The sequence below is a fragment of the Vitiosangium sp. GDMCC 1.1324 genome (assembly GCF_003044305.1).
GTDB lineage: Bacteria > Myxococcota > Myxococcia > Myxococcales > Myxococcaceae > Archangium.
Genome location: NZ_PZOX01000006.1, coordinates 228,705 through 344,047 on the forward strand (window position 1 = coordinate 228,705; position 115,343 = coordinate 344,047).

General features: G+C 68.4%; 90 protein-coding genes (2 of these 90 cut by a window edge). 55 read left to right on the plus strand and 35 right to left on the minus strand.

Annotation, left to right across the window (positions count from 1 at the left end):
* The 4 genes in view from DAT35_RS19850 to DAT35_RS19865 are tightly spaced (at most 4 nt apart) and all read left to right on the plus strand, a layout consistent with a single transcriptional unit that may run on beyond the window.
* A protein-coding gene (locus tag DAT35_RS19850) for a type I polyketide synthase (RefSeq protein WP_108068630.1) crosses the window boundary here: on the plus strand, positions 1-156 show its final stretch. Its footprint begins 5,157 nt before the window's first position; 156 of the gene's 5,313 nt are visible here — the last part of the coding sequence; its start codon lies off the left edge, out of view; the stop codon is at positions 154-156.
* 4 nt (positions 157-160) lie between these two features.
* Complete coding sequence (locus DAT35_RS19855) at positions 161-1,114, plus strand: hypothetical protein (protein ID WP_108068631.1); 954 nt, start codon at positions 161-163, stop codon at positions 1,112-1,114.
* Positions 1,111-6,492, plus strand: coding sequence for an SDR family NAD(P)-dependent oxidoreductase (locus DAT35_RS19860; protein WP_108068632.1), 5,382 nt, complete (start codon positions 1,111-1,113; stop codon positions 6,490-6,492). Before DAT35_RS19855 ends, DAT35_RS19860 begins: the two co-directional genes overlap by 4 nt.
* A gap of 4 nt (positions 6,493-6,496) precedes the next feature.
* Entirely contained in the window at positions 6,497-7,168 is a 672-nt protein-coding gene (locus tag DAT35_RS19865; RefSeq protein ID WP_108068633.1) for a 4'-phosphopantetheinyl transferase superfamily protein, read from the plus strand.
* 12 nt (positions 7,169-7,180) lie between these two features.
* Here the strand turns inward: DAT35_RS19865 and DAT35_RS19870 are convergent, their stop codons facing one another.
* Both DAT35_RS19870 and DAT35_RS19875 read right to left on the minus strand, forming a co-directional pair.
* The gene (locus DAT35_RS19870; RefSeq protein WP_108068634.1) at positions 7,181-8,986 is read right to left on the minus strand and encodes a methyl-accepting chemotaxis protein; all 1,806 of its coding nucleotides are present in this window, start codon (positions 8,984-8,986) and stop codon (positions 7,181-7,183) included.
* 198 nt (positions 8,987-9,184) lie between these two features.
* Entirely contained in the window at positions 9,185-9,928 is a 744-nt protein-coding gene (locus DAT35_RS19875) for an SDR family NAD(P)-dependent oxidoreductase (protein WP_108068635.1), read from the minus strand.
* Positions 9,929-10,137: 209 nt separating this feature from the next.
* Between DAT35_RS19875 and DAT35_RS19880 the strand changes: the two genes are divergently transcribed.
* The 8 genes from DAT35_RS19880 to DAT35_RS19915 all read left to right on the plus strand — a co-directional run bounded on the left by DAT35_RS19880 (position 10,138) and on the right by DAT35_RS19915 (position 21,348).
* Positions 10,138-11,586, plus strand: a complete 1,449-nt coding sequence (locus DAT35_RS19880) for an NAD(P)/FAD-dependent oxidoreductase (protein WP_233261583.1) — start codon at positions 10,138-10,140, stop codon at positions 11,584-11,586.
* A 114-nt stretch (positions 11,587-11,700) separates the two neighbouring features.
* Positions 11,701-13,815, plus strand: coding sequence for an OPT family oligopeptide transporter (locus DAT35_RS19885; RefSeq protein ID WP_108068636.1), 2,115 nt, complete (start codon positions 11,701-11,703; stop codon positions 13,813-13,815).
* A 136-nt stretch (positions 13,816-13,951) separates the two neighbouring features.
* Positions 13,952-15,313, plus strand: a complete 1,362-nt coding sequence (locus DAT35_RS60785) for a hypothetical protein (RefSeq protein ID WP_233261584.1) — start codon at positions 13,952-13,954, stop codon at positions 15,311-15,313.
* Positions 15,300-16,646 (plus strand): hypothetical protein, encoded by a 1,347-nt coding sequence (locus DAT35_RS19895; RefSeq protein ID WP_108068637.1) that lies wholly within the window; start codon positions 15,300-15,302, stop codon positions 16,644-16,646. The genes DAT35_RS60785 and DAT35_RS19895 overlap by 14 nt, the downstream gene beginning before the upstream one ends.
* 373 nt (positions 16,647-17,019) lie before the next feature.
* The gene (locus DAT35_RS19900) at positions 17,020-18,630 is read left to right on the plus strand and encodes a PAS domain S-box protein (RefSeq protein WP_108068638.1); all 1,611 of its coding nucleotides are present in this window, start codon (positions 17,020-17,022) and stop codon (positions 18,628-18,630) included.
* Between the two features lie 12 nt (positions 18,631-18,642).
* A complete protein-coding gene (locus tag DAT35_RS19905) occupies positions 18,643-19,104 on the plus strand; it encodes a response regulator (protein WP_108068639.1) in 462 nt (153 codons plus the stop codon).
* The gene (locus DAT35_RS19910) at positions 19,101-20,660 is read left to right on the plus strand and encodes an ATP-binding protein (RefSeq protein ID WP_108068640.1); all 1,560 of its coding nucleotides are present in this window, start codon (positions 19,101-19,103) and stop codon (positions 20,658-20,660) included. Before DAT35_RS19905 ends, DAT35_RS19910 begins: the two co-directional genes overlap by 4 nt.
* Before the next feature lie 250 nt (positions 20,661-20,910).
* Positions 20,911-21,348, plus strand: coding sequence for a citrate lyase holo-[acyl-carrier protein] synthase (locus DAT35_RS19915; protein WP_108068641.1), 438 nt, complete (start codon positions 20,911-20,913; stop codon positions 21,346-21,348).
* 15 nt (positions 21,349-21,363) lie between these two features.
* Here the strand turns inward: DAT35_RS19915 and DAT35_RS19920 are convergent, their stop codons facing one another.
* The 6 genes from DAT35_RS19920 to DAT35_RS19945 all read right to left on the minus strand — a co-directional run bounded on the left by DAT35_RS19920 (position 21,364) and on the right by DAT35_RS19945 (position 26,314).
* Positions 21,364-22,536, minus strand: coding sequence for a pyridoxal phosphate-dependent aminotransferase (locus tag DAT35_RS19920; RefSeq protein ID WP_108068642.1), 1,173 nt, complete (start codon positions 22,534-22,536; stop codon positions 21,364-21,366).
* Positions 22,533-22,850 (minus strand): hypothetical protein, encoded by a 318-nt coding sequence (locus tag DAT35_RS19925; RefSeq protein ID WP_233261585.1) that lies wholly within the window; start codon positions 22,848-22,850, stop codon positions 22,533-22,535. Before DAT35_RS19925 ends, DAT35_RS19920 begins: the two co-directional genes overlap by 4 nt.
* 65 nt (positions 22,851-22,915) lie before the next feature.
* The gene (gene bioD, locus DAT35_RS19930; RefSeq protein ID WP_108068643.1) at positions 22,916-23,644 is read right to left on the minus strand and encodes a dethiobiotin synthase; all 729 of its coding nucleotides are present in this window, start codon (positions 23,642-23,644) and stop codon (positions 22,916-22,918) included.
* 27 nt (positions 23,645-23,671) lie between these two features.
* Positions 23,672-24,832, minus strand: coding sequence for an 8-amino-7-oxononanoate synthase (gene bioF, locus DAT35_RS19935; RefSeq protein WP_108068906.1), 1,161 nt, complete (start codon positions 24,830-24,832; stop codon positions 23,672-23,674).
* Between the two features lie 20 nt (positions 24,833-24,852).
* Positions 24,853-25,884 (minus strand): biotin synthase BioB, encoded by a 1,032-nt coding sequence (gene bioB, locus DAT35_RS19940; protein WP_108068644.1) that lies wholly within the window; start codon positions 25,882-25,884, stop codon positions 24,853-24,855.
* 160 nt (positions 25,885-26,044) lie between these two features.
* The gene (locus DAT35_RS19945; protein ID WP_108068645.1) at positions 26,045-26,314 is read right to left on the minus strand and encodes a GlsB/YeaQ/YmgE family stress response membrane protein; all 270 of its coding nucleotides are present in this window, start codon (positions 26,312-26,314) and stop codon (positions 26,045-26,047) included.
* 206 nt (positions 26,315-26,520) lie between these two features.
* On the opposite strand from DAT35_RS19945, the gene radA reads away from it, so the two are divergent.
* The gene (gene radA / locus DAT35_RS19950) at positions 26,521-27,882 is read left to right on the plus strand and encodes a DNA repair protein RadA (protein ID WP_108068646.1); all 1,362 of its coding nucleotides are present in this window, start codon (positions 26,521-26,523) and stop codon (positions 27,880-27,882) included.
* A gap of 11 nt (positions 27,883-27,893) precedes the next feature.
* Here the strand turns inward: radA and DAT35_RS19955 are convergent, their stop codons facing one another.
* Together DAT35_RS19955 and DAT35_RS19960 are read right to left on the minus strand one after the other, a co-directional pair.
* Positions 27,894-28,688, minus strand: a complete 795-nt coding sequence (locus DAT35_RS19955; protein WP_108068647.1) for a hypothetical protein — start codon at positions 28,686-28,688, stop codon at positions 27,894-27,896.
* A gap of 26 nt (positions 28,689-28,714) precedes the next feature.
* The gene (locus DAT35_RS19960; protein ID WP_146209792.1) at positions 28,715-29,776 is read right to left on the minus strand and encodes a hypothetical protein; all 1,062 of its coding nucleotides are present in this window, start codon (positions 29,774-29,776) and stop codon (positions 28,715-28,717) included.
* A 157-nt stretch (positions 29,777-29,933) separates the two neighbouring features.
* On the opposite strand from DAT35_RS19960, the gene DAT35_RS19965 reads away from it, so the two are divergent.
* The 4 genes from DAT35_RS19965 to DAT35_RS19980 all read left to right on the plus strand — a co-directional run bounded on the left by DAT35_RS19965 (position 29,934) and on the right by DAT35_RS19980 (position 36,556).
* On the plus strand, positions 29,934-31,406 hold the full coding sequence (locus DAT35_RS19965) for a HAMP domain-containing sensor histidine kinase (protein WP_108068907.1): 1,473 nt from the start codon (positions 29,934-29,936) through the stop codon (positions 31,404-31,406).
* Between the two features lie 214 nt (positions 31,407-31,620).
* Positions 31,621-33,744 (plus strand): PAS domain-containing protein, encoded by a 2,124-nt coding sequence (locus tag DAT35_RS19970; RefSeq protein ID WP_108068649.1) that lies wholly within the window; start codon positions 31,621-31,623, stop codon positions 33,742-33,744.
* A gap of 14 nt (positions 33,745-33,758) precedes the next feature.
* Complete coding sequence (locus DAT35_RS19975; protein WP_199242955.1) at positions 33,759-34,163, plus strand: response regulator; 405 nt, start codon at positions 33,759-33,761, stop codon at positions 34,161-34,163.
* A 14-nt stretch (positions 34,164-34,177) separates the two neighbouring features.
* On the plus strand, positions 34,178-36,556 hold the full coding sequence (locus DAT35_RS19980) for a PAS domain-containing protein (RefSeq protein ID WP_158501795.1): 2,379 nt from the start codon (positions 34,178-34,180) through the stop codon (positions 36,554-36,556).
* A gap of 24 nt (positions 36,557-36,580) precedes the next feature.
* Here DAT35_RS19980 and DAT35_RS19985 read toward each other — a convergent pair whose 3' ends face one another.
* A complete protein-coding gene (locus DAT35_RS19985; RefSeq protein WP_108068652.1) occupies positions 36,581-37,567 on the minus strand; it encodes an aldo/keto reductase in 987 nt (328 codons plus the stop codon).
* 198 nt (positions 37,568-37,765) lie between these two features.
* Between DAT35_RS19985 and DAT35_RS19990 the strand changes: the two genes are divergently transcribed.
* Positions 37,766-39,646 carry a serine hydrolase gene (locus DAT35_RS19990; RefSeq protein WP_108068653.1) on the plus strand — a complete coding sequence of 627 codons (1,881 nt, stop codon included), beginning with the start codon at positions 37,766-37,768 and terminating at the stop codon, positions 39,644-39,646.
* 28 nt (positions 39,647-39,674) lie between these two features.
* On the opposite strand, the gene DAT35_RS19995 is transcribed toward DAT35_RS19990, so the two are convergent.
* A complete protein-coding gene (locus DAT35_RS19995; protein ID WP_108068654.1) occupies positions 39,675-40,244 on the minus strand; it encodes an NUDIX hydrolase in 570 nt (189 codons plus the stop codon).
* Positions 40,245-40,279: 35 nt separating this feature from the next.
* On the opposite strand from DAT35_RS19995, the gene DAT35_RS20000 reads away from it, so the two are divergent.
* Genes DAT35_RS20000 through DAT35_RS62405 form a run of 3 tightly spaced genes read left to right on the plus strand, consistent with a single transcriptional unit; the run spans position 40,280 to position 44,012 of the window.
* Complete coding sequence (locus DAT35_RS20000; RefSeq protein ID WP_108068655.1) at positions 40,280-41,689, plus strand: sigma-54 dependent transcriptional regulator; 1,410 nt, start codon at positions 40,280-40,282, stop codon at positions 41,687-41,689.
* 7 nt (positions 41,690-41,696) lie between these two features.
* Positions 41,697-43,259, plus strand: coding sequence for a Tox-REase-5 domain-containing protein (locus DAT35_RS20005; protein WP_233261586.1), 1,563 nt, complete (start codon positions 41,697-41,699; stop codon positions 43,257-43,259).
* Between the two features lie 9 nt (positions 43,260-43,268).
* Positions 43,269-44,012: an Imm52 family immunity protein gene (locus DAT35_RS62405; protein ID WP_108068656.1), complete on the plus strand. Its 744-nt coding sequence runs from the start codon at positions 43,269-43,271 to the stop codon at positions 44,010-44,012.
* Between the two features lie 32 nt (positions 44,013-44,044).
* Here DAT35_RS62405 and DAT35_RS20015 read toward each other — a convergent pair whose 3' ends face one another.
* Positions 44,045-44,281, minus strand: a complete 237-nt coding sequence (locus tag DAT35_RS20015) for a hypothetical protein (protein WP_108068657.1) — start codon at positions 44,279-44,281, stop codon at positions 44,045-44,047.
* 156 nt (positions 44,282-44,437) lie between these two features.
* Between DAT35_RS20015 and DAT35_RS20020 the strand changes: the two genes are divergently transcribed.
* A complete protein-coding gene (locus DAT35_RS20020; protein WP_108068658.1) occupies positions 44,438-45,517 on the plus strand; it encodes a TetR family transcriptional regulator in 1,080 nt (359 codons plus the stop codon).
* On the opposite strand, the gene DAT35_RS20025 is transcribed toward DAT35_RS20020, so the two are convergent.
* Positions 45,514-46,056 (minus strand): hypothetical protein, encoded by a 543-nt coding sequence (locus DAT35_RS20025; protein WP_108068659.1) that lies wholly within the window; start codon positions 46,054-46,056, stop codon positions 45,514-45,516. The genes DAT35_RS20020 and DAT35_RS20025 overlap by 4 nt on opposite strands.
* Before the next feature lie 96 nt (positions 46,057-46,152).
* Here DAT35_RS20025 and DAT35_RS20030 point away from each other — a divergent pair, with 96 nt between their 5' ends.
* Complete coding sequence (locus DAT35_RS20030) at positions 46,153-47,211, plus strand: hypothetical protein (RefSeq protein WP_369945938.1); 1,059 nt, start codon at positions 46,153-46,155, stop codon at positions 47,209-47,211.
* Positions 47,212-47,217: 6 nt separating this feature from the next.
* Here DAT35_RS20030 and DAT35_RS20035 read toward each other — a convergent pair whose 3' ends face one another.
* Positions 47,218-47,556 (minus strand): tetratricopeptide repeat protein, encoded by a 339-nt coding sequence (locus tag DAT35_RS20035; protein ID WP_108068661.1) that lies wholly within the window; start codon positions 47,554-47,556, stop codon positions 47,218-47,220.
* Here DAT35_RS20035 and DAT35_RS20040 point away from each other — a divergent pair.
* From DAT35_RS20040 to DAT35_RS20100, 13 genes are all read left to right on the plus strand, one after another.
* Entirely contained in the window at positions 47,555-48,823 is a 1,269-nt protein-coding gene (locus DAT35_RS20040) for a glutamate-5-semialdehyde dehydrogenase (protein WP_108068662.1), read from the plus strand. The two genes, DAT35_RS20035 and DAT35_RS20040, sit on opposite strands and share 2 nt — an antisense overlap.
* Positions 48,824-48,842: 19 nt before the next feature.
* Positions 48,843-49,379, plus strand: coding sequence for a ribosome silencing factor (rsfS, locus tag DAT35_RS20045; RefSeq protein ID WP_108068663.1), 537 nt, complete (start codon positions 48,843-48,845; stop codon positions 49,377-49,379).
* Complete coding sequence (locus DAT35_RS20050) at positions 49,376-49,840, plus strand: 23S rRNA (pseudouridine(1915)-N(3))-methyltransferase RlmH (protein ID WP_108068664.1); 465 nt, start codon at positions 49,376-49,378, stop codon at positions 49,838-49,840. The genes rsfS and DAT35_RS20050 overlap by 4 nt, the downstream gene beginning before the upstream one ends.
* Positions 49,841-49,891: 51 nt before the next feature.
* Positions 49,892-51,016 carry an RNA ligase RtcB family protein gene (locus DAT35_RS20055; RefSeq protein WP_108068665.1) on the plus strand — a complete coding sequence of 375 codons (1,125 nt, stop codon included), beginning with the start codon at positions 49,892-49,894 and terminating at the stop codon, positions 51,014-51,016.
* Positions 51,017-51,095: 79 nt separating this feature from the next.
* Positions 51,096-52,151: an MXAN_6577-like cysteine-rich protein gene (locus tag DAT35_RS20060; RefSeq protein WP_158501796.1), complete on the plus strand. Its 1,056-nt coding sequence runs from the start codon at positions 51,096-51,098 to the stop codon at positions 52,149-52,151.
* 220 nt (positions 52,152-52,371) lie between these two features.
* Positions 52,372-52,926 carry an MAPEG family protein gene (locus DAT35_RS59030; protein WP_255415189.1) on the plus strand — a complete coding sequence of 185 codons (555 nt, stop codon included), beginning with the start codon at positions 52,372-52,374 and terminating at the stop codon, positions 52,924-52,926.
* Between the two features lie 86 nt (positions 52,927-53,012).
* The gene (locus DAT35_RS20070; protein WP_108068668.1) at positions 53,013-55,382 is read left to right on the plus strand and encodes an aminotransferase class I/II-fold pyridoxal phosphate-dependent enzyme; all 2,370 of its coding nucleotides are present in this window, start codon (positions 53,013-53,015) and stop codon (positions 55,380-55,382) included.
* A gap of 39 nt (positions 55,383-55,421) precedes the next feature.
* On the plus strand, positions 55,422-55,667 hold the full coding sequence (locus DAT35_RS20075; RefSeq protein ID WP_108068669.1) for an acyl carrier protein: 246 nt from the start codon (positions 55,422-55,424) through the stop codon (positions 55,665-55,667).
* 40 nt (positions 55,668-55,707) lie between these two features.
* Complete coding sequence (locus DAT35_RS20080; RefSeq protein ID WP_158501798.1) at positions 55,708-57,411, plus strand: AMP-binding protein; 1,704 nt, start codon at positions 55,708-55,710, stop codon at positions 57,409-57,411.
* 13 nt (positions 57,412-57,424) lie between these two features.
* On the plus strand, positions 57,425-57,829 hold the full coding sequence (locus tag DAT35_RS20085; RefSeq protein WP_108068671.1) for a gluconate 2-dehydrogenase subunit 3 family protein: 405 nt from the start codon (positions 57,425-57,427) through the stop codon (positions 57,827-57,829).
* 80 nt (positions 57,830-57,909) lie between these two features.
* Positions 57,910-59,505, plus strand: a complete 1,596-nt coding sequence (locus tag DAT35_RS20090; RefSeq protein WP_108068672.1) for a GMC oxidoreductase — start codon at positions 57,910-57,912, stop codon at positions 59,503-59,505.
* Positions 59,506-59,533: 28 nt separating this feature from the next.
* Positions 59,534-60,838, plus strand: coding sequence for an NAD(P)/FAD-dependent oxidoreductase (locus DAT35_RS20095; RefSeq protein WP_158501799.1), 1,305 nt, complete (start codon positions 59,534-59,536; stop codon positions 60,836-60,838).
* Positions 60,839-60,854: 16 nt separating this feature from the next.
* Complete coding sequence (locus DAT35_RS20100; RefSeq protein WP_108068674.1) at positions 60,855-61,589, plus strand: SDR family oxidoreductase; 735 nt, start codon at positions 60,855-60,857, stop codon at positions 61,587-61,589.
* Positions 61,590-61,733: 144 nt separating this feature from the next.
* On the opposite strand, the gene pfp is transcribed toward DAT35_RS20100, so the two are convergent.
* Positions 61,734-63,050, minus strand: a complete 1,317-nt coding sequence (gene pfp / locus DAT35_RS20105) for a diphosphate--fructose-6-phosphate 1-phosphotransferase (protein WP_108068675.1) — start codon at positions 63,048-63,050, stop codon at positions 61,734-61,736.
* Positions 63,051-63,170: 120 nt separating this feature from the next.
* Between pfp and DAT35_RS59945 the strand changes: the two genes are divergently transcribed.
* The gene (locus tag DAT35_RS59945; RefSeq protein ID WP_199242946.1) at positions 63,171-63,866 is read left to right on the plus strand and encodes a ComF family protein; all 696 of its coding nucleotides are present in this window, start codon (positions 63,171-63,173) and stop codon (positions 63,864-63,866) included.
* Between the two features lie 89 nt (positions 63,867-63,955).
* Here DAT35_RS59945 and DAT35_RS20115 read toward each other — a convergent pair whose 3' ends face one another.
* Positions 63,956-64,417: an immunity 26/phosphotriesterase HocA family protein gene (locus DAT35_RS20115; protein WP_108068676.1), complete on the minus strand. Its 462-nt coding sequence runs from the start codon at positions 64,415-64,417 to the stop codon at positions 63,956-63,958.
* 3 nt (positions 64,418-64,420) lie between these two features.
* Entirely contained in the window at positions 64,421-64,792 is a 372-nt protein-coding gene (locus DAT35_RS58230; protein WP_146209793.1) for a hypothetical protein, read from the minus strand.
* Between the two features lie 1,162 nt (positions 64,793-65,954).
* Between DAT35_RS58230 and DAT35_RS20120 the strand changes: the two genes are divergently transcribed.
* Both DAT35_RS20120 and DAT35_RS20125 read left to right on the plus strand, forming a co-directional pair.
* Positions 65,955-69,641 (plus strand): DUF3857 domain-containing protein, encoded by a 3,687-nt coding sequence (locus DAT35_RS20120; RefSeq protein ID WP_108068677.1) that lies wholly within the window; start codon positions 65,955-65,957, stop codon positions 69,639-69,641.
* Between the two features lie 166 nt (positions 69,642-69,807).
* A complete protein-coding gene (locus DAT35_RS20125; protein ID WP_108068678.1) occupies positions 69,808-71,466 on the plus strand; it encodes a sensor histidine kinase in 1,659 nt (552 codons plus the stop codon).
* Between the two features lie 51 nt (positions 71,467-71,517).
* Here the strand turns inward: DAT35_RS20125 and DAT35_RS20130 are convergent, their stop codons facing one another.
* From DAT35_RS20130 to DAT35_RS59040, 5 genes are all read right to left on the minus strand, one after another.
* Positions 71,518-77,205 (minus strand): AAA family ATPase, encoded by a 5,688-nt coding sequence (locus DAT35_RS20130; RefSeq protein ID WP_108068679.1) that lies wholly within the window; start codon positions 77,203-77,205, stop codon positions 71,518-71,520.
* Between the two features lie 303 nt (positions 77,206-77,508).
* Positions 77,509-78,525, minus strand: a complete 1,017-nt coding sequence (locus DAT35_RS20135) for a hypothetical protein (RefSeq protein WP_108068680.1) — start codon at positions 78,523-78,525, stop codon at positions 77,509-77,511.
* A gap of 214 nt (positions 78,526-78,739) precedes the next feature.
* Positions 78,740-79,135 (minus strand): type II toxin-antitoxin system PemK/MazF family toxin, encoded by a 396-nt coding sequence (locus DAT35_RS20140; protein ID WP_108068681.1) that lies wholly within the window; start codon positions 79,133-79,135, stop codon positions 78,740-78,742.
* 78 nt (positions 79,136-79,213) lie between these two features.
* The gene (locus tag DAT35_RS59035) at positions 79,214-79,381 is read right to left on the minus strand and encodes a hypothetical protein (RefSeq protein ID WP_158501800.1); all 168 of its coding nucleotides are present in this window, start codon (positions 79,379-79,381) and stop codon (positions 79,214-79,216) included.
* Positions 79,382-79,403: 22 nt separating this feature from the next.
* Entirely contained in the window at positions 79,404-79,571 is a 168-nt protein-coding gene (locus tag DAT35_RS59040) for a hypothetical protein (RefSeq protein WP_158501801.1), read from the minus strand.
* A 508-nt stretch (positions 79,572-80,079) separates the two neighbouring features.
* Between DAT35_RS59040 and DAT35_RS20150 the strand changes: the two genes are divergently transcribed.
* Positions 80,080-82,026, plus strand: a complete 1,947-nt coding sequence (locus DAT35_RS20150; protein WP_108068683.1) for a D-arabinono-1,4-lactone oxidase — start codon at positions 80,080-80,082, stop codon at positions 82,024-82,026.
* An 11-nt stretch (positions 82,027-82,037) separates the two neighbouring features.
* Here the strand turns inward: DAT35_RS20150 and DAT35_RS20155 are convergent, their stop codons facing one another.
* A complete protein-coding gene (locus tag DAT35_RS20155) occupies positions 82,038-82,613 on the minus strand; it encodes a GNAT family N-acetyltransferase (RefSeq protein ID WP_146209795.1) in 576 nt (191 codons plus the stop codon).
* A 77-nt stretch (positions 82,614-82,690) separates the two neighbouring features.
* On the opposite strand from DAT35_RS20155, the gene DAT35_RS20160 reads away from it, so the two are divergent.
* Together DAT35_RS20160 and DAT35_RS20165 are read left to right on the plus strand one after the other, a co-directional pair.
* Positions 82,691-83,668: an AraC family transcriptional regulator gene (locus DAT35_RS20160; protein ID WP_108068685.1), complete on the plus strand. Its 978-nt coding sequence runs from the start codon at positions 82,691-82,693 to the stop codon at positions 83,666-83,668.
* A 259-nt stretch (positions 83,669-83,927) separates the two neighbouring features.
* Positions 83,928-84,671 (plus strand): hypothetical protein, encoded by a 744-nt coding sequence (locus DAT35_RS20165; RefSeq protein WP_108068686.1) that lies wholly within the window; start codon positions 83,928-83,930, stop codon positions 84,669-84,671.
* 56 nt (positions 84,672-84,727) lie between these two features.
* On the opposite strand, the gene DAT35_RS20170 is transcribed toward DAT35_RS20165, so the two are convergent.
* The 5 genes from DAT35_RS20170 to DAT35_RS20190 all read right to left on the minus strand — a co-directional run bounded on the left by DAT35_RS20170 (position 84,728) and on the right by DAT35_RS20190 (position 90,602).
* Positions 84,728-85,519, minus strand: a complete 792-nt coding sequence (locus DAT35_RS20170) for a helix-turn-helix domain-containing protein (protein WP_108068687.1) — start codon at positions 85,517-85,519, stop codon at positions 84,728-84,730.
* 178 nt (positions 85,520-85,697) lie between these two features.
* Positions 85,698-86,165: a MarR family winged helix-turn-helix transcriptional regulator gene (locus DAT35_RS20175; RefSeq protein WP_108068688.1), complete on the minus strand. Its 468-nt coding sequence runs from the start codon at positions 86,163-86,165 to the stop codon at positions 85,698-85,700.
* A 77-nt stretch (positions 86,166-86,242) separates the two neighbouring features.
* On the minus strand, positions 86,243-87,109 hold the full coding sequence (locus DAT35_RS20180; RefSeq protein WP_108068689.1) for an SDR family NAD(P)-dependent oxidoreductase: 867 nt from the start codon (positions 87,107-87,109) through the stop codon (positions 86,243-86,245).
* A 162-nt stretch (positions 87,110-87,271) separates the two neighbouring features.
* A complete protein-coding gene (locus DAT35_RS20185; protein WP_108068690.1) occupies positions 87,272-89,443 on the minus strand; it encodes a bifunctional alpha,alpha-trehalose-phosphate synthase (UDP-forming)/trehalose-phosphatase in 2,172 nt (723 codons plus the stop codon).
* 13 nt (positions 89,444-89,456) lie between these two features.
* Positions 89,457-90,602, minus strand: coding sequence for a hypothetical protein (locus tag DAT35_RS20190; protein ID WP_108068691.1), 1,146 nt, complete (start codon positions 90,600-90,602; stop codon positions 89,457-89,459).
* A gap of 191 nt (positions 90,603-90,793) precedes the next feature.
* Here DAT35_RS20190 and DAT35_RS20195 point away from each other — a divergent pair, with 191 nt between their 5' ends.
* The 4 genes from DAT35_RS20195 to DAT35_RS61825 all read left to right on the plus strand — a co-directional run bounded on the left by DAT35_RS20195 (position 90,794) and on the right by DAT35_RS61825 (position 93,754).
* The gene (locus DAT35_RS20195) at positions 90,794-91,273 is read left to right on the plus strand and encodes a hypothetical protein (protein WP_108068692.1); all 480 of its coding nucleotides are present in this window, start codon (positions 90,794-90,796) and stop codon (positions 91,271-91,273) included.
* A gap of 46 nt (positions 91,274-91,319) precedes the next feature.
* The gene (locus DAT35_RS20200) at positions 91,320-92,513 is read left to right on the plus strand and encodes an ATP-binding protein (protein ID WP_108068693.1); all 1,194 of its coding nucleotides are present in this window, start codon (positions 91,320-91,322) and stop codon (positions 92,511-92,513) included.
* Between the two features lie 150 nt (positions 92,514-92,663).
* A complete protein-coding gene (locus DAT35_RS20205) occupies positions 92,664-93,251 on the plus strand; it encodes a hypothetical protein (RefSeq protein WP_108068694.1) in 588 nt (195 codons plus the stop codon).
* A 374-nt stretch (positions 93,252-93,625) separates the two neighbouring features.
* Positions 93,626-93,754: a hypothetical protein gene (locus DAT35_RS61825; RefSeq protein ID WP_255415190.1), complete on the plus strand. Its 129-nt coding sequence runs from the start codon at positions 93,626-93,628 to the stop codon at positions 93,752-93,754.
* Between the two features lie 43 nt (positions 93,755-93,797).
* Here DAT35_RS61825 and DAT35_RS62105 read toward each other — a convergent pair whose 3' ends face one another.
* Together DAT35_RS62105 and DAT35_RS20215 are read right to left on the minus strand one after the other, a co-directional pair.
* Positions 93,798-96,509 (minus strand): ATP-binding protein, encoded by a 2,712-nt coding sequence (locus DAT35_RS62105; protein ID WP_158501802.1) that lies wholly within the window; start codon positions 96,507-96,509, stop codon positions 93,798-93,800.
* 200 nt (positions 96,510-96,709) lie between these two features.
* Positions 96,710-98,161, minus strand: coding sequence for a Gfo/Idh/MocA family oxidoreductase (locus DAT35_RS20215; RefSeq protein WP_108068696.1), 1,452 nt, complete (start codon positions 98,159-98,161; stop codon positions 96,710-96,712).
* A gap of 78 nt (positions 98,162-98,239) precedes the next feature.
* Between DAT35_RS20215 and DAT35_RS20220 the strand changes: the two genes are divergently transcribed.
* Positions 98,240-99,628 carry a sigma-54 dependent transcriptional regulator gene (locus DAT35_RS20220; protein WP_233261590.1) on the plus strand — a complete coding sequence of 463 codons (1,389 nt, stop codon included), beginning with the start codon at positions 98,240-98,242 and terminating at the stop codon, positions 99,626-99,628.
* A 69-nt stretch (positions 99,629-99,697) separates the two neighbouring features.
* The gene (locus tag DAT35_RS20225; protein WP_108068697.1) at positions 99,698-100,129 is read left to right on the plus strand and encodes an ester cyclase; all 432 of its coding nucleotides are present in this window, start codon (positions 99,698-99,700) and stop codon (positions 100,127-100,129) included.
* Between the two features lie 42 nt (positions 100,130-100,171).
* On the opposite strand, the gene DAT35_RS20230 is transcribed toward DAT35_RS20225, so the two are convergent.
* Positions 100,172-101,788 carry an LVIVD repeat-containing protein gene (locus tag DAT35_RS20230; RefSeq protein WP_146209796.1) on the minus strand — a complete coding sequence of 539 codons (1,617 nt, stop codon included), beginning with the start codon at positions 101,786-101,788 and terminating at the stop codon, positions 100,172-100,174.
* A 229-nt stretch (positions 101,789-102,017) separates the two neighbouring features.
* Between DAT35_RS20230 and DAT35_RS20235 the strand changes: the two genes are divergently transcribed.
* The 3 genes from DAT35_RS20235 to DAT35_RS20245 all read left to right on the plus strand — a co-directional run bounded on the left by DAT35_RS20235 (position 102,018) and on the right by DAT35_RS20245 (position 106,332).
* Positions 102,018-104,483 carry a hypothetical protein gene (locus tag DAT35_RS20235; protein ID WP_233261591.1) on the plus strand — a complete coding sequence of 822 codons (2,466 nt, stop codon included), beginning with the start codon at positions 102,018-102,020 and terminating at the stop codon, positions 104,481-104,483.
* 6 nt (positions 104,484-104,489) lie between these two features.
* Positions 104,490-105,104, plus strand: coding sequence for a hypothetical protein (locus tag DAT35_RS20240; RefSeq protein WP_108068700.1), 615 nt, complete (start codon positions 104,490-104,492; stop codon positions 105,102-105,104).
* Positions 105,105-105,201: 97 nt separating this feature from the next.
* Positions 105,202-106,332 (plus strand): hypothetical protein, encoded by a 1,131-nt coding sequence (locus tag DAT35_RS20245; RefSeq protein ID WP_233261592.1) that lies wholly within the window; start codon positions 105,202-105,204, stop codon positions 106,330-106,332.
* Positions 106,333-106,469: 137 nt separating this feature from the next.
* On the opposite strand, the gene DAT35_RS20250 is transcribed toward DAT35_RS20245, so the two are convergent.
* The 3 genes from DAT35_RS20250 to DAT35_RS20260 form a co-directional block, all read right to left on the minus strand.
* On the minus strand, positions 106,470-106,937 hold the full coding sequence (locus DAT35_RS20250) for a GNAT family N-acetyltransferase (RefSeq protein ID WP_108068702.1): 468 nt from the start codon (positions 106,935-106,937) through the stop codon (positions 106,470-106,472).
* Between the two features lie 208 nt (positions 106,938-107,145).
* Positions 107,146-107,391, minus strand: coding sequence for a hypothetical protein (locus DAT35_RS20255; protein ID WP_108068703.1), 246 nt, complete (start codon positions 107,389-107,391; stop codon positions 107,146-107,148).
* A gap of 90 nt (positions 107,392-107,481) precedes the next feature.
* Complete coding sequence (locus DAT35_RS20260) at positions 107,482-108,495, minus strand: pyridoxamine 5'-phosphate oxidase family protein (protein ID WP_108068704.1); 1,014 nt, start codon at positions 108,493-108,495, stop codon at positions 107,482-107,484.
* 108 nt (positions 108,496-108,603) lie between these two features.
* Between DAT35_RS20260 and DAT35_RS20265 the strand changes: the two genes are divergently transcribed.
* From DAT35_RS20265 to DAT35_RS20280, 4 genes are all read left to right on the plus strand, one after another.
* On the plus strand, positions 108,604-109,425 hold the full coding sequence (locus tag DAT35_RS20265; protein ID WP_108068705.1) for a helix-turn-helix domain-containing protein: 822 nt from the start codon (positions 108,604-108,606) through the stop codon (positions 109,423-109,425).
* Positions 109,426-109,626: 201 nt separating this feature from the next.
* Positions 109,627-113,313 (plus strand): hypothetical protein, encoded by a 3,687-nt coding sequence (locus tag DAT35_RS20270; protein WP_108068911.1) that lies wholly within the window; start codon positions 109,627-109,629, stop codon positions 113,311-113,313.
* Positions 113,310-113,849 (plus strand): DUF1318 domain-containing protein, encoded by a 540-nt coding sequence (locus DAT35_RS20275; protein WP_108068706.1) that lies wholly within the window; start codon positions 113,310-113,312, stop codon positions 113,847-113,849. The genes DAT35_RS20270 and DAT35_RS20275 overlap by 4 nt, the downstream gene beginning before the upstream one ends.
* Positions 113,849-115,343, plus strand: the 5' end (the start) of a protein-coding gene (locus DAT35_RS20280) for a PD40 domain-containing protein (RefSeq protein ID WP_108068707.1). Its footprint extends 1,967 nt past the window's final position; the window shows 1,495 of its 3,462 coding nt (coding positions 1-1,495); the start codon lies at positions 113,849-113,851; the stop codon falls past the right edge of the window. Before DAT35_RS20275 ends, DAT35_RS20280 begins: the two co-directional genes overlap by 1 nt.

Consider the following 115,343-nt stretch of genomic DNA (forward strand, 5'->3'; position numbering starts at 1 on the left):
CTGCTGGCGATGGACCTCCGCCAGGTGGGCGCCAAGGACGGAGAGCTGCGCAAGCTGGGTGAGGCGATGTCCACTCGCCTGGGAGTCTCCGCGCCTGATACGGGGAAGGTCCGCACACTGGGCGAGCTCGTCCAGCAACTGATCAAGGATCGCTAAGTCCGTGCAGCCCGATACCTCGCAATACCCACTGCTGGAGGATGTCTCCGAGGTCTTCCGCGGCGAGAGCGCGGTCGCCAAGCGCGACGTGCACCTGCCCACGGAGCTCGATCAGGAGACGCGGCTGTTGTCCGCGTCCCTGGAGCTGGAGTTCCTCGCCGAGGTCGGCGCGCTGGTGTACCCGGACCGCGTGCTGGTGGGGATGCGAGACGTGCGCTGGTTCCTGCGCGCTTCCGAGCCCTCGTCCGCCGCGCGGCTGGTGGGGCGTGCCCGCCGCGAGGTGGATGGCGAGGTGTCCGTCTTCCTGTCGGTGGAGCCGGTGGTGACGGGCGCCAACGCGGGACACGAGGAAGGGACAGAGGAGCCCATCCCCGTCTGCCGTGCCATCCTCCAGTTCGGCCAGACGTACGGGCCCGCGCCGTGGCCGCAGCAGCAGCAGATGCTGGCCCCCAAGTCGGAGAACCTCCAGAACGGCCGGCAGCTCTACGCCTCCGTGGGCGGACAGGGAGACCGCGTCCCCGAGTCGCTCCAGGTCGTCTCCTGGGCCCGGCTGTGCGAGCTGGGCCGGATTCAGGGCGGGCTCGTCCACACCCGCGCGCTCTCGAAGGTGCTGCCCGCCAGCCGCATCCAGGTGGCCCCCGCCGCGCTGGAAGGCGCGCTGCACCTGGTGAAGTGGCTCTGGTACTCCTTCTCGGGCGAGGGCTCGCGTGAGATGGCCATCTCCGAGGCCACGTGGTTCCGCATGCCCCGGCGCGACGAGCGGCTCATGTGTGACGCCCGCCTGAGTGGTGCCAGCAGCGGGCTGGCCTCCTTCGACGCCCACCTCCTCGGCCAGGACGGCATCCCCGTCCTCGAGCTGCGCGGTATCGCCATGGCCTCCCTGCCCACCGAGGACCTGGCCCCCACCCTGCCCCGTCTTGCCTGGCAGTCGTTCGTCAAGAGCCTCACCCCGCGATGACCACGCCCACGCACATTCCCCTCGCCATCGTCGGGCTCGGGTGCCGCCTGCCCGGAGCCGACACGCCGTCGCGCTTCATGAACCAGTCCCTGGAGGGGATGCGCGCCCTGACGCGAGCCCCGGAGGACTGGAGCGCCGGGCTGAATCTGAACCATCCGCTGATGGGCGGCTTCGTCCCCGAGGAGGGCAAGGACTGGAAGCAGTTCCGCCTGCCGCCGGCCCACGTGGAGAAGATGCACCGCATGGAGCGGCTGCTCCACCTGACGCTGCTCCAGGCGACGCAGGACGCGGGCTACAGCCCCGAGAAGAGCCCCGGCGGCCGGTGCGCCATCTACCTGGGCTCCACCGGCCTGGGCGTGGACCTGAAGACGGACCAGGCCCTGCGCCTGCGCACGCCGGAGCTCCGCGAGCACCTGGCGGCCCTTCTCCAGGGACGGGCCGACGGCGCCCGGCTGCTCGAGGCCGTGGACCAGCGCGTGGACGCGGTGGCCCCGCCCATCATCACCGAGTCGGTGCCCATGACGGCCACCATGGTGGCCAACCGCCTCTCCAGCCTGCTGGACACGCGCGGCGGGCACCTGGCGGTGGACGCGGGCACGGCCTCCTCGCTCGCGGCGCTGAGGCTGGCCTCGCTCTCGCTGCAACTGGGGCACTGTGACGTGGCGGTGGTGGGCGCGGTGTCGCCGCTGGTGAGCCCCTCCTCGTTCGGCCTGTTGTCGGCGCGCGGCTGGCTGGCGCAGCAGGAACTGCTCGCGCTCGATGAGCGCTCCTCGGGCACGATGCCCGGTGAGGGCGCCGTGGCGCTCGTGCTGTGCCGGCTGGACGACGCGCTGGCGGACAAGCAACGCATCTACGCCGTCCTCCACGGCGTCACCGAGGAAGTGAACCTCAAGCAGGGCATCTCGCGGCTGTCGCGCATGGTGGACCGGGCCGCTCGGGCCTGCCTGGACCTGACCGGGGTGGAGGCCGAGCAGGTGCGGCACGTGGAGCTGCAGGCGTGCGGCGTGCCGGGCCTGGAGGACCAGGAGATCATCGGCCTCAAGGCCGCGCTCTCCGCGACGCGCACCGAGCCCCTGACGTTCTCCTCCGCCACTCCCCAGGTGGGCTTCCAGCAGGCGGCGAGCGGGCTGGTGTCGGTGATGCGCGCGGCGCTGTCGCTGCATGGAGGCGTGCGCGCGCCCGTGGCCGGCCTCACCTCGCCGCGGCATGGGGCGGAGGGAGCGCTGCAGTGCCTCACCCGTCCGGAGAAGCTGCCTCCGCGCAGCTACGTGGGCGTCAGCTCGCTGGGCTGGAACAACATCGCCTATCACGCGCTGCTCGGCCCCGCGCCGGCCCGCGAGGCCTGGGCGGACATCCGGCCCGTGCGCCCGCCCACCCAGAAGTTCGCCATCGTCGGCCTGGGCGCCATCGCACCGGGGGCGCCGGATGCCCAGGCGCTCTGGACGAACATCGTCTCCAAGGCGGACGCCATCGGCGACCTGCCGCCCTCGCGCTTCGACGTCAACCGCACCCTCGGCGCGCTCATGAGCAAGCAGGAGGTGGTGCCCCGCCTGGCCGGTACGGTGGATCTCCCCCCGGCCGATGCGCGCTGGCTCAAGCTGCCTCCCTCCCAGGCCGCGGCGCTCGACCCGGCTGTCATCCTCTTCGTCAAGGCGGCGGAGGAGGCACTTGGACACGCGGGCTACGAGCCCGGCGTGTGGAACGGGCGGCGCGTGAAGGTGGTGGTGGGCCAGCTGCCCGTGCGCGCCAAGGAGTTCGAGACCGAGCTGCGCTTCGTCTGTGAGCGCTACCTGAAGGTGGCCGCGGAGGCGCTCCACACCCAGGGGCTGACCGCCGGACAGGTGGCGCCCCTGCTCGATGCGGTCCGCCAGCGCGTACTGGGCACGGTGCCCCCGCTGGATGAGAACACCGCGCAGTACTACTCCGGGCTGGCGACCGCGTCGCGGCTGGCGGCCCTGCACGACTTCACCGGCGGGGTGATGACGGTGGACGCGGCCTGTGCCAGCTCCCTGGCGGCGCTGCACACCGGCATGCTGGCGCTGGCCAACCGCGACGCCGACGTAGTGGTGGCCGGTGGCGTGGCCTTCAACCTGGTGCCCGAGTACGCCGCCGCGCTGGCAGTGCTCGGCATCCTCTCCCCGCGAGGCACGTTCCCCTTCGACGATCGCGCGGATGGCTTCGTGCCCGCCGAGGGCGCGGGTGCCATCATCGTCAAGCGGCTGGAGGACGCGGAGGCGCAGAAGGACCGCATCATCGCCGTCATCTCCGGCATCGGCTTCTCCAGCGACGGACGAGGCACCAGCCTGTTCGCGCCCAACCCCAAGGGCCAGGCCCGGGCGGTGGAGCGCGCGCTGGAGGACGCCAAAATCCATCCGGACCAGATGGGCCTGCTCGAGGCGCACGGCACGGGCACGCGGCTGGGCGACAAGGTGGAGGCGGACGCGTACGGCGAGGCCTTCCACACCCGCGGCCGCGACAACCCGGTGCCCATGGGCACGCTCAAGTCGCAGATCGGCCACACCTCGTCGGCCTCCGGAGCGCTGGGCATCATCAAGACGGCCTTCGCGGTGAGCGAGGCCTTCCTGCCGCCCATGAACGGCGGCGAGTTCCCCAAGGCGGAAATCCCCTTCGACAAGCTGCCCATCGCCCTGTCGCTGGAGGGCCGCCCGTGGCCGGCGCCCCGCGAAGGACGGCGGCGCGCCGGGGTGAGCTCGTTCGGCATTGGCGGCACGAACTACCACGTCATCCTGGAGGAGCACGACAACGCGCACCGGAAGCCCCAGACGGGGGATCCGCTGAGTGCCACCGCCAGCTACCCCATCCCCAGCCGCGGACTGTCCGCGCAGCGCTGGCGCGTGGACCTGGTGCCGCTGTCGCTCTCCTCGGAGAAGCGCTACCCGCTGCCGGGCAGGAAGCTGCTGCTCGTCGGTGACGAGCCGGGCCTGATCGCCGCCTTCAGCCGCCTGCTGGTGGGCAAGGGCGTGCGCATCGCCACGGTGTCGGTGGCGGGCCTCACGGACGCCATGGAGGTGGAGAAACGGGTGCGCCGTGCCAGCGAGGAGCTGGGAGGCGCGGACGGCGTCATCGACCTGGGAGCCTTCGGACCGGTCGAGTACTTCCTCACCCTGGGCAGTGCCCGCTTCGCGCGCCGGATGGCGGAGACCACCGCGCGCTGGCACGGCACCGGGCGCGCCATGTACGAGCGCCTGCGGGACGCGAAGGGCCGCAGCGCCTGCTACGTGGCCGTCACCTCCATGGGCGGTGACTTCGGCTTCGTGGGCGACGGCGGCAACGTCATGGGCGGCTCGCTCGCGGGCTTCCTCAAGGGGCTGAAGCAGGAACTCCCCAGCGCGGTCATCAAGACGATCGACTTCGAGCCCCGTGCCTCGCACTGGGTGGTGGCGGAGACGGTCGCGCGGGAGATTGAAGAAGGCAGCGACCGGACGGAGATCGGCTACATGGCCAGCCGGCGCTTCGTGGTGGGCCTGCGCCGGGCGGACTTCCCCAAGGAGGGCAGCCAGGTGCTGCGCCGGGTGGACCCGAGCTGGGTGCTGCTCTTCTCCGGCGGTGGGCGTGGCGCCGTCTTCGAGGTGGCCAAGGCGGTAGCACGGCTGGGGCCGAAGGTGATCGTCACCGGGCGTACCCCGGCCCCCACGGGCGACGAGCCCTACCTGGCGCTGGACGACAACGACTTCAGGACCTTCGAGAAGGAAGAGATGGTCCGCCGCAAGAAGGCGGATCCAACCCTCACGCCGGTGAAGTTCCGGGAGGCCTTCGAGCCCTACGAGCGGGCGCGCGAGCTGTGGCGCAACCTCCAGGAGGTCTACGCCCAGGGCCTGTCCATCGAGTACGAGACGTGCGACTTCCGCAACAGCGCGGATGTGCGGGCCATGGTGGACCGGGTGCGCGAGTACCACGGCCACATCGACGGCATCGTCCACGGGGCCATGGTCGAGGCCTCCAAGAGCCTGCCGGACAAGACGCCGGGCATCGTGGCCGCCACGATGGAAGTGAAGGTGCTCGGGCTCATGAACCTGCTGGAGGCCACGCGGCGTGACGACCTGAAGCTGATGATGTGCTTCGGCTCGGGCGCGGGCCGCTTCGGCAACAAGGGCCAGACGGACTACAGCGCCGCCAACGATTTGATGAGCAAGTGCGCCATGGCGTACGCGCACCGGGCCCGGCCCCACATGCGCTGCGTCACCATCGACTGGACGGCGTGGGAGAGCGTGGGGGCCGCGGCGCGCAACAAGGACGTGGTGCAGAACACCGGCGTCTCCTACATCACCCCGGCCGAGGGCGCGTACTGGTTCATCAACGAGCTGCTGCTCGGCCGCACCGAGCGCGAGGTGGCCATCTTCGAGGAGCGGCTCTTCCGCGAGTGGCCCTTCCTCGGGGCTTCCGCCGATGGTCCGGGCGCCCGCACCGTCTATGACGATCGGGGCTTCCTGCTCGTCCCCTCCGACTATCCGATGCTCGACTGCGTGGAGCGGCACGACGAGGAGGGCCTGGTCGCCACGAGGACGTTCGACCTGACCACGGATCCCTTCGTGCTCCAGCACCAGCTCGACTCGGTGCCCATCATGCCGGGCACCTTCGGCTTCGAGATGCTGGGCGAGGCCGCGGCCCTCTTCCGCCCGGACCTGGCCGTGCTGCGCGCGGAGAACCTGCGCATCGAAACCCCGCTCAAGTTCTTCAAGGCCTCGGAGCGGACCAAGAGCAAGCCCGTCCACGTCACCCTCACGGCCAAGGTCATCAAGCAGCAGGGCGACGAGGTGACGCTCTACGTCGAGTCCAGCAGCGACCTGGCGCTGGGAGGCCGCTCCGACCAGACGCAGCGCCGAATCCACCAGCAGGGCATCTACACGCTCGGACCGCAGCCGAACTGGGAGCCGGGCAATGGCCAGCTACCGGAGGCCCTGCCGGGCTCGCGCGCGCGCTCCATCTTCCACCTGGCCAAGGAGCCGCTGTACCTCGGTCCGCTCTTCTGCCGCGCCGAGTGGGTCTACGTGGGCGAGACCGAGGTGGAGGGCATCATCCGCGCCCCGCGCCAGCGGGAGATCTTCACCCACGTGGCGCGGCCGCGCTTCCAGTTGGATCCGCTCCTGCTCGACGCCTCGTTCCAGGTGGCGGCCAACTGGGACGGCCACCACAACAACCTGGTCTCCGTGCCCATGGGAGTGGATCACCTCATCCGCGGGCGGCAGCGGCGCCTCGGGGAGTCGGGGCACGTGAAGGCGCGGATGGTGAAGGTGGAGGGCGAGGACGTCATCTACGACTTCGAGGTCCGCGGCGAGGACGGTGCCCTGCTGCTGGGAGGCACCGGGCTGTGGTTCCGGAGGTTGCGCCGGGGTGAGCGCCGGAGTGCGGAGACCTGAGCGAATGCACCTGCCCGACGGGCGGGAGGTGGTGCTCGGCTGGGGAGAGGTGGGGCGCGAGGAGGACTCCGCCCTCTCCCCCCGGGAGCGCGAGGGCCTCGCCCGGTGCAGGACGGACAAGCGGCGCCAGGAGTTCGTGGCGGGCCGGCTCGCCGCGCATCGCGCCCTGACGCTGCTCGAGCCGGGGCTGCGCGCGGAGGTGACGGCGCGCGAGGACGGGCCGGACTCGGGACGTCCCTGCTTTACTCCCGAGCGGGGGCTCGCGCTCTCCATCTCCCATTGCGAGGGGCTGGCGGTGGCGGGAGTCGCTCGTGGGAGAGCACTGGGCGTGGACCTGGAGCAGCGGGTGGAGGCCAGCGGGGCCTTCCTGGAGGAGGCCTTCGCACCAGGCGAATGGGAGGGCTACCTGGCGGTCCGCGAGGGGCGGATGGACCCGGCCACCGCGGCCTGGGCCATGAAGGAAGCGGTGCTCAAGGTGTGGGGCGTGGGGCTGCGCGCTCCCCTGCAGAAGGTGGCGGTACGGCCGGTGCTGCTCCACGCGGACGAGGGCCGGGTGTCCCTGCGATTGACCCTCGAGACGGAGGGGCTCCCTCCTGGATTGGGAGAGCCCCCCTCGACGCTGACCGCGCTCCTGATGGCGTGGCCAGCCGGGCGGGTGCTGGCGATCGCCGGATAGGCGACCGCGCCGCTACCGCTGCTGCTTCTGCTGCTCGCGGATCTGCCAGTCGTACTCACCCACGAAGACGCTCACGCGCTCTGCCACCATGCGCATCTGGTCGGCGGCCTCGTCGCTGGTGCGCAGGCTGGACATCGTCTGGTCCATGATCTTCGTCAGGTCATTCACCGCCTGGAAGATCTGGCTGATGCCCTGGTTCTGCTGGGTGACGGCGGCGGAGATCTGCCGCACGGAGCTCACGTTGTCGCGCACGATGCCGGAGAGCTGCCGGATGTGGTCTCCGAAGGACTGCAGCTGCTGCACGCTGCCCTGCACCTTCTCGGAGCCGCTCTCGGACATCTCGGCGGTGGTGCGGATCGCCTCGCTCAGGTCCTGCAGGATGTTCTGCACGCTGTAGGTGGCCTTGATGGACTGATCCGCCAGGCTGCGGATCTCCCGCGCCACCACCGCGAAGCCCTTGCCGTGCTCTCCGGAGCGCACCGCCTCGATGGCGGCGTTGAGCGCTAGCATGGTGGAGCGGTCCGCCAGGCTCTTCACCGTGGTGGTGATGTTGGCGATCTGCCGGGCGCGCTCATCCAGGGAGCGGATGCTCTGCGCCATCTGCACCACCTGCTTCTGGATGTCGTGCATGCCCGTGACGCTCTGCTCGAGCGCGGACTCACCGGAGCGGCCGATCTGATCGGCGCGCTCGGCCTGCTGCAGCACGTCCTCCGCCTTCTGGGCGGCCACCATCGACGTCTGCTTGATTTCCTGGGCGGTGACCTGCGTCTCCTGGAGCGCCGCGGCCTGGACGGAGAGCGCCTCCGTCTGTTCCTTGTGGGAGCTGCCGAGCCGCTCGGCGGACTGGCCCAGCATCTGCGCCGAGTCCGTCAGCGAGGAGGAGAACGTGCGCAACCGCTCGAAGGCCGCCGCGGTGGAGATGGACAGGTCACCCACCTCGTCCGTGGCCACCCAGGCCGGCAGGGCGGGCTTGCCCGAGGCGATCGACTCGATGGACTTCTGCACGGCGCTCGTACCCTGGCTCTGGTGACGGGCGATCTCCCAGGCGCACCACGCCGCCGCGAGGATCATGAAGCCACCGACCGACACCACCGGGAGGACGATGGAATTCAGGATGCCTCCCACCCGCTCGCGCAGCAGCGCCACCAGCGCCGGGGCCACCTTCTGCACCTCCACGAAGAGCTCGGCGAAGCCGACGCCCGTCTTCTTGGCGACGATGATGCTCGTCACCGTCAGCGTGGCGAACACGAACAGGGCGAAGCAGTAGGGCAGGTACCAGCGCTGCTTGGGCCACAGGAAGCCCGTCTCCTCCAGCCGCAGCTCCGGGTACTTGTGGAACTCCTCCAGCGCGTAGGGGCGCAGCAGACGCTCCAGCCGGATGGCCAGGCGGATGCCGACGACCATCGCCAGCAGCACGAAGGAGGCCACCGCCTGCGGGATGATGATGGGGTCCAGCCCGTAGAGCACCGTGGGCCATCCCGCCCAGATGGTGCAGGAGACGCCGTAGCTCACCAGCAGCCCGTACTCGATCTTCCGCGGCGCCTTGAGGATGCGCTTGAGGCGATCTCCCGGAAGATCCTGCGGGTTCTCCGCGAGGGCATTCTTGATGACCACGTAGATCATCACCACCGGGGCGATGATCCCGAAGATCGGGCTGTTGCACGTGGCATTGATGATCGACACACGCAGCGCCTGCTCCGGGGGCAACCCCATGACCAGCGAGAGCATGTAGGCCACGGGAGCCAGCGCCGTCAGCATCGACAGCTGCTGCTCCAGGAAGCTCTTCAGGACAAGACCCTTCAACTCACCCTTGTTCATCGAGCGCCCATCCTATCACCGTTCGCCCACAATGCCGTTTTCCAGCCGGTGCGTCCGGCCGCACTCCAAGCGAACCCGCTCCCTCGGCAGCACACCGTGCGTCATACCCCGTGGAGTCCACTCCGGGCACCCGACGTACCAGGGTGTATGACATCGCCCACCCGAGGAGTTGGACCCTCTGGGAAGGAGCCGGAGCGCTCACCGCATCAGGTAGCCACCATTGACGCCGAGCGTCTGGCCCGTCACCCAGCGGGCATCCTCCGACGCGAGGAACGCGACGACGCCACTGACGTCCTCGGGGCGGCCCATCTTGCCGATCAGCGTCTGGGCGGCGATCTGCTGCCGCATCTTCATGGGCACCTCGGAGGCCATGTCCGTGGCCACCTGGCCGATGATGAGCGCGTTGACCGTGATGTCCCGGGGCGCCAGTTCGGTGGCCGCGGTGCGGGTGAGCGACTCGACGGCGGCCTTGGTGGCCGCGTACAGCCCCCCGCCCGCGAAGCCCTTGTGCGCGCCAATGGAGGAGAAGTTGATGATGCGCCCTCCATTGATCATGTGGCGCCCCGCCAGGCGGCTGCCCACGATGAGCCCCCAGATGTTGACGTCCACGAGTTGCTGGAACTGCGCCCGGGTGATGCCCTCCAGGGGGCCGGAGCCGAAGGCGGCCGCGTTGTTGACCAGGATGTCCAGCCGGCCATACTGCTGGATCGTCGCCGCGAAGAGCGCCTCCAGTTGCGGCTCGTCGCCCACGTTGGCGCGCACGGTGAGGACCTCGCCCCCGGCGGCCCGGATGGAGGAGGCCACCTCCGCCGCGGCCTGCTCGTTCTGCACGTAGTTCAACACGACCTTCGCGCCCTCGGAGGCCAGCCTCCGCGCGACGGCGGCGCCGATTCCGCGAGAGCCTCCCGTGACGATGGCCACCTTCTGCTCGAGCCTGCGCATGTGCGTTGAATCCTCTCGCGACGACTGACGAGGGAAAATTCCAGGCCAGTCAACCGCGCGAGGCAAGAGGCTACCACCGCCAGCGAACACACCTTCACTGGGATAGGATCGCTCCCACTTCGACCCAGAGTGGTTGGCCCCCCCAACTCCAGCTCACGTATTCTCAAAACCCGGAAGCTTCACGAGCCTGCTCAACTTGGAGGAACCTGGTGCATTCCAACTCGCGTGGATTCGGACAGGCTGTGGTCATCGGAGGAAGCATCGCCGGGCTCTTGAGCGCCCGGGTGCTGTCGGATCACTTCGAGAAGGTGATCATCCTCGAGAGGGAGCCACTGCCTGAGGGTCCAGAGGCGCGCAAGAGTACTCCGCAGGGGCGTCACATCCACGCGCTGCTGGAGGCCGGGCTGAAGACGCTGGACGCCCTGTTCCCCGGGATGGTGCAGGAGATGGTGCGCGAGGGGGTCGACCTGGTCGACATGGCGCGGGACGCCGTCTGGCTCCAGTCCGGAAGCTGGAAGGTGCGCTACGAGAGCGGCATCCAGTCGATCCTCGCCTCCCGCCCCTTCCTGGAGTGGAAGGTGCGCGGCCGGGTCACCGCGCTGCCCAACGTGGAGGTGCGGCAGGGGTACGGCGTCGAGGAGCTCGTGGCGGACGCCTCGCGCCAGCGCGTCACCGGAGTGAAGGTGAAGGGGCCGCAGGGCGAGCAGTTCCTGGAGGCGGAGCTGGTGGTAGACACCAGTGGACGGGGCTCGCGGGCACAGCATTGGCTGGAGACGCTGGGCTACAGCCGTCCGGAAGAGGAGCAGGTAGGCATCGACCTGGGGTACACGAGCCGGTTCTACGAGCGCCCCGCGGGTTTCGATGACTGGAAGATCATGGTCGTCAATGGGCGCGCGCCCGAGGCGAAGCACTCCGGCTTCATCGCGAACGTGGAGGGCGGACGGTGGATCGTCAGCCTCAACGGGTACTTCGGCGACCACGCGCCCACCGACGAGGCGGGCTTCCTGGAGTTCGCGCGCAAGCTGCCCACGCCCTATCTCTATGAGTACATCCGAAACGCGAAGCCGCTGACCGCGCCCGTCACGCACAAGATTCCCTCGAGCCGCTGGCTGCACTACGAGCGGATGGAGCGCTTCCCGGAGGGCTTCGTGCTCCTGGGTGACGCGGTCTGCGCCCTCAATCCCGTGTTCGGCCAGGGCATGACGGTCATCAGCCTGGGGGCGAAGATTCTCGGGGAGGCCGTGGCCCGGGCGCGCACCTCGCCGGGCGGGCTGCACCAGGGGATGTCGCACGGCTTCCAGAAGGAGCTCGGCAAGCTCGTGGGGACGTGCTGGTCCCTGACCACCACCCTGGACCTGGCCCACCCGGAGACCCGGGGCAAGCGGCCCCCCGGGCTGAAGGCCGCCCTATGGACCATCCAGAACATGGTCGACCTGACCTCGGTGGACGCGAAGTCCTGCCATGCGTTCTACGAGGTGCTGCACATGCGCAAGGGGATGGAGGGGCTGCTCCAGCCGGGGTTCGCGGCGACGCTGCTGGGCTACAGCCTCAAGAGCCTATTCGTCCCGAGGGAGAAACGGGCGAACCTGACCACCCTGCCTCCCCCGCCGGGCAAACGGACCCCGGCGGACGCCGAGCCGGTGGACGCTGCCGCATAGCGTCACGCCCGCCTGCTGGGCTGCGGCTCCCGGACACCGCATTTGGAGGACGGGGGAGGGAGTTGTAGAACTCCCCCCGACACGGCCGTCCCCCAGACCGGGAGCCCCCACACAATGCCCGAAGCAGCCAAGACCGAGGCAGCGCGGAACGACGTCGTTCCGACTGGCGCCGCCCCGAGCGACCTCAGCAAGACAGCAGCCGACTTCCAGCCGTACATCCCCGCCGAGCGCACGGACGTGGCCGAGTTCACGCCGAAGGCCATCGGTATCGGAGTGCTCTTCGGCATCATCTTCGGTGCCGCGACGGTGTACCTGGCCCTGAAGGCGGGCCTGACCGTCTCGGCGTCCATCCCCATCGCGGTGCTCGCCATCTCGCTGCTCAAGAAGCTGGGTGGCTCGACGATCCTCGAGAACAACGTGGTGCAGACCATCGGCTCGGCGGGCGAGTCCATCGCCGCGGGCGTGGTCTTCACCCTGCCGGGCTTCCTGTTCCTGAGCACCGACAGCAAGGGCTCGAGCTTCTTCGAGTACTGGACCATCTTCACGCTGGCGCTGCTGGGCGGCGTGCTGGGCACGCTGATGATGGTGCCGCTGCGGCGCTCGCTCATCGTGAAGGAGCACGGCAACCTGCCCTACCCCGAGGGCACGGCGTGCGCCTCGGTGCTCATCGCTGGTGAGAAGGGTGGAGACCTGGCGAAGATCGCCTTCCAGGGCGTGGGCTTCGCGTTCGTGTACGCGCTGCTGCAGAAGATCGTGAAGCTCATCGCCGAGACGCCGGCGCTGGTGACGAAGCAGGCGAACAAGTACTTCCCGTCCGCCACGCTCAACGGCGACATCACCCCCGAGTACCTGGGCGTGGGCTACATCATCGGCCCGAAGATTGCCGGCGTGCTGGTGGCCGGTGGCGTGCTGGCGTGGCTGGGCATCATCCCGCTGCTGGCCTCGGTGGTGCCTGCGGACACCATCGCGGCACAGCTGGTGAAGCTGGGCTACCTGGAGAGCCTGACGAAGGCGGGCGGTCCCGGCGGGTGGGATCCGGTGGCGCACACCTTCGCCAACACGGCCACGGCCATCTACCGCGCGTACGTGCGGCAGGTGGGCGCGGGCGCGGTGGCGGCGGGCGGCTTCATCACGCTCATCAAGACGCTGCCCACCATCGTGTCGGCCTTCAAGGAGAGCCTGGCGTCGTTCAAGCAGGGCGGCGGGGCCGCGGCACAGAAGCGCACCGAGCGCGACCTGCCCATCACCTTCGTGCTCTTCGGCTGCGTGGGCCTCATCCTGGTGATGGCCGTGCTGCCCTTCCTGCCGGGCAGCGTGTTCGGCCGGCTGCTGCTGGGCGTGCTCATCGTGGTGTTCGGGTTCTTCTTCGTGACGGTGGCCTCGCGCATCGTGGGCATCATCGGCTCGTCGTCCAACCCCATCTCCGGCATGACGATCGCCACGCTGATGGCCACCTGCCTCATCTTCATCGGCATCGGCTGGACGGGTGACATCTACCAGCCCATGGCGCTGTGCGTGGGCGGCATGGTGTGCATCGCCGCGGCGAACGCGGGCGCGACGTCGCAGGACCTGAAGACGGGCTACCTGGTGGGCGCCACCCCGCGCGCGCAGCAGATTGGTCTGATGATTGGCGCGGTAGCGGCGGCGATCGTCATCGGCCTCACCATGAAGGTGCTGGACACGCCGACCTCGGAGCTGCAGGCGCAAGGCGTGCAGCACATGATTGGCTCGGACAAGTTCCCCGCGCCGCAGGGCACGCTGATGGCCACGCTCATCAAGGGCCTGCTGTCGGGCAACCTGGACTGGCAGTTCGTGCTGGTGGGCGTCTTCCTGTCGGTGACGATGGAGCTGTGCGGCGTCAAGTCGCTGTCCTTCGCGGTGGGCGCGTACCTGCCGCTGTCCACCACCGCGCCCATCTTCGTGGGCGGCGCCATCAAGGGCCTGTCGGACTACATGGCGCAGCGCAAGGGCGAGCACGTGGAGGAGTCCGAGCTCGGTCCCGGCAACCTCTTCTCCACGGGCCTGGTGGCCGGCGGCGCGCTGGCCGGCGTCGTGGTCGCCATCCTGTCGGTGAACGAGGGCGTCAACGCGGCCATCGGCAAGCTGTCGGTGGAGCATGCGCTGACCCAGGCGGTGGGTGACGGCGGCTACCAGCTCATCGGCGTCATCGCCTTCGCCATCATGTGCTTCGTGCTGTACCGCATCTCGCGCAAGCCTTCGCAGGCCTAGCGGCTCGCGAGCAGGAGCAACCGGAGCGCTCGGCGTGGGTTCCCCCGCCGGGCGCTTCTTTTTTGTCCCGGAAGGTCTCGAGGCGCGAGCCGGAAGCGATTGCCCGGCACGCCCGTGGCGGAGAGACTGACCGGCCATGCGCCGCTGGTTCCGAGTGGCCGCGCTGGTGGCCCTGAGCCTCGTGCTGGGTGGCAGCCGGTGTGGTGAAGACGAGGGAGTGCCGCTCGAGGAACTGCGCCGGGACGTGGCGCCGCCCTTCGACTACGCCCTGTACAGCGACGCCCGGGGGAGGCTGACGGGCAGGAACTCCGACGTGCTGCTGGTGCACCGCTCCGAGCACCTGGAGCGGGTGTACGCGGACGCACAGCGCGGAAACGCACGGGCCCGAGCCCTCTTCGGCCAATTGGAGGCACAGGTTGCGGCCAGCGGAGAGCCGCTGGCGGACCGGGCTCTGGGGCTGGTGTGTACGGCCCTGCCCACGTGCACGGTGCGCTGGCAGTTCCTCGACGAGCTGATTCCCTCGCGAGGCGCGGGGGGTATGCGGCTGCGGCACGTGCTCGCGACGAGCTTCGAACAGGCGGCCCGGCTCAAAGGCGTGGAGAACGCCGTCATCACCGCCGTGCTGAGCGTGCTGATGGTGGGCATCACGGTGGAGGCGGCAGAGGCCAAGGCAATGGCGACAGAGGCTCGCACCTTGGCCACGGGGGCGAGCCTCACCGAGGGGCTGTCGCTGGAAGAGGCAGCGGCGCTGGAGGCCCGCCTCGCGGAAGCCGAAGCGCTCGAGTCGGGTGCGCGTCACCCAGCACAACTGGAGGCACTTGCCCGTTACCGGCCCTCGGTGAACCAGCCTCCATCCGGGGTGGCCGCCAACAGCGGCAGGTGGGTGGACTACGTGGCGTACTGGGAACGGCGCTACGAGGAGCTCGCAGGCACCCGGCAGCGGCCCGCTGGCGGGCCCGCCGTGAAGCCCCCGCTCGAGTGGAACAGTTACAAGACCTTCCTCGGCCGCTTCCAGCGAGCAATGGAGTTCCAACGGGATGTCGCGCAGATGCTCCGGCAGCAGGCAAAATTGGCGGAGACCCAAAGACATTGGCTGCGCGGCCTGGAGCACCCCATTGTGACGGAGAACGTGGGGCTGGTGCACGAGGGCCGGACCTCGCTCACCTACGTGGACCAGTTCGTCGTGGACGAGTCCTCCCTGCGTCCAGGCCGCACGCCCACCGTCCACTGCTTCAGCAACAAACAGCGCAGCTTCAAATCCATGGACAAGCGCGAAATTGAAAGCCAGCTCAAGGCCGACGCGCTGGAAGCGTTGACGAAGTATGGAGGTACAGTGGAGGTACGCAGACCCGGCCACCCCCTCTTCGGCCGCAGGGTCGAAGTCTCCCGCGTCCATCTCGTCTACGACGAGCAGGGCTTGACTCCGTCGGACAAGAGAATGCTCATGAATAGGGCGCAAACCCTGGACATAGAACTGCACTTCCATGCACAGCAATGATTGGAACAAAGAGGACACTTTCACTTTGTGCCTCTTCTCTCCCCGCAACCCGCTGCTGGACCGGGGTCTCGAGGGATTGGATGAGGTGCTGGACTTCGTCGAGTCCCTGGATGCGCAGCTGCGCCCCAACCTCGTGTATCTCTCGCGCGACCGGAAGTATTCGCGCAAACTGGTGCACGAGCGGCTTCACGAATTCAGGTTCGGCACCAGCACGAGCATCTATTTTGCTCGCACCCGGCCGATCAATGAGGAACTGGGGTTCAAATTCTACGACCAGAGCGTCGAAGATACCTTTTTCACCATCGATTTGACGCTCAGGCCTTTCGCCGTCGTCCGAGAGGAGGGCCGAGCCGAGGAGCGCACCTACCAGCTCCTCTCCCTGGTGCGCTCCTTCGCCCAGCGCTTTCCCCTATCCTACGGGCTGGCCCACAGCTCCCTCGACTTCCACCTGGGCAGCGACCCGCACTCGAGCAACTCCCGCGCGCCCAAGGGCGTCTACGAAGCGTACTGGCTCAACGTGTACGGCCCTCGCCTGGTGGAGCAGCTCGGCCGCCAACGCGTGCTGTCCACTCCCTCCGCTCACCTGGAGGAGCTCCCCGGCGGTGCCATCTTGTGGCTCACCCGCCCCACCCCCGCCGATTTCGACTCCGAGGAGGCCCGCCTCGCCCAGGCTCGCGCCCTCGTGCACCTGCGCCCCGAGCTGAAGCTGGAGGACACCCTCGCCACCCTCCGCCAGCGCTCGCTCATCTTCACTCCCCTTCCCTTCCAGTTCGATGAGGACGTGGCCGACATCCTCCAGTGGGAGGTGGAGGCCCGGGGATTGGAGGACAAGCGCAAACTGGTGGAGCGCTTCAACGCCTACCACCCTCCTCCCGTCTCCGAGTGGCTCCCCGCCTCTCAGGCCCCGACCCCCGATGTCGGCGACGTACAGCGCGTCATCGACAACTACGAAGGCCTTCATGCCGAGCAGCTCGTCGCCCTGCTGCACAAGGAGATCCCCGCCCTCATGAGCGGCTCCGTGGAGGCGATCCCCCGGGTGGACTTCCACCTGTGGCACTCCGGCTGGGGAAAGCGACTGCCGGATGAAGAGAAGGAGCTGCTCATCCCCGCCCTCGGCGCCTGGCTGGGCATGCACCTGGTGCACTCGCTGGGCGGCCGTTGGGTGCCTCGCCGCACGCTGGAGGAGTCCGCCGTGGTGCTCGGCGACAGGGCCTGGCTTCCCTTCCTCCGCGCCCGCCATGCCATCCAGGGCCGTGACGCGCCCCTCGACTCCTCCTGCACCCAGCTCTTCCGTCTCGCCCAACGGCTCTCCGCCCGCCTTCGTTCTCACTGAGCCCGTTACATCGCGGCCGGCGAAGTCAATCCCAGGCGCGTCGAGCCCGCTCCGGGCCTCGGGCCCAAATCATGCATCCTGGACGCAATTAATCGCTTGGGAAACACCGGGAGGGTGTGGTGTTTCAGGCGCCAATCACTCTCTCCCGGCATGGCTGTCATCATGCTGACGCGTGAGCCGATTCCAGGGGGGCTGATCTCGTGCAAGAGGCCAGACATCACGGCGGAGGAGCCCCATCCACCGGGCCACTCCGTTCCAGCCCGCCCCCTCCGGACACGGTTCCGCTGCTCCGGCTCCCCCTCCCGCAGCTCCCATCCCCCCTCCTACTGGCCCTGCCCGTGCCCCGCTCGGCGGCGGCCCGCGTCCTGCCCTCATGACCGCCCAGTCCCCATCCCCCTCCCCCCCCGACGAGCTGGCCGAAGGTCTCTTCCAGGTCCAGCACCACGCCCTGCTGCGCGCCATCCTCGACAACCTCTCCGAGGGAGTGATTGTCGCCGACGCCAGGGGCCACCTGCTCTACTTCAGCCCCAAGGCCCAGACACTCAGCGGCCTCGGACTCACCGACGCTTCTCCTGAGGCCTGGAGTGAAAAGTACGGCGTGTTCCATCCGGACATGCGGACGCGGTGCCCCACCGAGAAGCTCCCGCTGTACCGCGCCCTCCGTGGAGAGCAGGAGCCCGAGGAGGAGCTCTTCATCCGCAATCCCCAGGCTCCAGAGGGCCGGCACATCCATTCGAGCGCCCGGCCCGTGCGCGACATCCAGGGGACCCTCCTGGGGGCCATCGTCAGCATGCGGGACATCCACCGCCAGCGCCAGGCTGAAGCCGAGCGTCACCTCACCGAGCAGCGCTTCCGCCTCATCGTCGAGGCCGCGCAGGAGGGCATCTGGACGCTCGACACCGACAACCGCACCACCTACGTCAACCACTACCTGGCCGAGATGCTCGGCTACACGGTCGACGAGATGATGGGCCGGCACGTCCACGAGTTCATGGACGAGGAGCGCCGCCAGCGCGTCACCCAGAACCTCGAGAAGCGGCGCCAGGGCCAGGGCGGCGTCGTCGACTTCCAGTTGCTGCGCAAGGACGGACAGCCCGTCTGGACGATGTTGTCGTCCAACCCCATGTACGACGAGGAGGGCCGCTACGTCGGAGCGCTGGCCATGGTCACCGACATCACCCAGCGCCGCGCCGCCGAGGAGCAGGTGCGCCAGCTCAACGCCCAGCTGGAGCAGCGCATCGCCGAGCGCACCGCCCAGCTCGAGTTCTCCAACCGGGAGCTGGAGGCCTTCGCCTACTCCGTGGCCCACGACCTGCGCGCCCCCCTGCGCTCCATCTCCAACTTCACCCTCGCCCTCACCGAGGACTGCTCGGCCCAGCTCGACGACACCGGCCAGGACTACCTCAAGCGCATCCGCGCCTCCGCCCAGCGCATGTCCGAGCTCATCGACGGCATCCTCGCGCTCTCGCGTGTCAACCGCACCGAGTTCGTGCAGGCGGAGGTCAACCTCTCCGCCCTGGCGCGCTCCATCGCCGAGCAGCTTCAGCGCTGGCAGCCCCAGCGCACCGTGCGCTTCCGCATCCAGGACGGCCTGGTGGACCGTGGAGATTCCCAACTGCTGCGCTCGGTGCTGGAGAACCTGTTGGGCAACGCCTGGAAGTTCACCCGCGAGCGGGCCATCGCCGAGATCGAGTTCGGGACCACCCTGCTCGAGGATGGCAAGCAGCGCGTCTACTTCGTCCGGGACAACGGGGCCGGCTTCGACATGGCCTTCCGCGAAAAACTCTTCGGCGTCTTCCAGCGCCTGCACACCCAGCAGGAGTTCGAGGGCAATGGCGTGGGACTTGCCACCGTGCAGCGCATCCTCCGGCGCCACGGAGGCCGCATCTGGGGCGAGGGCCTCGTCGGCCATGGCGCCTCCTTCTCCTTCACCCTCCACGAAACCACCACCCCGCCGGCCGTCGAGCCGGGCCCGAACACCTGAGGAGAGACTTGAATGTATGAGCTGAGCCAGCGTGTCGTCCTGCTCGTCGAGGACAACGCCGATGACGAGCTGATGACCCTCCGGGCCTTCCGCAAGAGCAACATGCACAACCCCGTGGTCGTCGTCCGTGACGGGGCCGAGGCCCTCGACTACCTCTTCGTGCAGGGCCGACACGCGGACCGGGATCCTTCCATCCGGCCCCAGGTGGTTCTCCTGGATCTGCACCTGCCCCGCCTGGATGGACTGGAGGTGCTGCGGCGCATCCGCGCCCACGAACAGACCCGCACCCTGCCGGTGGTCGTCCTCACCTCCTCCAAGGAGGAGCGCGACCTCGTGGAAAGCTACCAGCTCGGGGTCAACAGCTTCGTGCACAAGCCCGTGGACGTCACCGCCTTCTTCGAGGCGGTGCGGCAACTGGGCATGTACTGGCTCGTGCTCAACGAGCTTCCCTCCGCCAGAAGGAGCGCCCCATGAGCACCCCGCTGCGCCTGCTGCTCATCGAGGACTTCGAGGACGATGCCCTGGTCGTCCTCCGTGAACTGAAGCGCAGCGGCTATGACGTCACGCACACCCGGGTCGAGACGGCCGACGCCATGACGCGCGCGCTCGAGACCGCCACCTGGGACGCCATCATCGCCGACTACTCACTGCCCCGCTTCGACGCGCTGGCGGCCTTCGCCCTGGTGCAGAAGCGGGGGCTGGACGTCCCCTTCCTCATCGTCTCCGGCCAGATTGGCGAGGACACCGCGGTGGCGGCGATGAGGGCCGGCGTTCACGACTTCCTCCTCAAGGACCGGTTGAGCCGGCTGGGGCCCGCCGTGGCCCGCGAGCTGCGTGAAGCGGCACACCGGGCCGAGCGCCGGAAGATGCAGGAGCATCTCCTGCTGTCGGATCGGCTCGCCTCGTTGGGGCTGCTGGCCGCCAGCGTGGCCCATGAGATCAACAACCCGCTCGCCTCGCTCATGGCCAACCTGGACTTCATCCTGCAACCCCATGAGGCGCAGGGGCCCGTGCGCGCGGCGGCGCCCCCTCCCCTGCATGAGCAGGCGCTGCGCGACTGCGTCCTGTGCGCCGAGCGCATCCGCGACATCATCCGCGACATCAAGATCTTCTCCCGGCCGGATGAGAAACAGCGCGGCCCGCTGGATGTGCACCGGGTGCTCGACTCGTCGCTGCGGATGGCGTGGAACCACATCTTCCACCGCGCCCGCCTCGTCAAAGACTATGCGGCGATCTCCCCGGTGCTCGGCAGCGAGGCTCCGCTCGGACAGGTCTTCCTCAACCTGCTCGTCAACGCGGCCGATGCCATTCCCGAGGGCAACAGCAGTGCGCAGGAGATCCGCGTGGTGACGCGCCAGGAGGGGACCCGCCATGTGCGGGTGGAGATCCACGACACCGGCCGCGGCATCCCCCCGGAGTTGCGCGAGCGCATCTTCGAGCCCTTCTTCACCACCAAGCCAGTGGGAGTGGGCACGGGCCTGGGGCTGACCATCTGCCGCCGGCTCATCACCGAGATGGGCGGAGAGCTCAGCGTGGAGAGCGAGCCGGGACGGGGGACTGTGTTCCATCTCCGCCTGCCAACGGCCTATGAGGTGACCGACCTGCTTCCGCTCGGCACCAGTCAGCCGGCCCCCAAACCGTGTGTGCTGGTGCTGGATGACGAGGCGGTCGTCGGCCGGGCCATCCAACGCGTGCTCGGCCAGCGGTACGAGGTGGTCATGTTGGTCCAGGGTCCGGAGGCACTCGCGCAGGTGGCCTCGGGCCGACGCTTCGACGCCATCCTCTGCGACCTGATGATGCCGGAGATGAGCGGGTCCCGGTTCCATGAGGAGCTGCTCCGGCTGGCACCGGAGCAGGCCCAGCGGGTCATCTTCATGACGGGAGGCGCCTTCACGGAGCAGTCACGCGCCTTCCTGGCCAGCACGGGCCTGCCCTGCATCGACAAGCCCATCGACGTCCAGCGGCTGCGCACCTTGATGGAGGCGATGCCGCCCGCCACCTGGAAGTCCTCCCGGGCCCGAATCGCGTGAGGAGGTGTGTGGCCACCAGCCCCCACCGCCCCACGGACGCGTCTCTTGACTCCAGGTGAAGCGTACGCTTCCCGCCAGTCTCAGGCCCGCCCCGCCAATCCTGTGCAACCTGGAAAACGATCGGCGCCTCGCCCGCATGAAGATGGAGCGGGCGTGCACCATGTTTCGTCAGGCGCATCACGAACCGGCGTCAGGCATCTCTTCATAATTATGGAGAACGGCCCACTTCCGGGCCCCTGGGGAGGAGCTGATGAGCACAGCCCTGGCGAAACGAACGTCGGTGCGCGCCGACGAGTCGCGAGCTCTCGAAGCACGGGAGCATCGCCACAAGGTGCGACAGGGGCTCGCCCGGAGCACATCGGGCCGCTCGCTCGTCGAGCTCTCCCTGGACGTCCTCCGGATTTCCGCGTCGAACGAGGACGCCGAACGCCTCTTCCTCGCCGGGCTGCAACAGCTGGAAGCGGAGCTCGGGGTGGCGCCTGCCGAGATGTTCGAGGACGCAGCCGGGTTCTACGGCCTCTTCGTCACGGAGCTGCCCGCGCTATTGGCGCGGCGGAGGGCCAGCCGCATCGAGGGCCACACCACGTGGGACCCCCACCTGGGCATCGAGTGCTACGGCCTCGCCGGGAACCTCGGCACCACCGGCAGCGTGCCCCGCGAGGTGGTGGGTGCCGCGGCCTCACGGTAGGCCGGGCCCGCGCCCCTACCCGCTCGTGGCCAGCACGCGGACGAGGGGCTCCATCGCCCGGGCGAAGACGTCCGGCGGGGGCAGCAGCGACAGCACCAGGAAGGCGCCTCCACTGAAGTCGTAGAAGTAGCCCGGCTGCACCCCCACGCCCTCGTCCAGCAGGGCCAGGCACATGGCCTCCTCGCCAGGCTCCAGGGGGATGCGCAGCACGGCGCTCCACCCACCGTGCGCGGGCACCACGTCCCAGCGTGCGTCTCGCGGACGGGCCTGGAGCAGCAACCGCCGGTTCTCCTTCACCCGCTCGAGCAGCGCCACCTGGAAGCGGGGCGCATGGGCCAGGAGCCCGGGTAGGGCCAGCTGCACGGGCGTGTTCACCGACAGGTACGTGTCCGCCACCAGCTCCAGCCGGGCCAGGGCCTCGTCACGCAGTGCGTCCGGCCCGCCCACATGCATCCACCCCAGCTTGAGGCCGGGCAGTCCCGCCACCTTCGACAGGCCCGACAAGGAGAAGGTGAGCATGGGCAGCTCGCGCCCGGCCACCGTGGGCACCCGGCCCGGATCCTCGTCCCAGGCGAAGTCGGAGAACACCTCGTCCGAGACGAGCGCCAGCCCGGCCTCCGCGCACAGCCTTCCCAGGGCCTCCAGCTCCCCCTCGCGCAGGAAGTGGCCGGTGGGGTTGCCAGGGTTCACCACGAGTACGGCACGGGTGCGCGCGTCCCTCGCGGCGGCCACCTCCTCCACGTCCAGGCCGAATCCGTGCGCGCGAGGCAGACGGTAGGTGCGCGTCTCCACGCCCTCCAGCCGCGTGAGGTACTCGAAGAGCGGGTAGCTGGGCGCGGGGATGAGGACGTTGTCCCCCGGCTCGCACAACAGCTTGAAGAGCCAGCCGTAGGACTCGCTGGTGCTCGCCGAGAGGAGAAGGTGCGCGGGTGAGACGTGGGCGCCCCGGGTGGCCAGGTGCGCGGCCACTGCCTCCCGGGCCGATAGCAGCCCCTGGGGCTCGGGCGCGTACCCGAGGGCCCCCGGGTGCGCCAGCGAGGCCAGCTCGGGCGCGGGCAGACCCACTCGGGTGGGGTTCGTCTCGGTGAGGTCCAGCAGGGGAAGCCCGCGGGCCCGGCGCTCGGCGAGGGCCCGGGCCAGGGCGTTCCAGGTGCGAGGGAAGTCGGTGCGCGCGGAGAAGGCGCTCACAGTCCCGTCTGCAGCATGGCCGAGGCGACGAGGCGGATCAGCTCGCGGCGGATCTCCTGGCGGCAGTGATCCACGGCCTTGGGGTGGGGCTTGGGCTGCTCGTCGGTCCGCATGCGGATGGCGGTACGGACCACGAGATCGACCTTGGACGGCTCGATGTGGAAGAGCCGGTGGCCATCCTTCTGGAGGAAGTAGGAGAGACCGCGCGCATCGAGGAGCTTCGTGAAGTAGCGCCTTGCATCGGCGAGGAGCGAGAGGTCGATGATGTCCGCCATTCGCTCGGCGTTCTCGCGCAGATCGAAACATGCGTCCATTTCACGGCCGTGCAACACGAAAACTTGCACTCACGCGCGTGTACGGGATCGCGCCGGAGGCCGATTTATCGGCCTCGCACGCGACGAGAGCCCCCTAGAGCGAGCCCGTTCTCCACCAGCGGAGCGAGCGCCTTTCGGAACGCCGCGTGGCGTCGGCGAGGATCCACCAGGTAGGGCACGGGACCGAGGACGTTGACGCGGTGGCGCTCGGCGATGAGGGTGGCGTTGTCGCGCTCGGAGGGGTCGCGCGAGGGGCTGCTCCGCGAGAGGACCACGGCCGCGACAGGGATGTTGCGCGCGGCGAGCGCCTCGAGCGACAGGGCGGTGTGGTTGAGCGTGCCCAGGCCCGAGCGAGCGACGAGCAGGACGGGGAGGCCGAGGGTGGAGATGAGGTCGATGACGTCGTGGGAGGAGTCGAGCGGGACGAACAGACCGCCCGCGCCCTCGACGACGACGGGCCCGTGCCGCACCCGCTCCCAGGCGGCGAGAGTGACGCGCCAGTCCGGCTCGCGGCCGAGGCGGCGCGCGGCGATGCCCGGCGCGAGGGGAGCGCGGAAGCGGTGCGGGCAGACGACGTCGAGGGGCAGCTCGCTCCGGGCGGCCTCGCGAAGGGAGAGCGCATCCGAGGGCGCGGAGAGGGACGGGCACCCGCTCTCGTAGGGCTTGAAGCCCTGCGGAGAGAGCCCGGCATCGGCGAGCAGGGACAACAGGGCGCACGAGGCCTGGGTCTTCCCCACGCCGGTATCCGTGCCCGTGACGAAGAACCGCGGGTATCGAGGACCTCGGGTTGCCACTCTACCTCCCAGTCAGGAACCTGCCAGTCAGAGACCCAGCGAACGCAGTCCCTGGAGGGCCATGTCCACATGGCCCTCGGTATGCGCGGCGGAGAGACAGAAGCGGAGCCGGCTGGTGCCCTCGGGAACGGTCGGGGGCCGGATGGCCTTCACGAGCAGCCCCCGGGCGCGCAGCGCGTGAGACGCCGCCACCGCACGCTCGGGCTCCCCCACGATGACGGGGAAGATGGCACTGCGAGGCTCCGCGATGAACCCGAGCGAGCGCAGCCCCTCGGAGAACCGCCGGATGTTGCGCCACAAGCGGGCGCGCAGGGCCTCGTCGTGTTCGACGATGTCCACGGCGGCCTCGGCGGCGGCGCACAGGGCGGCGGGGAGCGCCGTCGAGAACACGAGGGGCCGAGCACGGTTGAGCACGAGCTCCACCACGGGACGGGAGGCACAGATGTACGCGCCCAGCCCGCCGAGGGCCTTGCTCAAGGTGCCCATGCGCACGTCGACGGCATCACAGAGCCCCAGCTCCTCGCACAGCCCCGAACCCCGAGCCCCCAGGACACCCGTGGCGTGGGCCTCATCGACGAGGAGCGCGGCACCGTGGGCCCGGCAAACCTCCACCAGCTCCCGCAGGGGCGCGTGGTCCCCATCCATGGAGAACACGGTGTCGGTGACGACGAGACGGCGCCGGGCGGGAGTGGACGCGAGCGCCCGCTCCAGCGCCTCGACATCCGCGTGCGGATAGACGACCACGCGGGCGCGCGAGAGACGGCAGCCGTCGATGAGGGAGGCGTGGTTGAGGGCGTCGGAGAAGACGGCGTCCTCCGCGCCCACGAGGGACTGGATGGTGCCGACGTTGGCGGCGTAGCCCGAGTTGAAGAGCAGCGCGGCCTCGGAGCGCTCGAAGGCGGCGAGCCGGGCCTCCAGCCGCTGGTGGAAGGAGGTGTCACCCACCACGAGCCGGCTGGCCCCAGAGCCCACGCCCTGGCCCTCGATGGCGGCCACGGCGGCGGCGCGCACGCTGGGCGAGGCGGCGAGGCCCAGGTAGTCGTTGGAGGCGAAGTTGATGAGCGTCTCGCCCCCCACGCGCACCAGGGGGCCCTGGGGAGAATCGAGCGGCTCGAGGAACCGCTTCAGCCCCCGGGCGGCCAGTGACTCCAGCTCCGCCCGGGCCCACTCCGTGGCCACCATGGACATCCCCTCCGCCCGCGTTCCCATCACCGCGACGTATCCGGCTCCAGCGGGCGAATCCCCGCCTTCTCCAGGAGCGCCATGTCCTGGGTGTACTCGGGGTTGCCGGTGGTGAGCAGCTTCTCACCGAAGAAGAGCGAGTTGGCGCCCGCCATCATGCACAGGAGCTGCGCCTCCTCGTTCATCTGCATGCGCCCGGCGGACAGGCGGACCATGGCCAGGGGCATGAGGATGCGCGCCGTGGCGATGGTGCGCACCATCTCGATGCTCTGCACGGGCTTCTGGTCCTGCAGCGGAGTGCCCTTCACCGGCACGAGCGCGTTGATGGGCACGGACTCGGGGTGGACCTCCTGGTTGGCGAGCGTGAGCAGCAGCTTGCACCGGTCGTCCACGGACTCACCCATGCCGATGATGCCGCCGGAGCACACGGAGATGCCGGCCTTGCGCACGCGCTCGAGGGTGTCGAGCCGGTCCTGGTACGTCCGGGTGGAGATGATGTCCCCGTACTTGTCCTCGGAGGTGTCGAGGTTGTGGTTGTAGGCGGAGAGGCCGGCCTCGCGCAGGCGCTTCGCCTGGCTCTCGGTGAGCATGCCGAGCGTGGCGCAAGCCTCCATGCCGAGCGACTTCACCCCACGGACCATCTCCAGCACGCTGTCGAACTGGGGCCCGTCCTTCACCTCGCGCCAGGCGGCGCCCATGCAGAAGCGGGTGGCGCCGGCGGAGCGCGCCTTGGAGGCGGCATCCAGCACGGACGACACGGACATGAGCTTCTCGGCCTGCAGGCCGGTGTCCTTGTGGTAGCGCGCCGCCTGGGGGCAGTAGCCACAGTCCTCGGGGCAGCCGCCCGTCTTGATGGACAGCAGCGAGCACAGCTGCACCTTGTTGTCCTGGAAGACGGCCCGGTGGACGGTCTGCGCCTTGTGGATGAGCTCCAGCAGGGGCATCTCGTAGAGGGCACGCACCTCGGCGAGCGTCCAGTCGTGACGGACGACGACACCCGGAGGCGGCGCGGCGAAGTGGGCGTGACCGTGGAAGTCGTGGGCGGCGGAGTCGGACATGGGCTCCTCGTGGGAGTTGGAGCGCGCAAGGTGCGTGGATGGCCCGCCCTTGTCAACCACGCAGCGCGCCCGGGTTGACGACTCCGTCCCTCCCCCGAGCAGAGGGGACCCGGGGGCCAGAGCGCGCGTCAAACGCCCCTGCCCTCCCGGGCCCCGGACCTCAGGCGTGGATGCGGCGGCCTCTACCCGCCCATCCCACCAGGAGGAGGACGACGATGGCTCCGACCACGGACATGATGAGACCCGAGGGCTGCAGGTCCAGAATGCGCCGGCTCGGCGAGAAGAGCGCGCCGATGAAACCACCCACGAACGAGCCCACGATGCCCAGCAGCATGGTCGCCACCAGACCCATGGACTGACGGCCTGGGAGAAGCGCCCGCGCGATCAGACCCGCTAGCAGACCCACCACGATGAACCAGATGATGCTCATCTCCGTCTCCCTTCATGGGCACCGCGACGTGCGGACCCGGTTGGGAGCAACGTGGGGAGCCCTCCCCCCGGGCACAACTTGACGAAGGGGGACGGGATGTGCGCCCCCGCCCGGCCGCTCGCTTCCCGGACGGGCCCCGCGCGAGCGTCTTCATGCCTACGGGAAAGCGGGGAAACGGACCCGGCCTGGGCTAGACAAGGGGCTCCATGGCGAAGGCGAAGACGCATTACACGTGTCAGGCGTGCGGGTACCAGTCAGCGAAGTGGTTGGGGAAGTGCCCCGACTGCGGCGCGTGGAGCTCGCTGGTGGAGGAGACCGAGGCGAAGGTGGACGAGAAGCGCCCGGCATGGGGGGCCTCGGGTGGAGCCTCCAAGCCAGTGCGGCTGCGCGAGGTGAGCGGCGAGCAGGAGGAGCGCAGGCGCACGGGCATCGCCGAGTTCGATCGGGTGCTGGGCGGCGGAGTGGTCGATGGCTCGCTGGTGTTGCTGGGAGGAGACCCGGGCATCGGCAAGTCCACGCTGCTGCTGGCGGCGCTGGACAGGCTGGGGCGCTGGGGCCCGGTGCTGTACGTGTCGGGCGAGGAGTCGCTGCGGCAGACGAAGATGCGGGCCGAGCGGCTACGGGTGGAGGGCGAGGCCATCCACCTCTTCGCGGAGACGGACGCGGACCGGGTGCTGGCGGTGGCCGAGGGCCTCAAGCCACGAGCGCTGGTGGTGGACTCCATCCAGACCATGTACCTGCCGGAGCTGGGCAGCGCGCCGGGGAGCATCTCGCAGGTGCGCGAGGTGGCGGGGCGCTTCATGGCCTTCGCCAAGCGCAGCGGGGTGCCCACGTTCCTCGTGGGGCACGTGACGAAGGAGGGCTCCATCGCGGGCCCGCGCGTGCTGGAGCACATGGTGGACACGGTCCTCTACTTCGAGGGCGAGCGCGGCCACCCCTTCCGGATTCTACGGGCGCACAAGAACCGCTTCGGCTCGACGAACGAGATTGGCGTCTTCGAGATGAAGGGGGCGGGACTGATGGAGGTGCCGGACCCCTCGGCGCTCTTCCTGGCGGAGCGGCCCGCGGGCAAGGCGGGCAGCGTGGTGACGTGCACGTTGAACGGAACGCGGCCGCTGCTGGTGGAGGTGCAGGCGCTGGTGGCGCCCACGGGCTACGGCACGGCGAGGCGCACGGCGATCGGCGTGGACGGCAACCGCGTGGCGCTGCTGGCGGCGGTGCTGGAGAAGAAGGAGGACATCCCGCTGGTGGGGTGCGACCTCTTCGTGAACGTGGCGGGAGGCATGCAGCTGTCCGAGCCGGCGTGCGACCTGGCGGTGTGCGCGGCGCTGGTGAGCAGCCTGCAGAACCGACCGCTGGAGGCGCACACGCTGGTGCTGGGAGAGGTGGGCCTCGCGGGAGAGGTGCGAGCGGTGGGCCAGGTGGAGCCGAGGCTGGCCGAGGCGGCGAAGATGGGCTTCCAGCGGGCCATCATCCCCAAGGGGAGCGCGAGGCGGCTGGAGGACACGAAGCTGGAGGTGGTGGGCGTCGAGACGCTCTCCGAGGCCCTGGGTGCGATGTTCGACTGAGGGAGGGCTGCCTATTGCAGCCCGAGCTCATGGTCCCAGTCATGTAACAGCCCGATAAGCTCCCCCGTGAGTGCGCCGGACACCCGCTCGAAAGAGCGCGAATCGAGTGTGGCGAGACGCTCGCGCTGGAAGGCTGGGTCGGCCACCACGCTCCGGTGATTCAACTTGCCCGCGTGCGCGAGGGCTCGCGGCATCTCCTGGAGAATGGCCTCGATGCAGTCTTCCCGCGTCGCCCGCGCCATACGCTCCGCCGCTATCTCCAGGCGAGCCCGCACTGAGGCCTCTCCCATCGGGCACCACGCATCCATGGCCCAGTCGCAGGAGGCCACCATCACTTCCTCCAGCGTCTGCGCTGCAAGTTTCTTGAAGAGATAGCGAGTGGACTGGAGCGGCTCCCAGAAGCGCAGCACCGCCCGCAGGCGCTTCGCCGTGCGCTCCGCACTCACTGCCCCCATGTGTGTCGTTGCGAAGAACAGCGCGCCCCAAGCCGTCTCTCGGAAGAACGCCTCATAGTCATGCCTCACGGGGAACGGTTTCTGCCCTTCCGGGGCCAAGGCCCCCATGACATGCGACACCATGTACAGCCGCCAGGCCGGGCGCTCGCGCTGGAAGTCCACCACCTCGTGCGCCACCACCACTTCGCCCAGGGGCACCTCCAACATCTGATGGGGGACGGGGAAGGTACCATCCACGCGGTACTGCTCTCCGCACCGTAAGCCTTCCCTCTTCGTCTTCTGCTGCACCGAGCGGAAGGTGCCATGCAGGAAGGACGGCAATTGCAACGAAGAAGGCTGTCCAGGCGCCATGGCGCGCGTCCTAGCAAAGTAGCCCCTCAGGGGGGAAGGGACATGCCCGCGGCGGCCGGCACCTGCGCCGGGGGCGCGGTGGGTGGGGGCCGCGCCGGGAAGGGAATGACCTGTCCACCGCCCTGCGCTGGCGTCTGCTGGCTCCCCGGACCCGCCCCCATCTGACCCAGAATCGATCCCCACAAAACCGTCGTCGCGACCCCTCCGACGACGTCGATGACCATTCCCACGGCGCCGCTGATGGTGACCAGTTTCTCACGCCAGCTCACCATTCCTTCCACGGCCTGACTCACCCAACCACCATACTGCCGCAACTCTTCTACGGTGAGGTCTACCCACTGCCCGGCCTCATACGCGTCCACTTCAGACTCGAAGCGTTGCTGGCTGCGCGTCCACTTGTACTGGACTACTCCGGGCTCTGGTGTCTTCCACTCCAGGCGCCAGATGTATTGCCCTCCCGCGAAGCGGACGAGGATTTCGCCCTGGAAATCCGTGCCACCCGTGAAGCGCTTGCCAACCAGGATGGTCCGGTTCAATGCGGCCAGGTATTTGCGAGCTTCCTCCCGACCTTCCCGGAGGGCCTGCCCATTCCAGGGTTTGATTTCGAAGAGCCTCCAGAGAGTGACATCAGTGATGTCCGGGCGTATATCGCGCTCGTCCGAACACAGGAGGGACGAGTCTCCGACTTCTGTTTCATCAAGGATGAGCTTGATCGACTTGCTGTTGTAATAGGCTCTGCTGACCGGGTGATTGACGCCGTACATGAAAGCAATGAGCCGGTGCGAGGCATTGCCCAGGAAGAACTCCCAGGGCATCTGCGAATCCGGCTTTCGGCCAGGAACGTTGTAGCCCTGCACTGCCGGGCCCTTGAGTTCTCCACCCGACGCCGGGCCGTCGCTCATGGCCAACTGGAATTGCGGCGGATGGGTGGAACCCAGCGCTCCCCCGGACCGCGGCGCCTCCTGGTTCCAGGCAGAGGCAGTCTGCCCACCAGAAGCCGTCGCGCACGCAGCGAGCACCGGCACGAGGAACAGGGCCACACACCGCGCGACCCGGGACAAGGATGGACGGCGGACGGCGACACTCACGTGTACCTCCCGCTCCGCTCACGCGAACAGGCGCGGAGTCAGGGAGCAGTAGAGACCGGGAGCTACGGGAAGACGAGGCCTCTCGGGGTATGGTAGCCCGAAACATCCCGCTCCCGCGCATCCCTATACAAAGAGGGTTAGGGTGCGGACCTCCACCATGCGCAACCGGGCTTCCCTCACCTCCCGCCTGAAGGACGCGCTGGGCTCGCTGTCAGCGCGCCTGCTCGTGGCCTTCCTGCTGCCCACCCTACTTTTCCTCGCGCTCACGGGCACCACGGTCTACGCCCTCGCGCGCTCCATTCTCGAGGACGAGCTGGGCAACAGCCTCTCGGCCATCGCCGCGGCCACCGCGAGCCAGGTGAACGGCGAGCGGATGCTCACCCTCGAGCCAGGGGACGACACCACGGGGACTCGCACGTGGCGCAACCTGGTGCGCCTGCTCACCGAGGTGCGCGACGCGAGCGGGGTGCGGCGCGTGTACGTGGTGGACACGCAGGGCCGGGTGCGCGTGGACGTGGGTGGCGGTCTCCCAGTGGGCACCGAGGTGCCAGAGCTGGCACGCGACAGGCTGGAGCTCTCCCGCGTCTTCTCCGGGCAGCGCGCGGCCAGCCAGGTGCTCTTCACCGGCACGGACGGGCTCCTCTACAAGACGGGCTACGCGCCGGTGCGCCGGGACAACGAGGTGGTGGGCGCCGTGGCCGTCGAAGGCAGCGCCGCCTTCTTCGGTCCCCTCGCCCGCCTGTCCCGGAGCTTCACGGCGGCGAGCTCCGTGGCACTCGGCGTCCTTGGGCTGGTGGCCATCCTCACCGCCCGAGGGCTCGCCCGGCCGCTGAGCCGGCTGATGGACTCGGCGCTGCGCATCGGCCGGGGCGACCTGACGACGCCCGTCCCCCCGGAGCCCACGCGGGAGATCGGCGTGCTGGCGCGCGAGCTCGAGGTGATGCGCGGCGCCCTGGAGAGCCGGGACCGGCAGCTCAAGCTGATGCTGGCAGGCGTGGCCCATGAGGTGCGCAATCCCATCGGCGGCATCTCCCTCTTCTCGGGCCTCCTCGCGGAGGACCTGAAGGCGGGAGCCCACGAGGAAGCCGCCGGGCACGTGGCGCGCATCCAACACGAAGTGGAGTACCTGCAGCGCATCGTCGAGGACTTCCTGGCCTTCGCCCGGGAGCAGCCGCTCTCGCGCGAGCCCGTAGCGGCGCCGGACCTCCTGCGGGAGGCGAGCGGGCTGCTCGCGGCCGACGCGGCGGCCCGGGAGGTGACGGTGCAGGTGGAGGCCGAGCCAGCGATGCTGGAAGCGGACGGCAGCCTGCTCACGGCCGCGCTGGTGAACCTGGTGAAGAACGCGGTGCAGGCCTCGCCCCGGGGCGGCCGGGTGCGGGTGACGGGCCAGGGAGCGGGCCAGGGCTACTCCATCCGCGTCCAGGACAACGGGCCCGGCGTGCCCGAGACCGAGCGTGAGCACATCTTCGAGCCCTTCTTCACCACTCGTGAAAAAGGCACGGGCCTGGGGCTGCCGCTGTCTCGCAAGATTGCCCGGGCCCACGGAGGGGACCTACGGCTTGTCCCTACTCCGGGCGACACCACCTTCGAGCTCACCCTGCCCCTGGGTACAATACCCGCTCCCCACTGAGCCGGCCCGCCAAGCATGCCCCGGCATGGCTTGCGGCGACCCCAGGAAATGCACACCCTGAGATGACCTGTTGCGCGGACGACAGCCCGTCTGCCGTCCCGGACCTGAAGGTTGTGGAAGGCTGTAGTAGAGAGATGTGGGGGTGCCGGACAGGCGGCAGGTAGATGGTTGCTCGGCAGGTTTCACCTCCTTTCCTCGCGGAGGGTCACTCGACGTGTCCCGCCAGTCCGACGGCGATCTCACTGCGTACGACCCCCTGCACTCCCTCTTCGGGGGCTCGGGGTCCGAGCAGCGCCTTGATACCGAGCGTGAGCAGTTCCGCATGCTCGCCGAGGCCCTGCCGCAGATCGTCTGGACCACGCGGACGGACGGCATCCAGGACTACCTCAACCGGCGCTGGTACGAGTACACCGGCATGTCCTTCGAGGACTCGCGGGGCGAGGGCTGGAAGCAGGCCTTCCACCCGGAGGATCTCCCCGAGGCCGATCAGCGCTGGCGCCACAGCCTCTCCACGGGCGAGCCCTACGAGGCGGAGTACCGCTGCCGCCGCCTCGATGGCGTGTGGCGCTGGTTCCTCGGCCGCGCCATCCCGGTGCACGATGCCCAGGGCCGCATTGTCCGCTGGTTCGGCACCTGCACGGACATCGACGACCAGAAGCGCACCTCGGACGTGCACGGCTTCCTCGCCGAGGCCAGCTCCCTGCTCGCCCTCACGCTGGATCCCGAGGAGACCGTCCGCAACCTCACCCGCCTGGTCGTGCCGCGGCTGGCGGACTGGTGCGCGGTGGACCTGGTCCGGCCGGAAGAGGCCGTCGAGCGCGTCTCGGTCAGCCACTGCGACCCCGCCCGGGAGTCACTCGCCTGGGAGCTGGCGCGGCACGAGCCCGTGGACCTCCAGAAGGACACGGCGGGGGCCGGCTACGTCATCCGCACCGGGGAGTCGGAGCTGCTGGAAGTCATCTCGGATGCGACGCTCGCCGAGCTCGCCCGGAACGCGGAGAGCCTGCGGATGATGAAGGAGCTGGGCCTGCGCTCCTCCATCATCGTCCCCATGGTGGTGCACGGGCGGACGCTGGGCGCCATCACCCTGGCTCAGGCCGGGAGCGCCCGGAGCTTCTCCGCCGCGGACCTGCCTCTGGCCGAGGAGCTCGCACGCCGCGCCGCGCTCGCGCTGGACAACGCGCGCATGTACCGCGAGAGCCAGGACGCCGTCCGCCGGGCCCAGCACGAGCGCTACCTGGCCGAACAGGCGCGCGCCATGCTGGACACGCTGCTGGACGCGGCGCCCGCCGGCATCGCCCTCTTCGATCGGACGCTGTGCTTCGTGCGCGTCAACCGCACCCTGGAGGCCATCAACCGCCGGCCCGCCGAGGACCACCTGGGCCACACCATGCCCGAGGTGCTCGCCACGCAGACCCCCGGGGTGGACATCGTGGTGAAGTCCCTGCGCCGGGCGCTGGAGACAGGGGAGACGCAGACGGTGGAGTCCAGCACCAAGCTGCCCAACGGCGAGGAGCGGGCCTGGCTGGCGCGCTATGCGCCCGTGCGCTCCGCCGAGGGCGCCACCCTGGGCGTGGCCACGGTGGTGCTGGACATCACCGAGCGCAAGCGCGCCGAGGCCGAGCGCGAGCGCCTCATCGCCGCGCTGGAGCGCAGCAACCAGGAGTTGGATCAATTCGCCTACGTGGCCAGCCATGACCTGAAGGCCCCGCTGCGAGGCATCGCCAACCTGTCGCAGTGGATTGAAGACGACCTGAAGGACGTGATGACCGACGAGACGCGCGAGCAGATGAAGCTGCTGCGTGGGCGGGTGCAGCGCATGGAGGCGCTCATCAACGGCATCCTCGCCTACAGCCGCGCGGGCCGGATGCGCAGCCGGCCGGAGCGGGTGGACGTGGGCCGGCTGCTCACCGAGTGCGTGGAGCTGCTCGCCCCGCCCTCGGAGGCCGTCGTGGAGGTGGAGCCGGGCATGCCCACCCTGCGCACCGAGCGGGTGCCCCTGCAGCAGGTGTTCCTCAACCTGCTGGGCAATGCCTTCAAGCATGCCCGGAGCGACGAGATGCGGGTGAAGGTGGGCGTGCACCAGGAGGACGCCTTCTGGGAGTTCTCCGTGGCCGACAACGGCCCGGGCATCGCCCCCGAGTACCACGAGCGCATCTGGGGCATCTTCCAGACGCTCCGGGCGCGTGATGAGCTGGAGAGCACCGGCATCGGCCTGTCGGTGGTGAAGAAGAGCGTGGAGGCACGCGGGGGGCGTGCCTGGCTGGAGTCCGCGCCTGGCCAGGGCGCCACCTTCCGTTTCACCTGGCCGAAGCACACCCCGGATGAGGGGCGTTGAGTGTGTCCGTGAAGATGCTGAACATCCTCCTGGTGGATGACGACTCCGTGGACGTGATGAACGTCCAACGTGCCTTCAAGAAGAGCAACGTGAACAACGCGCTCTACATCGCGAGCGACGGGCAGCGGGCGCTGGAGATGCTGCGCGACGGCACGGTGCCCGCGAGCAACCGGCTCATCCTGCTGGACCTCAACATGCCGAGGATGAATGGCCTCGAGTTCCTGGGAGCCCTGCGCTCCGACCCCGAGCTGAGCACCACCCCGGTGGTGGTGCTCACCACCTCCAATGATGACCGCGACCGGGTGCGCAGCTACGCCCACCACGTGGCCGGCTACCTCGTCAAGCCCGTCACCTCCCCCGACTTCGTGGAGTTGATGGCCGCACTCAACGCATACTGGACGCGGGTGGAGATGCCGTGAGGGCCGAGGACCACATGGAGGACCAACCGCTGCGCCTGTTGGTAGCGGACGACGACGAGGTGGATCGACTAGCCGTGCGACGCGCCCTGCTCAAGGCGGGGGTGGATGCCCAGCTCGTCGAGGTGACGGATGGTGCGTCCGCGCTCGCCGCCCTGCTGGAGCAGCCCTTCGACTGCGCCCTGCTCGACTTCCAGATGCCAGGCCAGGACGGACTGCAGGTGCTGCGCGCCGCCCGCGCCGCCCTGGTGGAGACGCCCATCATCATGCTCACCGGCCAGGGTGACGAACACATCGCCGTGGAGTTGATGAAGGCCGGCGCCACCGATTACCTCGGCAAGGCGGCGCTCACCCCGGAGCGGCTGGCACACCTGCTCCGCCAGACCCTGCGCCTGCACGAGGTGGAGCAGCAGTACCGTACCCTCGCCGAGGTGCTGCCGCACACCATCTGGACGAGCCGTCCGGACGGGGTGCTGGACTACATCAGCCGCCGCGGCTTCGAGGACTCCGGCATTCCCCCGGGAGATACCTCGTATTGGCCCAAGACCGTGCACCCGGAAGACCTGCCCCGGTTGATGGAGCGCTGGCAGCACTGTCTGCGCACCGGGGAGCCGTACGAGGTGGAGGTCCGCATCTGGCGCGTCGGAGGCACCTGGCGCTGGCACCTCATCCGGGCCCTGCCCATGCGCGACAGGCGCAGCCGCGTCATCCGTTGGTTCGGCACCAACGCCGACATCGATGATCAGCGGCGCGCGCAGGAGCGCATCTCCCGCCTGCAGGCCGTCACCGCCGCGCTCTCCGAGGCCCCCACGCCCCGGCAGGTGATGGATGTCGTCGTCACCCAGGGGGTGACCGCGCTGGACGCACAGGCGGGCGCGCTGTGGCTGGTCTCCGAGGATGGCCAATCCCTCGAGCTGGCGGCCTCCACCCTCCAGGCGCGGGAGCTGACGCGGGGCTTCGAGAACATCCCGCTCGACGCGTCCCTGGAGGTGGTGGAGGCGGCCCGCCACGACCGGCTCGTCACCTACGCCGCGGCGAGCGCTTCCTTCGAAGCCTCGGTGGCGATGCCCCTGCGCGGCAGCCGGGGCGTGATGGGCGTCCTCGTGGTGAGCTTCACGCAGCCGCGCGTCCTGTTTCCCGACGAGCAGGAGTTCTTCCTCGCCCTGGCCCGGCAGGGGGCACAGGCACTGGAGCGAGCCCGCCTTTACGAGACCGCGCAGCAGGCCCGCGCCGCCGCCGAGGAGAGCGAGACCCAGCTGCGCGACCTGCTGGCCGACCGCGAGCGGATGGAGGCCACGCTGCAGGAGCGCGACGAGCGGCTGCGCGCGGCCCTGTGGGCGAGCGGCACCGGCACCTTCCGCTGGGACATCCGCGCCGGCGCGCTGGAGTGGGACGAGAACCTGGATCAGCTCTACGGGCTGCCTCCCGGGCGGACGGTGCAGACGATGGAGGACGTACTCCCCCTGGTGCACCCGGAGGACCGGGCCGAGGTGGAGCGCCGCAACGAGGCCTGTGCTCGCGAGGGCGCGGACTTCGAGATGGACTTCCGGGTGATATGGCCGGACGGGCGGGTGCACTGGCTCAGCAGCAAGGGCAAGACGTTCGTGGACGCCAGCGGGCGCCCGCTCTACATGACGGGTGCGTGCGTGGACATCACCGCCCAGAAGCAGCAGGAGGCGGAGGCGCGCCAGCTCGCCGAGTTCGAGCGGCAGATTCTGGGCATCGTCAGCCACGATCTGCGCAACCCGCTGAGCGTCATCCGAATTTCGGCCTCCATGCTGCTGGCGCGCGAGGGACTGGATGAGCGGCAGAGCAAGAGCCTCACCCGCATCATCTCCGCCTCGGACCGGGCGACCCGCCTCATCCGCGACCTGTTGGACTTCAGCCAGGCGCGGTTGGGCGGCGGAATTCCCGTGGACCGCAAGAAGATGGACCTCTTCGAGTTGGCGCGAGGAGTCGTGGAGGAGCTGGCCGCCAGCCACCCGGAGCGGGAGGTGGAGCTGAGCCAGGAGGGCGAAGGCGCGGGCGAGTGGGACGGAGATCGGCTCGCGCAGGTGCTCGGCAACCTCGTGGGCAACGCGCTCCAGCACAGCCCACCGGACTCCCTGGTGCGAGTGCACTGCCGGGGCGAGGCCGGGGAAGTGTTGTTCGAGGTCCAGAACGACGGTGCGGCCATCGAGTCGGCGCTCCTGCCCGACCTCTTCGAGCCCTTCCGAAGAGGCCGGCACGCGGGGAGCGGAGCGGGCAGCGTGGGGCTGGGGCTCTACATCACACGCCAGTTGGTGCTGGCCCATGGTGGCGGCATCACGGTGACGTCGCGCGTGGGAGAGGGCACGCGCTTCACGATACGGCTGCCGCGCCGGGCGCCGACCCCTCTGCCCCTCCGGATGCCCTGACCCGCCCCTCGCCCGAGCCGCGCCTCAGCGGTTGAGGTGCTTCATGCCCGCCTCGGGATAGCGGGTGCCGGCCGCCACGCCCTTGGGAGCGATGGCGTCGAGCGCTCGCAGCTCCTCGGAGGAGAGACGGATGTTCGCCGCGGCGATGTTCTCCTCGAGGTACTTCACCTGCTTGGTGCCGGGGATCGGGACGATGTCCTGCCCCTGGGCCATCGCCCACGCGAGGGCGAGCTGGGAGGCCTTCGCCTTCTTGCGCGCGGCCAGCTCGTTGATCTTCTCCACGAGCTGGAGGTTCTTCGCGAAGTTCTCGCCCTGGAAACGCGGGTTGTTGCGGCGATAGTCGTTGGCCTCGAGGTCCTCGAAGCGGCGATAGCGGCCGGTGAGGAAGCCGCGGCCGAGCGGGCTGTAGGCGACGAAGCCAATGCCCAGCTCACGCACGGTGGGGAGGAGCTCATCCTCCGGATCCCTGCTCCAGAGGGAATACTCGGTCTGGAGCGCGGAGATGGGATGCACCTTGTGGGCGCGGCGGATGGTGGCGGGAGCGGCCTCGGACATGCCGAGGTAGCGGACCTTGCCCTGCTTCACCAGCTCGGCCATGGCACCAATCGTGTCCTCGATGGGGACGGTGGGGTCCACGCGGTGCTGATAGTAGAGGTCGATGTGGTCGACCCCCAGCCGCTTCAGCGAGGCCTCGCACGCCTTGCGGACATAGTCGGGCTTGCCGCTGATGCCCAGGAAGGAACCGTCCTCGCCGCGTACGTTGGCGAACTTGGTGGCGAGGACGACCTTGTCGCGCCGATCCGCGATGGCCTTGCCCACCAGCTTCTCATTGGTGAACGGCCCGTACATGTCCGCGGTGTCGAGGAAGTTCACCCCCAGTTCCAGCGCGCGGTGGATGACGGAGATGGACTCCTTCTCGTCGCCCTCGCCGTAGAACTCGCTCATCCCCATACAGCCCAGGCCCTGGGCGGAGACCTTCAGCCCCAGCTTTCCGAGTGTCCTCTGCTCCATGACATCGCTCCCGTGAGTACGGACGCCGGTGGGACGGACGCCCGCGTGGCGTCCTCTTGTTAGCGATCCGGACAGGCCGGGGCCAGGGGAAGAACGTCCGGGGACGCACACCTGGCCCACGAGGCGGCACGGGCCGTCCACATTCCGACGCGGGAGGCCCTGTTTCCCTCCTGGAGGGAAGTCCGCTACACCAGCCACATGCCGTCCAAGCCGTCGGGAGTCAGCACGTGCCTGCCCGTCCTGGTGCTCGTGCTCGCCCTGGCGGCGCCAGCGAGGGCGGAGGTTCCACCTCGAGACGACACGGCTTCGTGGGAGTCCCGGGTCGACAGCCTGGTCACCAGGCAGCTCACGGCGTACCGGATTCCCGGAGCAACGGTGGCGGTGGTGCGGGACGGACGGGTGGTGCTGGCCCGGGGCTACGGCGACGCGGACGCCGAGCACCACACGCCCGTGGAGGCCGCACGAACGCTCTTCCGCGTGGCCTCCATCGGCAAGCTGTTCGTCTGGACGGCGGTGATGCAGCTCGCCGAGCAGGGGCGGCTCGACCTGGACGCGGACATCAACACGTACCTCGGGGATGTGCGAATCCCCGCGACGTATCCCCAACCCATCACGCTCGCGCACCTGATGGCGCATACGGGAGGCTTCGAGGCACACGAGCGCCTCTGGGCGGAGGGCACACCGCCCGACTCGCTGGCCACGTACCTCAAGCAGCGCATGCCAGCCCGGGTGCGGCCTCCGGGAGAGCTCTCGGCGTACTCCGACTATGGGACGAGCCTCGCCGAGCACATCGTCGAGCAGGTGTCGGGCCAGCCCTTCGAGCAGTACCTCCAGGCGAACGTGCTGGAGCCGCTGGGGATGAAACGCACCCTCTTCCGCAGGACGGTGCCGCCAGAGCTCGCCACCGATGTGGCCCTGGGGCACGCACTCGAGCACGGAAGCCCACGCGCCCAGCCCCTGGAGCAGGTGGTGGTGGCCTCCAGCGGCTCGATGCTCACGACGGCCACGGACCTGACGAGGTTCATGCTCGCGCACCTCCAGGGAGGGCAGGACGAGGGCCACCGTATCCTGCGCGAGGACACGGTGCGGCGGATGCATCGCCAGCACTTCACGCATGACCCCCGGCTGAGCGGGTGGGCGCACGGCTTCATGGAGTTTCAGCTCAACGGCCACCGGCTCATCGGGCACACGGGGGACGCGTACCTCTTCCACTCGCTGCTGGTGCTGATGCCCGAGCGGAGAATGGGGCTGTTCGTCTCGTACAACGGCCCGGGGGAGAAGGACGCCGCGCAACGGGCACGGATGGAGCTGCTACGAGCCCTGCCCGACCACGACAACCCGGACCCACCCGCCAACGTGCTCACGGTGACGAAGGACTTCGCCGGACGGGCGGCCCGATTCGAGGGCGGATACCAGACGACGTGGAGGGCCTACGGCACGGCGGAGGCCTCGCTGGGGTGGCGCCAGGAGATCCACGTGCGGGATGGTGGAGATGGCACCCTGCACATCCGCGAGCCCGGAAACGCGCCCCGGCGCTGGACGGAAGTGGAGCCCCACCTGTTCCGTCCCGCCGAGGACGTGTCGTCACCGGAGCGCGTGGCCTTCCGCGAGGACGCACAGGGCCACATCACGCACCTGTTCTTCCAGAACAGACCCACGGAGGCGTACGAGCGGGTGCCCTGGTACGAAACGTCCGCCTTCACCCACGGGCTGCTCGCCGTGTGCGCCGCGCTCTTCGCGCTCGCCGTGCTGGGAGGAGTCCTCTACCGGAGCCCGGCCACGGGATGGCTGGCGGCCATCGGCCTGCTGCACCTGCTGTTCCTGACGGGGTTCACACTCCTGGTACGCCACCACTCCGAACTCGACTACGGCGACACACCCCGGCTGCTGGAGGCCTCGAGGGCCTGCGCGCTCGGAGCCACGGTGCTCACGCCGGGGGCACTCGTCTGGAGCGCGCGAGCGTGGTGGAAGCGCTCTGGAACACGGGCCCTGCGTCTGTCGCTCACCGGAGCCACGCTGGCGTCGCTCGCCTTCGCGGCCTGGCTGCACCACTGGCACCTGCTCGGACTCGGGAGTTGAGGGATTCGCACCCGGCCCGGGTGACCGCTCAGCCCGCGCGCACCACGGCTCGGGCCTTCGCCAGCATCCGCCGCAGCGGCGCCTCATCCGCCCGCGCCAGCGCCTCGTCCCACGTCAGCCACTGCGCCCCCGAGGACTCACCCGGATCGTGCGCCAGCGCCTCCGGGTTCTCCGCCACCACCAGGTAGCGCACGTCCAGATGCAGGTGCTCCGGCTCGTCCTTGCGCTCCGGAATGGTGTGGAGGTCCACATCCAGCGGCCTCGGCGCTCGCGTGTGCAGCCGCACCCGGCACCCTGTCTCCTCCCGCGCCTCCCGCAGCGCCGTGGCCTCGATGCTGCCCGCGTCCGCCGCCTCCGCGTGCCCGCCTGGCTGCAACCACCGCTTCAGCTTGCCGTGGTGCACCATCGCCACCCGCTCTCCTGCCGGGTCTATCACCACCGCACTACCCGTGAAGTGAGCCCTCGCCTGCTTCCGGGAGAAGGGCTGCTCCAGCTCCAAGGCGAAGACACGCATCCGCGCCAGGTCGTCGCGCTCCTTGTCATCGGAGGGGACGTGATGGGACAGCAGCTCCTGCAAGGACATCTGGGGGGCAGTCATGGGCGCGCATTGTGCCCTGTTATAAGGTTGCGTCCATGGCTCGCATCCTCGTCATCGACGACCACGACACCCTCCGCGAGGGCATGGCCGTCACCCTCACGCGCTCCGGCCACACCGTGACGGCCGCCCGCTCCGGCACCGATGGCGTCGCCGCCTACAAGAAGACGCCCTTCGACCTGATCGTCACCGACCTCAAGATGGACAACATGGACGGCCTCGCCGTCACCCGGACGCTGAAGTCCCTGGACCCGGCCGCCGTGGTGATGGTCGTCACCGCCTTCGGCACCATCGAGACGGCCGTGCAGGCCATGCAGCAGGGCGCCTACGACTTCATCACCAAGCCCTTCACCCCGGACGTGCTGCGCGCCAAGGTGGAGAAGGGCCTGGAGCTGTCCTCCACCCGCCGTCAGGTGGAGCGCCTCTCCGCCCGCACCGAGGCCCTCGAGTCCGACGCGGCCCTCGCCCACGGCAACCTGTTGGTGGGCGACAGCGAGCCCATGCAGCGGCTCGTCGCCATGGTGCGCAAGGCCGCCGCCACCGACGCCACCGTGTTCGTGCGCGGCGAGTCCGGCACCGGCAAGGAGCTGGTGGCGCGCATGCTCCACCAGCTCTCCCCGCGCAAGGATGGGCCCTTCGTCGTCGTCCACTGCGCGGCCCTGGCCGAGACGCTTCTGGAGAGCGAGCTCTTCGGCCACGAGCGCGGTGCATTCACCGGAGCCGTCAAACGCAAGCTCGGCCGCTTCGAGCTCGCCGACGGCGGCACCCTCTTCCTGGACGAGATTGGCGAAATTCCTCACTCGGTCCAGACGAAGCTCCTGCGCGTCCTCCAGGAGAAGGAGATTCAGCGCGTGGGCGGCGAGGAGACGCTCAAGGTGGACGTGCGCGTGGTGAGCGCCACCCACCGCGACCTCCAGGCCGAGGTGAAGGCCGGCCGCTTCCGTGAGGACCTCTACTACCGGCTGCACATCGTTCCGCTCCAGATTCCGCCCCTGCGCGAGCGCCCCGAGGACATCACCGCGCTCGCCCGCCACTTCGTGATCAAGCATGCCCCGCGGGTGAACAAGCGCGTGAAGGGACTGGACGACAGCGCCCTGCATGCGCTGGCCCGCTACGCCTGGCCGGGCAACGTGCGCGAGCTGGAGAACGTCATCGAACAGTCGCTCGTCTTCGCCGAGGGCGAGACGCTCACCGGGACGGACCTGCCCACGCACGTCACCGGCACGGTGCCCCGCACCGACACCGGCCTGCCCGTGCCCATGGGGGACCGGCCCCTGCCCGACATCCTCGAGGACCTCGAGCGCCAGCTCATCGCCCGCGCCTACGAGAAGGCCGGCGGGGTGAAGACGGAGACGGCCCGGCTGCTCGGCATCAAGACGTCCGCGCTGTACTACAAGCTGGAGAAGTACGGCTTCATCTCCAAGGGCGAGCGCCCCGAGGAGTCCTGAGCGCCCTTTGGAGGACTGTGCTTCCAAGGGCCTCGGCCTGTTTCTCCTGGCCGTGCTGACACTGATGGCTCTGGGCGGGTGCGCCACGGGCCATTCGCGTGGAAGTCTGGCGAGTGACATTGACCTCCACTCGCGGCCCTCCTCGTTCCGCGACAGCTTCGGCCCGCAGCAGCCACCTGCCATTCCCACGTCAGTGGAGTCGGCGGGAAGCGCGGGCGGCTTCCCCGAGCAGATGGCGGACGCCTTTCAAGCGGCGCAGGAGGCGAGTGGCCTTGAGGAGGATGCGCGGCACCCAGCGGGCGCGGCGCTCTATCTGTCGCAGGCGCGCCAGCTCCTCGGCGCGTTGGCGAAGACGCGGGTGACGCAGAAGAGCTTCGCCCCGCGCCGGGTGCTCTATCGGCTGCTGGGTGAGGTGCTCGAGGGTGGCGAGCGGGTGGAGTACGCCGAGCTGCGGCGGCGAGCCAAACGGTTCTGGCACCTGGTGCTGGTGCGTCCCGACGGCTACTCGGTGTCCGCAGTCACCGGAGAGCCCATCCAGCGCATGGGGCAGGTGACGCTGGAAGAGGGCGAGTGGAAGGTGGGGCGCCTCGTCGTGGGCGACTTCTACTTCTCGCGCGGCGGCGTCCTCTACCCGGTGAACGACGTCTTGCGGCGCGCGGACAGTCCGCCCTGGGCCGAGCTGGGCTTGAGGAGGGACTGGCTCAACGCCGCGCTGGACGGAGCACAGGACGCCATGGGGGAGATGGCGGTAGCGCTGGCCAGGTCCATCCTCAACCCCATCCGTACCCTGGAGGACCTCGGGCAACTGCCCACCACGGTGGCGCTCCTCATCGCCTCCTCGCCCGAATACTTCGCGCGCTTCGGCACCATGTCCCGGGAGGACCAGATACGCGAGGCGGCACGCCTCTCCACGCATGTGCTCATGATGCTCGGGGGCGCGGAGGCCACGGTGGGCCGCATCAGCGGACTGGGCGCGGAGCTGCCCGTGCTGTCGCTCACAGCCGAGGGCGAGCTCGCCCTGAGCAGGATGGTGGTGTCCGGAAGCACCGTGACGACGACGCTCAGCGTGGAGGTGGGCGCCCTCTCCATCCTCCACATGGCGAATCGAAGCCAGGGAAACACTGGCGGCGGAAGCGCCAGGGCGGGGAAGACGAGCAAGACGCCCCCGCCGCAAGGGCCCGGGAGATGGACATACAAGACGCCCACCACCGAGTCCGAGCAGGCCCTGGACTACCAGGAGCAGATAACGGGGCAGCCCCCCTGGCGGGTGTACATGGTGGGCGAGGTGGAGTTCGACGGCTTCAACCTCAAGGAACTGCAGGAGGCCAAGGGCGGCAGTTACAACCACTTCCTCAGGAAGGATGGTACAGCCCAGCCCTGGTTCCTAAAGGGAGAGGGGTTCAAGGGATTGATTACCCAAGCTGAGCGGCAGTCGCAAATCGCCGAACGACTGAAGCTACCGCTGGTCTGGTACGTGGCCGAGGAGGAGTTCGCGAACTTCCTTCGCAAACACTTCAAGCGAGAAGGATTGGACAACATTGAGGTCCGCCATCAAGCGCCAGAACGGTGAGGAGGACGCATGAGAGAGGACTACTACGTAGGGGCATACTGGGGGCCCCGCCGGGAAACTGCGTTGGAATGCGCCCGGCGCGCGGAACTCTTCTTCCACATGCTGGCGCGGTGTGATCCGACGCTCGCCCAGTGGTACCGGGGGGGACGTGGCGCCCCCCGTGACTTGCCTGGCCACCCTGTCCGCCCTGTGGCAGAGGAATGGGAGCAGTTGTTCCTTCTCGGGAGAAATCGTACAGACCTCAGCAAGAAGGTCATCGAGGATCTGGGCTTTAGGGTGCTCGTGTGGAATGGGAAGAAGGAATGCACCTTCCTCAAATGCTCTTGCGGTGGCTATTCCCCCTGGGGAGGACCAAATTCGTGCTTGCTCGACCCACCCCATGAGGGCCCGGTGCGGGAGCGACTCCTGCGAGCCCCGGTGCTGAATGAGGTGCTCACCAGCATGGCCACGGCCTGGGACCCCGACTTCGCCATGGCCAGTTCCTCAGAGATGGTGGACCTCATGGAGAAGCGCAAGTTCGAGGTGCGGGTGGGCTGGATGACATACCTCTCACGCCGGTTGGGGACGTTGCCACCGCTGCCCGCGCCCGTGCGCATCGAGCCGGTGGGTGTGCTGGGCTGGCTCCTCACCCTCTCCCCCGAACCCATGACAGCGCACAACCCTGAGCATGTCGCCTTCACCGCTCGCATTCGCGAACTGCTGGACCGGGCGGGCCTCATCAAACGCCTCAAGCCCGAGCCGTCCGACGAGTAACGCCTTGGCTCACACGCGCCGCCCAACGGGCATCAAGGCACCAGCACCATCGCCAGAGCCGGGAAGGTCACGTTGCCGATGACGAAAGTCCGTTGACGATCCACTTCCCACATCTTCCGCGTGAAGGCTCCCTGAGTCTGCGCCTCCGGTGCCACGGCCTCGCTCCAAACGCGACGAGGCTTGCCGGCCGGGATGGGTTCTGCTGGCCAGGTGGCGGGCGCTCGCGCCTGACGGTAGAAGAGAAGCAGCAGCCCTCGAAAATCCACCATCGCCCCCGCCCCCCTCGTGGTTTTCCATCATTCCCCACCCCACGCCTCACGGCCCGCCCGTGGCCGAAGCCCCCGGAACCGCTCGGGTTTTGCCGGCAACGGAACCTCCTGCCGCGCGGTGGCCCTGGCATCCGGCTTGCTGTTAGGAGGGGGTTGATGAAGCGCGTCCTGCTCTCCCTCTTGCTGAGTCTCACCCTGGGAATGCCCGCACGGGCGGCCTCGGGAGTGGACTCGCTGCGCACCGAGGCGCAGGCGGGGCGGGCCCAGGTGCGCGAGCTGCGCGAGCGCCAGCAGGCGCTCCGCTCGGAGCTGAACACCCTGGCCGGGCGCATCGAGCAGCTCAAGGCCGAGCAGAAGGGCCGGCTGGTGGCGGGCCCGGCGCTGGAGGCGGCGCTGCGGCGCTCGCAGGAGCTGTCCGGTCAGCTCACCGGGCTGGCCCAGTCGCTCGCCGGAGCCGAGTCCGAGGCGGAGCGGCGCAACCTGGCGCTGCACGCGGCGCTCTCCGACGAGCTGGCCCGGGTGCGCGCGGCCTGGGACTCCACGAGCGACCGCGAGGCCCGCTCCCGGCTGATTGCCCGCATGAGGGACCTGCGCGCCGAGCGCGACGCGGTGCGGGCCGCGCTGCCCCCCTCCCAGGTGCCGGCGCTGAACCCGGCCGAGGCGAGCGACGACCCGGAGGACCTGCTGGAGCAGGCGGACGCGCTGCGCGACTCCGAGGACAAGGTGCGCCAGCGCCTCCAGGCCCTGCGCGCCCGCATCACCGAGGTGCGCGAGGAGCGGGAGTTGGACCGGCGCATGAGCGACTTCCTCGGCGAGGAGTCCATGTTCGACGAGCAGGACCGGCACATGCGCCTGCGCTTCGACTCCTCCACGAAGTCCATCGCGGTGGACGCCGCCCAGCGTCAGCCAGGCCTGTTCAGTCCACGGGGATTCCTCGGGGAAACACCCTCGGCGGATTCCGCGCCGCCCCCGCCTGAAAGCAACGCGGGGTCGTCGCCGGATGCGCCCCCGACGCAGACTCCTGGGGGAGGAAAGACGGACAACTTCCAGCCCATCACCTACCGCGCTTCCGACAACCGCCCCCAGGTGGGAGCGGTGCGGGCCCAGGTGCTCGCCAGCGGCAACCCGGACGACCTGCGGAGCCTGGAGCAGGAGGCGAAGCAGCTCGAGTCACTCGCTCGCGAGCTGGACTCCCGAGCGGAGTCGCTGGAGCGGCGCGCCCATGAGCTGCGCTAGTTGAACGTCCGCACCTGCACGTCCAGCTTCACATCGGCCAGCAGGCGAACCTCCTTCGAGGGCATGCGGCCCTTGCCGCGCACGGAGATGCTCATGGACGGCGCGGTGATGAAGGGCTGGAGATCCACGTCCTCCAGGTCCAGGGCCAGCACCGGGTTGGGCGCCTTGAGGCCCAGCGAGGCGATGTTGTGCTTGGAGGCCACCAGCACCTCGCGGTCCCCCGTCTTGGCGTAGAACTCCACCGTGTCCAGGAAGGAGAAGTCCTGGTCCGCCGGCGCGAGCACCTTGAGTTGGAGGGACTGGAGCTTCGCGGAGGAGACCTGCTCCTTGGTGACGCCCTGGTTCTGGAAGTCCTGGTTCTGGTCGAAGTCGAGGCTGGAGAAGCTGCCAATGGCCGGGAAGGCCTCGAGCAGGGTGCCAATGCCCCCGGGGGCCGCGGGGACGGTGGTCTCCCCCTTCACTTCGGCGGTGAAGGTGGGGGGGGCGCAGGCCACGAGAGACAGCAGGGCACACACGGGGAGTACGGAAGCGAGACGCATGGGCGGAATCTACCGGCCGTCCGGGCGCGCAGCCACCGCCCCGCCCTGCCGGCTGCCCTCTCGTGGACAGGGCATGCGGCCGGGGCCCGGAGTATGGTGCGCCCGTTGAAACGGCTCCTCTCCGCGCTCGTGGTGCTTCCCCTGGCGCTCGCCGGTGGCGCGCATGCCGCCGACGTGGAGGGGCAGGTGCGCGTGACGGGCCGGATGATGCTGGACGGCAACGCGCCGCGCGACTTCACCAAGGGGAGCACGAGCGCCGACACGTCGGACCTGGTGTTCAGCCTGCTCGCCGCGGGCGAGGGCCGCTACACGGCGGACCGCTGGCAGCTCGTGGGCCGCTACGACGGAGGCGGCCGCAAGTACCTGGGCTTCCCCAGTGAGGACGTGCTCGTGCAGGCGGCTGCGCTGGAGGGCTCGCTCGCCCTGGGCTCGTCGCTGGGGGTGGGGGTGGAGGGGCGCGCCAAGGACCGGCGGGGTGGACCGCGCGCGTACACGGACCTGGCGGCGTCGGCCTTCGTCGAGTACGCCCCGGACGTCCAGCTCTCCCTGCGCCTGCGGGCCGGAGCGCACCGATTCCTCTACCATCGGGACTTTTCCGCCAGCTTCGGCAGCCCCGAGGTGGGCTTCCTCGCGCGCTACCGGCTCAACCGCCGCCATGCCCTCACCTTCTCCGGCGAGTACGGCTCGCGCCGCTACCAGGACTCCGTGAGGTACCCGCCGGGAACCACGCCGGAGTGGACCGGCCGGCGGCAGGACGGCGCCCTGATGGCGAGCGTGGGCTACACCTACAAGGGCCCGGTGGCCCTGGGGCTGTCGTACACGTACCAGGAGACCAGCTCCAACAGCTTCGGCGAGTCGGTGCAGCGCCATCGGCTGAGCGGCACCGCGGGGGTGCGCCTGCCCTGGAAGCTCACGCTGATGGCGCAGGGCGCGCTGGGCATCAACCGCTACCCGGACGGTGTCTACCTCTCGCCGGAGATCATCCTGCTCGACGACGACGAGGCGCAGAACACGCTCTCGCTGAAGCTTGCCCGGCCACTGAGCGAGCACGTGGACCTGGAGCTGTCGTACGCGATGTACGGAACCCGACTGCCTCGCAACGATCTGTTCTACTTCCGCCAGGTGGGGGGCATGGGCGTCACCTGGCGGCCGTAGCGGAGCTCAGTCCAGCCCGGACAGCCGCTCGTCGATCTCCTCGGCGAGGCTGGCGTGGTTCTGGGCGAGCGCCGTGTCACGGGCGCGGGTGAGCACCTCGCGGGCCTTCTGCGGCTGTCCCGCCCCGGCGTAGGCATCGCCCAGAGAGACCAGGGCCGCGGCGTACTGGGCATCCAGCCGCACCGCTGTCTCCAGGGCCTGGACGGCCTCGGAGTACAGCCGGCGCTCCAGGTAGGCCTTCCCCAGGGAGAAGTGCGCCATGGGCGCATCGGGGAACTCGGCCGCCATCTGTTTGAACTGTTCCAACCGGGCGTCGCTCATGAAGCGGTGATAGAGGAGAGACATGTCCGTTGCCAAGGAAGACGTGCGCTCCCTCGCCGAAGCCGCCCGGGCGGCCTCCCGTGTGCTCGCCACTGCCCCCACCGGCCAGAAGGATGAGGCCCTGAGGCTCATGGCCCGCCACCTGCGCGAGTCCATTCCCTCCATCGTCGCCGCCAACGAGCAGGACATGGCCGCCGCGCGAGCCGCTGGGAAGCCAGGGGCCTTCCTGGATCGACTGCGGCTGGACGCCTCGCGGGTGGAGAGCATGGCCCGGGCGGTGGAGGAGGTGGCCGGCCTGAAGGATCCGGTGGGCGAGCTGACGGAGGAGTGGGACCGGCCCAACGGCCTGCACGTGAGCAAGGTGAGGCTGCCGCTGGGGGTGGTGCTGATGATCTACGAGGCCCGCCCCAACGTGACGAGCGACGCGGCGGCGCTCTGCCTCAAGAGCGGCAACGCGGCGCTGCTGCGGGGAGGCAGCGAGGCGGCGCGCTCCAACGCGGCCATCGCGGCGGCGCTGGCGAAGGGCCTCACCGAGGCGGGGCTGCCGGCGACGTGCATCCAGCCGGTGCCTCCGGGCGAGCGAGAGACGCTGCTGGAGCTGCTGAAGCTGGAGGGGCTGATCGACCTGTGCATTCCCCGGGGAGGCGAGGGACTCATCCGCTTCGTGGCGGAGAACGCGCGGATTCCGGTGGTGAAGCACTACAAGGGCGTGTGCCACGTGTACGTGCACGCGGCGGCGGACCTGGACATGGCCACGCGCATCACCGTGAACGCCAAGGTGAGCCGCCCGGGGGTATGCAACGCCGCCGAGTGCCTGCTGGTGGACCGCGCGGTGGCGGAGACGTTCCTGCCCCGGGTGGGGCGGGAGCTGGTGGCCAAGGGGGTGGAGCTGCGAGGGGACGGGACCACGGTGGAGGTGCTCTCACGCGCCGGAGTGCCGGTGAAGCCAGCCACCGAGGAGGACTGGGGACAGGAGTTCCTGGACCTCATCCTGGCGGTGCGGGTAGTGGACGGGCTGGACGCGGCGCTGGGGCACATCTCACGGTACGGAAGCGAACACACCGAGGCCATCGTCACGGCGGACGCGGCGGTGGCGGGGCGCTTCACGCGGGAGGTCCAGGCGAGCGGGGTGATGTGGAACGCCTCCACCCGCTTCAACGACGGGGGTGAGCTGGGCCTGGGCGCGGAGATTGGGATTTCGACCAGCCGACTGCACGCTTTTGGTCCCATGGGGCTGCGAGAGTTGACGAGTCAGAAGTACGTCATCCACGGGCAGGGCCAGGTGCGGTAGGGTGCGCCCCAGGACACGTATGGCAACCAAGAAGAAGACCACGACGAAGAAGACGGCGGCGAAGAAGAGCGCGGCGAAGACGCCGGCCGCCCGTAAGAAGACGGCAGCGAAGAAGGGGGCGGCCCGGAAGCTCCCCAGCCCGCGCAAGAAGTCGGCCGCGAAGAAGAAGGCCCTCGCGCCCTCGGCGGCCCCTGCGGCTCCCGCGGAGAACCCGCGAGCCCATGCGCTGGCGCGCAAGATTGGCAACCTGCTCTCGGACAAGAAGGCGCTGGACATCGTCCTCCTCGACGTGCGCGGGATGACGTCCTACGCGGACTACTTCGTGGTGGCCTCGGGCGAGAGCGACCGGCAGGTGTCCGCGATGGCCGAGCACGTGCTGACGAAACTCAAGGAGACGGAGAACCTGCGCCCCATTGGCCACGAGGGCATGGAGACGGGCCAGTGGGTGCTGCTGGACTTCGGCGAGGTGGTGGCGCACCTCTTCTTCTCCGAGGCCCGCGCCCACTATGACCTCGAGGGCCTCTGGGCCGACGCGCGGCGGGAGAAGGTGGCCTGAAGGTCCGGCTCCTCTCCATCGGCAAGGATCGCTCGGGCCTGTACGAGCCCGCGGTCCAGGAGTACGCCTCGCGCCTGGCCCACTACACCCGCTTCGAGCTGATTGAACTGCCCGAGGCGGGTGGGAAGAAGGGCAAGGCCGGGGACGCCAAGGCCGCCGAGGCCGAGGCCATCCTCGCCCGCCGCAAGCCGCAGGACCTTCTGGTGGCGCTCGACGAGCGGGGCAAGCTGCTGGACTCGGTGGAGTTCAGCCGCTACGTGGGCCGGGCCCAGGACGGCGCGAAGGATCTGCTGCTCATCATCGGCGGTGACGAGGGCCTGGACGAGCGGGTGAGACACTCCGCGGACCTGGTGCTCTCGCTGTCGAAGATGACGTTGCCGCACCGGCTGGCGCGGGTGGTGTTGGTGGAGCAGCTCTACCGTGCCTTCACCATCCTCAAGGGCGAGCCGTACCACAAATAGGCGGCCGGGCGGCCCCGTCAGGCAGCGGACACAGCGCGCGTCGAAGGGGGCATGAACTCGCCCACGCCCCACGTCCGTGTGATCGCCTCGCCCCAGTCGTGGGTGGAGGGTGAAGCCATCCGCCAGCTCGAAGCCGCCTCACGACTTCCCGGCATGCGCTCCGCGGTGGGCCTGCCGGACCTGCATCCAGGCAAGGGCGCACCGGTGGGCGCCGCGTTCGCCTCCGAGGGCCTCTTCTATCCCTTCCTGGTGGGCAACGACATCGGCTGTGGGATGGGGCTCTGGGAGTTGGATCTGCCCGCGCGCAAGGCGAAGGCGGAGCGCTGGGCGGCGAGGCTGGACCTGGATGGACCGTGGGAGGGCGACACGGACGCGGTGCTCGCCGAGTTGGGTGTGAAGCCCTGTGGCTTCGAGGCGGCGCTCGGCACCGTGGGCGGAGGCAACCACTTCGCCGAGGTGCAACGCGTGGACGCGGTGCACGACGCACAAGCCTTCACCGCACTGGGACTGGCGGCGGATCGCCTCCTGCTGCTCATCCACTCCGGCTCCCGGGGACTGGGCGAGGCCATCCTCCGAGCGCACGTGGACCGGCATGGCACCGGCGGGCTCGCGGAGGACACGGACGAGGCGCAGCGCTATCTCGCGAGGCATGACCACGCGGTGGAGTGGGCCCGAGCCAATCGCGCCACCATCGCTGGACGGATGATGCAGGGCATCGGAGCGGCGGGACGGCGGGTGCTCGATGTCTGCCACAACAGCGTCACCCCGAAGCAGTACGAGGGCCACACGTGCTGGCTGCACCGCAAAGGAGCGGCGCCCTCGGACCAGGGGCCGGTGGTGATTCCCGGCAGCCGGGGCTCGCTGAGCTACCTGGTGCTTCCCCTGGGAGACGGCACGGGCCACGCGCACAGCCTGGCGCACGGAGCGGGCCGCAAGTGGACGCGCTCCAGTGCCCGCGAGCGGATGCGCGAGCGATTCACCCCCGAGGCCCTCACCCGCACCTCCTTCAAGAGCCACGTCATCTGCGAGGACCGCGACCTGCTCTTCGAGGAGGCACCACCGGCGTACAAGGCCATCGACCGCGTGGTGCAGGACCTGGTGGATGCGGGGCTCGTCCGGGTGGTGGCGACGCTCGCCCCCGTGCTCACCTACAAGACGCGCAGCCGCCGCGAGTGATTGGAGCCCCTACCAGCGAACAGATGCGCGGCCAGGGATTCGCTCGGGGAAGAGAGCGCCCCTAGAGTCATGGGCGCGAATGTTCCCCTCTCCGCGCCTGCTCCTGCTCGTGGTGGTGACGTGTGCCACCGGCTTCGGGTGCACGCGGACCCAGCCCTTCTTCTGTGGCCAGCCGGAGGACCCCAGGTGTCCCGAGGGCACGGCGTGCGTGGAAGAGCGCTGCGTCTCCGTGGATGAGCTCCCGGAGTGCGCGCTCGGCCAGACGCGCTGCGGAGCGTCCTGCGTGGACTCGCGCAGCAACGTGGCCCACTGCGGTGCGTGCGGACAGGCGTGCGCGGATGGACAGGTGTGCAGCCGGGGCCGGTGCACGGACGCCTGCGCCGCCGGGCTGACAGCATGCGAGCGCGACTGCGTGGAGCTGGAGAGCAACACGGCGAACTGCCATACGTGCGAAACGGCGTGTGGCTCCCTCGAGACGTGCAGGACGGGCACTTGCGCCTGTGAGCCCCCGCTGACCGAGTGCGAGGGCCGGTGCACGAATACGGAATCGGACGGGAACCACTGCGGAGCCTGTAGCAGGGCCTGCGGACCCGACGGCCTCTGCCAGGACGGCGAGTGCGTGACGGCCTGTGCCCAGGACCACCGCCGCTGCGGACAGGGCTGCGTGGACGTCCGCTCCGACCGGTTCCACTGCGGCACCTGCGGCACGGCGTGCGATTCCAACCAGGTCTGTGTGGGAAGCCGCTGCGTCCGCGTCTGCTCCGTGGGCGCCACCGACTGCGACGGTGTGTGCAGCAACCTTTCGACCGACGCTCGGAACTGTGGCGCCTGTGGAAATACCTGTGGCGCGGGCCAGGTGTGCACGAATGGCAGATGTGCCTGCCCGTCCGGCCAGGCGGAATGCGATGGCCAGTGCGTGGACCTGCGCACGAATGTCCAGCACTGCGGCGCCTGTGGCCGAACCTGTGCCCAGGACGAGACGTGTACGAACAGCCGTTGCCAGTGTGCCTCGCCGCTCGTGAACTGCGGGGACCGGTGCGTGGACCTGGCTTCGGATACGCAAAACTGCGGCACCTGTGGCCGCACGTGCGCCCAGGGACTGGTGTGCTCCGGCGGGCTCTGCGCCCTTCCGTAAGTCCCAGGACCCGCTAGACGAGCGCAGCGGCAACGTCCAGCCCTCTAGGCGGCCGGGCAACGCCTGGACGTGCCATTCCCCGTGCCTGCTGGCGCCAATTCATCCATCGGCGGGCATTGATCCATCCACGGTCACAAGAACCCACTCTCAACTCTTTCCTTATTGAAAATTGCCCAAGGGCGGCGCGGGCCGCGACGAGTGGGGGGTGGTTGTCATGCAGATGGATTCCAAAGCCGACACGTCTGAAGCAGTTCACTCCCTAGCCAGGAAGCAACGCATCGTCCGGCTTGGAATTGGGGTGGGTCTGCTCTCCGCGGGTGCCATTGCCGGCCTCGCTTTCGCACTGCTCCCTCCGGCTCCAGTGTTGCCCACCGTCGAGCAACGCGTTGCCTTCGCACTCCGATGCACGCTCGTGGCCTCATGGACGTTGGTCGCTGGAATCCTGGCGGTCGCGACCAAGCGATTCACCAGCGAGGCCATCGATCCCCTCTCCGGCGTGGAGTCCCCGGCGCTGCGGATCCACGCACGCTACCTGCAGAACACGCTCGAGCAGCTCGTGCTCTTCTGCATCGCCTCGGTGGCACTCGCCACGCTGCTCAAGGCTGAAGAGCTGAAAGTACTCGTGGTGGCGACGCTCGTCTTCGTCCTGGGACGAGTGGCCTTCTGGATCGGCTACCTCAAGGATCCCCTCCTTCGCATCCCCGGCTTCAACGCCACCTTCTATACGAACGTCGGGATGCTGCTCTACGCCACCTACAAGCTCGCCACGCGCTAGCAGGACCGCCGGCGCCAGCCTCAATCCCTCCCATCAACCCGAAGACAGACAATCCGCCAGGAGCATGGCGCATGGAAACGCCTGACATGGAACTCATTCTCAATCGTTCACACAGTCTCTCCTCCGTCCCCCGAGAGGAATGGGATTCTGGATTCAAAGGCAACAGCGGCATGCGCCACGACGTCCTGAAGATGGTCGAGGACTCGGGCATCAATGCTCTCGAGAACTTCTATCTCACCTTCCAGGATGCCTCCACTGGAGAGACGATCGCACGCGCCAATCTCTACAAGGTGGAAATGGACTTCTCCACCATGGACAAGAAGATCCCCCTGGAGGCGCGGGCTGCAATCAAGGAGTGGTACCCCCAGTTCATGAGCTTCCAACTCCTCGAGTGCGGTCTCTTCACCATGGTGGGTGAGGGACTGGAGCTCCGGGAGCCCAGGCGTCTTCAGCAGGTCTTGAAGCGCCTGGTCTCCGAAATGGAGAGCATCTGCCAGGAGCGAGGCATCGATTTCTTCCTCATCCGCGACGTGCCCACCGGGAAATATCAACACTTCAGCCAGGCGCTGATTCCGCTCGGCTTCCGCCCCGTGCCCGGCTTCGCCAATGCGGCCATCGACATCCACTGGAGCTCCTTGGACGAATACCTCGCCTCGCTCAACAGCAAGGACCGGTACAAGTTGAAGACGAGCCTCCAGTTCAAGGAGCGCTATCAGATTGAATGCGAGGTGCTCGGCGACTACGCGGAGCTCTCCCCTGTGCTGACGAAGCTCTGGAGGAACGTCAACCAGGCCGCCGGCGAGTACAACCGCGAGCAACTCGATGAGCGCTTCTTCAACGAATGCGCCCAATCCTTGAAGGGGAGGAGCGAGATCATCCTCTTCAAACACCAGGGCAACCCCATTGCCTTCATGATCAACATCATCGGCGACGATGACTACATCATGCTCGACTGGGGCGTGGACTACGAATTCGAACACTACCGGACGGCCAATCTCTATCGCGCGGCCTCCGTCCTCTCCCTGGATTCCGCCATCCAGCACGGCAAGAAGAGGATGGAGCTGGGCATCACCAACTACACCCCCAAGCTGCTCCTCGGAGCCAGGGTGCAGCCGCTCGCCTATTTCATCCGGCACGCGCACGACCCCGAGGCCACCAACACGCTCGCGAGACTGATGGCTGCCAACATCGAGCAACCGGAAGTGCCGGGCGAAGACGGCGCGGAGCTCGTCCGGTTTGAGCAGCGCATCCGGAGAGACCAGGACGAGCTGGGTGACCATGACATCTTCCAGAAGGTGGAGCGGCAGCACAAGTTCACCGCCTTGAAGCTCGCTGGCATCTACGGCCTCTATCCAGAGTTCAAGACGGCCCAGCGCTCGTCCATCCAGTTCGACGATCAACACCAGGTCGTGCTGATCGGGACCAACTCCTACCTCGGACTGGCCACGCACCCCTCGGTGGTGGAAGCGGCCCGGCGGGCCATCGACCTGTACGGCACCGGCTGCTCCGGCTCGCCGCTGCTCAATGGAACCCTGGACATCCACAAGAGGCTGGAGTCCGAGCTGGCCCACTTCGTTGGCAAGGAGGCGGCGGTCCTCTGCAGCACGGGTTACCAGGCCAACCTGACCGCCATCTCCGCCCTCTGCGCCCACGACGACCTCATCATCATGGATGCGCGCAACCATCGCAGCCTGTTCGATGGAGCGAAGCTCTCGGGCGCCGATGTCACCCTCTACAGGCACGCCGACATGGCGCACTTGAGGCGCGTGCTCGAGCGCAATGCCTCCCGGCGCAAGCTGATCGTCACCGACTCCGTCTTCAGCATGGAGGGCACCATTGCCCCGGTCGACGCCATCTGCGACCTGGCGGCCGAGTTCGGCGCGCGGTTGTACGTGGATGAGTCGCACGCGCTCGGCGTCCTCGGCCCCGGTGGCCGGGGCGTCTGCGAAACCCTCGGCGTCCTCGACCGGGTGGACCTCGTCATGGGGACCTTCAGCAAGTCCCTCGCGGCGCTCGGCGGCTTCATCGCGGGAAGCCGCAAGGTCATCGACTTCATCAAGCACAACGGCTCGGGACACATCTTCTCGGCCAGCCTCCCACCTCCCGTAGTGGAGACGGTCCGGGCCGCGCTGCGCGTCATCCAGGACGAGCCGGAGCGACGAGCGGACCTGCTGCGCAAGGCTGCGTACATGGCCGAGGGCCTGCGCGACATGGGCTACCAGGCCGAATACCACGGGGCTCCCATCGTGCCGGTGGTGCTCGGCAACTACACGCTCGCGCTGGCCGCCTACAAACGCTTCATGCACGCCGGCGTGTACGTCAACCCGGTGGGCCCTCCCGCCGTCCCCGACGAGAGGTCCGGATTCCGCACCAGCTACATGGCCAACCACGAGTGGGCGGATCTCGAGCGGGCTCTCGGTGTCTTCAAATCCTTCCGAGACCGGCTGGCGCACTGAGCCCCCAACCCCAGACACATCTTCAAGGAGAGCCACGACATGCGCGACATCATCAACCAACTCCTCATGAGCCTACAGACCCCCCGGAGGTCCATCACCGCTGACAAGCGGCTCGTCGAGGACCTCGGCTTCGACTCCCTCAAGGTCATGGAGTTCATCGCGAGGCTGGAGGACGAGCTCGGCGTCACCATCTCCCTCAAGCGCATCGCGGGAGTCCGGACGGTGGGAGACATCTACAAGATGGTGGAAGAGCACCTCGCCACGCAGCCGGCCACCACCAGGTGAGCCCACAAACCCCAACCCCTCTCGAGAACACCCAATGGACATGACGGACCCGGCCGTGAAGCAAGTGCAATCCATCGAGGACGTGTGGCAGCGGATCGCCAACACCACCACCCGAGGCATCTCGGTCTACTCGGACGAGACGTCCCAATTCGAGCTCTACACCTACAGCGACCTGATGGCGTACGCGGCCCAGGCCGCGGTCGTCCTGGAATCCATGGGCATCGGCTGGCAGGAGAAGGTGATCATCACCGCTCACACCTCGCATTCCTTCATCATCACCTGGTTGGGGTTGATGCTGCTCGGCGCGACTCCCGTGCCCCTGCCCCCGAAGAAGACACTGGCGGGTGAAGGCGCCTTCAAACAACGCATCCAGCCCCTCCTGGAGCATCACCGCTTCGTCCTGTGCGGCGAGGCGGATCAGCCCGACATCCTGGAGGCACAGAAGGAGGATGGCCGTTCCTTGTCCGTCATCCGGATGGAGGATGTCACCGACGGGCTCGAGCTCGAGACGGGGCGCACACTGCTCCGCGGCCTCCTGGAGCGCGGCTTCCACTCCCGTTACAGGCAGCTGGGACTGGATGATGACGCCTTCATCCAATACACCTCCGGCAGCACGGGCCAGCCCAAGGGCACGGTCATCTCGCTTCGCAACATCCTCGCCAACGTGCGAGCCATGGCCGAGGCGGTGCATGTCGTCCCCGAGCACGACACCTTCCTGAGCTGGCTCCCGCTCTACCACGACATGGGGCTGGTGGGGATGCTGCTCAATTGCACCTTCAACACGACCGCGCTCGTGATGGTGCCCCCCACCTTCTTCGCCCGCCGTCCGCTCACCATCCTCAAGCTGGTCGGCATGTTCAAGGCAACCCATTGCGTGATGCCCAACTTCGGGCTTGAGTGGGTCCTCCGGGCGCTCTCGGTCTCCTCTCGTCCGGAGCGCTTCCATCTGAACACCCTGAAGTGGCTCGGGGTGGGCTCCGAGCCCATCAGCCCGAAAACCCTGCGCCTCTTCCAAGAGGCGATGGACCCCCACGGTCTGCATCCCGCGGCCCTCTCCCCCTGCTATGGCATGGCCGAGGCCACCCTGGCGGTCGCCGTCTCCCAACCGGGTACGCCCTACAAGCTAGGCCAATACCTCGAGCAGGTGGTGCCGTGCGTGGGCCCCCTGGTGCGCGGCTTCGAGGTGAAGATCGAGCCCTTCGAGGGCAGCGGACACACGGGCGTCATCAAGATCCGCGGGGAGTCGGTCTCGCGCTACGCCTACGTCGGCGCCGAGCGGATCGACCGGCTCGACAGTGACGGGTTCCATGACACCCACGACATCGGGTTCCTCCATGAGGGTGAGCTGGCAATCCTCGGGCGCTCCGACGAGATGTTCATCATCAATGGCGTGAACTGCTTCCCGTACGACCTGGAGATGGTCGTGCGCGCCCTGCCCGGGGTGGGTCAGCGCCGGGTCGCGTGCTTCGGGGTACCCCAACCCTCGGGCCGTTACCGGATCGTCGTCCTCTACGAAGCAAGGGACCTGACCGAGGAGGAGAGACGGCGCAACGCACAGCGCATCCGAGAAGAGCTCCTGAACAAGACGGGCCTCCAGCCCGACGAGATCCTCGCCGTGCAGCCCAAGGCCATCACGGTCACGACGAGCGGGAAGATCCAACGCAAGAAGATCCTCGCGCTCTATCAGGCAGGCAAATTCGATGAGGAGCGGGTGATGTCCGAGGCAGACGCCCGGTCCGCATGAACGGAGTCACACCATGATGAATCTCACTCAAATGGAGTACGAGACGGTGGAGGCCATCGCCATCACCCTGCTGCCCTCCGACGACACGCCCGGAGCGGCGGACACCCCGGTGGTCGCCATGGTCCTGGGTATCGTGAAGGGCACGCCGCCAGAACAGTTCGAGCTCTTCCGGTCCGCGCTGGCCTTCGTGAACGTGCTCGCGCGGAACATGCATGGCGACGACCTGGCCAGGCTGCCGCCACCGCAGCGCGAGGAGGTCGTCAAAGCCATCCCAACCGTGCCGGAGCTCGCACTGTTCTGGCAAACGCTCCGGACGCTGATCATGCTGAACTTCTACAGCATCCCCAAGGTCTTCCGGTCCATCGGGCTCCCCGGGCCGAACATCGATCAGGGCGGGCTCCCCGTCCGCAATGTGTAGCCGTGATTCGCGCTGGCGGCCTTCGGGTGCCGCCGGCGTGACCCTCCCCCGGCCTGTCCATTCACACACAAGGAAAGAACATGAACCCCCAGCATGAGGAAAAGGTGTATGACGCCATCATCATTGGCACCGGCGCCGCCGGCTCCGTCTTCGCCTACGAGTTGACGAAGGCAGGCTGGCACGTGCTGGCCCTGGAACGGGGCAAGCACCACACCCAGCACCGGAAGAACTTCACCGAGAACGAGATGAGCATGTTCCCGCTCATCTGGGACAACTCCCAGTACCAGGTGGAAGGCAATGGGTTCCAGGGCACGCCCAACCTGGGAATTGGGGTCGGGGGCGGCACGCTCGCCTGGACGGCCGTCAGCCTCCGCTTCTTCGACCGGGACTTCCGCTTCCGGAGCCGCTACGGACGTCCCGCCGGTAGCTCGGTGGAGGACTGGCCCCTCAACCTGGCCGAGCTGGAATGTGACTACGATGAGGCCGAAGCGCAGATGGGCGTGTCCGGACAGCGTACCCCCTGGGACCCCAAGAACCGGCGCGAGTACCCCAACCCGCCCCAGGCCCGCTACGTGACCTCCGTGAGGCTACGCAAGGGGATGGAGCGGCTGGGCATCCGCTCCGCTCCCGGCCCCGTGGCGATCAACTCGCGGCCCCACCACGAGCGCAGCCAGTGTCTGAACTGCGGCTTCTGTCGCTCCGGCTGCCGCGTGGACGCCAAATACCAGGCGGACCAGGTGCTCGTCGCCCCGGCGCTGGAGACAGGACGGCTCGAGCTGGTCACCGAAGCGCTGGTGACCCGGATTGAGATGACCCGCAACGGGAAGCGCGTGGACGGGGTGTCCTGGATGGACCTTCGTACCCATGGCAAGCACCAGGCGCGCGCCAAGGTCGTCATCGTCTGCAACAACCCCATCGAGCTTCCCCGCCTCTTCCTCAACTCGGCCAATGCCTTCCATCCCAAGGGACTGGGGAACCAGCATGACCAGGTGGGACGCCATTTCTTCTGCCACCAGGGGACCATCGGCCTGGGCATCACGGACGAGGTGGTGGACACCTCCACCGGCCACAACATGGGCAACCTCATGTCGCTGGACTTCTGTGAGAGCACTCCCGAGCTGCCCTACCAGGGCGGCTTCTCGCTCCTGTCCCTCAATGGTGCAGGTGCCGGCGTCATGGCCGTGGACCCCCTGCGCGGCCTCATGGGGACCGAATTGAAGGAGCGGATGAAGCAGTACAACAAGTCCCTCCTGCTGGTGTCGTTCTGCGAGGGGCTCCCCTCCCCGGAGAACCGCATCACGGTCGATCCCTCGAAGCTCGACTCGTTCGGCCAGCCCGTGGCCAAGGTGAGCTACACACTGCAGGACAACGACCTGCGCATCGTCGATGCCGCGACCCGGAAGATGGACGAGGTGCTGCGCGCCTCGGGTGCCCGGGAGGTCCACGTCACCACCCCCTCGTTCGAAGCGCACCCCATGGGGACGATGCGGATGGGCAACGACCCCCAGACCTCCGTGACGGACTCCTACGGGCAGGTGCACGGCATCGGCAACCTGTTCGTCGGAGGAGCCGCGCTCTTCGTCACGGGCAGTTCCCTGAACCCGACGCTGACCCTTCATGCACTGGCACTGCGAACCGCCAGACACCTCACCCAGCACCCATCCCGGTGGGACTGAGCCTCATTCGCAAGGGAGACAACACCTCATGGCACGGGATTGGCGGACGAATGACGTTGTCATCGTTGGCTGTGGACTGTCGGGCCTGACCGCGGGCCTGTTCCTGCTGCGGCGCGGGTATGGCGTGACCATCCTGGAGCGCCGGAGTTCCTACGGGGGACTGTGTGGCACGTTTGAAATGGATGGGCGCGAGTTCGTCATCGCCTGCAACGACTTCGGCCAGGGCCTTGTCCGCACGCTCGAGGAGCTCGGGGTGCCGCTGCGCTTCAAGAGCAAGAAGACACGCATCTTCTACGGAGACAGGGTCTACGAGCTGCCCCTGTCCGCGGGAACAGCTCTGAGGCTCGCTCCCCACATGAGGGCCCTCGCCCGCTTCTTCCTGGGACTGCGCCGCGCCCGGCGCGCCGGGGAGGGTACGCGCTCCCTGGGAGAGTTCGTGGACTCGACGGTTGGCAGGTGCGAGGCGGGGGATCTGCTGAAGCTTCCCGCGTACCTCATGGGAGTCCGCCCGGAAGACTTCCAGCTCCACTCCCTCTGGGACGAATTCCAGTACGACTACGGATACTCGAAGCCGGCCACGCCGGTCGGGGGCCCCCAGGTCCTCGCCGACACGCTGGCGAACAGGTTCCTCGCGGGAGGGGGCACCATCCTCTTGTCCACCGAATGCCGCAACGTCCACACGGACGGGGATGGGTACACGCTCGACACCAGCGCTGGAGAGCTACGCGCCCGGGCGGTCCTGTCCACCGCGGAGCGGACCGACCCCGCTCTCCCCGGCTCCAAGCCGGGCCTGCCGGTGAGCATGTTCTGCGTCGCGGTCTCCAAGGAGTTGCCCTATCCCGAGGAGATCCACACCCTCGTCCACTACCCGCCTGGCATCTCCGACTGGTTCGGGAAGTTGGACTCGGGTGTGCCCTCCTCCGAGTTCGGCTTCCACCTCTTCCGGAGCGAGCTGCCCGAGAAGCCGGACCACTACACCCTCAACATCTACTTCTACCTGCCTCGTGGGGTGGAGGAGCCGGAGGGCGCGTATGTCCAACAGGCCGAGGATTACATCTTCTCCCATGCCGAGCGCATGCTTCCGGGACTGGGGAAGGCGATCCTCTACAAGCGGTTCGTCTCTCCGCGCATGTTCTCTCAGCGGCACGGGCTCTCGAGCCGGGTCACCCCGTTGATCACCGGTCCCGGCATCCCGAAGGCCGACAACCACGACGCGGGGACCGGCCTCTATTACGCGGGCAACTCGGTCTTCCCACCGGGAGACCACGCGGGAGCGGCCATCCTGTCGGCGCGTATCTCCGCGGGCCTCATCGCGAACAGACTCTCACCGTAGGAAACGAGGAACAGCCATGCAGACTTCAGGCAATACTGTGTTGATTACAGGTGGTGGCTCTGGAATCGGGTTTGCCCTGGCCCAGGCCTTCGCCGAGGCGGACAACACGGTGATCATCTGTGGCAGGGACGAGGCGAAGCTCACGAGGGCGGCACGGGACGTGCCAGGCTGTCACGCGATCCGCTGCGACATCACCTCCGACCAGGACGTCCAACACCTCCGCTCGGAGCTGGAGACCCGCTTCCCGTCGCTCAACATGCTCATCAACAACGCGGGCCTCCAGTACAACTACAGACTGACGGAAGAACCGAATGCGCTCGAGATGATCGACGAGGAGATCTCCACCAACTTCACCGCCCAGGTCAAACTGACGGTGAACCTCCTTCCACTCTTGCGTAGGCAGGAGCGCTCGGCCCTGGTGAACATCACCTCGGCCCTGTCAGTGGTTCCGAAGGAGAGCGCACCGGTGTACTGCGCGACGAAGGCGGCCATGCGTGTCTTCACCAAGGCCATTCGCTACCAGCTCGAGGGCACGAGCGTGAAGGTCTTCGAGGTCGTTCCCCCCCTGGTGGACACCGCCATGACCCAGGGCCGAGACGTCCGAAAGGTACCGCCGGCCCGGGTGGCTCAAGCGGTCCTCCGGGGACTCGAGGCGAACAAGAAGGAGATCCGCATCGCGATGGTGAAGGCCCTCTTCGCCATCAACTACGTCATGCCGGGCGTGGCCTCCTCCATCATGCGCCCGAGCTGACGAAGGCCCGGGCCCGCCAGGGCGCCGAGCACCCAGGGGGAGCCCTCTCCCCCTGAGCGTTGGGCCAGCCGGGCAGCGGCCGCGCGCAAGGCTTGTTCCCATGAGCACTCTTGGGCGCCCCAACGGCGAGGGAGCGCGCCGGAGCTAGCGCACCGGGCCCCCCGTGGGCTCTCCTGGATGGGTGATGATTCCAAGCCCCACGTCGGGCGCGAGCTGGGGCTCGTCCTTCACCAGATGGAAGAACTGCTCGCGGAAGGCCTCCGGCGTGAGATGGGTGACCGCGGCGAACCGGGCCATCTCTTCCGGCTTGTCGAAGTCGTGCCGCTTGAGCCGGAGCATGAAGCTCCGGGCAATCTTGTAGCGGTCCGAGTCGACATCCACCATCCGCACCCGGGGGTGTCCGGTGGCCGGGTCCTTCATTTCCTGGAAGGGGATGGGGAGGAACCGGCCGTTGCACATCGACACCACGGCCTCGGTGCCACCCTCGATGATGTAGCGGGCCGCGCAGTGGCCGAGATCGCGCGTGTACTCCATGTCGAGCGGAATGGGGTCCGCGCAGCGCACCTCGTAACCGATGTACTTGGGAATGAGCGTGGCCTTGATGCCCAGGCCCGCGAGCCGCTCCTGCACTCCCTTCTCGAGCACCTCTCCCAGGTTGACTTCCGCCACGTGGAGGTTGCCCATGTGGTCTCGCGGGAGCTCCGTGTGCCTGGCCAGGTCCTCGGGGTCGATGCAGTCGGCGAGGCCCTCTGCGAGCAGGGCGATGCCATCCGAACGGCCGTAGGACAGCCGCTTGATGACCGAGCCCGCGAGAATGTCGATCACGGTGGCGAAGGAGACTCGCTTCCCGCGGAACTCCTCGGGGATGACCGTGATGGTCGCCCCCACCGCCTTGCCAATCGCCAGGGCGAGATGCCCCGCCTTGCGCCCCTGGGCGATGACGAAGTACCAGCGCGAGGTGGTCTTCGCGTCGACCATGAGGTTCTTCACGATCTCCACGCCCACGTGACGCGCGGTCTGGAAACCGAAGGTGCTCGTGTCGTCGGGCAGGTCGATGTCGTTGTCGATCGTCTTGGGGACGTGGACCACCCGGATCTTCCCCCGGGTCTTCTCCGAGATGATTTGAGCCAGGGTGGCGGTGCCATCACCTCCGACGGTGATGAGCATGCCCACGCCGAGCTTCTCGAGCCCGTCGATCGTGCGCTGGAGGTGCTCGGGGGTGCGGGTGGGGTTGGCGCGGGAGATGCCGATGTACGAGCCGCCGCGGAAGTGGATGCGGCTGGTGTCCTCGATGGTGAGGGGAACGACGTGGGAGGTGTCTCCCTCGGCGAGCCACTTGAAACCGTCCTGGATGCCGAGCACCTCCACGCCCGAGAGACGGGCCCGGATGGTGGCTGCTCCAATCACGCTGTTGATGCCCGGGGCCGGGCCGCCGGCGACGACGATGGCGAGCTTCTTCATGTATCCATCCCAAGGGAGAGGTGACCTGCGCTCGGCAGGGGACTTGCACTCTGGCCTCCGCGGAATCTAGCCGCCTGTGGCCTCATCGCCACAACCGTTTATCCGAGGGGGGACCCGTCCGTGCTTCAGGAATTGCTCGAGCTGCTCTACCCACCCGCGTGCATCGCCTGCGCGAAGGTGATGCCCGTACGCGCTCCCTTCTGCGAGACCTGTGACCTCGCCGTGGAGCGGCTCCCGCCCTCGCGCTGCCGCACCTGCGCCGAGCCCGGCACCTTCCCCCGTGACACCTGTCCCCGCTGCCACGGCTCGCCCCCGCCCTTCTCCCGAGCCTGGGCTCCCTTCGCCCATGAGGGTCCCGTCGCTCGCGCCATCCACCGCTTCAAGTACGAGGACCACCCGGAGCTCGCCCCCGCCCTCGCGGAGCTGCTCGCCTCCGAGTGCCGTCAGTTCCTCGCCCAGGCCCCCGCCCTGCTCGTCGCGCTCCCGCTCCACGACAAGCGCTTCCTCGAGCGCAGGTATGACCAGGCCCAGCTCCTGGCAGGGGCGCTGGCCCGCGCCACCGGCCGCGACGCTCCCGTGGGACTCCTCTCTCGCGCCCGAGAGACCCGGCGCCAGGTGGGCCTCTCCGAAGCCGAGCGCGCCCACAACGTGGCCGGCGCCTTCACCGCGTCCCCGTCGATAGCTGGCCTCGAAGTCCTTCTCGTGGACGATGTGCTCACCACCGGCGCCACCGTCCGCGCCGCCGCCACCGCCCTCCGCGAGGCCGGTGCCACCCGCGTCGAGGTCCTCACCCTCGCCCGGGCCTTTTCTCTATGAGACCTCGCCCCGCATCGTCCCAAGACCAGATATCAGCGTGGGAGTGGATCTGATTCCGTGGGGGGTTCTCGGATTTCGACCTCGACTTCCTATTGCAGGCGTACCTTCATACGCTCCACGATGCCACTGGGCCGCCCCATGAAAGTATCGAGCAGGCGTTCCTCGACATGGTGCTCGTCCCAAACAGCCATTGGCTCAAGCCCGACACACTCCTGGGGCTCGGCACTTCTCGAATTGTCGGCGGTGTCGCAGATCTCGCAGCGACGGAAGTCTCCCACGTCCTGTCTGAAATAGACAATCGGCTGAGTCAGAGACTCCTCGAGCTTTCTCCGTCCAATAACCTCCCACGAACCCGGCTCCAAATGGCGGACAGCAATCTTGAAAAGGATGGGCTTGGATGCGATCCGATCAAGGTCCGAGTCAGGGCTTTCGGTCCTGTACTCGTAGAAGGCATTAAACGGTGGCTCGAGTGCCCTCCCGTATCCGAAAGTGCCGTCAGCGAGAGGAATCCTCAAGAAGGACCCCGGTTTATACATGCGTACTTTCTTCATTGCCTAATATCCCGTGTACGGATGAAGTTGACCCCAGCGTTCCGTGGCTGCTTCGTGAAACCGCATGCCCTGCGGATTGTCTTTCGCCACACCGCGCACGACATTCTCGGTCCGATAGGGCTTCCCGGTGTCGGACTGGGCGCCCCCGTGGGAATCAATCAACTGCTGCTCTCTTCCGCGAATCCGCCAGTATGCGGCGTCGTCGTATCTTCGGCCATAGTCAACGGCGGCCCCGACATCGAATTTATCAACCCTCGGAGGGCCGAACACAGCATTCCCAGGCTCGCCGTTCTCATCGATGTGATGGTTCATAGTTCGATAAGCAGCGGCCAGAAACGCTTGAATGCCGAGGGGCTTGGTGAGATCGACGACCATGCTGGTTCGCCCCGAGTAGTAGCGATTGGTATTCTTATTGAGCCTCGTGTAGGTCACATATATGCGACCCCGCCTTGTTTTTTCCTTTTTGCCTGGTTCTAACTTTGGCGATGCACCAGGAGGAGCGAGCGGGGCGGACGTCGGTCCCGTTTGGGCCTGGGAAGCCCTTGTTACCGCACCGCTGGGTGCATTGGGTGGGTATTGACCTTGGACCCACCCGGACACATCGCCGAAGTGCGTGCCGTAAAATTCGTCCGCGATGTCGATCGGGGTCTCCGACCCATCCACGGCCGCCTCGACGGTCAAACACAGCAAGACCACACTACCGGCTGCCGCGGTAACCGCGCCTCCAGTGACGACGAGCTCTCCCGCCGCACCACCAGCCCCTCCTTCTCCCGCGGCCGTGCCGCCTTCTGGCACGAGCCGGAGCACGCCGCGTGGGATGCCATCACCCAAACCCTCGCCGGAAAGCCCCTCCAGTGGAGGTGACGAGGGTGGGGTCAGCGGTGCCGCTGGCGAAGCCGCCTCCAGCGTTGCCGCCACAGGCACTACTTTCACGTCAGCGCGCGCTGCATGAAATGCGTCATTCAGTGCCCCCGACGCAACGTAATGGCGAGGGACATAAACACAGCGCTCTTGCTGGCCAGTGGCGTGACGGACGCTTCGGGCAGCGCCGCTACACCCCACGAGAAACATGCAGAGGAGCACAGCCCACGCGCGTGACATGCAGCGCCTCCCGGCGTTGACTCCATCCGCAAAGAGTTCGATTCGAGACTACCGGTTGGCCGTGCGTTCATGTCAACGCGGTTCGCGTGTAGACGTCCGGGTAGATGGCGCCCTCTAGCGGGAGGCCGTGCCGCGCATTTCAAACCGCGGGCTCCGGCGCGTTTCCGTGGTCGACGTCTCTCATGAATGTAGGCAAACCAACCACCTTCGTGATAGACGCCCATCGCGAAAGCCGACTCGAGGCCGTATGGAGGAAATCGGATCGAGGCCGTCCGGGAGGCGGGCCGGCCTGTGTCTCCTCCCTCGCTCAGGTGCCGACATTTCAGTTGCTTGTCCGCCCATGACGTCGCATGCAGGGGAAGGCTCTCCGAAGCTCGGCTGTTCACCCGCGCCGGCTCTCACCCCCGGCTCCCTTTCCGACGGACGAGGAACACGGATGTCCCGTACCCCACGGCTCGCCGCGCTATCGCGCACCACCTGGCTCGTCGCCCTGCTGGCGTTCGCCTGCCCGCTGCTGACCCGCGCCGCCTCCGAGACCAGCGCCTCTGCCGCTCGGGAGCAGGCCGAGGAAGCGCTCAAGCTCGCCTCCACCCCTCGCGGCCCCGCCCAGCTCATCCGGCTGCACGCCCTCTCGCAGGACCTCGAGGACCTCACCCCCCTGGTGAAGACCTATGGGGAGATCATCTCCCGGCGGGACAGCGACCCGGGCTCTCGCGCCACCGCGCACTTCCTGTTGATGGACCTGGAGCGCTCCCGCGGCCGGCTGCAGCGCGCCGGTGAGTTGCAGGACGCCCTGGGCCTCATCGGCGACTACTACGTCGTCGGCGGCTTCGACAACGAGGGCAAGTCCGGCTGCGACAAGGACTTCGGTCCCGAGACGGCCGCGCTGGACCTGTCCGCCAGGTACCCGGGCGCCAAGGGCCACGAGGTGACGTGGCGCCGGCTCGCCGTCAGTCCCACCGAGGGCTATGTCGACCTGGGCGCCGCGGTGCGCCCCAACCGCGAGGCCGTGGCCTACGCCCTCACCTGGCTGGAGGCCCCGGCCGAGTCGCGCGTGGCGCTCGGCGTGGGCACCTCCGGCGCCTTCCGCCTCTGGGTCAATGGAGAGAAGGTCGCCACCAGCGACAACTACAACGCGCCCCGGCCGGACCAGTCGCGCGTCTCCGTGCGCCTGCGCAAGGGCCTCAACCGCGTCCTCCTCAAGGTGTGCCAGGAGTCGGGCCCGCTCGGCTTCTACCTGCGCCGTGACCCGCCCGGCCGCATCAAGGTCGCCCTCCCCGCCACCCTCCCCGCCCTCACCAAGGGCCCCTCCGCCGCGCCCCAGGTGCTGCCCACCGTCACCTCCGCCCTCAAGAACGCGGTGGCCAAGGCTCCCACGGACGCGCAGCTGCGCGGGGATTACGCCACGGTGCTCGACTTCTTCCGCGCCTTCGACGAGCGCGAGCACACCGCCACCGTGGAGGCCGACCGCGCCGCCAGCGCCGCCCCGCAGGACGTGCGCTTGCAACTGCTCGCCGCCGAGTCCCACCGGGACGACCTCAACCTGCGCCGCCGCTTCCTCGAGACCGCCCTGCGCGCGGACCCCACCTCCCTCCAGGCTCGCGTGGCGCTCGCCGACTTCGAGCTGGAGCGCGGCCACCCCGAGCGCGTCGTGGAGCGCCTCAAGCCCATGGTGGAGCTCAACCCGGACTCGGCCGCCGCCCGCCTCACGCTCGCCCGGGCCCATGAGGCGCTCGGGGAGACCGCCCGCGCGCACATGATGGTGGAGGAGGCGCTCCAGCGGCTGCCCCGCATCCCCCGCGTGGTGCGCGCCGCCGCCAGCTCCGCCCGCGTGCTGGACCGCCCGCAGGATGCCGTGGCCCGGCTGCGCGTGGCCCTCGCGCTGCGTCATGACGACCGCTCCAGCCGCGCCCTGCTGGCCTCGCTGCTGGCGGACCTCGGCCAGGTGGAGGCCGCTGCCCGCGAGTACGCGCAGATGCTCATCCTGAACCCCTTCGACAACGCCATCCGCCTCAAGCTCGCGGAGCTGCGCGCCGCCAATGGCCAGTTGGACGCGGCCACCGCGCACTTCGCCGAGGCCCGCGCCCTCTCCCCGGACGAGCCCGAGGTGTATGAGCGCGAGGGCCGCGCGCTGCTCTCCGCCGGCCGCCGGGAGGAAGCCCTCGCCTCCTTCGAGCGCTCGCTGGCGCTGCGCCCGCAGAACCCCTCTCTCAAGGAGGTCGTGCGCACCCTCAAGGGCGAGTCCGCCAGCGCGGGCACCCAGTACCTCAAGGACACCAAGGGCCTCGAGAAGGAGGCGGACGGCTACGCCACCGAGGACGCCGTGTACCTCGTGGACTCCCAGTACGTGCGCGTGCAGAAGAGCGGCCTGTCCGGCCGGCTGCACCAGTTCGCCGTGAAGGTGCTCAACGCCCGCGGCGTGGATGCCTTCCGCTCCTACCCCATCACCTATTCGCCGGATCGCCAGGAGGTGCGGATTCTCCGCGCCCGCATCACCAAGGCGGATGGCTCCGTGGTGGACAGCTACGGAGAGAGCGACCGCAACATCAACGAGCCCTGGACGGGCATGTACTACGACGCCCGCGCCAAGGTGCTCTCCTTCCCCGCGCTCGCCGCCGGCGACGTGCTGGAGCTGCAGTACCGCGTGGATGACACCGCCCAGGACAACCTCCTGTCCGACTACTGGGGCGACGTGGAGAGCGTGCAGGGCGTCTATCCCAAGGTGCACTACCAGTTCCTCGTGGACATGCCCAAGGAGCGGCCCCTCTACTGGAACGAGAAGAAGCTGCCCGGCGTGACGTACGCCCGCGAGGACGTGGAGGAGGGCCGCGTCCTCTACCGCTGGAGCGCCAAGCACGTGGCCAAGGTGGTGCCGGAGCCCGGCATGCCCGGCTGGGCCGAGGTGGCCGCCAACCTCCACGTCTCCACCTACCGCACCTGGGACGAGGTGGGCCACTACTGGTGGGGCCTCGTCCGAGATCAGCTCACGCCCAACGACGAGCTGCGCAGCACGGTGGACACCGTCCTCAAGGGCGTGGACCGCAAGGACCAGAAGGCGGTGGTGCGCGCCATCTACAACTTCGTGGTGACGAATACGCGCTACGTGGCGCTCGAGTTCGGCATCCACGGCTTCAAGCCCTACCGGGTGGACCGGGTGCTGGCGCGCCGCTTCGGCGACTGCAAGGACAAGGCGAGCCTCATCCACGCCATGCTGAAGGTGGCCGGCGTGGACAGCCGCCTGGTGCTGCTGCGCATGCGCGACCTGGGCGCCATTGGCGAGGAGCCCGCGAGCCTGGCGGCCTTCAACCACGCCATCGTCTACGTGCCCCAGTTCGACCTGTACCTGGACGGCACCGCCGAGTTCCACAGCGCCCGCGAGCTGCCCAGCGCGGACCGCGTGGCCAACGTGCTGGTGGTGGAGCCGGGCGGCAAGGCCTCCTTCCTCACCACGCCCGAGGCCCGCGCCGAGGACAACGCCACCCGCCTCTCCATGGACATGGTGCTGCGGCCGGACGGCGGCGCCGACGTGACGGGCGCCTCCACCGTGGGCGGGCAGATGGCCCCCGAGTACCGCCGCGCCTACCGCGCCGTGGCCTCGCGCAAGTCCACCTTCGAGCGCGCCTGGGCCCAGAGCTTCCCCGGCCTCACCGTCCACGACGTGAAGCTCAACGACACCACCCACCTGGACGAAGACGTCCAGGTGGACTTCCGGATGAGCATTCCCCGCTTCGCCGAGGCCTCTCCCGGCCTGCTGCGCTTCCTCCCCTTCGGCACCGGCCGCGCCTACACCCAGTCCTATGCCTCGCTCGCCGAGCGCCGCTTTGATCTGGTGATGAACAGTCCATGGGTGAACAACTTCACCTTCCGTTACACCCTGCCCCGCGGCTACAGCGTCGCCGAGCTCCCCCCCAACCTCCAGGAGGAGACGCCCTTCGGCCGGGTGCGCCTGTCCTACCGTCAAGAGGGCAATCAGCTCATCTGCGACGGCGAGGTGGCCATCACCTCCGCCCGGGTGAAGGCGGAGGATTACGCGGCATTCCGCGCCTTCCTCGGACGGGTGGACCAGGGCTTCGCGCGCAAGGTCTCCCTGCGCGGGTCCACTTCGCCCACCGCCGAACGCTGAACTCTGAACGATGGACCGGGGGGGTCCGGTCCTTTACGGGGAAACCACGGAATATCCTCGTTAGTACCGCGTAACACCGCGTCCGGCCGAGGGGGGGAAGCCGTCCGCCAGAAGTCATGGACGCCAGGGCCGTAAGCCCCTGGAGGCCAACAGGGGAGAAGCCGTAATGACGATGCGCTCGAAGGTCTGGCTGTTCGTGGTGGTGGCCATCGGCCTCGTCCTCCTGATGGGTGTGGAGCTCTACCGGGGCACCCGGCGCGGGGTGCTCTCCCGCCAGCACCTGAGCCTCATCCAGGACCAGATCGACCTCTACAGTCAGATGCACAACAGTACCTGGCCCTTCGTGGATGCCCTGAGGCACGCGCAGCGGGACGGAGCGGACATCCCGCGCATCCTCCGCGAGCAGGACGCGCGCATGGATCAGGACTTCGCGCGAATCGAGTCCCTCGAGCTCCAGGAGACACAGCTGTCGATGCTGGAGGACAGTGTGGCCCTGTGGGAGCAGAGCCACGAGCGGCTCGCCCTGATCCATGATGCCCAGCACCGCTGGGTGAAGCAGGCGCAGGAGCTCGCACTCCGGGCGGAAAGAGGAGAGACGGTACCGCCCGATGCATGGTGGAACCTGTTCCAGGGCTTCGAGGGGCAGGTGGGCGAGCAGCTCGAGGCCGCCATCGTGGCGGAGCGCGCCGAGATGGAGGAGCTCCGGCGGAGCTGGGATGAGCGCTCGCTGTTCGCCAACAGGCTGGCGCAGCTCATCCCTCCCCTGGCGCTGGTGCTCGTGCTGGGAATCGCGCTCGCCATCCTCGACCCGATGCAGCGCTCCCTGCGCGAGCTGATCGCGGGCGCGGAGCGCATCGGGCATGGGGACTTCGAGCATGACCTTCCCGAGAAGGGCGGGGACGAGCTGGCCACGCTGGCGCGTGCCTTCAACCGGATGGCCGCCGAGCTGCGCGAGCTCCTCCGCGAGAAGCAGCGCTACAACACCCTGCTGGAAGACACGGTGCACACGCGCACCGCCGAGCTGGCTTCCACCAATGCCCGGTTGGAGGAGAGCCTCCAGCGGCTCCAGGAGACCCAGCAACAGCTGCTCTTCGCGGACCGGCTCGCCACCATGGGCCGGCTCACGGCGGGCGTGGGACATGAGATCAACAACCCGCTCGCCTTCATCCTCAGCAACCTCCGCTACATCCAGGAGGAGCTGGAGCGCAACGGGAGCACCCCCTCCGATGAGGAGCGGCAGGAGCTCCTCTCGGCCGTCACCGAGGCATACGAGGGCGCCGAGCGCGTCCGGCTCATCGTGCAGGATCTCAAGGTGCTCTCCCGCCAGGATGATGCGGCCCAAGGCTCGGTGGAGCTGGTGTCGGTGGTGCGCAGCGCCGCCAAGATGGCGGCCCATGAGATCCGCCCGCGCGCCCGCTTCGTCGAGGACTGCGAGGGCGTGCCTCCGGTGCTCGGCAACGGGGCGCGGCTGGGCCAGGTGCTCCTCAACCTGATCATCAACGCGGCACACGCCATCGAGCCGGGCCACGTGGAGCAGAATGAGATTCGCGTGGTGGCGCGCGAGAGCGCACCCGGCCTCGTCACGATAGAGGTGCGCGACACCGGCTGCGGAATTCCTCCGGAGAACCTCTCGCGCATCTTCGAGCCGTTCTTCACCACCAAGCCGGTCGGCGTGGGCACGGGGCTGGGGCTGTCGGTCTGCCGCAACATCATCGCGGCGCTCTCGGGGGAGCTCACCGTCGAGAGTGAGCCGGGCAAGGGGACCACCTTCCGCATCACCCTGCCCGTGGCCGAGGACCTCGAGGCCCCAGGCCGGGCGGCCTGACACGCCAGGGAAGGCGGCTGAAGACATCAGCGGCGCGCCCCGTCCCCCGGTCTACACGTCCCTTTCGGCGGAGGGCCGTGGCCCGGTGCAGGGAAGCTCGAGGGTGAACGTGGATCCGGCGCCTGGCTCGCTCTGGACATGGATCGCGCCCCCGTGCGCCTCCGCAATCCACCGGCTGATGTAGAGGCCGAGCCCCAGCCCACCGTAATGCTTGCCGGACACGGCGCGCTCGAAGCACTCGAAGATCTGCCCCTGCCGCGCCGGGTCGACGCCAATCCCGTGGTCCCTGACAGCAACCCGCGCCATCCCGGCCTCCTCGCCGAGGAATATCTCGATGGGCTTGCCCGCCCCGAACTTGATCGCATTGGAGAGGAGGTTGGTCAGGATCTGGTCGACGCGGGAGCGATCCCACAGGCCCACGACCCGGCCGCCGTCCCTTATCGAGAGCGAGCACCCCGCCCGCGAGAGCTCCAGCTTGAATTGCTCGACCACCTCCCGGACGAGGGCCCCGAGGTCGACGTCCTCGAGCTCGAGCGGGAGCCGCTCCTCGTGGATTCGCGAGACATCCAGGAGCTCCTTGTTCAGCCGGCGCAGGCGCGTTCCCTGCGACAGGGCGCGCTCGACCAGCCTGCCCATCGTCTGCGGGTCGATGGAGCGACCCGATTGGAAGGCCCGGTCCATGGTCTGCAGCGTGAGCGTGAGCGAGGTCACCGGCGTATTCAGCTCGTGCGAAGCCACGGAGAGGAACTCGTCCCGCACGCGGATGGCCTCCTGCGTCTTGCGGTAGAGCCGCGCGTTGTCGATCGCTATCGCAGCCCGGCGCGCCACTTCCTGCACGAGCTTGAGGTCGGCGCCACCGTAATGGCGCCCCGGCGTGGACGAGACGGCGTTCAGCACCCCGAGCGTCTGCCCGCGCGCCACGAGCGGTACGATCATGGAGCTCCGTGCCTCGAGCTCCCGGCTGAGCCTCGCATGCTCGTCGTCCACAGTCAGTTTTCGAATGTCTTCGCCGAAGAGCTCGGGAAACAGGAGCGGCTCACCCGTCCGCAGGACCCTGACCGATGGGTGGGCCGAATCCCAGCGGGGAGGATACCGCCGTCGAAGCTCCTCGAGCAGCGGCTCCTTCGCGGGGTCCTTGTGCGCACCGGAGATGCGCTGGATCTCTCCTCCTTCCACGACGTCGATGACGCACCAGTCGCAGAGCGATCGCACGAACAGCCGCCCGAGGCGCGCCAGGGTCTCGGCGTAATCGAGCGACTCGGAGAGGATCTCCCCGGCCTCGGCCAGGAAGGCCGAGCGCTGCTCCGCGGCCTCGGCCGCCGCCCGCGCCGTCCGCTCCTTGGCGAGGAGCATCGCGTTCTCCAGGGAGATGGCCGCCTGCGTGGCGAGGAGCTCCAGGGCGACGAGCCGCTCGGGGGTGAACGCGCCGGCGAGGAGCTTGTTCTCGAGGTAGAGCAGGCCGACCACCTCTGCCCGCCTCAGGATGGGCAGGCAGAGGACCGATTTGGGCCGAACCCGAGCGAAGTAGTCGTCGCCGGAGAACCTGCCTGCGTCGGCGGCGGCATCGCTCAGGATGACGCGCTCCTTCGTCCGCTGCACGTAATGGACGAGCGGCGCCGGGATGCGCCGCGAGGAATCCACTGGCACCGACCCGAGGATGCTCGTCCTCGCCCTCTGCTCTTCGAGGGCGGCCTCGGCATCGATCGTCAGGCGGCCAGCGTGACTCAGGATGAGGCTGGCTCTCTGCGCGCCGCCCTGCTCGAGCACCACCTCGAGCAGTGTGCGGATCAGCTCATCGAGGATGATCTCTCCCGAGAGGGTCTGCGACGCCTTGGTCACCGAGAGCAGATCCAGCTGATCGGCGCGCATCGCCAGCGTCGCGGCGGGCCCGAACGGCTTGCGCTCGACGAGCTGTGGGTGCAGCCGCTCGAGCTGGCGCACCTTGCCATCGGCGCCCCAGCGCAGGTAGCGGTCGCGGGCCTCGCGCAGGTAGGTGTCGGAGAAGAGCTCGAAGCCACGCGCGCGGTAGAAGCGCGCCGCCGTCTCGTAGGCGATGGCCTCGTTCTGAACGAAGCCATTCTCCCGGGCCGAGCGGATGGCCTGCTCGTAGAAGCGCTCGGCGTCGAGGTCCCGGCCTTCGATGCGCGCGATCTCGGCGGCGACCAGCGCCGCGCGGTTGCCGAAGTTCTCGGGGCAGTTGTCCGCCCATTTCTCGAGCTGTTCGTGGTGGGCGACGAGTGCCGTGAGGTGCTGAGGTCGTTCGTCGGCGGAGGCCGCCGCGTGGTGTGCCGCCCGCGCGAGCGCGGCATGGAAATGGTATTCGGCCACCTCGAAGAGCGACGTGGACGTCCACAGAAGCCGCTCCGCCTTCGCCGCGGCCTCGAGGGCGGAAGCGGAGTCGCCCGCGTAGACGCGCGCCTGCTGCTTGCGGATCCAATACCGGAAGGTGGCGATCGCCAGCCGCGGATCGCCCTCCAGGTGCTGCTCGAACCGGCCCTCATCGAACTGCGCATCGTTGAAGGAGGGGAAGTCTGGCAGCAGACCCCGGAGCGTCAGGATGAGCCTCATCTGGCCGGTGATGACGTCGACGACGAGGCCGAACCTCGTCCTCCGCACGAATTCGAGCGCATTCTCGGCTTCTCGCTGCACTTCGCCGAGCGGATCTCCATTGGCGAGAAAGAGGGTGATCAAGCTACTGCGGGTATAGGACGCATACGTGAGGTCGCCGGTTTCCTGCGCCGCGTCGATGCCGCGTCGCAAGAGCTCGACGCCGGTGCGCAGGTGCCTCGTCCAGGGATTGATGCGGGCCCCGAAGCCCACGTAGACACGGGCCTTGAAGCGGAACAGCCCACGGTTCTCCGACAGCTCGAAGCCCACCTTGCCGAAGCGGAACCCCATCCGGTAATCGCCAAAGCGCGGCCCCAGGAGCGTACCGAGCCAGACGTAGGCGAGGCTCGATGTGTCGCTGTTGCCATGCTCGAGGCTGAGGTTCGCCATGCGACAGATGACGAGGCAATTCAGATTCCTGTCGGAGAACAGGGCGGGCGCCTCGGCCCACGTGAGGACGTCCATGGTGGCGCGGCAGTCCGGCTCGGTCATCGGGGGCAGGTCGACGAGCTCCTCGATCGGGCGGCTCCCGAGCTGCCGCCATATCCGCTCGTATTCCCGCCGTACCTCCTCGTCCGTCGGATGCGGCGACCAGTGGACGCCGACGCGCCGGAGGTATTCGAGGCACGCCTCGACGCTGCGGTCGATCCGATCCAGGGTCGTGTAGAGAGCCACGCGCGCGCAGGTCACGGCCGCCACGTCGACGAGGCTCCCGGCGCGGCGCGAAAGCATCGAGAGCCGCTCCTCCGCCACCGCCAGCTCGCCGGTCAGGAACTCGCACTCGGCCCGGTGGAACTCGAGCGCGAAGGTGAGCTCGTACCGCCGGTCCCAACTGTCCTCCTCCAACAGTGCCACGCCGACGGCGAGATACGTCAGCGCCGAGGCGTAGGCCGTCGACCGCCTGGCCCGCCTGCCCGCGACGAGGTTGAGCTCGGCCACCCGCTCGCGCTCCTCCCTCGAGGTGATCAGCGCGGCGCCGCGGTCGAGCTGGTTCACGATCTCGAAGATCTTCTCCTCGAGCTCCTCCGGCACCGTGCGCGACAAGAGCAGCCTGCCGATCCCCAGGTGCACCGCCGCCCGCTCGCCTTCGGGGATGAGCGAATAGGCCGCCTCCTGGACGCGGTCGTGGAGAAACTTGTACGCACCATCCATGCGGAGGACGAGCCCCGCGCGGACAACCTCCCAAAGCTCCGCGTGCAACCCCTCCTCCGAGCGGCCGTGAATCATCGTCAGGAGGGCGACCTCCGCGGTATTTCCCAGACAGGCGAGCGTTTTCAGCGCTTCCCGGGTGCTAGCGGGAAGCCGCACGAGCTTGCTGCCCATCAGATCGACCACGTTGTCGGTGAAGTCCTTGGCGCGGATCTTCGCCACGTCCCACCGAAAGGCCCTGGCACGCCCGTCGAATTCGATCAGACGCTCTTCATGGAGCGCGGTGAGGAACTGGATCGCGAAGAAGGGGTTGCCGGCCGTCTTCTCGTGGACGAGGTTCGAAAGCGGCGCGGCGTCTTCGCGGCGGCAATGAAGCGTATCGCTGACGAGCGTGACGAGGTGCTCTCGGGAGAGCGGGCCGAGCACGATGTCCGAGATGCGCGCGCCCTCCTTGCGCACCTTGTCCAGCGTCAGCACGAGCGGGTGCGAGGGGGTCACCTCGTTGTCGCGGTACGCGCCGATGACGAGGAGATGGCGCATGTCGGGGTGGGTCACCAAATCCTGGAGAAGGGCGAGGCTCGCCGAATCGGCCCACTGGAGATCGTCGAGGAAGAGCGCGAGCGGGTGCTCCTCCCGGGCGAACACCCCGATGAAGTGCTGGAGCACCATGCGGAACCGGTTCTGCGCCTCGGTCGGCGGCAGCTCGGGGACCGGCGGTTGCCGTCCGACGACGAGCTCGACCGGCGGGATCACGTCCACGATGAGCTGTCCGTTGCTCCCAAGGGCGCCGAGCAGCCGCTGCCGGAAGGCCGAGATCCGCTCCTCGCTCTCGGCGAGGATTTCCAGCACGAGCTCCCGGAAGGCCTGGACGATCGTGGAGTACGGGATGTCGCGCTTGTATTGGTCGAACTTTCCCGAAATGAAGAAGCCCTGCTCGCGAACGATGGGCTTGTGCAGCTCATACACGAGCGCCGACTTGCCGATGCCGGAATAGCCCGAGACGAGGACGAGCTCGGGGGAGCCCGTGCCGACCACGCGCTCGAACGCGCGCAGCAGCGCGGCGATTTCATCCTCGCGGCCGTAGAGCTTCTGGGGGATCTCGAAGCGGCCCGAGACGTCGTGCTCGGCCAGGGGGAACGGCTCGAGCCTGCCTTTGGCTCGCGACTCGGCCAGGCACCGCTCGAGGTCGTGCTGCAGGCCGCGGGCGGTCTGGTAGCGCTCCTCCGCCATCTTGGCCAGGAGCTTCAGGACGATTGCCGAGAGGAGCTCGGGCAGCTCCGGGACGAGCGCGGAGGGCGGCGGCGGGGCGCGGGCGACGTGGCAATGCACCCACTCGAGCGGATCCCTCGCCTCGAAGGGCAGGCGCCCCGTGAGCATTTCGTAGAAGGTGACACCGAGGGCATAGAGGTCGGCGCGGCTGTCGATCGCCCGGTTCATCCGCCCCGTCTGCTCCGGCGCCAGGTACGGCAGGGAGCCCTCGATGAGGTTCGGGCTCTCGGGGGCATTGTGCTCGCGGGGGAGGCGCGACGCGAGCCCAAAGCCGGTGAGCTTCACCTGGCCGGTGGTCGCTTTGACGAGGATGTTCTGGGGCTTCAGATCCTTGTGGATGATGTCCCGCTCGTGGAGCTCCGACACGGCCGCCGCGATACGGACCGCGAGGTCGAGGAAGCGCTCGGTCGGCATGGGTGCGCCGAGGAAGTGGTCGAGCGACTCACCGCCGAAATCCTCCATCACGAGCGCCGGCATTCCCTCGTACGTCTCGAGGGCGAGCGGCGTCACGACCGCCTGGAGGTCCAGCGTCTTGCCGATCTCATGCTCGTGCCGCAGGCGCATGACATCCCTCGAGCGGCTGTGCCTCGGGTCGAGCACCTTCAGGAGCACCGGAAGGCGATCAGCCGTCCGGTGCCCGCGGAGCAAGGAGATCCCCCCGCCCTCGTAAAGGGTCTCGGTGATCGTGAACGCGGGGCCACTCTTCCTCTTCATGAAATGCCCGCCGACTGGCCAGAGAGCGCGGCCCCTCCTCTGAGAGCACTACGACTGAAGGACCAGAGTAACTATAGGGATACCCTAACCACGAAGTGCGCTGCGGCGGTCTCGCGGTGTGGGCCCAGGACAAACAGCCGGGGTTCGCGCGCCATGCGAGGGAGGCCCAGCCCGACCAGTCCCCCTACAGCCGACACGCGCGCGGGCCCCTTCCGTCCGCCCCAAGCGCTCCCCCTCCTCCGCGAGCAGCTCCATGGCGCGCAGCATCCGCGAACGCAAGTGCCCCAGCATCCCGAATGTGAGTCAAGGCAGCATGTTGACGACGTCCTTCACCACCTCGGGGGCGGCCTCGGTCTCTCCCAGTGCGCCCTTGTAAGCGCCCAACGCCATCGAGGCAGGGTTGATCCTTCCAAACTTCAGGGCATCGAAGACTCCCTCGGCGACCCCCTTCCAGGTCTTGACCACCCCGCCCAGTCCCCCCTTGACGGCCCCCAAGAACCCCCCCTCCGAGTTACCAATCCCTGTCAGCACATTGCTGAGGCCCGGGATGAACCAAATCTTCTTGCCGACCTCCCCGGCGAACCACTGGAAGTTGTCTTTGTTGCTCCCGTCCGCCTTGACATGGGTGTCAGACGTGACATCCAGCTGGTGATCGGATTTCAGGGCGCCGTAACCCTTCTCAGCAAAATCCTTGAGCAGTCCGGCCTCTGTTCCATGCCGGGCATCTCCACTCTTGGTGATGCCCTCGATGTTGCCGTCTCCCTGTCCGTTCTGGACCTTCTTCGACCTGTCTCCACCGCTGGCATCCTTGGAGCCGTCGATGTACTCCAGCACCTTGGACATCCGATAGACGGCATCGGGGTTCTGGCGGGAATCCGTCAGGGAGAGCTTGGGGTCGACGCCCGTCTGCTTGCAGAGCTGATCGAACTTGATGTCCTTCTGGCGGCCCAGCTTCGCCAGCACGGGACTGTCCTTGACGATGTCCGCCGCCGAGCGGGTATCGCCCTCCGGCCTCTTATCCGTGGGCTTGGGAATGGAGCTCCCCTCCGCCGCATCCCCCTGCGGCTTCGCGGTGGGCTGGAAGCTATCCGTCACCGCGGCCGCGGGGTGGCCGATGCGCATGCCCTGGAGGCCACCGGCCTCGAACGCATCCGCCCTGTGAAGCCCGACCGAGCCCAGGGCGCCGCCGGCGTCTGCCATGCGCGCGAGTCCAGAGGCATCCGGCAAGGCCGGTGGATTCCTGGCGATGGAAGGAAGCGTGGGGGCCAGCCGGGCCCTGGCGGCCGAAGAGGACAGGCTCAGAGTGTTGAGTTTGATCATGTGTTTCCACCCAGTTCACGACTGCGGAGGGGAATTGCTGCTGCGGGCCTGATCGGCTCTTGCCAGGTCCATTTGCAGCGCGCATGCCACGCAGTGGAGGGGGCGGAAGTCGTTGATCTCCCAGGGCGGACATCGCTCCGAGGAGCTCGCGGCGGGTTCTCCATCGGTGACGTCAGTCACCAGGTGGTGACTCGGGTCACCAGGGAGCCGTTCGCTACCGCTCGAAGAACGACACCTGCTGGAATCGCAGGCCGGCCAGGATCTGCTCCACCCGCGCGTCGGACAGTGACCCGATGCGTTCACCCAGGCGGGCCTTGTCGACCGAGGAGATCTGCGACACGACCACAACGCTCTGCTTGGGAAGGTTCCCCTCCCCCACCTCGAGCAGGACGTTGCCCGGCTCGCTCGCCCGGTGCAGGTTCGACGTCAACGCGCACACGACCACGGTCGTGATGCGCGAGTGGTTGAAGACGTCGTCCTGAACCACCACGTGGGGATGGGAGTAGCTCGGGACGGGCCCCCGCGAGTCATCTGGCCCGATCCAGAACACGTCACCGCGGTTGATCTTCACCGCACGTGTGCCCGCGGGTTCTCCTGTGTTCGTCGTCATGGTGCGCTCGCCGTAACCTTCTCATTGAGCCATGGGGTCTGGCGAGGACGGCTTGCGCGGGCCCGCCGCGTCCAGACCTCACTGCGCCTCGCGCAGGTTTGCCTCCGCCGTGCGGACCAACTGGGAGACGCGCTTGTGGAGCCACGTGCCGAAGGGCTGCACGCGCTCGCGCTTCATGGGCCGGGGCAGCTTGTCCATGCTCTCGTCGAAGGGGATGATGGCCAGCTCGCCCGTGGCGGACACCACGCGCGGGTCGAACGCGAAGGACTTATAGGTGTGCCCCCCCGTGGAACACGATGAGGTCCTCCAGGTCCGAGTTGCCGGAGGCCTCGACGAGCTCGTCCACCGCGTAGATGTCGTCGCCAATCTCCAGGCAGCTCCAGCCGGTGACGTTACCGCACAGGAACATGGGCAGGTCCCCGTCGGTGCGTGCCACGAACCTCTACATCGACGAGAAGGAGGGTGCTGAGCCGGTACAGGGTGTGCCTTCGCTCGACTGGCGCGAGCCCCTTGAAGACCTTCGGGTCCGCCTTGTGGAGCCTGCCCTCGCTCCAGACACGCAGGGCCCCGCCCTGATGGTAGAACCAGACCTCGTCCCTCGTGTCGAGCTGCGGGTCCATGTACCAGATGGCCTCACCGCCGTTGAGCGCCTGCAATCGTTTCCAAGTGGACATAAGGCCTTGTCGCATGCGCACACGGGGCGAGCAAACCCGAGACGTGCGAGGTGACTGCCCCTGGCGGACACGTCAGACACGTTAACTGACACGTCAACTGACACGTCAACCGACACGTCGGCGGGCCGCCCGCTTCTCCAACCCCCTGGAATTCTGAGCCCCCTTGACAGGCTCCGAGCCCCTCCCGGTCTGGCGCACCCCTTGCTAACCGTGCCACTGTCAACACCGCAAGGTGGCAGCTCCTCTACGACGTCTAGAAAGGCCTCTCCCTTGTTCACAGACAAGCTCATCAAAACGGCCAGGGAACTGGTCAGCAACTTCAAATCCGTCCACCCGGAGCTGGGAATTGCATCCACGCTCGGCCGGGACTTTCAGGTGCCCACGTCCGTCAATCGCAACCTGGAGCAGATTCTGCGCTCCATTGATCAGGGCGCGGACAAGGGCGAGCTCGTCCCGCGCATCATCGAGCAGCTCGTCCAGACGAGTCCGGTGGAGAAGGGCGCGGCCGGAGGGGCCACCAACTTCTTCTGGGGGCCGTCGAGCGGGCCGAGGCAGAAATGGACGAACCAGATCGCCAATCAGGTGGTGGAGCCCCTCCAGCTCTTCTACCCGCGCTCACTCAATGACTCGGCGGACAAGCAGTCCATCGCGACCATCCTCTCGCGGGCGCTGACCACGGGCTGCGCGGTGAAGGCCGCGGGCTCGGGGCACTCCTACTCCGATGTGGCCACGACGCCGGACTTCCTCATCAACACCCATGGCTTCTGCCGCGTCGCCAGCGAGCACTCGCCCATCACGGGCCAGCTCTCGCCCTCGGCGCTGCGCAGCCCGCTGCCGCTCTCGCTGGGGCCCCTGTCCTGGTCCACCTACGAGCCGGAGAAACACCACGCCCTCATCGAGATGGAAGCCGGCATCACCATCCACGATCTGAACCAGGCGCTGGAGCAGCGCAACCTGGGCCTCATGAACATGGGAGGCTATGACGGGCAGACCATCATCGGTGCGACGTCCACGTCGACGCACGGCTCGGGCACCACCCTGCCCCCTTTCCCTGACATGGTCCGCTCCCTGGTGCTCGCGACCACCGGGCGCTGGAATGGCACGACCATTGGAGGCAAGGAGCCCACCGACGGCGTGTACTTCTATCGTATCGAGCCGAAGGACGGCATCACCGACCCGGCGAAGTATCAGGATCCCCTCGTCCAGCTCATCCAGGATGATGACTGCTTCTACTCGGCCATCTGCAGCATGGGCTGCTTCGGGGTCATCTACTCCGTGGTGTTCGAGGTGATGCAGATGTACTGGCTGGAGGAGACTCGCACGGAGACCACGCTCGACAAACTGATGAGCGATCTCCAGCCGGATACGGGCACTCCCGGCCATTTCCCGAAGGTGCTCCAGAATACGCGCAACTACGAGGTCATCATCCATCCCTATCCCATGAAGGATGGAAAGGTGATCGACATGGATCCGGGCGCTCCTCCAGAGACCTACTATCCCTACTTCTTGTGCCTGGTCACGCAGCGGAACATCGTCCCCAAGCCGGACACCATCACCGGCAGCTCAGGGCACCGCAACTTCATCGCGCAGCTCCTGAGCCTCTTCAAATTGTCCTTCGAGCTCGTGGTTGCGCTCCTCAACAAGTTTCCGGGGCTCGTGCCGTTCGCGGTCACCGAGTCCATGGGGAGCCTGGTCGACGCGAGCTACATCAACAAGTCGTTCGACATCTACAACCTCGGGTTGAACCAGGATGCCGGGTTCGCGGCGGAGGTCGGTTTCTCACTGCAGGATGATGCCGGGAACTACACGCCCCAGTACTTCAAGTTGGCCATTGATCGCATCCACCAGATTGGCCAGCGGGCCCGCCAGCAGGGAGAGCAATACCAGACGTCACCGTTCTCGCTGCGCTTCGTCAAGGCGTCGGGCGCCAACCTGTCGATGATGAACGGGAGGAACACCGCCATGATCGAGATGGACATGTTGACGGGGACCTACGCCGGCCCAGAGGTGATGTACCGTTACGAGACCAGCATGTACTCGCTTGGCGGACGCCCGCACTGGGGGCTCGACTTCGACTGCATCACGGGCAACAACGATCTGCTCCAGAAGATGTACCCGAAGCTGGACAACTGGCTCGGGGTGTACCGGCAATTCAATGTCCTCGGCACGTTCAACAGTTCCTTCACGGCTCGGGTGGGCTTCACGGTGTTCGAGTAAGGAAACCCGCGTCAGCGGGCCTTCTCGAGTGGGCGTGAGAAGACCCACACGGGAAGCCCGCTCACCGGCACCACGCTCTCGTCCACCAGCGTGAAGCCGTGCTTGCGGTAGAAGGCGAGGTTGCGCGGCTGCTCGGTGCGTAGGACGCACGTCGTCCACCGCTGCGCCAATCCGGAGAAGGCACGCTGGAGCAGCCGGCCTCCATGTCCGCGCCCGGCCAGCGACGGCTCGATGCCCAGCGTGCCGAGGTAGACGCTGCCTTCTCCGAGGAAGCGGCGAACACGGGCCATCGCGGCGTCTTCATGCGCCGACAGCCGCCACCACACCGCCGGCGGAGTGACGAGCGCCAGCCGCCACAGGCCGCTGCGGATGATGGCCCCGAGGCCCATGCCCGCCTGCGCCGGAGGCCTCCAGTCCACCGAGCCGATCCCGGGCTCGAACAACCGCCCGCCGTGCCGGTCCGAGTGCGCCAGCATCGCCTCGTACACCGTGGTCAGCGTTCGCGCTCTCCGGGCGGGGTCGGGCTCCGCCCAGCGGATGAAGGGATCTTCGTGAAACGCCCTGGCCAGCAATTGCGCAGCAGTCATGCGCCTACAGTGCGTTCAGCCGTTTGTCGGGGCGCGCCAGTCTTTTGTCTTCGTGCGCCACGCGCTAGAACCGTGGCATGCCCCTCGTGCCCGCCACCGCGCAGGCCATCATCGAGATGCTGGGCCGCTTCGGGGTCGACGTTCCGCGGCTGAAGGTCGGCCCCATCGATGATGACCCGGCGCTCGCGACGTTGTGGACGCGGGCCATCGCGCGCACCGGCCGACGGACGCTCCCGCTCGAGGTGGGGTTGAAGATGCCGCTGGGCATGATGAGCGTGGTGGACTACCTCGCGGCGTCTTCCGCGACGGTGGGGGCGGCGCTCACGGTGGCCCAGCGCGTGTTTCCGCTCGCCGCGCCCGGCGTCCAGTTGCTCCTCGAGCGGCTGCGGAGCGGCGTGCGGCGCGTGGTCATCGTCAACCAGCCACCCTTTCCCGGAGAGCTCGAGAGCGACCTGCTGGTGCTCGGCATCCTGCTGGCGCGGATGCGGACGCTGGCGAGCAGACCGCTCGAGCTGCCATGGCTCGAGCTGACCGAGCCCCACCCCGAGTCGCGCACGCAGTGGGTCGAGCTGCTCGGCACGTCCCGCCTGCGGTTCGGCATGCGGCGCACCGCGATACACTTCTCCGCGGGCGACTGGGCGACACCGCTGCGCAGCGCCGACCCGCGGCTGCTGGCGACCCTCGAGGCCATGGTGGGCACCGAGCAACGCACGACAGACGCGCTGCTCGTGGCCGTGCGCGCCCTGGCGATACAGCGCCTGCCCGCCACTCCCACCATCGGAGAGGTGGCTCCGGCATTGGGGCTCAGCGTGCGCTCGCTGCAACGCAGGCTCGCGCTGAGCCGGACCTCGTTCGTGGAGGTGCTGGACGAGGTGCGCCGCCATCGCGCGGAGCAACTGCTGGACGAAGGCGTGCTGACGCTCGGGGAGATCGCCGCCCGCGTGGGGTTCGCCGAGCAGGCCTCCTTCACGCGCGCGTGGCAACGCTGGCGCGGCGAGACTCCATCACGGAGCCGCCGCCGCGGGCCGGCGCTCACGTCACGGCGACGCCGGTGAAGGGACTTCCGTCGCGTCCTCCTGGCCCAGCACTTCGTGGTGCCGGAACGAGTCCTTTGACGCCTTCCCTGCGCATGCGCCCCGAACGGAGGACCGCTCAGCCGCAGCGCCGTCCCGGAAGCACGGGTGGATGCGCTGCGGCACGAGCCCGGAAGGCAATCGCGACCATCGTGGTGGGCCCCTAGAGGCTCTGGGCGCCGGTCGAGTTCTTTGACACCCTCTCTGGACAGCACTCCTGTCCCGCCAGAAAGGCGACCTCGTGAACGTCTCCGCGCTCCGCCCCCTGCTCCTGCTGTGCGTCCTGCTGCCAGGTCTCGCCCTCGCGCAGCTCCGCTGCCCCGTACCGGATGGTGCGAGCGCCTCGGTGGGCGAGCTCGAGCCCTCTCAACGGCTCGCCTTCATCCAGTCGCACCTGCACGAGGACGCGCGGGCGGCGCGAATCTGGACGGGCGCATGGGGCGCTGGTTACTCGCTGCTGACCGTGGGCCAGCTCGCACTGGCTCCGGCCTTCGCCCCGGAAGAGCAGGTGGACTTCTACGTGGGCGCGATCTCCTCGGCGGGTGGCGTGGCGGCTCTGCTCGCGGTGCCGCTGAGCGTGATGGAGGACTCGCCCACGCTCGACGCGATGGTCGCGCGACAGCCGGGGCCGGTGGACTGCACGCTGCTCGCCGAGGCCGAGCGGCTCCTCGTCCGGAGCGCCCGGAGCGAAGAGGAGGGGCGGAGCTGGGTGATGCAGACGGCCAACGTCGTCTACAACGTCGTCACTGGACTGGTGCTGGGTCTGTTCTTCGACCGCTGGGCCTCCGCCGCGGTCACCGCCGCCACCGGGTGGCTGCTCGGCGAGGTGATGATTCTCACGCAGCCCACCGGGGCCCAGGACGCACTCCGCCTCTACCGCGAGGGAAAGGCTCTCTCTGGAGCAGGCCTGGCCGCACTCGACTGGCACGTCGGCGTGGCGATGGCGCCGAACCACGTCGGTTTGCAGTTCCGGCTCACGTTCTGACGGCACGGAAAGCCGAGGCCTGGGAAGCGACGGATTGCTCCGCCTGGCGGAGTCCCTCAGGCCGTGTGAGCCACCCTGCGCCGGAAGTCCCGGGGGCGCTCGCCGGTGAAGGCGTGGAAGGCGTGGGTGAAGGCGGCGAGGCTTTCGAAGCCCACCGCATAGGCTGTCTGCGTCACCCTTGACCCCTCCTCCGCGAGCAACTCCATGGCGCGCAGCATCCGCGCGTCGTGGAGGAAGCGCCGCCACGTCGTCTGGGCCTCCTCCTCGAAACGCCGCGAGAGCGTCCTCCCGGACAACCGTGCTGCACGAGCCGCGTCCTCGAAGGAGATGGGCTCTCCCAGGTGCTTCAGCGTGAAGGCCATGGCCCGCTCCAGCTCCGGCGTCCGGGCCCGTGGCAGCCGCCAGTCCCGCCCCGCCGAGGCCCACTCGGAGAGCAGGTGAGCCAGCGTCCCGAAGAAGCTGTCCGCCAAGGCGTCCTTTCTCGGGCGCTCCGGGCCCCAGCGCGTGGCGTACAGGAGCATCTCCCGCGCGAGCGGCTCGATGACGAACACCCGGCACGCACCCTCGGGAGGTGTGCGCACCCACCTCGGCGTCAGATACACCGTGCGCAGGCTCACCGGCTGGGACAGGCGCACCCGGTGCCTCGTCCCGGCTCGCAGCCACGCCGCGCGCTGGGGCGGCAGCAGCCACTGCGCATCCTCCACCTCCAGGTGCAGCGCGCCCCGCGAGGAGTAGAGGATCTGGTGCTTGCGGTGGGCGTGCCACGCCGACGTCATGGGCGACAGCTCATCGGCGAGGCAGAACGCCGGAGCCGCCACCGCGTCCACGTCCACCAGGGGCTTGGGCACGCCAGAGTCCTCCCTCGCCTCAGCCTACCAGCAGCGCGGTGAGCAGTTTGCGCCTCGTCCAGTCCTTCACCCGGTACCGGGCGCGCGAGCCACCCGGGTGGCTGCGAAGCAGTGACTTCGCTGGAGCGCCGCTTCTTGGAATAAGCCCCTGGCAAGAGCCAGCGCTCCGCGCGGACTCTCAAGGGGGCGGCGTGTTGAAACGCCGCAGCAGCTCGGCGAAGGTCGCGAGCTCGTCGGTGCTCCAGTGCGCGATCCGCTGGAGGAACACCTGCCCCTTCTGCTCGAAGACCTTCTTCATCCGCTTCTCCCCCAGGGGCGTCAGGGACAGGATCGTCGCACGGCGATCCTCCGGGTCCGGTGCCGCGCGAAGAATGCCCACCGCCTTGAGGTCGCGGAGCAGCCGGCTCACGGCGCTCTTGTCCATGGCCACCCCCTCGGCGATCGCTCCAGCATGGGCCGGGCCGAACGCATGGAGCCACCGCACGACATGGAACGCCGCGGGTTGCAGATCGGGGTGGACCTGAGCCGCCGAGGCGGCCGTCAAGGCCCTGGCGGCGGAGAGCAACGCACCGAGCTGCTCTCCCACGGAGGCGAGGAGTTGTTCGCGAACGTCATCACCGCCACGGTCCTGCTTCAGGCCAGTCACTCCCCGACCATAACCCGTGCGGAAAGACACGTCGCGCGGGTCCGGGAGCCAGGGGAAGCAACCAGGGCGGCCGGAGCTCAGTTCCTGGCGACCAGTTCGGCGGTGGCCCGCCACAGACGTCGTTGCAACTCGGCGTCACGGCACAGGGGCGCCGGAGGCAGGGAGCGGTAGCGGCGCGTGGAGGAGAAGAACTCTCCCGACACCTCCTTGAACTCCGGGCCGGTCGCCAGCTGGACGATGATGCGGGCGCCCCGCGCGGGGCTCAGGAGCCCCAACCGGGTGAGGAGACCCGCCAGCCCGTTGAACATCTTCGATTCCCGCCCGAGCCCGCTGGCGTTGAGCCCGGGGCAACAGCTGTTGGCCGTGACCCCGGTACCGGCGAGCCGATGCGCCAGTTCCTGGGTGAACAGGATGTCCATCAGCTTCGAGCGGGCATAGAGCTCGAACGACTCCGCCATGCTGAAGGCGCCAGTGGAACGCAGGTCCCGCTCCGGCTCGAGCGTACGAACCTGACTGTGGGCATCGGATGCAACGTTGACGATGCGGCACGGTGCCGAGGCGATCAGCTTGTCTCGCAGCAGGTCGGTCAGCAGCCACGGAGCGACATAGTTCACGGCGACCATCTCCGGCAGCCCGTCCATGGTCACCCGCTGGGAGAAGGCATGCAGGCCGGCATTGTTCACCAGCACGTCGATGCGGCTGTAGCGCTCATCGAGCTGTCTGGCCACACGGCGGACGTCGTCGAGCACGGAGAGATCCGCGAGAAAGACATCCACCACGGCACCAGGAGCCTCGCGTTGGATGTCGGCCCGGGTCTGGGCCGCCTTGGCCTCACTGCGCGCGACGAGTCCCAGGTGCGCGCCGCGGCGGGCCAGCTCGATGGCGGTGGCACGGCCAATGCCATGGGTGGCACCAGTAATGATGATCACGGGAGCGTCCGACATGCGTACTCCTCTTCGCGGAGTTCCGGCCACTGGGAATAGTGGACTTCCATCCACCATGTCACCTCATAGACTGTTTGTTGATTTTTATCAACCATATGGGGCAGACCCTGTCCGGGGAGGGGTGGGGAGCCATGGGACTCCACGCCAGGGTCCTCCCGCGCCTCAGCCCACGAGCAGCGCGGAGAGCAGCTTGCGCACCTCGTCCGGGCCCATCACCCGGTACCGGGCTCGCGACGCCTTGCCTCCCGCGTGGATGGCCAGGCTCCCCTCGGGCAGCGCGGCGAAGAGGTCCTCGTCCGTCCGGTCGTCGCCAATGGCCACCACCAGCGTGCCGGGTGCGAGGCCCTCGGTGACGAGCCTCACCACGCGCCCCTTGTCCACACCGCGCGCCCGCACCTCCACCACCTTGTCGCCGGGCAGCACCTCGAGCGGGCCCTGCGCGAACACCTCCCCCAGGTGCAGGCGCAGCTCGCGCGCCTGCCGGGCGCCGAAGACCCGGTCCACCTGCCGGTAGTGCCACGCGAGCGAGGCCGACTTCTCCTCCACGAAGGCCCCGGGTACGCGCGCGGCGAAGGCCTCCAGCACCGGGCGCACCAGGTTCTTCCAGTCGGTGGTCACTCCGTTCAGGGACGTCCAGGGCTCGCCGGGCCCGAGATGGGACCAGAGGCCGTGCTCGGCATGCAGTCCCACTGGCAGTCCGCCGAACCACGTCTCCAGCGTCTCCTTCGTCCGCCCGCTGACGATGTGCACGCGGGTGTCCCGCCGGGTGGCGAGCCGTTGCAGCAGGTCCAGCAACTCCGCGTCCGGAGTGGCCAGCTCCGGCCTCGCGGCGAAGGGCACGAGCGTGCCGTCATAGTCGATGAGGAGCAGCAGGTGCCCGGCCTCACGCATGCGGGCGAGCGCCGCCTCCGCCCCGGCCGGCTCCAGGCGTGGGGGAGGCGTGGGCACGGACTCCAGCGTGTCCAGGAAGGAGCGCACCCACCGGTGCACGTCGTACTCCTTCACCCGGGCCCGCAGGCTGCGCATGCGCGTGCGCCGCTCCTCCGCGGGCATCTCCAGCGCGACCTCCAGCGCGTCCGCCAGGCCCTCCACGTCGTAGGGGTTCACCAGCACCGCGTCCCCCAGCTCATCCGCGGCGCCGGCGAACTCGCTGAGCACCAGGACGCCATCCTCGTCCGGGCGGGCCGCGCAGAACTCCTTGGCCACCAGGTTCATCCCGTCGCGGATGGGCGTGACGAGCATCACGTCCGCGGAACGGTAGAGGGCCGCGAGCTGCTTCTCGTTGAAGGAGCGGTAGAGGTAGTGGACGGGGACGTTGTGGACGCTGCCGTAGAGGCCGTTGATGCGCCCCACCAGCTCGTCCACCTTCTCGCGGTAGGCGGCGTAGTCCGCCACGGCGGTGCGGCTCGGGACGGCCACCTGGACGAAGCGCAACCGGCCACGCCACGCGGGCTCGCGCTCCAACAGCCGCTGCACCGCCAGCAGCCGCCGGGGAATCCCCTTGGTGTAGTCCAACCGATCTACCCCCAGCAGCAGCCGCATCTCCGGGCCCTTCTCCCGGTGCACCCGCACCTCCTCGAGCACCGCCGGCTCCTTCGCCAGGTCCTCGAAGGACTGCGCGTCGATGCCCATGGGGAAGGCACCCAGCCGCACCTCGCGCCCGTCATAGGAGACTCGGTCCACCACCGTCTCCAGCCCCAGCAGCCGCATCAGGGTGCTGGCGAAGTGGCGCACATACGTGAGCGTGTGGAAGCCGATGAGGTCCGCGCCCATCAGCCCCCGCATCAGCTCGGAGCGGTGCGGCAGGGTGCGGAAGATCTCACTCGACGGGAAGGGGATGTGGTGGAAGTAGCCGATGCGCGCCTGGGGCAGCCGTGCGCGCAGGAAGGCCGGCACCAGCATGAGCTGGTAGTCGTGCACCCATATGGTGTCCCCGGGCTGGTAGTGGCGCGCCACCAGGTCCGCGAAGCGCTCGTTCACCTTGCGGTAGACGTCCCAGTCCCGATCCTGCCGGGGGAGGCGGTCGATGAGGTAGTGGCACAGCGGCCAGAGGGTCCGGTTGGAGTAGCCCTCGTAGAAGCGGCTGACCTCGCTGGCGCTGAGGTAGAGGGGCACGCAGCGCAGCCCGGCGAGCTGCTCCTCCACGGAAGCCTTCTGCGCCTCGGTGAGCCGCGAGACATCCCCGGGCCACCCAATCCACAGCCCTCCCGAGCGCTCATGCGGGCCTCGCAGACCCGTGGCGAGCCCTCCGGCGCTGCGGACCACGGAGACCCCATCCTTGTCCGCCTTGACGGTGACGGGGAGCCGATTGGAAACGAGCAGGAGTCTGGACATACGTCCCAGACCCTTAATCAGTTGCGCCGGGGATGACCACCCTGGAAATGGGGGCCGTGCCAATTGGCGAACCTTGATTCCCGCCGCGGGCCCACCCGAGGCGCGCGAGGAGCGCGGGCTCGCGGCTCGGTTTCCAGATGAAGGCGTCCAGCAAATAGTGCGTGGCCTGCGGCAGCGCGAGCAGCGGCACCACGAGCGCCAGCACGTCCGGAGGCAGCACCGGGCCGCCCTCGCCGAAGAGGAGGGGCCGCTCGTGCCACACGAGCCTGTCCCAGAGCATCTCTTCCCCGAAGGCGAGTGCCACCAACACCAGCAGGAAGCCCGGCACGCCCGCGCGCACCACGGGCCCGAGCCAGCCATAACCGCCCTCGGCGAGCCGCCCGCGCGCATAGCGCAAGAGGAGCGCGAAGTAGGGCACCCCGTGCACGACGACATTCATCACCGTGAAGGCGAAGTCGTCCCGGGCGAGCACGATGCCTCCGAACCACGTCACCCAGGTGGCGAGCACGAGCAGCACCTTGCCCACCTGGAGCCCCTCGCCACGCACGGCCCGCGACACCTGGAAGCCCGCCCACGCGACGAGCACGAGCCCATGGAGGGCGAGCGCCACGGTGCCCACCCACGCGGGAAGCCCGGAGAGGAAGTCATTCTCCACGAACCACCAGAAGGCCCGTGGGAGGTGGGCGTGCCACCACACGACGGGGCCCAGGGTGGCGGCGTAGATGGCGGCGGCATCGAGGAGCCGCTCGGTGTTTGAGGCACGGGCCTTGCGGCCGTAGAGGGCCACCCAGCCGTACTGCTGGCGGACAAAGTGGAAGAGCGCCGTGTACGCGAAGAGCCGCCAGAAGGCACCCGGGGAGAGGAGATACGCGAGCACCCCCAGCAGGTACGCGGCAAGCGGGGCGGCGAGGTAGAGGCCGGGCCGGTGCCGCAGCTCATCGCCGTCGAAGTAGGTGCGGAAGAGGGTGGACCACACATGGGCCACGTCGACACAGACGACGAGCAGCACCCACGCCCACAGCGGCGTATCCCCCACGACGCCCAGCGCGGGCGCGGCGAGCACGAGCCCCACCGACACGAGTGCACTGCCCGCGAAGACGGCGAGGTCCACGCCTCGGCCGAAGAGCCAGGCCTGGGAAGGAGCGAGAAGACGAGACATCACCCCGGAGGGTAGCAGCACCGAACGTCCAATGGATGGCGCTTGAACCCCGGGGAGGACCCATCCCCGGCCTCTCGTTGGACCGCTGGTGAACAGCGATGCGGATCGCTCCTGGCCATCCTCCCGCCCCCCAGGCAGACATGAGGACGCATCGGCTCGGCCCTGGTCCCCACCGCCCCTTCCGGAGTGCCATGCTCCCTGCTTCCTCTGTCAGCATCGACGATTCTCTCTGGCCGCTCCGGGTGGTGCGGTTCGTGGGCACGGCCTCGCCCCGGCAGTTCGAGCACTACCTGGAGGAGACCACCGCCTGTCTGCGGCGGCGGGAGCAGTACATCAGCATCACCGATCTCACCCAGGGAGGCCCGTCCACAGCCGAGCATCGGCAACGGCTGGTCCGCTGGATGCACCAGTATGAGCCCCTGATGCGCGAAGTGCTCCTGGGGACGGCGTTCGTCATCAACTCGCCCTTCATGAGGCTGGCCGTGAGCGCCGTCACGCATCTCAAGCCCCTGCCCATCCCGTACCTCATCGCCGCCCAGGAGTTGGAGGCCTCCGCCTGGGCCGGAGCGTGCCTGGAGGAGCAGGGGCTCCGCCTCGCGGCCGAGCGCGTCCGGAGCCACTACGGGCTGCCCACCCGGGGGTACGTCCTGGACAGGGTGAGCTCGGCCTGAGGAAAGCTGGAAGGAGTCCTCGCGCGGCCCCAACATCGCCCCGCCGATGCCTCCCGACCTGCCTCCTCCCCCCGCCCGCTTCCGCCGCCGGCTCCTCGCCGTGATGCTCGTCACGGGACTGGTGCCGCTCGTGCTGCTTGGAGTCCTCGCCCGGAGGGCGCTCGAGGATCTGCTCTCCGTCTCCCTCGCACCCGTGGAGCAGGTGCTCGACGACGTCTCCGCCCAGCTCGCCCGCGAGGGCCGCTCGCAGGCCACACTCGACGAGGCCCGCCTCAACCTCGCCCAGGCGGAGCTGGCCCGCCGCGCGCTCGCGCGCCGCACGCCCCTGCTCATCGCGGCCCTGCTGCTCCTCTCGGCCGCCGTGCTCACCGCGGCCGCCGTGCTGCTCGGCCGCGCCCTCACCCGCCCCGTCTCCACCCTCACCCGGGGCATGTGGGCCTATGCGCGCGGAGACCTCTCCGTCCAGCTCCCCGCGCCCGACTCACCCCGCGACGAGCTCCAGTTCCTCCTCGTCCAATTCAACCGCATGGGGCGTGAGCTCGCCGCCCAGCGCGAGCGCCTCAAGGCCGCCGAGCAGATCGCCGCCTGGCAGGACGTGGCCCGCGCGCTCGCCCACGAGCTGCGCAATCCCCTCACCGCGATGAAGCTGGCGCTGGCGCGGCTGTCACGTCCCGACGCGCCCCCGGATGCCACGCGGCTCGGCGAGGCCGTCGGCCTGCTGCAGGAGGAGGTGGAGCTGCTCATGCGGATGACCCGGAGCTTCTCCGACTTCGCCCGCCTCCCCTCGCCGCGCTTCCAACCCGTGGCCCTGCGCCCGCTGCTCGCCGAGGTGTGCGCCCTCTACCAGGGCACCTCGCCCGTCGCCGTGGAGCTGCAACCCGGCCCCGAGCCCACGCTCTCCGCGGACCCGGACGGCCTGCGCCGCCTCTTCGGCAACCTGGTGAAGAACGCCACCGAGGCATCCTCTCCCGGCGCCGCCCCCGTGCGCCTCTCCGTCGAGGCCCACCCCTCCTCCGTGCGCGTCGCCATCCGCGATGGAGGCGGCGGGATTGCCCAGGTGCTCGAGGGCCCCGCCCTGACCCGGGGCCTCTTCAGCACCAAGCCCGGCGGCAGCGGCCTGGGACTTCCCATGGCCCAGAAGATCACCCACGAGCACGGCGGCACCCTGCGCCTGGAGCCCGCGCCCGGAGGCGGCACGCTCGCGCTCGTGGAGCTGCCCCTTCCTCCGTCCGCGCCTTGAACGGGGTGAATCCAACACATATGCTCGGAGTTCATGCACCGCCTTTGTTTGACACTCGCATGCTTGGTCCTGGGATGCTCCGCACCCAAGCCGTTACATGGCGTAGTCCAATCCAAGGCTGGAGAAACCCCGCAGAGCATTCTCGGCCCGATGCCTGATTTTGGCTCTTTCGACAACTACTCGGATGCCCTGCTCGCTGCCTGCCCCCTCATTCTGAAACAGCCCAATGCCGTCGCAGGCAGACCCAGCGATCCGAATTTCAGACTTCATTGGCAGAACTCCCGAGAGTATTGCGCCTGGATCTACCTCACGCCGGATGGCAAGTACGAGATGAGCATGCTTGCAACCAATTACACCCAGGACAATCCGTTGCTGCGCCAATGCCGACTTCCCCCGGACGTCGAGCACTCGCGATACTCCGCCGACCAGATCGGGTACGTCTTCGCCGTCCACAATCACCCCTACCCAGATGAGCTATCGGACGGCGACATCCGCTTCATCGTCGACCAGGGGCTCAAACACGGGTTCTACATCGAGACCGAGGGCCGCAAGATTCCACTTGGAATCGTGGCATTCTTCTCGAACTCCCTCGCGGCAACCTGCGATGGATTCTATCAGTACATCCCAGCCACCAACGAGTTACTGAAGTGGACTCCGGAGGCCGAGGGCCACTGGCGCAGCGACGTCATTGGCGAGGTATTGTGGGACAACGGCGACTACCGAATCAAACGCCGATAGACAATGTGTCGAGTCGTCCTGACTACACCCGCCCCCCACCACATCGAGAGGCGAACATGCTGGGCAGGCTGAATTCATTGATACTCCTGGTTGCGGTCCTCGGGGGGTGCGCTCATGGCCCATGCCGAACACTGGGTAGCTTGTTTGGATGCTCTTGCGTCACCAAACAGCCCGTTGGCCAGGACCCGAACATCGAATTTCCGATTTTCGATGCAGCCCTACCCGTCGATGACGAGGTTGACGGCTTCGCGCTCCGTGCCATACGCGTTGCCGCGGATGATCTGCTCCCACCAGAGCCTGCTCCCGAAACTCCCTGCTGGGCAAGGCAGACCGCGAATCGCTACCGCACATTCCGCAAGGGAGACGTCATTTTCGTGAGAATCGATTATAAGCCACAGAATTGTGGAGAGACGACCCACTCCATGGACGCGGGAGCCACCTATGCCATCAGCGTGGATGGGCGGATACTTCGCCGCCATATCGATGGCAGTGGCCCCTTCTAGAGCTCGCCCCCCCCACGGAACGCATCCAGTCCGGAGCTGCCCTTCAGCCCTCCACCCACCGGGGAAGCTCGACCGTGAAGTTCGAGCCCCGGCCCTGCTCGCTCTCGACGCGGATGTGGCCCCCGAGCCAGAGGACGATCTGCCGGGAGATCCACAACCCGAGCCCCAGTCCGCCATAGTGGCGATCCGGCACGGCCCGCTCGAAGCGCTCGAAGATGCGCGCCTGGTCCTCGGAGGAGATGCCGATGCCCTCGTCCCGTACGCGCAGACGCACCCCCTCGGCGGAGGCCTCGGCGGAGACCTCGATGGGCAGACCCTGCCCGTACTTCATCGCGTTGGAGAGGAGATTCGTGAGCACCTGGTCCAGCCGCAACCGGTCCCAGCACCCGGTGAGCGCGGGCTCCAGCTTCAGCACCAGGGCACAGCCCGCCTTCTCCAGCTCCGGCCCCATGCGCGCCGCCACCTCCTCCACGAGCGCCGACAGGTCCATCTCCTCGGGGTCCATCGGCAGACGCCCGGAGGTGATACGGCTCACATCCAGCAGGTCCCCCACCAGCCTGCCCAGCCGCACGCCCTGGTCCTGGCACCTGGCCACCCACTTCGACAGCCCCGCATCCTCTCCCGGCGCGACGCTCTGCCGGGCCAGGCTCTGCAGCCCGAGCTGCAGGGCCGTGAGCGGGGTGCGCAGCTCGTGGCCGGCGATGCCGAGGAACTCGTCCCGCACGGCGATGGCTTCCTGGGCCTCGCGGTAGAGCCGCGCGTTGTCGATGGCGTAGGCCGCATGGGCGGCATACTCCTTGGCGAAGGTGAAGTCGTCCTCGGTGTAGCTCCGCTCCGACGAGCCGAGCACGAGCACGCCGGCCACGCCATGGGCGGTGGCGAGCGGGATGAGCATCACGGAGCGGGTGGCGAGTCGCTGGCGCAGGCCGCGCAAGACCTCGTCCTGGGACTCGCACCAGGAGGCGACATCCTGGAGCACCGGGATGAGCCGGGGCAGTCCCGTGGCCATGGCCTCGCGGATGGGGTGCCGCTCGGAGAGGACGAAGCGGCGGACTGCCTCGGTGGCGAGCAGCTGCCGGGAGGGGTCCGCATGGGTCACCGACAGCGCCCCGAACGTCCCATCGGAGCGCCAGCCACAGAACGACGCCACGGTGGCGAGCGCGGGGACGCACAAGCGGACCAGGGTGCGCGAGGTCTGCTCCTGGTCGAGCGACGAGGAGAGCACCGCGCTGGACTCGGCCAGGAAGCGCTGCGCCTCCATGGCCCGCTTGCGCGCGGTGACATCCTGGAAGGTGCCGATGGCACCACGAGGGCACTGCGCCTCATCGAGGAGCGGCACGGCGGAGATGACGACCGTGCCACGCCGCAGCCCGTCGACCTCGAGTTCCAGCTCGACGTCGAGCACCTCCTGGCCCGTCGCGGCCGCTCGCTGCATCGGCATCTCCTCGGGAGGGACCACGCGGCCATGGCCATCGAGGTAGCGGATGGGCTGGCGCTCCCCATCCGGTGCGCTGAGAGAGATGTTGGATTCGAGCGGGAGCCCTTGCAGCCGCGCGAACCAGGGGTTCTGCCGGATGCGCCGGCACTCGCGCTCATGGGCGATGCCGATGCCCACGGGGATGACGTCCAGCAGCGTCCGGAAGTCCGCCGCCTGACGCTGGAGCTCCCGTTCGAGCGTATCCACGCACAGCTCCGCCTGGCGGGTGCGCTCCAGTTCCTGGCGCAGCCGGAGCGTCTCGAGCACGAGAGCGACACACCCCGCCAGATCCTCGGCGAGCTCCAGCCGGTCCTCGCCCAGGCGCAGCTCCGGCTCGCGCGTGGCGAAGGAGAGCACCCCGACGAGCTGCCCTCCGAGCAACAGGGGCACCGCCATGCAGTCCAACAGCCCGGCCTCCTGGAGGCACGGCTGGTCCCCATCTCCCGAGGACAGGGCCCTCGTCACCTGTGCGCCCGGTCCGCGCAGCAGCTCAGCCCTGCCCGTCCGCGCCACCCGCCGGGCCAGGAGCGAGGGCGGGCCACCCGGAGGACCCTGCAGCCCGCCGTGAGGAGCGCGGAAGGCGGCGGCACGCTGGAGCACCCCGTCCCGGAGCACATCGAGATCACACCAGTCCCCCAGTGACGGCATCACCAGCCGGCCGAGGCAGTGGAAGACGTCACACTGCCCGTTGCACGCGGCCAGGGCCCGGCTCAACCGCCCGAGGAGCTCGTTCCGGGAGGAGCATCCAGCGCCAGGGCCTCCCGAGCCACCCCTGCCCGGGGAAGGAGGTGGCTCCTCTCTCGGAGGCGGCTCGGCGGAGCGAGCCTGGCCGGTGATCCGCCCGGGGGAGAGGCGACACCGCGAGCGCTCGAAACGCTGCGTGAAGCCCCACACCGAGCACACATTCCCGGCCTCGTCGAACTCCGGTACCAGGCGGGACACGAAGAGGCTCGGCACCTGTCCTCCGGCCTCATCCAGGGATGGACACCTGAACTCGAGCATCTGTCCCTCCTCACGCTGGAAGGTCCGGTGAAGCTGTTCGTTCCAATCCCGGATGAGCCGAGGGGGCATGCCGAGCTCCTCGTTCGTCCTGCCGAGGAAGAGGGCCGCGGGCAGGCCCGTCACGCGCTCCACTTCCGGCGACACATAGAGGTGGCGAAGCCTCCGGTCGAACCGCGCGATGAGAAGAGGAGGACCGGACAGGAGCTTCCGCTCCGCGCCTCCCCCGGGCGCCGCTCCCACTCCAGGCTCCTCGCCCCACGCGCTCCGGAGATCCATGGGAAGCGGGAGCATCCAGGGAGCGCTGCACACGCCCGCCTGCCCGTTCCCGGAAGAATGGACCGGAAGGCTGTGCACGAACCGCGCAGGAAAGCTCCGCAACACCCCCATGACGCACCCCTATCTCGCACTTTGAAGGAACAGGGTGCGGGCGCGCTCCTAGTCCCCTTGCCCCCCGCGGGAGCATCGCGAGGAGGCGCTCAGTGCAGCTCGAAACCGACGATGGGATTGCGCCCCTCGCGCTGCAGCACGTGCGAGGCGTAGACGGAGCTCATGAGCCGCACCGGGACGCGGTGCTCCTCCAGGCTGGAGCGCACCCGCTCCCGGGGAAGCTCGCCGCGGATGAACTGGAGGAACTCCACCACGACCGCCTCCTTGGCCTGCTCGGTGGCCAGCCGCTCCGACCCGAACCCGGAGCGGGCCTCCAAGTCACCCATGCGGATGATGTCCAGGGGCCGCGCATCTCCGGTGAGGCCGCGGTTGCGGAAGACGTAGATGTCGAAGTGGTTGTTGCCGCCCACGGCATGATCGTCCGCCGAGCTCACATCGTGCTCGGCCCGGCTCTGGTAGGAGTGCACCTGGATGTTCTGGAAGGGCCCCTGCTGGATGCTGTGGTGCTCGTGTTTGACGCGGCCGTTGCCCTTGTACAGGTTCTCGCCGGGCAGCAGGGTGTCCCGCCGGCTGAAGCTGTTGTGCAGCAGGTTGATGGACAGGTGGCACACGCGCTCGCCCGCCTCGAGCAACCGGATGGTGGTGAACGCATCGAGCTCCCCGAAGTCCCGCAGGCGCGCCCGTAGCTCCGTCTCGTCGTACGGCTGCGTGCGCGGATACTCCGGACCGAAGAGCCGCTCGTGGTCCCGCGCGTCCAGCTGATGCAGGTAACCCGCCGGGCTCATGAACGAGGAGAACACCTCCGCGTGGTCCGGCCGCTTCCCGGTGGCGCGGGCCACCGCCTGGTAGAGCCACCAGGCCAGGTCGAGGAAGTGGTACCCGCTGTGGGAGACCTTGCCGTACCCCTCGTTGTAGCCGTGATAGCCGAGGTGGACCATCTCCGAGGGCAACCGCCACTGTCCGTCGGCGTGCGAGGACTGCATGGAGGTGATGGGGCAATTCGTGCGCGCCGCGACCTCGTTCAGCAGCTCCAGCACCTGCTGGAAGCCGGGGTGGTAGCGCCGCTGCACGTTGATGCTGAAGAGGGTCTGCTTCTCCTTCTGGAGCCGGCCATGGGCGGAGAGCAGGGCCTCGTAGTCACCGAAGATGCCCACGGCCTGGTGCAGCTCCAGGGCGGCGTTCTCCCGGGTGGTGACGGGCTTGTCCATGAGGATGTGCAACCGCTGCTCCAGCGCCCACTCCGCGTAGGGACGGTGCGCCAGGGGCTCGGTGGCGATGATGACGCCATCGAGCGGCCTGCTCCGGATGGCGCCGCCCAGCCGGGCCCCCACGTCCTCGGGCATGTGGTGCTGGAAGGGCTCGACGAAGAGGAAGTCCGGGCGCAGCTCACGCGAGGCGAAGAAGGAGCGCACCTCGTCCTCCTTCGCCTTCAGCTCGACCACCAGCGACAGCTCCACCCCGAACCGCTCCCGGAGCCGCTGCAGCGCGGGGACATAGACGCGCCGAGCATGAGGGCCGACACCGATTATCGCGATTCTCATGTTTTAATCATAAAACCCGGGTGTGACAGCTCCGTGGCCCGCGGGTCACTCCCGTTCCCCTTGCGCTACGCTGGGCCCGTGGACTCTCCGCTCGCCCTCCCCCGCCCACAGACACCCGGCCCGCGCATCCTCCTGGTGGACGACGACCCGGGAGTCCTCAAGGGGCTGAGGGGCCTGCTCTCCGACGAGGGCTTCTCTCCCATGGAGGCCCGCTCCACCGCCGAGGCCGTGCGCCTGCTCGACGCACCCGGCCCACCCCTGGCGCTGATGCTGCTGGACCTGCGCATGCCCGGGGAGACGGGCCTGGAGCTGCTCGCACGGCTGCCCCGTCCCCTCCCCGTGCCGGTGGTGGTGCTCTCCGGCGAGGCCTCGCCCGCCGAGGCCGTACAGGCCCTGAAGCTGGGGGCCACCGACTTCGTGGAGAAGCCCCCCTCGCCCGAGCGGCTCCTCACCGCGCTGCGCAACGCGCTGGCTCTCAGCGAGCTGCGGGAGGAGCAGCAACGGCTGCAAGAGGAGCTGGCCCGCCCCGGCCATCTCGTGGGGGACAGCGCGGCCATGGAGTCGCTGCGCCGGCTCATCGCCCGCGTGGCCCCGAGCGACACGGCCATCCTCATCACTGGCGAGACGGGCACGGGCAAGGAGCGCGTGGCGAGGGCGCTCCACCTCGCCTCGGGGCGCAAGGGGCGGCTGGTCGCGGTCAACTGCGCCGCCATCCCCGCCACGCTGCTGGAGAGCGAGCTCTTCGGCCACGAGCGCGGTGCCTTCTCGGGAGCCACCGCGCGGAGGCTCGGCCGCATCGAGCAGGCCCACGGCGGCACGCTGTTCCTGGACGAGCTGGGAGACATGCCGCTGGAGCTCCAGGCCAAACTGCTGCGCGTGCTGGAGACGAAGGAGGTGGAGCGGCTGGGAGGAGGCCTGCCCGTGACCGTGAACGTGCGAGTCCTCGCCGCCACGCACAGGGACCTGGCGCTGGCGGTGCGCGAGGGGCGCTTCCGGCAGGATCTGTACTTCCGGCTGAACGTGCTCCCCCTCGCCCTGCCGCCCCTGCGCGAGCGGCCCGAGGACATCCTCCCGCTGGCCCGGGCCTTCGCGGCGGAGCTGGCCGGAGCGAACGTGCCGCTGGTGCTGGCTCCGGGTGCCGAGGAGGCCCTGCGAGCCTGGCCCTGGCCGGGCAACGTGCGCGAGCTGCGCAACTTCATCGAGCGCCAGAACCTGCTGCGAGGCGATGGCCCGCTCACCCTCGCGCCCGAGTCCCTCGCGGGCCCGGCGCCCCTGACAGCGGAGTCCCCCTCGCGCCTGGTGCTCGGACAGAAGAGCTACCGCGAGCACGTGGACGACTTCGAGCGCACGCTCATCAAGGCCGCGCTGAAGGAGGGAGGCAGCATCGCCGGGGCCGCGCGCCTGTTGCAGGTGGACCGGGGCAACCTGCACCGCCGCCTGAAGGCGCTCGGCATCCCCGCCGCGTGACCCGGGAAATTGTCATCCACCGCGGGCCACCCACAATGGCGCCCCCCCCATCACCGAGGGATTCACGCCATGGACACCAAGCAGGCCCGAGAGTTCTACCTGGATTACCTGAACACCATCTACGTCGAGCGCAAGGTCGATCAGCTCGATCGTTTCTTCGCACGCGAGATCATCGCCCACCCGATAGTGCCCGGAGTAGCGCCCGGCCTGCAGGGAGTGCAGGCCATCGTCCAGGGCTGGGTGGATGCCTTCGCGGACCTCCGCTTCACCGTCGACGGCTTTATCTACGAGAAGGACATGATCGCGCCGCGCATCACCATGAGCGGCACCCAGATCGGCACCTTCCTGGGCATTCCAGCCAGCGGGCGGCGGTTCGAGATCGTCGACCAACCCCACTATCAGCTGCGCGATGGCAAGGTGGTCGAGATCTGGGACAACCCGGACATGCTGACGATGCTGCGGCAGCTCGGGGCGCTTCCCACTCCAGGCCCAAGCGCCTGAGTCACGGGCGGAGGCAGCTCGATAGCGCCTCCGCCAGGACGCTCAGGGGCTCAGGAAGTTGGTATTGCTGATGAAGAGCCCCTTCTTCGGCAGCTCCTCGGCCCGGTCGCCCTTGTAGCGCAGGACATACAAGCCGCTGTTCTCATCCGCGATGTAGATGAGCCCGTTGTAGAGGATGGGATGGAGCCCCACCCAGACGTCCGGGCTGTTGCGGAACGGCTCGACGACGTCGGTCTCAGGCCTGGGAACGAAGACGCCCACCTCGAGTGGCAGCACCGGGTTGGAGATGTCCCAGGCGCGCAAGCCCGCCGAGTACCAGGAGATGAAGAACAGGTTGGGGAAGACGAGCTGCTGGTGCGGGGAGAACTCGCGCTGGAGCGCGGGGTCTCCGGGGCCGCCGACGAAGCAGTTGGCCACCAGGTTCTCCGGAACCAGGTAGCGCGAGATGGCCCGGGGGGAGCGCTCGACGGAGATGTCCAGGATGGTGCCCCAGCTCCAGGGACAGGCGTCCGTGCCGTTCCGCTCGCCGGAGACGATGAGATAGGGGCGGCCCGGGACGGGGTACATCGAGTGCTCGGTCCACCCGGAGGACGGCGTGAAATCGACCCGGGCATTCGGGTCGGAGTCGAGATCGCGCAGGCAGAGGCCAGGGGCGGCGGTGCTCTTCGCTTCCGCGGTGAAGGAATGAGGCGTGCACGGCAGTCCACGCGCCAGACGCGAGCTGTCGAGGATGAAGTAACTCCCCTGGGTGCTGACCAGGTACGTCCGCGTCCCGTCCTGGGAGACCGACAGGGAGTGGATGTCGTCGCGCGGACTGGCGGGGCGCGCCGAGTCGAAGGCGAGGGGGTCGGCCCGGTAGGCCGCCAGATCGATGGGTGGAGGGCGGGACTCAGCCGGAGTCAGCGTGAAGGTGGCCACCGGCTCGGGACTGACGCGATCCCTCGGAGGGTTCGCCAACTCGAACACCCGGAGCGACGGCTCCTGAGTGCTTCCAGAGGTGAAGAGCAGGAAGCGCAAGGGATTGCGGGGATCCCTCCAGAGGAAGAAGCCATGCGGCCGGTCGACCCCCAGGGGAATGGTCTGCGTGAGCACCGGGTGGCGACAGTCACGGATGTCATAGATTTGATAATTGTTCACCGAGCCATTGTCGGGCCCCGTCTCCCGAGAGCTCAGGACGATGAGGGTGTGCAGGTCGGGGATGGTACGCAGCTCGCGGGACGTGGCGTTGAGAGCAGTGGGCAGAGACCCCACCACTTCGGGATCGTCCGGGTCGCTGATGTCGACGATGAGGATGTCCGGAGGCAGCGCGGGCTTGCCGAACGCCGGGCCTGTTCCCGGACGGTGCCCCACGCGGCTGCCAACATAGAGACAGTCACCGGAGATGCCGATGGGCCCGTTGCGTCCCCGGGGCCGGGTGTCACCGGGATTGGGCAGCACGTTATGGCCGATGACCTTGAAGTTCTCGATCTGCGGCAGATCGTCGAGCGGTTTCCGGAGCGCCCCGATGACGGGCCGCGGCGCCTCCTTGAAGGACGTGTCGGCGGCGATCGGCACCGCGCGATGTGAGCAGCTCATGGACAGGCCCAACAACACGAACAACGCGGCGCGCCAGATCACACGAATCCCCATGGCCTCGGCGGCGTTCATCCTACTCGGCATACGGATTTCCCTCGTCGGGGGCACACAGCGCGGAGGCCGCACTCCCCATGCGGGTTGGAGGGCGGACACCCTACCGGCACCACCCCCGAGTGACGATGCGACCAGGGTGGGTGGGACGTGTCAGAATCACATCACCCCGCGACATCACGATGTGGGGATGACATCCTCGCCGGGGCTCGGGGCGCCGTGTTTTCGCGCACTTGCCGCACCGAGGGGCCTGGAACGCCACGTGCTCATTCCATCTCGCATGAACCGCACCGCACTCCTTCTCTGCTTCCTCTCACTCGTGGCCAGCGCCCAGGGTCCCGCTGGCGCCAGCGCCCCGGCCGCGCCCGCTCCCGCGCCCACTCCCGCTGCCACCCAGACGCCCAAGGCCGCCGACCCCAAGGCCTCCGCCGAGGACGACGAAGACGAGGACAAGGACGACAACGACGACGACAACGCCGCGCCCTCGTCCGCTGCGGCCCAGCAGACGCCGCCGGCGCGCGAGGACGCTCCCTGCCTCGCCGATGACGAGGACGAGGCGGATTCCGAGGTGCTCGGAGCGCTGCGGCTGAGCATCAACGGGGAGAACCGTGAGCTGTCGGACGTGAGGCTGGAGGGACTCGAGCGCCTCCCCGAGCCACTGGTGCGTAAGCTGGCCCGCATTCCCGTGCGAGGTCCACTCTCTCCCGAGCAGGCGGCCATCCTCCTCCAGCGGCTGGCGCGCACGGGGCTGTTCGCGAAGGTGTCACCCACGGTGAAGCTCACGGAGGGTGCGACGCCGGTGCTGGTGGTGACACTGGAGGAGCAGCCCTACGTCACGGGCGTGGACCTCGAGGGCCTGCGCCCAGACGAGCTGCGGGACGTCCAGGAGGAGCTGTTCCGGCTGCCGCCACTCTCCGACAACGATGACGACGACGACAACGATGATGACAACGGGAGTCACGACGACACGGTGAGAGTGCGCGTGGAGACGGACCGGGGCCGGGTGCACCTCGTCGCGCGCAAGTGCCCGTCGCCGTACCCGTCGAGGGAGCTGCTGGCCTCGTACGAGCATGGCCAGTTCCACCCGGGCTTCGTCTGGCGGGGCATGTCCGGAGTGCTGGAGCGCGCGCAGGACGAGGTGCGGGACGAGGGCTACCAGCTCGCGAGCCTCGACGCCGCGCTGACGCCGGAAGGGCGGCTGGTGGTGCGGGTGGACCAAGGCACGGTGGAGGAGGTGGAGGTCCAGGGCGTGGACGAGGACGTGGCGGCGCGGGTGCGCGAGGTGCTGGGCATCAAGCCCGGGGATGTGCTGTTGCGCAGCGACCTGCGCCGAGCGGCGGACCGGCTGGGGACGGAGATGCCCTTCCTGTCCTTGCGCGACGTGGAGACGAGCCCCGAGCCGGCGACGCGCTTCGTCGAGGAGCGCGAGGAAGGCGGCGTACGGCACTACCGGCCGGTCACCGAGGAGAAGCGGCACAAGCGACAGAAGCACTGGGACGAGGAGGTGGAGCTGTCCTGGCACGATTGGGCGAGGAAATGGCACCACCGGAAGGAGGACGCCATCACCACCCGGGGCCGTCGCGTGGTGGTGCACGTTCGCCCGAGGGGCGCCTCCTTCGACGCGGACCTCATTCCCATGCACACGCAGGTGACGGGCTTCGCGCCCGGCCTGTCGGGCTCGGTGAAGCTGTGGGACGTGCGCAACCGGATGCACCTGGGACTGGACGCGGCGCTGACCATTCCGCTGCGCTGGGGAGGCCAGCGGATTCCGGGCGACCCGGAGCAGACGTCGTTCCAGCGGCGGCTCAACTGGCTGGCGGGAGCGAAGCTGCAGGTGCCACTGCTGCGGCTCTCGGAGGTGGGCGTGCAGTTCTATGACTTCACGGACACCTTCGACCGCTGGCGCATCGGGGCCATCGACTCGTACATCTACTCCGCCCTGCTCAACCGTCCGGACTCGGAGTACTTCCGGCGCAAGGGGTACACGGGCTTCGCCACCTGGCGCCTCGGGAGGCAGTGGGTGCTGGGAGCGGAGTACCGCCGGGACACGTACGACTCGCTGAAAAGCTTCGCGCCGCCCTTCTCCCTCTTCCGGCGCGATTCGGCGCCCTTCCCCAACTCGCCGGTGGATGACGGGCGGATGACGTCGGTGGTGGGCCGCCTCGAGTACGCGAGCGACGCGGGCCGGGCGGAGAACGTGGGCTCGCTCTTCCGCAGCCCCGAGCTGTCGCTGCTGCGGCACGACTGGGAGTGGCCGGAACACTCGGCGGTGCGCAGCCTGCTGACGGTGGAGGTGGGCAACCCCGCGCTGGGAGGCGGTGACGAGGACTTCCGCTTCTGGAAGGTGGTGAGCGACAGCGTGCTGTATGTGAATACGGGGCACCACGACGGCCTGCGGCTGCGCGTGCGCCTGGCGGGGGGCGAGGACCTGCCGCTGCAGAAGCAGGAAGCCCTGGGCGGATGGAGCGCGCTGCGCGGCTACGGCTTCAAGGAGTTCCGGGGCAATGCCTCACTGCTGGCGAGCGCGGAGTACCGGTGCGGCTTCTTCGGGGTCTTCACGGACGTGGGCACGGTGCACCGGGGCGAGACAGGCTGGATGGACCCGAAGCTGGGAGTGGGCGCGCAGTTCTACTTCGGCGACTCGGTGCACCTGACGGTGGCGTGGCGCACGGATGAGCGGGCGACCTTCGCGCCCGAGGCGCGGCTGCTCTTCATCCGGCCCTTCTGAGACGCCATGAGGAGGAGACCCGGCACGAGCACGAGGAGGAGACTCGCCGCGGCCCTGGTGGCCGCAGTGGGCTTCTGCGCGCCCGTGGCCCGAGCGGAGGAGCAACCCCCGCGGGTGAACTGCTCGGCGACGCGGGTGGGGAGGCGCGTGGTGGTGAGGCCCGAGGCGCTCGCGTTGGTGGCGCCCGAGCTGGAACGGTTGATGAAGCTGGGGCTGGCGGGGCGGCTGGAGGTGGAGTTGACGCTGCTGCGCCGCCGGCCGCTGTGGTTCTCCGAGCGGATGGACGAGACGAAGCTGACACAGGTACTGGCGTACTCGGCGAAAGCAGGGAGCTGGGCGCTGGACGGGAGACCGCTGGAGGGAGGGCCGGGGACGCTGGAGTTGGAGCGGGTGGCGTGGATGCTGGACGAGGAACCGGAGGCTGAGACGGCCTTCGTGGTGGAGGTCCGGGTGCGGCTTCAGGTGGTGACGACGGCGAGCCTGGGGAAAGTGGCGCAATGGCTCACACAGGGGGAGAAGACGGAAGCGGAGCGCTCGGCACTGACGCGGAGCCTGTTGCGCACGGTGGCCGAGGACCTCACGAGCGGAGCCGAGGGACGCTGCACCGTCCAGACTCCGTAGCGCTCACTCGACAGCCCTTTGGACGCGGGTTCGATACTCACCGCCTCCACTCCGTATCTCCTGGACAGTCAAGTTGAAATCTTAAAATCCAGTATTGATGGACTACTGGGAGCAACCCGTCGATTCCGATGACCCGAATCCAGCTGAAAGAGTCTCTGTAGGCGTCAGGGCAAAGTTCAACCTCCGCCCGTTCGACAAGGCAGGATTCATGCTCCATTTCAAAGGTTCAAAGCTGTTCCTTCGTGCCGCGTGCTCGGCTCTGTTGCTCACGGGCGCGTGCACTCCGACGAGCAGTTCGCCTGACGGGCAGGACGACGTCACAGAGTCCGCCACGAGTCCGTTGCTCATCTCCGGCGTGAGCTTCAAGACGGTGCTCGGCAATCGATACGTGGGTGCTCAGAACAACGGCGGCGGCGCGGTCATCGCGACGGCGACGAGCGCGCAAGCGTGGGAGAAGTTCACGATCGATGACATCAACGGCGGGGCCCTCGAAAGTGGAGACTCGATCTTCATCATCGCGGGCACCGGACAGTACTTTCAGGCCGCGAACGGCGGCGGCTCCACGCTGAATGCCGCCAGCTCGAATCGCCTCGGCTGGGAGACGTTCCGCATCGTCAAGCAGAACGGGAGTGGCGTGATCGCGAACGGCGACATCGTCGGCCTGCAGACGGTAACGACTGGCAATTGGGTGTCAGCGGAGAACGGCGGCGGCAGCACGGTGTTCGCGTATGGCGCCGCGCTCGGCTCGTGGGAGCAGTTGACGATCTCTGGCTTGTCCGGAGGCACGACGCCGCCTCCTCCTACGGGCTGTAACTCTCCCGGCCTCGTCTGGAAGAGTGCCAACAAGACCAACTACACGTCGTACCCGGATCCGAACAGCGAGGAGTGCACCAAGTACAACGGCTGCACGTGGGCAGGGCAGTTTGCGGCGTGCTCCGAGAAGAAGTCGGAGGCGTGGGTGGCGGCGCACAACATCGCCGCGATATTCCCCAACATGAACGCGTACAAGCTCCATGACCTTTGCTTGAGGTCCGGCTCGAAGACCATCGTGGTCACCGTGCTCGACACGTGCGCCGACTCGGATTGCAGTGGTTGCTGCACCCAGAACAGGGGGAACGCCGACGCGCTGATCGACCTCGAGAGCTATACCAACGCGCGCTGGGGCGTCCCCGACGGCAGGATTGAATGGGCGGACCTCGGTCCGACCACGGGCAGCGGCTGCAACTGATTCCCACTCGGGTTGAAGTTGCGGGTCGCCGAGCAGCCAGCCCTGGTGCTCGGCGATCCACTCCGAGGGGCACCACTGGGGGATGACTGTCAACCTTGGGCCGGGCTGATGCGCCCTTCCTGCGACTAGCCCGTTGCTCAAAGCGTGCGCTTCATCCCCTCGTGGCTCGCCTGGAAGCCCAGCCGCGCATAGAAGCGGTGCGCGGCCTCTCGGCGCTTGTCCGTGGTGAGTTGCATGAGGCCGCAGCCCCGCGCACGGGCACGGGCCATCGCGTCCTCCATCAACCGCTCGCCGAGGCGCTGGCCGCGCAGGTCCGCCCGCACGCGCACTGCCTCCACCTGTGCGCGCCGCATCCCACCGCGGCTCAGGCCTGGGATGTACGTGAGTTGTAACGTGGCGATGACCTCGCCCTCGCGCTCGCCCACGATGATCTCGTTGTTCGGGTCCGCTGCAATCTCGTCGAAGGCGGCACGGACCGCCGGGGTGACCTCAGCCACGTAGCCCGAGCGCGTACGCGCGATGTCGTCGTCCACGAGCAGCTTGAGAATGGTGGGGAGGTCGGCCGGGGTGGCGAGGCGGAAGGTGACGGAGGGCGTGGGGCTCAAGTGGGGCTCCTCTTGGCGGTGGGGTCGCCCTCAGTCTGCACCAGGAATGGGCAGCGGGGCTCGGGCTCGAGCGGCACGTCCCGGTGCCCATGATGATGCTTCATGAGACCCGGGCCCCAGGCAGGAGGGAGTACCTCCTCGCCATCGCGACCATGGCCCTGGGGTGACAGCTCCGCCTGGTGGGTGGAGTGGTGCGAGCCCTCGGTGCTCAGTGAGCCGCGTGGGCCACGGCCGACCGATGGCGCACGTCCTGCCCGCGCGCATCAAGCGCGAAGGCGATCAGCAACGCACCAGCGCCCAGCCCGAAGAGCACCAGGTGATGGCCGCCGGTCAGGCCGTAGACCGCCGAATAGGCATAGCCACTGATCGCCTGCGATAGCGCGAAGGAGACGGTCGCCTGCGCGGGACCGCGCGTGTCCGCACGGTGGCGGAGTTCCTGACGGCGGCCATCCAAGGCTCGGCGAGTCGTTCCGCCACTTCGAACGGGCGTTCCCGGAGCAGGGGCGGACGCCTCCACTTCGCCGAGGAGCAACTCGCGCAGTTGTCAGTAGAGATTGGTCTTGTAATCCTTTTCCAAGCCCTTCTGCAGAAGGCCGGTGACGCCGGGCACGGACAGGAGCGCGCTCGCCATCTTGGCCCCGAGTCCCTTGTCGCTGTTCAGCTTGAGGTGCGCGACGAACACCTTGGAGGGGTCGAGCCCCTCGGGCCGCGCCTGGACGGGCCAGAGTCTGGCGCGGACGAGGGCGGGGCTCTCGCGCAGTTCGAGGGTGGGGTCGTCGATGCCGGCGACCAGTACCGGTGTCTTGTCCTGAACGGCGAAGCGCGCGCGCACCACCTCGTCGGTCGTGAGCCATGCGCGTCCCGAGAGATAGGCGACGGAGGTCGAGCCGGGAATCAGGAGCGCGGCGGTCATGCGCGGCTGGACGATGATGTTGCGGAAGCTGTCCACGCGGCGGTTTCCCGGACGCTCCGCGAACCAGGCCCGGCCCTCCTCGAGCCGCGCCATCGAGCCCGCCGGATCTCCCTTGGGACTGAGGTCGGCGCGTCCGTGCTCGTCCATCGTCGCCAGCGCCATGAAGCGGCTGGCGGACAGGAAGGCCGCGGCGTCCCGGGGCGTGTCCACGACGGGCGAGGCCTTCCAGAAGTCCGAGCGGATCAGGGACTTGGCGCAATGGCCGTAGCACTCCTCGACCGAGACGCGCAGCTCGCCCTCGCTCGCCTTCGTCACCCGGCCGTTGACGCGCAGGGTCTCTCCAATCCCAGGGAGCAGGAACAGCGAGCCGAACCCCATGCCGGGCCGGGCCAGTGTCGGGTCGTCGAGGATCGCGCCAGGCAGCCGCAGTTCGTGCGCGTCTCCCCCCGCGAAGCCGGGAGGGCCGCCGCCGAGGGTGATGCGGATGTGGGGTGCATCCCCGAAGCCGGCGAACATCACGGGCGACGCGGCGAGCCAGCGCAACGCGCCTTCGTCCAGATGGTCGATGACCTTGAGGTTCACCGGCGCCGGCGCCTTGCCGATGCAGGCTTCCAGTGCGTCGATGGTGGTGATGGAGCCGTCCATGGAGAAGTCCTCCTGTCCCCTTCAACCTGACCTGATTCGCGCTTGACCGCATACCGAAACCCGGTCAATTTGTTTCGAGATTCGGCCACGGCGTCGGAGCGACTCCGCATGTACCTCCCCGAGCTCCCCCTCCACCTCGTCGATGTCGATCCGGATGAGGTCGCCCGACCGGTGCTGGTGGTCGGGATGAAGCGGATGAGCGGCGAGCACGAGCTGAACTTCCACACCCATCGCAAGGCCCAGTTGTTCTTCATGCACCGGGGCGAGATGACGTGCGAGGCGTCGAATGCCCTGTGGCTCGTCCCTCCTCAGTCGGCGCTGTGGATTCCTGGGAGCACCCGCCACCGCATCAAGGGCCGGGCACCGCTCGAAGGGTTCTCGATGTTCGTGGAGCCCGATGCGGTCGTCACATTGCCGAGGGAGTGCTGCGCGGTCTCGGTCAGCCCACTGCTCCGGGAGTTGTTGTTCCGCGCCGCGGCGCTGCCCGCGCTGTATCCCCTCGACGGGAAGGAGGCCCGGCTGGTCACCGTGCTGCTCGACGAACTGGCGGCGGCGCAGGTCGAGGATCTGCGGTTGCCCATGCCCACCGACACACGGCTGCGGCGGCTCGTCGAGTTGCTCACCGCGCATCCGGCGGATGGCGCGACCATGAAGAAGTGGGCGAAGCGGATTGGCGTGGGCGAGCGGACGCTGAATCGGCTGCTCGTTCAAGAGACCGGCATGAGCTTCGGGCGATGGCGCCAGCGGCTTCACATCATCCTGGCGTTACAGTGGCTCACGCGGGGGGCTTCCGTGCAGAGCGTGGCGATCGATCTGGGCTACGAAAGCGCGAGCAGCTTCGTGACCATGTTCCAGAAGGCACTGGGCACCTCGCCCGCGCGGTACATCGCGCGGCGGCTCGACCTCGCCAGCTCCGACGCAGGCGACTGACCGCCCCGGAAAATGCACGCGTCCCGAAAAGACGCCTTTCCGGCCCGAAGCCAGAGCCAGCCGAGCGAGCGTGCTGGCCGCGCTCGTGACGCTGCACCTCGAGAGGAGTTTTCGGGTGCTGGGCCCGCCGGGTCCGGCGATTGAAGCCCGATTCCGCCACATGGTAGGACGCGGGTGACCGCTCGCTCCCGACCGAACATCATGGAATCCCCAGGAGTTGGACGACCTCGCCAACGGTTGGCTCGAATCAGCATGGGCGTGCTCCTGGTTCTCGGTGCGGCACTCGCGCTGGTGCTGGTCGCGGCGGTGGCCGCTCTGCACAACCTCGACCACCCCTGGCTGAAACAGCGCATCGTCTCCAGGGTGGAAGCGGCCACGGGCCTGCAGCTGGACTACCAGACAGCCCGGGTCGCCGTGCTCTCGGGTCTGCGACTGGAAGGGCTGGTGGTGCGTACCCCGCCGCCGTTTCGAAACGTCGCGCCCGAGCTGCTGCGCGTCAGCACGCTGGAGGCACAATGGTCGCCCGGAGAGCTACTGAGCAGGACCCCCCGGGTTGAGCGGGTGGCGGTGCGGGACGTGGCCGTTGTCCTGGTGGTCGATGATGCGGGACCTACGTCTCTCACGGGATTGATGGGGCCGGAAGCTCCTGAGCCGCCGCCCGTTGAAGCGCCACTCGGAGCCTCTCAGCAGGCCGCTGCCCTCCTGGCCTCCGCGCCTCCCTTCGGAAAGGTCGAAGTGTCGGGCGTGTCGTTGAGTTACATCCGCGTTCGGAACGGTGAGGTCATCGATCGCTGGTCCTTGCGTGGGCTCGCGGCCGCGGTCGAAGCGAAGCATCAGGACGATGGATGGAAGGTCTTCGCGACGACAAGCCCGACCGGGACGCCACTTCCTCTGGAGTTGAACCGCGAAGGCTCGGCCACTCCGCCGGCCCTGGCCCAGCTGGAACTGAACCTCTCGGCGGAGGTAGGGGCGTCGGCCGCTCGTGTGCGGGTGGACCTGGATGTCGCGCGGCAGACGTTCGATCCGCGGTTCACGGTCCGCTCACTGCTGCACGGCGCGGCCTCCGCGAAGTTTGATGGCGAGAAGCGGCACATCGCCATCGAGCTGGATCGCACCCGGCTGGCCGACAACGCCGAAGTGCAAGCCCGGTGGGTGCTTCCGGATTCAGCGGATGTTCCGCCCGTCGTGACGCAAGCCCTGGTGGATCTGGATCTCGGACGACTGCTGCAACAGGTCCCTCCCGATTGGCGCCCATTCTCCATCGAGCGCGGCAAGGTGCACCTGGACGCCCAGGAGGTCACGCTCAGCACCATGCCACGATTGGGAGCCCAGGGCAGACTCGGGCTGGACGTCGACGTCGCGGCGCTCCGGCTAGCTCGAGACGCGCTTCAGGTCGCTCTCGGCGATGGACGCGTTTCCTTGGTGGCGACCCCTGATCCCCAAAAAGGGCTGACCTCTCGACTCACGTTCGCGCTCCAGGGGCTCGATGTTGGGGGAGCCACCACGCTTCGTGTTCCGAAGGCCTCCGGCGAACTGAAGGGCACCCAGCTGCGGCCAGACCCCTCCTCTCCCCTCCAGGTCGCGGGGGATGTTGCCCTGTCCGGAATGGTGGATGCGTTGGACGTCCGTGCATCCGGGAGCCGAGCGACCGCTGAACGTCTGGGATTTCAGCTCCATGCCCCGCTGGTGGGTGAGCCACCCTTCGCACTGAAAGCGGATGTGCCCGTGGGGGCGCTCCAGGTGGTCATGGCGGATGGACGCGAGGTGCTCAAGGGCCCCGTGCACATGAAGCTCGACATGTCGGAGGTGTTCCCTCGGAGGGACGAGCCGCGGCTGGGCCGGGCCCGCGCCCGCCTGGAGCTCGACGTTGGCGCGATGCACGCGTCGATGGATGCCACGAAGGGGACCGACGATGTGGCGTACACCCTGGCCGTCCAGACTCCAGACCTCGTCGCCGCTCGGCCCTTCATCCCCGAGTCGGTCGCCGCACGCTTTCCCTGGAAGCACCTGGGCGTGAACCTGGCCTCCAAGGGCAAGCTGGCGACGCTCTTCTCCTCCTCGCCACGGTTGGAGCACCGGACGGAGCTGCGCCTGCAGCGGCCGGGATGGGACGACGTGTCGGCCAGCAACGTCGCCGTCGTGATGCGCTCGCAGGGAGATTCCTGGCGGCACAAGGGCGAACTGGATCTTCAAATCGAAGGGCTGCGCGTCGGTGAGAACGACGCGGGTTCTCAGCATCAGACACTGACGCTGGACCTCGATCGCCGAAAGCCGTCACTCCGGCTGGGGCTCACCAGTCATGCGGGGCTGAAGCTCGCGCTCGACGCCGCACTGGCGTTCGACCGGAAGGCCCGCGCGCTTCGCTGTGATGTCAAGGGCGACCTTCCGCCCGTCGGTGCGCTGTCTCCGCTCCTGGCCCGGGCCGGGGTGCCCGCGGAGGTAGATTCCTCGCGGCTCGCGTTGAACCTCGAGCTGCATGGAACGCTGCTCGGCGTGATCACGGACATCGCCGCCGATGGAACCCCGAGCCTGGCCCCCGCTCCCCGGCGTACCGCCAGCTTCGAGGGCAATGCGGTGATGGACGCGCGCGGCATCCGCTGGAAACAAGAGGGACAGTCGCTCAACCTCCCCGCGTTGCATTGGCAGATCGAGTCGCACGCCGATGGGCCACGGCGATTCGTCCACAACCAGCTCACGGTGGAAAAACTCTCCGTGGGCATGGGCGAGCGCCGGCTGTCATTCGCCGACATGTCCAGCGACACCACCGCCACGTTCACCGAGAAGTGGGAAGCGGGCGACATCGAACTGAAACAACTCTTCAAGGTCCGCTCCCTCGAACAGAGGCCAGCGCTGCCCTATCCGATCCAGGATCTGGAGGGGTCGTTCTCCGCGCGTCGTGAGCCCAATGGCGTCATTCACATCCCCGACCTGCAACTGTCCAATGCGGGGACGAGTACCCAGCTGAAAGCCAGAGGCCGGCTCGAGCTCAGCGACGATCGGCGCCGCCTGGCGGTTCGGGGTGAGCTGGAGCAGGACCTGTCCAGACTTGCGCGGCCCGGCCTCATCGAGAGCAGCGGTCGGGTCTCGGTAGATTTTCAGTTGGCTTCGCCCAACCTGGTGGTCTTCCGAACCCTCTCCAACGTGCTCTTCCAGAACGTGAACCTGCGGCTGCTCGAATCGGGGGTCGAGATCGAAGCGCTCGATGGCAACGTGCCGCTGACCGAAAACATGGAGCTCACCGAAGGCCGGGTGCGGCTGCTGGACAACCTCGAGGTGAACCCCTACTCGATGCTTCGTTTCGCCGATCAACACCCCTTGCTCTCGCGCAATGGATTCATGTCGGTGGCGCGCATCACCACGCCGTTCATTTCCATCGCGCCCCTGGCCGGAAACCTGTCCATTGACCAGAACGTGGTTTCCATGCGTCAGCTGGAGATGGGCGTCCGCGGTGGGCAGATCACCGGACAGTGCGTGTTGGACTGGCAGGGAAAGGACTCCACCCTGGAGGCACGCGTGCGGGCGACCGGCGTGAAATCATCCCGGGGCGAGCCCTTTGACGGAAATGCCGCCGTGGTCATCTCCGGCAAGGACCGCAGCGTCAACGGACGCGCGGAGATCCTTCGCATTGGCAACCGCCACCTGCTCGACCTGCTGGATCTCGAGGATCCACACCACACCGATCCCGCCACCAACCGTGTCCGCTACAGTTTGGGATGGGGCTACCCGGAACACGTGCGGCTGAACTTCAACCACGGCTTCGGCAGCCTGCGCATCACCATGGGGGGTCTGGCCAGCCTGTTCAGCATCGATGAGATCCGAGGCATCCCCATGGGCCCCATCGTCGACCGAGCCCTCAAATCCATGTCCCCTCCGGAGACCACGCCATGAAACGCCGCGGGTTGCTGATTCTTGCCGCCCTCGCCCTTCCCGGGTGCATCCGCGCTCCAGAGATCGTCATGGTCGATCGCGCGACGGCGCTCGAGGAACAGGCCTCGGGCTCGTTCAAGGACGTGGAACGGCGTCTGGCTCGCGCGGGCATGAGCCCGACACCGGTGCCGTTCACGCCCAATCAACTGGAGGACCTGGGCATCCAACCCACGCCGTTGGTCGAGGACATCGGCAAGACGCAGGCGGACCGCGTCGACGAGTTGCTGCGGCGCCACTGCGTGGGCGAAGGGCGGGACGGGCTGCTGGTGGACACCCGGAGCCAATGCCGGTCCCGGCGCCTGTCGGCCGATGACGCCGCCCTGGTGGAACGGGTGAACCGGGCCCGGGTGCAGCTGTGGCAGTGGATGAGGACGGTCCGCCCCGGCGTGCCCGAGGAGTCGGTGCGCCGGAGCTGGCAACAGGTGCACGCGCAGGGGGTGGTCTGCGGCGGCTGGGTTGAATCCGATGATGGCACCTGGGGAGAGAAGAAGTGCTGATGCCCCATGGCCGGTGCTTCCTGGCCCTGTCCCTTCTCCTCGCGGGCAGCGTCTGGGCGCAGGACGATGAGAATGACGGAGGCCTGCGCACGCCCTCACGGCTCACCGTGGGCGTGGGAGATCAATTCCTGGGGCAGTTGGCGCCCGATGGGAACACGCTGCTCTTCGTGTCCAACCGCAACATCGCGACCGAAATCTACGCTCAGGACGTGGAACAGGGCCGCGAGCGCCGCCTCTTCGACGAAGGCGCCGACGTGACCTGGCCGCGGGTCAGCCCCGACGGCAAACACCTGCTCTACATTTCGTTCCGAAACCAGGCCAGCGGCCAGCTGTGTGTGCGGGACCTGCCCGGTGCGGAAGGCCGCCGCTGCCTCGAAGAAGAAACCAGCACGCTGCAGGCGGAATGGATCGATGCCTCGCATATCGCACTGGTGAGCCGGGCGACCATCCAGGGCGATCTGCGATTGTCGCGGGTCACGGTGGGGCGCGAGTTGAGCGTGAGCCCCCTGCTCGAGCGCAACCTGACCAGTCCCACCATCTCACCCGATGGGCGCTGGCTGGTGTACGTCCCGATCGAACGCTCCGTGCAGCAGGTGGGCCCCGGCTTCGCCGCGCGCGCCTCGCCCCATCTGGAGGCCCTTCGGTTGGATCTCTCCGGTGCTGCCCCCATCCCGCTGACACTCGAGCTTCCGGGACAGACCGGACAACCGGCGTTCGCGCGCGATGGGCGCTCCCTCTACGTGGTGCAGTTCTTCACCGACTCCAACGCGGACGGGGTGATCGACGCCAGCGACAAAGGCGTCCTGTTCCGGGTGCCTTTCGCCACCGAGCGCGAGGACGCGCCCGAGTTGGCCGCCGCCGCCAGTCCGGACCAACTCACCAGTGAGTCCTGGAGCTGCGAGTACCCGGCGCCCGCAGCCTCGTCACTCATCGCGACCTGTTCGCGCGATCGCTCGCTGGATGTGTATCAGCTACCTCTGGATGGACAGGTTCCCAGCAACTGGGACGTTCCTCGTCTCAACGAGGAATTGAAGATGGCCGGCAAGCGCGCGGACCTGCTCCTGCTCTATCGCCAACGCCTGCTGCGCGAAACCCGGCCCAAACCCCGCCGTCTGCTGATGATGCGCCTGAGCCGGCTCCACCTGTCTTTCGAGGACTTCGATGCGGCGGAGTTCTACGCCCACCACATGCGCTCGGTGAGCGATCCCGCCACCGCGGGACTGGCGGAACCGCTGCGGCTCCTCATCGACCACCGGCGCGCCATGAAGGAGCGCGAACGCGGCCGCATGATGGACGAGTTGGACGACGCCGAAGGGCAACGCATGGCCGCGTTGGATCCCGCCGCCGCGCCCAGCCCGCCCTCCGCCGTCTTTCAACACGTGGTGCGCAGTGCGCTGGCCGAGGACGCCGGCGACTTCACGCTGGCGCGTCAGGAGTTGGAGGCAGCCCAGGTGACCGACACCACGCCGCGTGCGGTGCTGGATGCCTATTACG

Excerpts from the sequence above, each read along its gene's own strand:
- DAT35_RS19860 (WP_108068632.1), top strand. The coding sequence starts at position 1,111 with ATGACCACGCCCACGCACATTCCCCTCGCCATCGTCGGGCTCGGGTGC.
- DAT35_RS19865 (WP_108068633.1), top strand. The coding sequence starts at position 6,497 with ATGCACCTGCCCGACGGGCGGGAGGTGGTGCTCGGCTGGGGAGAGGTG.
- DAT35_RS19870 (WP_108068634.1), bottom strand. The coding sequence starts at position 8,986 with ATGAACAAGGGTGAGTTGAAGGGTCTTGTCCTGAAGAGCTTCCTGGAG.
- DAT35_RS19875 (WP_108068635.1), bottom strand. The coding sequence starts at position 9,928 with ATGCGCAGGCTCGAGCAGAAGGTGGCCATCGTCACGGGAGGCTCTCGC.
- DAT35_RS19885 (WP_108068636.1), top strand. The coding sequence starts at position 11,701 with ATGCCCGAAGCAGCCAAGACCGAGGCAGCGCGGAACGACGTCGTTCCG.
- DAT35_RS60785 (WP_233261584.1), top strand. The coding sequence starts at position 13,952 with ATGCGCCGCTGGTTCCGAGTGGCCGCGCTGGTGGCCCTGAGCCTCGTG.
- DAT35_RS19895 (WP_108068637.1), top strand. The coding sequence starts at position 15,300 with ATGCACAGCAATGATTGGAACAAAGAGGACACTTTCACTTTGTGCCTC.
- DAT35_RS19900 (WP_108068638.1), top strand. The coding sequence starts at position 17,020 with ATGACCGCCCAGTCCCCATCCCCCTCCCCCCCCGACGAGCTGGCCGAA.
- DAT35_RS19905 (WP_108068639.1), top strand. The coding sequence starts at position 18,643 with ATGTATGAGCTGAGCCAGCGTGTCGTCCTGCTCGTCGAGGACAACGCC.
- DAT35_RS19910 (WP_108068640.1), top strand. The coding sequence starts at position 19,101 with ATGAGCACCCCGCTGCGCCTGCTGCTCATCGAGGACTTCGAGGACGAT.
- DAT35_RS19915 (WP_108068641.1), top strand. The coding sequence starts at position 20,911 with ATGAGCACAGCCCTGGCGAAACGAACGTCGGTGCGCGCCGACGAGTCG.
- DAT35_RS19925 (WP_233261585.1), bottom strand. The coding sequence starts at position 22,850 with ATGGACGCATGTTTCGATCTGCGCGAGAACGCCGAGCGAATGGCGGAC.
- bioF (WP_108068906.1), bottom strand. The coding sequence starts at position 24,832 with ATGTCCATGGTGGCCACGGAGTGGGCCCGGGCGGAGCTGGAGTCACTG.
- bioB (WP_108068644.1), bottom strand. The coding sequence starts at position 25,884 with ATGTCCGACTCCGCCGCCCACGACTTCCACGGTCACGCCCACTTCGCC.
- DAT35_RS19945 (WP_108068645.1), bottom strand. The coding sequence starts at position 26,314 with ATGAGCATCATCTGGTTCATCGTGGTGGGTCTGCTAGCGGGTCTGATC.
- radA (WP_108068646.1), top strand. The coding sequence starts at position 26,521 with ATGGCGAAGGCGAAGACGCATTACACGTGTCAGGCGTGCGGGTACCAG.
- DAT35_RS19955 (WP_108068647.1), bottom strand. The coding sequence starts at position 28,688 with ATGGCGCCTGGACAGCCTTCTTCGTTGCAATTGCCGTCCTTCCTGCAT.
- DAT35_RS19965 (WP_108068907.1), top strand. The coding sequence starts at position 29,934 with ATGCGCAACCGGGCTTCCCTCACCTCCCGCCTGAAGGACGCGCTGGGC.
- DAT35_RS19975 (WP_199242955.1), top strand. The coding sequence starts at position 33,759 with ATGCTGAACATCCTCCTGGTGGATGACGACTCCGTGGACGTGATGAAC.
- DAT35_RS19980 (WP_158501795.1), top strand. The coding sequence starts at position 34,178 with ATGGAGGACCAACCGCTGCGCCTGTTGGTAGCGGACGACGACGAGGTG.
- DAT35_RS19985 (WP_108068652.1), bottom strand. The coding sequence starts at position 37,567 with ATGGAGCAGAGGACACTCGGAAAGCTGGGGCTGAAGGTCTCCGCCCAG.
- DAT35_RS19990 (WP_108068653.1), top strand. The coding sequence starts at position 37,766 with ATGCCGTCCAAGCCGTCGGGAGTCAGCACGTGCCTGCCCGTCCTGGTG.
- DAT35_RS19995 (WP_108068654.1), bottom strand. The coding sequence starts at position 40,244 with ATGACTGCCCCCCAGATGTCCTTGCAGGAGCTGCTGTCCCATCACGTC.
- DAT35_RS20000 (WP_108068655.1), top strand. The coding sequence starts at position 40,280 with ATGGCTCGCATCCTCGTCATCGACGACCACGACACCCTCCGCGAGGGC.
- DAT35_RS62405 (WP_108068656.1), top strand. The coding sequence starts at position 43,269 with ATGAGAGAGGACTACTACGTAGGGGCATACTGGGGGCCCCGCCGGGAA.
- DAT35_RS20015 (WP_108068657.1), bottom strand. The coding sequence starts at position 44,281 with ATGGTGGATTTTCGAGGGCTGCTGCTTCTCTTCTACCGTCAGGCGCGA.
- DAT35_RS20020 (WP_108068658.1), top strand. The coding sequence starts at position 44,438 with ATGAAGCGCGTCCTGCTCTCCCTCTTGCTGAGTCTCACCCTGGGAATG.
- DAT35_RS20025 (WP_108068659.1), bottom strand. The coding sequence starts at position 46,056 with ATGCGTCTCGCTTCCGTACTCCCCGTGTGTGCCCTGCTGTCTCTCGTG.
- DAT35_RS20040 (WP_108068662.1), top strand. The coding sequence starts at position 47,555 with ATGTCCGTTGCCAAGGAAGACGTGCGCTCCCTCGCCGAAGCCGCCCGG.
- DAT35_RS20035 (WP_108068661.1), bottom strand. The coding sequence starts at position 47,556 with ATGTCTCTCCTCTATCACCGCTTCATGAGCGACGCCCGGTTGGAACAG.
- rsfS (WP_108068663.1), top strand. The coding sequence starts at position 48,843 with ATGGCAACCAAGAAGAAGACCACGACGAAGAAGACGGCGGCGAAGAAG.
- DAT35_RS20055 (WP_108068665.1), top strand. The coding sequence starts at position 49,892 with ATGAACTCGCCCACGCCCCACGTCCGTGTGATCGCCTCGCCCCAGTCG.
- DAT35_RS20060 (WP_158501796.1), top strand. The coding sequence starts at position 51,096 with ATGTTCCCCTCTCCGCGCCTGCTCCTGCTCGTGGTGGTGACGTGTGCC.
- DAT35_RS59030 (WP_255415189.1), top strand. The coding sequence starts at position 52,372 with ATGGATTCCAAAGCCGACACGTCTGAAGCAGTTCACTCCCTAGCCAGG.
- DAT35_RS20070 (WP_108068668.1), top strand. The coding sequence starts at position 53,013 with ATGGAACTCATTCTCAATCGTTCACACAGTCTCTCCTCCGTCCCCCGA.
- DAT35_RS20075 (WP_108068669.1), top strand. The coding sequence starts at position 55,422 with ATGCGCGACATCATCAACCAACTCCTCATGAGCCTACAGACCCCCCGG.
- DAT35_RS20080 (WP_158501798.1), top strand. The coding sequence starts at position 55,708 with ATGACGGACCCGGCCGTGAAGCAAGTGCAATCCATCGAGGACGTGTGG.
- DAT35_RS20085 (WP_108068671.1), top strand. The coding sequence starts at position 57,425 with ATGATGAATCTCACTCAAATGGAGTACGAGACGGTGGAGGCCATCGCC.
- DAT35_RS20090 (WP_108068672.1), top strand. The coding sequence starts at position 57,910 with ATGAACCCCCAGCATGAGGAAAAGGTGTATGACGCCATCATCATTGGC.
- DAT35_RS20095 (WP_158501799.1), top strand. The coding sequence starts at position 59,534 with ATGGCACGGGATTGGCGGACGAATGACGTTGTCATCGTTGGCTGTGGA.
- DAT35_RS20100 (WP_108068674.1), top strand. The coding sequence starts at position 60,855 with ATGCAGACTTCAGGCAATACTGTGTTGATTACAGGTGGTGGCTCTGGA.
- pfp (WP_108068675.1), bottom strand. The coding sequence starts at position 63,050 with ATGAAGAAGCTCGCCATCGTCGTCGCCGGCGGCCCGGCCCCGGGCATC.
- DAT35_RS20115 (WP_108068676.1), bottom strand. The coding sequence starts at position 64,417 with ATGAAGAAAGTACGCATGTATAAACCGGGGTCCTTCTTGAGGATTCCT.
- DAT35_RS58230 (WP_146209793.1), bottom strand. The coding sequence starts at position 64,792 with ATGGTCGTCGATCTCACCAAGCCCCTCGGCATTCAAGCGTTTCTGGCC.
- DAT35_RS20120 (WP_108068677.1), top strand. The coding sequence starts at position 65,955 with ATGTCCCGTACCCCACGGCTCGCCGCGCTATCGCGCACCACCTGGCTC.
- DAT35_RS20125 (WP_108068678.1), top strand. The coding sequence starts at position 69,808 with ATGACGATGCGCTCGAAGGTCTGGCTGTTCGTGGTGGTGGCCATCGGC.
- DAT35_RS20130 (WP_108068679.1), bottom strand. The coding sequence starts at position 77,205 with ATGAAGAGGAAGAGTGGCCCCGCGTTCACGATCACCGAGACCCTTTAC.
- DAT35_RS20135 (WP_108068680.1), bottom strand. The coding sequence starts at position 78,525 with ATGATCAAACTCAACACTCTGAGCCTGTCCTCTTCGGCCGCCAGGGCC.
- DAT35_RS20140 (WP_108068681.1), bottom strand. The coding sequence starts at position 79,135 with ATGACGACGAACACAGGAGAACCCGCGGGCACACGTGCGGTGAAGATC.
- DAT35_RS20155 (WP_146209795.1), bottom strand. The coding sequence starts at position 82,613 with ATGACTGCTGCGCAATTGCTGGCCAGGGCGTTTCACGAAGATCCCTTC.
- DAT35_RS20160 (WP_108068685.1), top strand. The coding sequence starts at position 82,691 with ATGCCCCTCGTGCCCGCCACCGCGCAGGCCATCATCGAGATGCTGGGC.
- DAT35_RS20180 (WP_108068689.1), bottom strand. The coding sequence starts at position 87,109 with ATGTCGGACGCTCCCGTGATCATCATTACTGGTGCCACCCATGGCATT.
- DAT35_RS20185 (WP_108068690.1), bottom strand. The coding sequence starts at position 89,443 with ATGTCCAGACTCCTGCTCGTTTCCAATCGGCTCCCCGTCACCGTCAAG.
- DAT35_RS20190 (WP_108068691.1), bottom strand. The coding sequence starts at position 90,602 with ATGTCTCGTCTTCTCGCTCCTTCCCAGGCCTGGCTCTTCGGCCGAGGC.
- DAT35_RS20195 (WP_108068692.1), top strand. The coding sequence starts at position 90,794 with ATGCTCCCTGCTTCCTCTGTCAGCATCGACGATTCTCTCTGGCCGCTC.
- DAT35_RS20200 (WP_108068693.1), top strand. The coding sequence starts at position 91,320 with ATGCCTCCCGACCTGCCTCCTCCCCCCGCCCGCTTCCGCCGCCGGCTC.
- DAT35_RS20205 (WP_108068694.1), top strand. The coding sequence starts at position 92,664 with ATGCCTGATTTTGGCTCTTTCGACAACTACTCGGATGCCCTGCTCGCT.
- DAT35_RS62105 (WP_158501802.1), bottom strand. The coding sequence starts at position 96,509 with ATGGATCTCCGGAGCGCGTGGGGCGAGGAGCCTGGAGTGGGAGCGGCG.
- DAT35_RS20215 (WP_108068696.1), bottom strand. The coding sequence starts at position 98,161 with ATGAGAATCGCGATAATCGGTGTCGGCCCTCATGCTCGGCGCGTCTAT.
- DAT35_RS20225 (WP_108068697.1), top strand. The coding sequence starts at position 99,698 with ATGGACACCAAGCAGGCCCGAGAGTTCTACCTGGATTACCTGAACACC.
- DAT35_RS20230 (WP_146209796.1), bottom strand. The coding sequence starts at position 101,788 with ATGCCGAGTAGGATGAACGCCGCCGAGGCCATGGGGATTCGTGTGATC.
- DAT35_RS20240 (WP_108068700.1), top strand. The coding sequence starts at position 104,490 with ATGAGGAGGAGACCCGGCACGAGCACGAGGAGGAGACTCGCCGCGGCC.
- DAT35_RS20245 (WP_233261592.1), top strand. The coding sequence starts at position 105,202 with ATGGACTACTGGGAGCAACCCGTCGATTCCGATGACCCGAATCCAGCT.
- DAT35_RS20260 (WP_108068704.1), bottom strand. The coding sequence starts at position 108,495 with ATGGACGGCTCCATCACCACCATCGACGCACTGGAAGCCTGCATCGGC.
- DAT35_RS20265 (WP_108068705.1), top strand. The coding sequence starts at position 108,604 with ATGTACCTCCCCGAGCTCCCCCTCCACCTCGTCGATGTCGATCCGGAT.
- DAT35_RS20270 (WP_108068911.1), top strand. The coding sequence starts at position 109,627 with ATGGAATCCCCAGGAGTTGGACGACCTCGCCAACGGTTGGCTCGAATC.
- DAT35_RS20275 (WP_108068706.1), top strand. The coding sequence starts at position 113,310 with ATGAAACGCCGCGGGTTGCTGATTCTTGCCGCCCTCGCCCTTCCCGGG.